This window comes from Prochlorococcus marinus str. MIT 9515, from assembly GCF_000015665.1.
Lineage (GTDB): Bacteria > Cyanobacteriota > Cyanobacteriia > PCC-6307 > Cyanobiaceae > Prochlorococcus_A > Prochlorococcus_A marinus_P.
Window position 1 is genome coordinate 1,431,549 of record NC_008817.1, and the last position, 115,343, is coordinate 1,546,891.

123 protein-coding genes, 4 tRNA genes and 1 pseudogene (2 of these 128 cut by a window edge) are annotated in these 115,343 nt (G+C 33.0%); 43 read left to right on the forward strand and 85 right to left on the reverse strand.

Translation table 11 applies throughout. The features are described from left to right. Positions 1 to 1,260, forward strand: the 3' portion of a protein-coding gene (locus P9515_RS07810) for a cytochrome c biogenesis ResB family protein (RefSeq protein WP_011820940.1). The gene continues 27 nt to the left of window position 1, outside the view; 1,260 of the gene's 1,287 nt are visible here — the last part of the coding sequence; its start codon lies off the left edge, out of view; it ends in the stop codon at positions 1,258 to 1,260. Here the strand turns inward: P9515_RS07810 and queF are convergent. Beyond that, on the reverse strand, positions 1,257 to 1,667 hold the full coding sequence (gene queF, locus P9515_RS07815) for a preQ(1) synthase (RefSeq protein WP_011820941.1): 411 nt from the start codon (positions 1,665 to 1,667) through the stop codon (positions 1,257 to 1,259). The genes P9515_RS07810 and queF overlap by 4 nt on opposite strands. A 180-nt stretch (positions 1,668 to 1,847) precedes the next feature. On the opposite strand from queF, the gene P9515_RS07820 reads away from it, so the two are divergent. After that, positions 1,848 to 2,093, forward strand: a complete 246-nt coding sequence (locus P9515_RS07820) for a hypothetical protein (RefSeq protein WP_011820942.1) — start codon at positions 1,848 to 1,850, stop codon at positions 2,091 to 2,093. A gap of 24 nt (positions 2,094 to 2,117) precedes the next feature. Further along, positions 2,118 to 2,456, forward strand: coding sequence for a P-II family nitrogen regulator (locus P9515_RS07825; protein WP_011820943.1), 339 nt, complete (start codon positions 2,118 to 2,120; stop codon positions 2,454 to 2,456). Here the strand turns inward: P9515_RS07825 and P9515_RS07830 are convergent, their stop codons facing one another. Further along, a complete protein-coding gene (locus P9515_RS07830) occupies positions 2,457 to 3,269 on the reverse strand; it encodes a TlyA family RNA methyltransferase (protein ID WP_011820944.1) in 813 nt (270 codons plus the stop codon). A 290-nt stretch (positions 3,270 to 3,559) separates the two neighbouring features. Here P9515_RS07830 and purB point away from each other — a divergent pair, with 290 nt between their 5' ends. Further along, positions 3,560 to 4,855, forward strand: coding sequence for an adenylosuccinate lyase (gene purB / locus P9515_RS07835; protein ID WP_011820946.1), 1,296 nt, complete (start codon positions 3,560 to 3,562; stop codon positions 4,853 to 4,855). Positions 4,856 to 4,903: 48 nt separating this feature from the next. Then, a complete protein-coding gene (locus P9515_RS07840) occupies positions 4,904 to 6,289 on the forward strand; it encodes a class II fumarate hydratase (protein WP_011820947.1) in 1,386 nt (461 codons plus the stop codon). A gap of 11 nt (positions 6,290 to 6,300) precedes the next feature. Here the strand turns inward: P9515_RS07840 and P9515_RS07845 are convergent, their stop codons facing one another. Continuing rightward, the gene (locus P9515_RS07845) at positions 6,301 to 9,027 is read right to left on the reverse strand and encodes a DEAD/DEAH box helicase (RefSeq protein ID WP_011820948.1); all 2,727 of its coding nucleotides are present in this window, start codon (positions 9,025 to 9,027) and stop codon (positions 6,301 to 6,303) included. Between the two features lie 139 nt (positions 9,028 to 9,166). On the opposite strand from P9515_RS07845, the gene P9515_RS07850 reads away from it, so the two are divergent. From P9515_RS07850 to bioA, 5 genes are read left to right on the forward strand one after another with little or no spacing between them, the layout of a single operon-like run. After that, positions 9,167 to 10,312: an aminotransferase class I/II-fold pyridoxal phosphate-dependent enzyme gene (locus tag P9515_RS07850; protein WP_011820949.1), complete on the forward strand. Its 1,146-nt coding sequence runs from the start codon at positions 9,167 to 9,169 to the stop codon at positions 10,310 to 10,312. Next, positions 10,309 to 11,025, forward strand: coding sequence for a hypothetical protein (locus tag P9515_RS07855; RefSeq protein WP_011820950.1), 717 nt, complete (start codon positions 10,309 to 10,311; stop codon positions 11,023 to 11,025). Before P9515_RS07850 ends, P9515_RS07855 begins: the two co-directional genes overlap by 4 nt. Beyond that, the gene (locus P9515_RS07860) at positions 11,015 to 11,773 is read left to right on the forward strand and encodes a methyltransferase domain-containing protein (RefSeq protein WP_011820951.1); all 759 of its coding nucleotides are present in this window, start codon (positions 11,015 to 11,017) and stop codon (positions 11,771 to 11,773) included. The genes P9515_RS07855 and P9515_RS07860 overlap by 11 nt, the downstream gene beginning before the upstream one ends. Further along, on the forward strand, positions 11,770 to 12,435 hold the full coding sequence (bioD, locus tag P9515_RS07865) for a dethiobiotin synthase (RefSeq protein WP_011820952.1): 666 nt from the start codon (positions 11,770 to 11,772) through the stop codon (positions 12,433 to 12,435). The genes P9515_RS07860 and bioD overlap by 4 nt, the downstream gene beginning before the upstream one ends. Further along, on the forward strand, positions 12,435 to 13,736 hold the full coding sequence (gene bioA / locus P9515_RS07870; RefSeq protein ID WP_011820953.1) for an adenosylmethionine--8-amino-7-oxononanoate transaminase: 1,302 nt from the start codon (positions 12,435 to 12,437) through the stop codon (positions 13,734 to 13,736). The genes bioD and bioA overlap by 1 nt, the downstream gene beginning before the upstream one ends. A 9-nt stretch (positions 13,737 to 13,745) precedes the next feature. Here the strand turns inward: bioA and P9515_RS07875 are convergent, their stop codons facing one another. Together P9515_RS07875 and P9515_RS07880 are read right to left on the reverse strand one after the other, a co-directional pair. Beyond that, positions 13,746 to 14,003 (reverse strand): DUF3143 domain-containing protein, encoded by a 258-nt coding sequence (locus P9515_RS07875; protein WP_011820954.1) that lies wholly within the window; start codon positions 14,001 to 14,003, stop codon positions 13,746 to 13,748. A gap of 17 nt (positions 14,004 to 14,020) precedes the next feature. Continuing rightward, positions 14,021 to 14,467 (reverse strand): J domain-containing protein, encoded by a 447-nt coding sequence (locus P9515_RS07880; RefSeq protein ID WP_011820955.1) that lies wholly within the window; start codon positions 14,465 to 14,467, stop codon positions 14,021 to 14,023. Positions 14,468 to 14,558: 91 nt separating this feature from the next. Between P9515_RS07880 and rsmG the strand changes: the two genes are divergently transcribed. Then, on the forward strand, positions 14,559 to 15,278 hold the full coding sequence (gene rsmG, locus P9515_RS07885; RefSeq protein WP_041710655.1) for a 16S rRNA (guanine(527)-N(7))-methyltransferase RsmG: 720 nt from the start codon (positions 14,559 to 14,561) through the stop codon (positions 15,276 to 15,278). On the opposite strand, the gene P9515_RS07890 is transcribed toward rsmG, so the two are convergent. The 12 genes from P9515_RS07890 to rpsT all read right to left on the reverse strand — a co-directional run bounded on the left by P9515_RS07890 (position 15,275) and on the right by rpsT (position 30,536). Further along, positions 15,275 to 16,474 (reverse strand): aldo/keto reductase, encoded by a 1,200-nt coding sequence (locus tag P9515_RS07890; RefSeq protein WP_011820957.1) that lies wholly within the window; start codon positions 16,472 to 16,474, stop codon positions 15,275 to 15,277. The genes rsmG and P9515_RS07890 overlap by 4 nt on opposite strands. A gap of 5 nt (positions 16,475 to 16,479) precedes the next feature. Next, positions 16,480 to 16,845, reverse strand: a complete 366-nt coding sequence (locus P9515_RS07895; RefSeq protein ID WP_011820958.1) for a ferredoxin — start codon at positions 16,843 to 16,845, stop codon at positions 16,480 to 16,482. 3 nt (positions 16,846 to 16,848) lie between these two features. Next, complete coding sequence (locus P9515_RS07900) at positions 16,849 to 17,241, reverse strand: DUF1257 domain-containing protein (protein WP_011820959.1); 393 nt, start codon at positions 17,239 to 17,241, stop codon at positions 16,849 to 16,851. After that, positions 17,228 to 17,443 (reverse strand): DUF2997 domain-containing protein, encoded by a 216-nt coding sequence (locus tag P9515_RS07905; RefSeq protein ID WP_011820960.1) that lies wholly within the window; start codon positions 17,441 to 17,443, stop codon positions 17,228 to 17,230. Before P9515_RS07905 ends, P9515_RS07900 begins: the two co-directional genes overlap by 14 nt. 117 nt (positions 17,444 to 17,560) lie before the next feature. Further along, positions 17,561 to 18,331 carry a HEAT repeat domain-containing protein gene (locus P9515_RS07910; RefSeq protein WP_011820961.1) on the reverse strand — a complete coding sequence of 257 codons (771 nt, stop codon included), beginning with the start codon at positions 18,329 to 18,331 and terminating at the stop codon, positions 17,561 to 17,563. Positions 18,332 to 18,545: 214 nt separating this feature from the next. Further along, on the reverse strand, positions 18,546 to 19,592 hold the full coding sequence (gene rlmN, locus P9515_RS07915) for a dual-specificity RNA methyltransferase RlmN (protein ID WP_011820962.1): 1,047 nt from the start codon (positions 19,590 to 19,592) through the stop codon (positions 18,546 to 18,548). Between the two features lie 30 nt (positions 19,593 to 19,622). Continuing rightward, the gene (locus tag P9515_RS07920; protein WP_011819097.1) at positions 19,623 to 19,775 is read right to left on the reverse strand and encodes a high light inducible protein; all 153 of its coding nucleotides are present in this window, start codon (positions 19,773 to 19,775) and stop codon (positions 19,623 to 19,625) included. 47 nt (positions 19,776 to 19,822) lie between these two features. Beyond that, positions 19,823 to 23,923 carry a DNA-directed RNA polymerase subunit beta' gene (locus P9515_RS07925; protein WP_011820963.1) on the reverse strand — a complete coding sequence of 1,367 codons (4,101 nt, stop codon included), beginning with the start codon at positions 23,921 to 23,923 and terminating at the stop codon, positions 19,823 to 19,825. Between the two features lie 38 nt (positions 23,924 to 23,961). Continuing rightward, complete coding sequence (locus P9515_RS07930) at positions 23,962 to 25,866, reverse strand: DNA-directed RNA polymerase subunit gamma (RefSeq protein ID WP_011820964.1); 1,905 nt, start codon at positions 25,864 to 25,866, stop codon at positions 23,962 to 23,964. A gap of 38 nt (positions 25,867 to 25,904) precedes the next feature. Next, the gene (rpoB, locus tag P9515_RS07935) at positions 25,905 to 29,198 is read right to left on the reverse strand and encodes a DNA-directed RNA polymerase subunit beta (RefSeq protein WP_011820965.1); all 3,294 of its coding nucleotides are present in this window, start codon (positions 29,196 to 29,198) and stop codon (positions 25,905 to 25,907) included. 239 nt (positions 29,199 to 29,437) lie between these two features. Beyond that, entirely contained in the window at positions 29,438 to 30,232 is a 795-nt protein-coding gene (locus P9515_RS07940) for a TatD family hydrolase (protein ID WP_011820966.1), read from the reverse strand. Positions 30,233 to 30,242: 10 nt separating this feature from the next. Continuing rightward, on the reverse strand, positions 30,243 to 30,536 hold the full coding sequence (rpsT, locus tag P9515_RS07945; RefSeq protein ID WP_011820967.1) for a 30S ribosomal protein S20: 294 nt from the start codon (positions 30,534 to 30,536) through the stop codon (positions 30,243 to 30,245). A gap of 127 nt (positions 30,537 to 30,663) precedes the next feature. Between rpsT and hisD the strand changes: the two genes are divergently transcribed. Continuing rightward, positions 30,664 to 31,950, forward strand: coding sequence for a histidinol dehydrogenase (hisD, locus tag P9515_RS07950; protein ID WP_011820968.1), 1,287 nt, complete (start codon positions 30,664 to 30,666; stop codon positions 31,948 to 31,950). Here the strand turns inward: hisD and rpiA are convergent. Together rpiA and P9515_RS07960 are read right to left on the reverse strand one after the other, a co-directional pair. Next, positions 31,947 to 32,642 (reverse strand): ribose-5-phosphate isomerase RpiA, encoded by a 696-nt coding sequence (gene rpiA, locus P9515_RS07955; RefSeq protein ID WP_011820969.1) that lies wholly within the window; start codon positions 32,640 to 32,642, stop codon positions 31,947 to 31,949. The genes hisD and rpiA overlap by 4 nt on opposite strands. A gap of 66 nt (positions 32,643 to 32,708) precedes the next feature. Further along, positions 32,709 to 33,839 (reverse strand): trypsin-like peptidase domain-containing protein, encoded by a 1,131-nt coding sequence (locus tag P9515_RS07960; RefSeq protein ID WP_011820970.1) that lies wholly within the window; start codon positions 33,837 to 33,839, stop codon positions 32,709 to 32,711. Positions 33,840 to 34,001: 162 nt separating this feature from the next. Between P9515_RS07960 and rimP the strand changes: the two genes are divergently transcribed. The 4 genes from rimP to infB all read left to right on the forward strand — a co-directional run bounded on the left by rimP (position 34,002) and on the right by infB (position 39,724). After that, a complete protein-coding gene (gene rimP / locus P9515_RS07965) occupies positions 34,002 to 34,469 on the forward strand; it encodes a ribosome maturation factor RimP (RefSeq protein WP_011820971.1) in 468 nt (155 codons plus the stop codon). A 37-nt stretch (positions 34,470 to 34,506) separates the two neighbouring features. Then, a complete protein-coding gene (nusA, locus tag P9515_RS07970) occupies positions 34,507 to 35,910 on the forward strand; it encodes a transcription termination factor NusA (RefSeq protein WP_011820972.1) in 1,404 nt (467 codons plus the stop codon). After that, complete coding sequence (locus tag P9515_RS07975) at positions 35,907 to 36,167, forward strand: YlxR family protein (RefSeq protein ID WP_080513416.1); 261 nt, start codon at positions 35,907 to 35,909, stop codon at positions 36,165 to 36,167. The genes nusA and P9515_RS07975 overlap by 4 nt, the downstream gene beginning before the upstream one ends. A gap of 71 nt (positions 36,168 to 36,238) precedes the next feature. Next, entirely contained in the window at positions 36,239 to 39,724 is a 3,486-nt protein-coding gene (gene infB / locus P9515_RS07980) for a translation initiation factor IF-2 (protein ID WP_011820974.1), read from the forward strand. A gap of 1 nt (position 39,725) precedes the next feature. Here the strand turns inward: infB and P9515_RS07985 are convergent, their stop codons facing one another. After that, positions 39,726 to 39,965: a DUF3493 domain-containing protein gene (locus tag P9515_RS07985; RefSeq protein ID WP_011820975.1), complete on the reverse strand. Its 240-nt coding sequence runs from the start codon at positions 39,963 to 39,965 to the stop codon at positions 39,726 to 39,728. A 54-nt stretch (positions 39,966 to 40,019) separates the two neighbouring features. Between P9515_RS07985 and P9515_RS07990 the strand changes: the two genes are divergently transcribed. The 4 genes from P9515_RS07990 (at position 40,020) to P9515_RS08005 (ending at position 44,533) form a co-directional block, all read left to right on the forward strand. Further along, positions 40,020 to 40,091: transfer RNA gene (locus P9515_RS07990), tRNA-Thr, on the forward strand. A 26-nt stretch (positions 40,092 to 40,117) separates the two neighbouring features. Then, positions 40,118 to 41,680 (forward strand): ArnT family glycosyltransferase, encoded by a 1,563-nt coding sequence (locus P9515_RS07995; protein ID WP_011820976.1) that lies wholly within the window; start codon positions 40,118 to 40,120, stop codon positions 41,678 to 41,680. 37 nt (positions 41,681 to 41,717) lie between these two features. Beyond that, positions 41,718 to 42,809: a glycosyltransferase family 2 protein gene (locus tag P9515_RS08000; RefSeq protein WP_011820977.1), complete on the forward strand. Its 1,092-nt coding sequence runs from the start codon at positions 41,718 to 41,720 to the stop codon at positions 42,807 to 42,809. A 104-nt stretch (positions 42,810 to 42,913) separates the two neighbouring features. After that, positions 42,914 to 44,533: a photosystem II high light acclimation radical SAM protein gene (locus tag P9515_RS08005; protein ID WP_011820978.1), complete on the forward strand. Its 1,620-nt coding sequence runs from the start codon at positions 42,914 to 42,916 to the stop codon at positions 44,531 to 44,533. A 35-nt stretch (positions 44,534 to 44,568) separates the two neighbouring features. Here P9515_RS08005 and clpS read toward each other — a convergent pair whose 3' ends face one another. After that, positions 44,569 to 44,886, reverse strand: coding sequence for an ATP-dependent Clp protease adapter ClpS (gene clpS / locus P9515_RS08010; protein WP_011820979.1), 318 nt, complete (start codon positions 44,884 to 44,886; stop codon positions 44,569 to 44,571). A 38-nt stretch (positions 44,887 to 44,924) separates the two neighbouring features. Continuing rightward, on the reverse strand, positions 44,925 to 46,151 hold the full coding sequence (locus P9515_RS08015; protein ID WP_011820980.1) for an LL-diaminopimelate aminotransferase: 1,227 nt from the start codon (positions 46,149 to 46,151) through the stop codon (positions 44,925 to 44,927). Positions 46,152 to 46,450: 299 nt separating this feature from the next. Here P9515_RS08015 and P9515_RS08020 point away from each other — a divergent pair, with 299 nt between their 5' ends. Together P9515_RS08020 and P9515_RS08025 are read left to right on the forward strand one after the other, a co-directional pair. Continuing rightward, positions 46,451 to 48,277, forward strand: coding sequence for an Rne/Rng family ribonuclease (locus P9515_RS08020; protein ID WP_011820981.1), 1,827 nt, complete (start codon positions 46,451 to 46,453; stop codon positions 48,275 to 48,277). Continuing rightward, a complete protein-coding gene (locus P9515_RS08025; RefSeq protein WP_011820982.1) occupies positions 48,222 to 48,851 on the forward strand; it encodes a ribonuclease HII in 630 nt (209 codons plus the stop codon). Before P9515_RS08020 ends, P9515_RS08025 begins: the two co-directional genes overlap by 56 nt. On the opposite strand, the gene P9515_RS08030 is transcribed toward P9515_RS08025, so the two are convergent. Then, entirely contained in the window at positions 48,837 to 49,355 is a 519-nt protein-coding gene (locus P9515_RS08030) for a DUF1997 domain-containing protein (RefSeq protein WP_011820983.1), read from the reverse strand. The genes P9515_RS08025 and P9515_RS08030 overlap by 15 nt on opposite strands. 51 nt (positions 49,356 to 49,406) lie before the next feature. On the opposite strand from P9515_RS08030, the gene pheA reads away from it, so the two are divergent. Continuing rightward, on the forward strand, positions 49,407 to 50,252 hold the full coding sequence (gene pheA / locus P9515_RS08035) for a prephenate dehydratase (RefSeq protein WP_011820984.1): 846 nt from the start codon (positions 49,407 to 49,409) through the stop codon (positions 50,250 to 50,252). Here pheA and P9515_RS08040 read toward each other — a convergent pair whose 3' ends face one another. From P9515_RS08040 to rpsL, 7 genes are all read right to left on the reverse strand, one after another. After that, positions 50,253 to 51,188, reverse strand: a complete 936-nt coding sequence (locus P9515_RS08040) for a methyltransferase domain-containing protein (RefSeq protein ID WP_011820985.1) — start codon at positions 51,186 to 51,188, stop codon at positions 50,253 to 50,255. Further along, positions 51,189 to 51,845: an LON peptidase substrate-binding domain-containing protein gene (locus P9515_RS08045; protein WP_011820986.1), complete on the reverse strand. Its 657-nt coding sequence runs from the start codon at positions 51,843 to 51,845 to the stop codon at positions 51,189 to 51,191. Positions 51,846 to 51,902: 57 nt separating this feature from the next. After that, positions 51,903 to 52,223, reverse strand: a complete 321-nt coding sequence (gene rpsJ, locus P9515_RS08050) for a 30S ribosomal protein S10 (RefSeq protein WP_011820987.1) — start codon at positions 52,221 to 52,223, stop codon at positions 51,903 to 51,905. A 108-nt stretch (positions 52,224 to 52,331) separates the two neighbouring features. After that, complete coding sequence (tuf, locus tag P9515_RS08055; protein WP_011820988.1) at positions 52,332 to 53,531, reverse strand: elongation factor Tu; 1,200 nt, start codon at positions 53,529 to 53,531, stop codon at positions 52,332 to 52,334. Positions 53,532 to 53,574: 43 nt separating this feature from the next. Further along, positions 53,575 to 55,650 carry an elongation factor G gene (fusA, locus tag P9515_RS08060; RefSeq protein ID WP_011820989.1) on the reverse strand — a complete coding sequence of 692 codons (2,076 nt, stop codon included), beginning with the start codon at positions 55,648 to 55,650 and terminating at the stop codon, positions 53,575 to 53,577. A gap of 103 nt (positions 55,651 to 55,753) precedes the next feature. Further along, positions 55,754 to 56,224: a 30S ribosomal protein S7 gene (gene rpsG, locus P9515_RS08065; protein WP_011133138.1), complete on the reverse strand. Its 471-nt coding sequence runs from the start codon at positions 56,222 to 56,224 to the stop codon at positions 55,754 to 55,756. Positions 56,225 to 56,250: 26 nt separating this feature from the next. Next, a complete protein-coding gene (rpsL, locus tag P9515_RS08070; protein WP_011820990.1) occupies positions 56,251 to 56,628 on the reverse strand; it encodes a 30S ribosomal protein S12 in 378 nt (125 codons plus the stop codon). Positions 56,629 to 56,825: 197 nt separating this feature from the next. Here rpsL and gltB point away from each other — a divergent pair, with 197 nt between their 5' ends. Both gltB and P9515_RS08080 read left to right on the forward strand, forming a co-directional pair. After that, positions 56,826 to 61,400, forward strand: a complete 4,575-nt coding sequence (gene gltB / locus P9515_RS08075; protein ID WP_011820991.1) for a glutamate synthase large subunit — start codon at positions 56,826 to 56,828, stop codon at positions 61,398 to 61,400. Further along, positions 61,401 to 61,703 (forward strand): YciI family protein, encoded by a 303-nt coding sequence (locus tag P9515_RS08080; protein ID WP_011820992.1) that lies wholly within the window; start codon positions 61,401 to 61,403, stop codon positions 61,701 to 61,703. On the opposite strand, the gene lipA is transcribed toward P9515_RS08080, so the two are convergent. Then, positions 61,704 to 62,597: a lipoyl synthase gene (lipA, locus tag P9515_RS08085; RefSeq protein WP_011820993.1), complete on the reverse strand. Its 894-nt coding sequence runs from the start codon at positions 62,595 to 62,597 to the stop codon at positions 61,704 to 61,706. It abuts the gene before it with no gap. A 255-nt stretch (positions 62,598 to 62,852) separates the two neighbouring features. Here lipA and P9515_RS08090 point away from each other — a divergent pair, with 255 nt between their 5' ends. Together P9515_RS08090 and P9515_RS08095 are read left to right on the forward strand one after the other, a co-directional pair. Further along, positions 62,853 to 63,575 carry a recombinase family protein gene (locus P9515_RS08090; protein WP_011820994.1) on the forward strand — a complete coding sequence of 241 codons (723 nt, stop codon included), beginning with the start codon at positions 62,853 to 62,855 and terminating at the stop codon, positions 63,573 to 63,575. Between the two features lies 1 nt (position 63,576). After that, positions 63,577 to 63,789 (forward strand): hypothetical protein, encoded by a 213-nt coding sequence (locus tag P9515_RS08095; RefSeq protein ID WP_041710790.1) that lies wholly within the window; start codon positions 63,577 to 63,579, stop codon positions 63,787 to 63,789. Here P9515_RS08095 and P9515_RS08100 read toward each other — a convergent pair. After that, a complete protein-coding gene (locus tag P9515_RS08100; protein ID WP_011820996.1) occupies positions 63,786 to 64,691 on the reverse strand; it encodes a serine hydrolase in 906 nt (301 codons plus the stop codon). The two genes, P9515_RS08095 and P9515_RS08100, sit on opposite strands and share 4 nt — an antisense overlap. A gap of 3 nt (positions 64,692 to 64,694) precedes the next feature. Between P9515_RS08100 and P9515_RS08105 the strand changes: the two genes are divergently transcribed. Beyond that, a complete protein-coding gene (locus tag P9515_RS08105) occupies positions 64,695 to 65,450 on the forward strand; it encodes a C40 family peptidase (RefSeq protein ID WP_011820997.1) in 756 nt (251 codons plus the stop codon). A 45-nt stretch (positions 65,451 to 65,495) separates the two neighbouring features. Here the strand turns inward: P9515_RS08105 and P9515_RS08110 are convergent, their stop codons facing one another. Next, positions 65,496 to 66,095 (reverse strand): photosystem I reaction center protein subunit XI, encoded by a 600-nt coding sequence (locus P9515_RS08110; protein WP_011820998.1) that lies wholly within the window; start codon positions 66,093 to 66,095, stop codon positions 65,496 to 65,498. 27 nt (positions 66,096 to 66,122) lie between these two features. Next, positions 66,123 to 66,236, reverse strand: coding sequence for a photosystem I reaction center subunit VIII (locus tag P9515_RS08115; protein WP_041710656.1), 114 nt, complete (start codon positions 66,234 to 66,236; stop codon positions 66,123 to 66,125). A gap of 93 nt (positions 66,237 to 66,329) precedes the next feature. On the opposite strand from P9515_RS08115, the gene P9515_RS08120 reads away from it, so the two are divergent. Further along, positions 66,330 to 66,722 (forward strand): hypothetical protein, encoded by a 393-nt coding sequence (locus tag P9515_RS08120; RefSeq protein WP_011820999.1) that lies wholly within the window; start codon positions 66,330 to 66,332, stop codon positions 66,720 to 66,722. A gap of 4 nt (positions 66,723 to 66,726) precedes the next feature. Here P9515_RS08120 and P9515_RS08125 read toward each other — a convergent pair whose 3' ends face one another. The 3 genes from P9515_RS08125 to psaA form a co-directional block, all read right to left on the reverse strand. After that, entirely contained in the window at positions 66,727 to 67,689 is a 963-nt protein-coding gene (locus P9515_RS08125) for a glycosyltransferase family 2 protein (protein ID WP_011821000.1), read from the reverse strand. Between the two features lie 105 nt (positions 67,690 to 67,794). Continuing rightward, positions 67,795 to 70,023: a photosystem I core protein PsaB gene (psaB, locus tag P9515_RS08130; RefSeq protein ID WP_011821001.1), complete on the reverse strand. Its 2,229-nt coding sequence runs from the start codon at positions 70,021 to 70,023 to the stop codon at positions 67,795 to 67,797. Positions 70,024 to 70,051: 28 nt separating this feature from the next. Continuing rightward, positions 70,052 to 72,334 carry a photosystem I core protein PsaA gene (gene psaA / locus P9515_RS08135; protein WP_011821002.1) on the reverse strand — a complete coding sequence of 761 codons (2,283 nt, stop codon included), beginning with the start codon at positions 72,332 to 72,334 and terminating at the stop codon, positions 70,052 to 70,054. A 340-nt stretch (positions 72,335 to 72,674) separates the two neighbouring features. On the opposite strand from psaA, the gene cobJ reads away from it, so the two are divergent. From cobJ to P9515_RS09235, 3 genes are all read left to right on the forward strand, one after another. Next, positions 72,675 to 74,489 (forward strand): precorrin-3B C(17)-methyltransferase, encoded by a 1,815-nt coding sequence (gene cobJ / locus P9515_RS08140; RefSeq protein WP_011821003.1) that lies wholly within the window; start codon positions 72,675 to 72,677, stop codon positions 74,487 to 74,489. Between the two features lie 103 nt (positions 74,490 to 74,592). Beyond that, positions 74,593 to 75,396 (forward strand): TIGR01548 family HAD-type hydrolase, encoded by an 804-nt coding sequence (locus tag P9515_RS08145; RefSeq protein WP_011821004.1) that lies wholly within the window; start codon positions 74,593 to 74,595, stop codon positions 75,394 to 75,396. A 301-nt stretch (positions 75,397 to 75,697) separates the two neighbouring features. Continuing rightward, positions 75,698 to 76,654, forward strand: coding sequence for a DUF6492 family protein (locus P9515_RS09235; protein WP_011821005.1), 957 nt, complete (start codon positions 75,698 to 75,700; stop codon positions 76,652 to 76,654). A 168-nt stretch (positions 76,655 to 76,822) separates the two neighbouring features. On the opposite strand, the gene P9515_RS10005 is transcribed toward P9515_RS09235, so the two are convergent. From P9515_RS10005 to alr, 5 genes are all read right to left on the reverse strand, one after another. After that, on the reverse strand, positions 76,823 to 76,984 hold the full coding sequence (locus P9515_RS10005) for a DUF5989 family protein (protein ID WP_225867086.1): 162 nt from the start codon (positions 76,982 to 76,984) through the stop codon (positions 76,823 to 76,825). Between the two features lie 3 nt (positions 76,985 to 76,987). Next, complete coding sequence (locus P9515_RS08155; RefSeq protein WP_011821006.1) at positions 76,988 to 77,410, reverse strand: SxtJ family membrane protein; 423 nt, start codon at positions 77,408 to 77,410, stop codon at positions 76,988 to 76,990. Beyond that, the gene (locus tag P9515_RS08160) at positions 77,383 to 79,236 is read right to left on the reverse strand and encodes a carbamoyltransferase family protein (RefSeq protein WP_011821007.1); all 1,854 of its coding nucleotides are present in this window, start codon (positions 79,234 to 79,236) and stop codon (positions 77,383 to 77,385) included. The genes P9515_RS08155 and P9515_RS08160 overlap by 28 nt, the downstream gene beginning before the upstream one ends. A 294-nt stretch (positions 79,237 to 79,530) precedes the next feature. Beyond that, positions 79,531 to 79,619 (reverse strand) — tRNA-Ser (locus P9515_RS08165). A gap of 61 nt (positions 79,620 to 79,680) precedes the next feature. Then, positions 79,681 to 80,880 (reverse strand): alanine racemase, encoded by a 1,200-nt coding sequence (gene alr / locus P9515_RS08170; RefSeq protein WP_011821008.1) that lies wholly within the window; start codon positions 80,878 to 80,880, stop codon positions 79,681 to 79,683. 18 nt (positions 80,881 to 80,898) lie between these two features. Between alr and P9515_RS08175 the strand changes: the two genes are divergently transcribed. Further along, positions 80,899 to 81,462: an HNH endonuclease gene (locus P9515_RS08175; RefSeq protein WP_011821009.1), complete on the forward strand. Its 564-nt coding sequence runs from the start codon at positions 80,899 to 80,901 to the stop codon at positions 81,460 to 81,462. Between the two features lie 6 nt (positions 81,463 to 81,468). On the opposite strand, the gene prfA is transcribed toward P9515_RS08175, so the two are convergent. From prfA to rplC, 30 genes are all read right to left on the reverse strand, one after another. Then, positions 81,469 to 82,563, reverse strand: a complete 1,095-nt coding sequence (gene prfA, locus P9515_RS08180; protein ID WP_011821010.1) for a peptide chain release factor 1 — start codon at positions 82,561 to 82,563, stop codon at positions 81,469 to 81,471. A gap of 34 nt (positions 82,564 to 82,597) precedes the next feature. After that, complete coding sequence (gene rpmE / locus P9515_RS08185; protein WP_011821011.1) at positions 82,598 to 82,858, reverse strand: 50S ribosomal protein L31; 261 nt, start codon at positions 82,856 to 82,858, stop codon at positions 82,598 to 82,600. Positions 82,859 to 82,870: 12 nt separating this feature from the next. After that, complete coding sequence (gene rpsI / locus P9515_RS08190; protein ID WP_011821012.1) at positions 82,871 to 83,281, reverse strand: 30S ribosomal protein S9; 411 nt, start codon at positions 83,279 to 83,281, stop codon at positions 82,871 to 82,873. Positions 83,282 to 83,290: 9 nt separating this feature from the next. Further along, complete coding sequence (gene rplM, locus P9515_RS08195) at positions 83,291 to 83,722, reverse strand: 50S ribosomal protein L13 (RefSeq protein ID WP_011821013.1); 432 nt, start codon at positions 83,720 to 83,722, stop codon at positions 83,291 to 83,293. 118 nt (positions 83,723 to 83,840) lie between these two features. Further along, positions 83,841 to 84,647, reverse strand: coding sequence for a tRNA pseudouridine(38-40) synthase TruA (truA, locus tag P9515_RS08200; RefSeq protein WP_011821014.1), 807 nt, complete (start codon positions 84,645 to 84,647; stop codon positions 83,841 to 83,843). A gap of 45 nt (positions 84,648 to 84,692) precedes the next feature. Next, positions 84,693 to 85,043: a 50S ribosomal protein L17 gene (gene rplQ / locus P9515_RS08205; protein ID WP_011821015.1), complete on the reverse strand. Its 351-nt coding sequence runs from the start codon at positions 85,041 to 85,043 to the stop codon at positions 84,693 to 84,695. Between the two features lie 14 nt (positions 85,044 to 85,057). After that, positions 85,058 to 85,996, reverse strand: a complete 939-nt coding sequence (locus P9515_RS08210) for a DNA-directed RNA polymerase subunit alpha (RefSeq protein WP_011821016.1) — start codon at positions 85,994 to 85,996, stop codon at positions 85,058 to 85,060. A 48-nt stretch (positions 85,997 to 86,044) separates the two neighbouring features. Continuing rightward, positions 86,045 to 86,437 (reverse strand): 30S ribosomal protein S11, encoded by a 393-nt coding sequence (gene rpsK, locus P9515_RS08215; protein WP_011821017.1) that lies wholly within the window; start codon positions 86,435 to 86,437, stop codon positions 86,045 to 86,047. Between the two features lie 46 nt (positions 86,438 to 86,483). Next, a complete protein-coding gene (rpsM, locus tag P9515_RS08220; RefSeq protein WP_011821018.1) occupies positions 86,484 to 86,849 on the reverse strand; it encodes a 30S ribosomal protein S13 in 366 nt (121 codons plus the stop codon). A 45-nt stretch (positions 86,850 to 86,894) separates the two neighbouring features. Then, a complete protein-coding gene (gene rpmJ / locus P9515_RS09395; protein ID WP_011133166.1) occupies positions 86,895 to 87,011 on the reverse strand; it encodes a 50S ribosomal protein L36 in 117 nt (38 codons plus the stop codon). A gap of 44 nt (positions 87,012 to 87,055) precedes the next feature. Then, the gene (locus P9515_RS08225) at positions 87,056 to 87,604 is read right to left on the reverse strand and encodes an adenylate kinase (protein ID WP_011821019.1); all 549 of its coding nucleotides are present in this window, start codon (positions 87,602 to 87,604) and stop codon (positions 87,056 to 87,058) included. After that, positions 87,604 to 88,923, reverse strand: a complete 1,320-nt coding sequence (gene secY, locus P9515_RS08230) for a preprotein translocase subunit SecY (protein WP_011821020.1) — start codon at positions 88,921 to 88,923, stop codon at positions 87,604 to 87,606. Before secY ends, P9515_RS08225 begins: the two co-directional genes overlap by 1 nt. 31 nt (positions 88,924 to 88,954) lie before the next feature. Continuing rightward, complete coding sequence (gene rplO / locus P9515_RS08235; protein ID WP_011821021.1) at positions 88,955 to 89,413, reverse strand: 50S ribosomal protein L15; 459 nt, start codon at positions 89,411 to 89,413, stop codon at positions 88,955 to 88,957. Between the two features lie 4 nt (positions 89,414 to 89,417). Continuing rightward, the gene (gene rpsE / locus P9515_RS08240; protein ID WP_011821022.1) at positions 89,418 to 90,038 is read right to left on the reverse strand and encodes a 30S ribosomal protein S5; all 621 of its coding nucleotides are present in this window, start codon (positions 90,036 to 90,038) and stop codon (positions 89,418 to 89,420) included. Between the two features lie 15 nt (positions 90,039 to 90,053). Further along, complete coding sequence (rplR, locus tag P9515_RS08245; protein ID WP_011821023.1) at positions 90,054 to 90,422, reverse strand: 50S ribosomal protein L18; 369 nt, start codon at positions 90,420 to 90,422, stop codon at positions 90,054 to 90,056. Between the two features lie 14 nt (positions 90,423 to 90,436). Next, positions 90,437 to 90,976 (reverse strand): 50S ribosomal protein L6, encoded by a 540-nt coding sequence (gene rplF, locus P9515_RS08250; RefSeq protein ID WP_011821024.1) that lies wholly within the window; start codon positions 90,974 to 90,976, stop codon positions 90,437 to 90,439. 12 nt (positions 90,977 to 90,988) lie between these two features. Beyond that, a complete protein-coding gene (gene rpsH / locus P9515_RS08255; protein WP_011821025.1) occupies positions 90,989 to 91,390 on the reverse strand; it encodes a 30S ribosomal protein S8 in 402 nt (133 codons plus the stop codon). Between the two features lie 10 nt (positions 91,391 to 91,400). After that, complete coding sequence (gene rplE / locus P9515_RS08260; protein WP_011821026.1) at positions 91,401 to 91,937, reverse strand: 50S ribosomal protein L5; 537 nt, start codon at positions 91,935 to 91,937, stop codon at positions 91,401 to 91,403. A 75-nt stretch (positions 91,938 to 92,012) separates the two neighbouring features. Further along, complete coding sequence (gene rplX / locus P9515_RS08265; RefSeq protein WP_011821027.1) at positions 92,013 to 92,369, reverse strand: 50S ribosomal protein L24; 357 nt, start codon at positions 92,367 to 92,369, stop codon at positions 92,013 to 92,015. Then, positions 92,370 to 92,735 (reverse strand): 50S ribosomal protein L14, encoded by a 366-nt coding sequence (rplN, locus tag P9515_RS08270; protein WP_011133176.1) that lies wholly within the window; start codon positions 92,733 to 92,735, stop codon positions 92,370 to 92,372. Further along, the gene (gene rpsQ / locus P9515_RS08275) at positions 92,732 to 92,998 is read right to left on the reverse strand and encodes a 30S ribosomal protein S17 (protein ID WP_011821028.1); all 267 of its coding nucleotides are present in this window, start codon (positions 92,996 to 92,998) and stop codon (positions 92,732 to 92,734) included. Before rpsQ ends, rplN begins: the two co-directional genes overlap by 4 nt. An 8-nt stretch (positions 92,999 to 93,006) precedes the next feature. Continuing rightward, positions 93,007 to 93,225 (reverse strand): 50S ribosomal protein L29, encoded by a 219-nt coding sequence (gene rpmC, locus P9515_RS08280; protein WP_011821029.1) that lies wholly within the window; start codon positions 93,223 to 93,225, stop codon positions 93,007 to 93,009. Beyond that, positions 93,222 to 93,704, reverse strand: a complete 483-nt coding sequence (rplP, locus tag P9515_RS08285; protein ID WP_011821030.1) for a 50S ribosomal protein L16 — start codon at positions 93,702 to 93,704, stop codon at positions 93,222 to 93,224. The genes rpmC and rplP overlap by 4 nt, the downstream gene beginning before the upstream one ends. An 11-nt stretch (positions 93,705 to 93,715) precedes the next feature. Beyond that, positions 93,716 to 94,450 (reverse strand): 30S ribosomal protein S3, encoded by a 735-nt coding sequence (gene rpsC, locus P9515_RS08290; RefSeq protein WP_011821031.1) that lies wholly within the window; start codon positions 94,448 to 94,450, stop codon positions 93,716 to 93,718. Next, on the reverse strand, positions 94,450 to 94,836 hold the full coding sequence (gene rplV, locus P9515_RS08295) for a 50S ribosomal protein L22 (RefSeq protein WP_011821032.1): 387 nt from the start codon (positions 94,834 to 94,836) through the stop codon (positions 94,450 to 94,452). Before rplV ends, rpsC begins: the two co-directional genes overlap by 1 nt. Next, a complete protein-coding gene (gene rpsS / locus P9515_RS08300; protein WP_011821033.1) occupies positions 94,837 to 95,112 on the reverse strand; it encodes a 30S ribosomal protein S19 in 276 nt (91 codons plus the stop codon). Between the two features lie 38 nt (positions 95,113 to 95,150). Continuing rightward, a complete protein-coding gene (gene rplB, locus P9515_RS08305) occupies positions 95,151 to 96,014 on the reverse strand; it encodes a 50S ribosomal protein L2 (RefSeq protein WP_011821034.1) in 864 nt (287 codons plus the stop codon). 12 nt (positions 96,015 to 96,026) lie between these two features. Further along, on the reverse strand, positions 96,027 to 96,329 hold the full coding sequence (locus tag P9515_RS08310) for a 50S ribosomal protein L23 (RefSeq protein WP_011821035.1): 303 nt from the start codon (positions 96,327 to 96,329) through the stop codon (positions 96,027 to 96,029). Next, on the reverse strand, positions 96,326 to 96,958 hold the full coding sequence (rplD, locus tag P9515_RS08315; protein ID WP_011821036.1) for a 50S ribosomal protein L4: 633 nt from the start codon (positions 96,956 to 96,958) through the stop codon (positions 96,326 to 96,328). Before rplD ends, P9515_RS08310 begins: the two co-directional genes overlap by 4 nt. Further along, a complete protein-coding gene (rplC, locus tag P9515_RS08320; RefSeq protein WP_011821037.1) occupies positions 96,955 to 97,608 on the reverse strand; it encodes a 50S ribosomal protein L3 in 654 nt (217 codons plus the stop codon). Before rplC ends, rplD begins: the two co-directional genes overlap by 4 nt. 288 nt (positions 97,609 to 97,896) lie before the next feature. On the opposite strand from rplC, the gene ndhN reads away from it, so the two are divergent. From ndhN to recA, 5 genes are all read left to right on the forward strand, one after another. After that, entirely contained in the window at positions 97,897 to 98,367 is a 471-nt protein-coding gene (gene ndhN / locus P9515_RS08325; protein WP_011821038.1) for an NAD(P)H-quinone oxidoreductase subunit N, read from the forward strand. A 2-nt stretch (positions 98,368 to 98,369) separates the two neighbouring features. Continuing rightward, positions 98,370 to 99,368: a Light dependent period protein LdpA domain-containing protein gene (locus P9515_RS08330; RefSeq protein ID WP_144038790.1), complete on the forward strand. Its 999-nt coding sequence runs from the start codon at positions 98,370 to 98,372 to the stop codon at positions 99,366 to 99,368. Positions 99,369 to 99,475: 107 nt separating this feature from the next. Then, a tRNA-Gln gene (locus P9515_RS08335) sits at positions 99,476 to 99,547 on the forward strand. A 16-nt stretch (positions 99,548 to 99,563) separates the two neighbouring features. Next, positions 99,564 to 100,340: an HAD family hydrolase gene (locus P9515_RS08340; protein WP_011821040.1), complete on the forward strand. Its 777-nt coding sequence runs from the start codon at positions 99,564 to 99,566 to the stop codon at positions 100,338 to 100,340. Positions 100,341 to 100,449: 109 nt separating this feature from the next. Next, a complete protein-coding gene (gene recA / locus P9515_RS08345; protein WP_011821041.1) occupies positions 100,450 to 101,562 on the forward strand; it encodes a recombinase RecA in 1,113 nt (370 codons plus the stop codon). A gap of 955 nt (positions 101,563 to 102,517) precedes the next feature. Here recA and P9515_RS08350 read toward each other — a convergent pair. From P9515_RS08350 to P9515_RS08380, 7 genes and pseudogenes are all read right to left on the reverse strand, one after another. Beyond that, positions 102,518 to 102,745 (reverse strand): M protein, encoded by a 228-nt coding sequence (locus tag P9515_RS08350; protein WP_011821042.1) that lies wholly within the window; start codon positions 102,743 to 102,745, stop codon positions 102,518 to 102,520. Continuing rightward, a pseudogene (locus tag P9515_RS08355) lies at positions 102,746 to 102,868 on the reverse strand (chlorophyll a/b-binding protein); the annotation flags it as partial. A gap of 39 nt (positions 102,869 to 102,907) precedes the next feature. Beyond that, positions 102,908 to 103,180: a chlorophyll a/b-binding protein gene (locus P9515_RS08360; RefSeq protein ID WP_011820202.1), complete on the reverse strand. Its 273-nt coding sequence runs from the start codon at positions 103,178 to 103,180 to the stop codon at positions 102,908 to 102,910. Continuing rightward, positions 103,180 to 103,389 carry a high light inducible protein gene (locus P9515_RS08365; RefSeq protein ID WP_041710710.1) on the reverse strand — a complete coding sequence of 70 codons (210 nt, stop codon included), beginning with the start codon at positions 103,387 to 103,389 and terminating at the stop codon, positions 103,180 to 103,182. The genes P9515_RS08360 and P9515_RS08365 overlap by 1 nt, the downstream gene beginning before the upstream one ends. Continuing rightward, the gene (locus tag P9515_RS08370) at positions 103,389 to 103,496 is read right to left on the reverse strand and encodes a high light inducible protein (protein WP_011132751.1); all 108 of its coding nucleotides are present in this window, start codon (positions 103,494 to 103,496) and stop codon (positions 103,389 to 103,391) included. The genes P9515_RS08365 and P9515_RS08370 overlap by 1 nt, the downstream gene beginning before the upstream one ends. An 802-nt stretch (positions 103,497 to 104,298) precedes the next feature. Next, positions 104,299 to 104,544, reverse strand: coding sequence for a DUF2839 domain-containing protein (locus tag P9515_RS08375; RefSeq protein ID WP_011821043.1), 246 nt, complete (start codon positions 104,542 to 104,544; stop codon positions 104,299 to 104,301). A 27-nt stretch (positions 104,545 to 104,571) separates the two neighbouring features. After that, positions 104,572 to 106,020 carry an ATP-dependent DNA helicase gene (locus P9515_RS08380; RefSeq protein WP_011821044.1) on the reverse strand — a complete coding sequence of 483 codons (1,449 nt, stop codon included), beginning with the start codon at positions 106,018 to 106,020 and terminating at the stop codon, positions 104,572 to 104,574. 93 nt (positions 106,021 to 106,113) lie between these two features. Between P9515_RS08380 and P9515_RS08385 the strand changes: the two genes are divergently transcribed. After that, entirely contained in the window at positions 106,114 to 106,953 is an 840-nt protein-coding gene (locus P9515_RS08385) for a prephenate/arogenate dehydrogenase (protein ID WP_011821045.1), read from the forward strand. 5 nt (positions 106,954 to 106,958) lie between these two features. On the opposite strand, the gene crtD is transcribed toward P9515_RS08385, so the two are convergent. Next, complete coding sequence (gene crtD / locus P9515_RS08390; protein WP_011821046.1) at positions 106,959 to 108,464, reverse strand: C-3',4' desaturase CrtD; 1,506 nt, start codon at positions 108,462 to 108,464, stop codon at positions 106,959 to 106,961. A gap of 4 nt (positions 108,465 to 108,468) precedes the next feature. Between crtD and P9515_RS08395 the strand changes: the two genes are divergently transcribed. Then, positions 108,469 to 109,347 carry a fructosamine kinase family protein gene (locus P9515_RS08395; RefSeq protein WP_011821047.1) on the forward strand — a complete coding sequence of 293 codons (879 nt, stop codon included), beginning with the start codon at positions 108,469 to 108,471 and terminating at the stop codon, positions 109,345 to 109,347. 7 nt (positions 109,348 to 109,354) lie between these two features. On the opposite strand, the gene P9515_RS08400 is transcribed toward P9515_RS08395, so the two are convergent. Continuing rightward, positions 109,355 to 109,720: a CAAD domain-containing protein gene (locus P9515_RS08400; RefSeq protein WP_011821048.1), complete on the reverse strand. Its 366-nt coding sequence runs from the start codon at positions 109,718 to 109,720 to the stop codon at positions 109,355 to 109,357. 286 nt (positions 109,721 to 110,006) lie between these two features. Here P9515_RS08400 and moeB point away from each other — a divergent pair, with 286 nt between their 5' ends. Further along, positions 110,007 to 111,155, forward strand: coding sequence for a HesA/MoeB/ThiF family protein (moeB, locus tag P9515_RS08405; protein ID WP_011821049.1), 1,149 nt, complete (start codon positions 110,007 to 110,009; stop codon positions 111,153 to 111,155). Between the two features lie 15 nt (positions 111,156 to 111,170). Here moeB and P9515_RS08410 read toward each other — a convergent pair whose 3' ends face one another. Beyond that, positions 111,171 to 112,331: a cob(I)yrinic acid a,c-diamide adenosyltransferase gene (locus P9515_RS08410; RefSeq protein WP_011821050.1), complete on the reverse strand. Its 1,161-nt coding sequence runs from the start codon at positions 112,329 to 112,331 to the stop codon at positions 111,171 to 111,173. A 106-nt stretch (positions 112,332 to 112,437) separates the two neighbouring features. Between P9515_RS08410 and larE the strand changes: the two genes are divergently transcribed. Further along, on the forward strand, positions 112,438 to 113,262 hold the full coding sequence (gene larE, locus P9515_RS08415; RefSeq protein ID WP_041710658.1) for an ATP-dependent sacrificial sulfur transferase LarE: 825 nt from the start codon (positions 112,438 to 112,440) through the stop codon (positions 113,260 to 113,262). Positions 113,263 to 113,272: 10 nt separating this feature from the next. Here the strand turns inward: larE and speD are convergent, their stop codons facing one another. Continuing rightward, on the reverse strand, positions 113,273 to 113,707 hold the full coding sequence (gene speD, locus P9515_RS08420; RefSeq protein WP_011821052.1) for an adenosylmethionine decarboxylase: 435 nt from the start codon (positions 113,705 to 113,707) through the stop codon (positions 113,273 to 113,275). 41 nt (positions 113,708 to 113,748) lie between these two features. Continuing rightward, positions 113,749 to 114,786, reverse strand: a complete 1,038-nt coding sequence (gene recF / locus P9515_RS08425) for a DNA replication/repair protein RecF (protein WP_041710659.1) — start codon at positions 114,784 to 114,786, stop codon at positions 113,749 to 113,751. A 131-nt stretch (positions 114,787 to 114,917) separates the two neighbouring features. Between recF and P9515_RS08430 the strand changes: the two genes are divergently transcribed. Continuing rightward, positions 114,918 to 114,991 (forward strand) — tRNA-Arg (locus P9515_RS08430). Between the two features lie 11 nt (positions 114,992 to 115,002). Here the strand turns inward: P9515_RS08430 and P9515_RS08435 are convergent. Further along, positions 115,003 to 115,343: the 3' portion of a hypothetical protein gene (locus P9515_RS08435; protein WP_011821054.1), read on the reverse strand. 106 nt of this gene lie beyond the right edge of the window; the window shows 341 of its 447 coding nt (coding positions 107–447); its start codon lies beyond the right edge, outside the window; its stop codon occupies positions 115,003 to 115,005.

Sequence of the window (115,343 nt, forward strand, 5' to 3'; positions counted from 1 at the left end):
AAAATATCAAGTTTAAAATTTGCTATTACATTAATAATTTTCATTGCTATTACAAGTGGTGTTGGAACATTTATACCTCAAGGCAATGATCCACAAGAGTATATTGATTTCTACAATGAAACTCCAATTTTTGGACTTATTAATGGATATCAAGTAATAAAACTTCAATTAAATCATGTTTATACAAGTAATTGGTTTTTATTTTCATTAATACTCCTTTGTATTTCTCTTGCGGCTTGCAGCTTTCGGAGACAAATACCTTCTTTAAAAGCTGCATTAAAATGGACTGACTATAAAAATGAAAAAAGATTCTACAAACTTCAATTAACTACTAATTACAAAGTAAGCCAAGACGTAAATCATATTTTAAAAGCTGATTCTTTACTAAGAAAAAAAGGTTGGAGCATTTCCAAATTTGAAAATCGCTTATCGGCAAGAAAAGGTCTCGTGGGAAAACTTGGACCTATAATTGTCCATATTGGGCTTATTATTTTACTTATTGGCTCTGCATATGGAAATTTCAGTAGCCAATCTAAAGAACAATATTTGAGACTAGGAGAAAGTTTAGATTTAATAAATGAGAATAAAAATTCTAAGTTCACAATAAAATTAAACAACTTTTTAATAGAGCGTGAAAGTGATGGAAAACCAAAGCAATTTATTTCATATTTAAACTTTTTTTCAGAAGAGCAACATTTAAATGAAATAAAAACAACGCAAGTAAATCACCCGATTAGATTCAGAGGTTTAACTATTTATCAAGCTGATTGGTCAGTTTCAAATATTGTTTTGGAGATTGATAGTGTTCTTTACCAACTAAAACTAAAACCTATTCCAGAGATAGGAGATCAAATATGGGGACTTTTAATTGAATTGGGAAGAGAAAATAAAAAAAATTATCTTTTAACCATTGATAATGAAAATGGTCCTCTTAAAGTCTCAAATATTAAAGACTTTTCTGAAATGTTTATTTATTTAAATGATGATCCTATCGAAATTAATTCTTCAAAACTATCTTTAAAAAAAATTATTCCTAGTAGTGGTTTGATAATTAAAAATGATCCTTCAATTCCATTTATATATTTAGCTTTCACTCTAATAATTTTGGGAACAATTTTTAGTCTTATTCCAACCAACCAAATATGGATTTTATTCAATGAAAATTCAAATAAATTATTTGTTGGTGGTTTAAGTAATAGAAATCTTTTAGGCTTCAAGAAGGAATTTCAAAAATTATCAGATGAGATAAAGAATAATTAGTTTCTTTTCTGCCCACTGTAAATATCTAATTTCATAGAAACGTTTCCTCTAGGATTAAAATCAGCATTTAAATGTATCCAATGAGGAGCTGCTGCATTTAAAAGATCATCCATAATTCTGTTTACTACTTCTTCATGTGATATCTTAAGATCTCTAAAGTGATTAATATAAAGTTTTAAAGATTTCAACTCATAAACTTTACTATTAGGCTGATAAAAAATATTTAATTTTGCAAAATCTGGATAACCAGAAAATGGGCATTTGCAAGTAAATTCAGGAAGTTCAATTGAAATTTCATAAATTCTTTTTTTGTTTGGATTATCAAAGCAAATTATTTTTGATTCTTCTATCAGTCTTTCTCCATATAAAGGCTTATTAGTTGAATCGTATAAGTTAGGTGTACTCATTGTTTTTAACAATCTTCTCTACTAAAAATATATAAAAAGCTAAGAATTCGCAAAAAATCAAAAACATATCTTAGTGTTACAAATCAATAAGTCAGAGGATATAAAATTCATATTTGTATCAACAGTTACAGTTACAAGCTAATTACAAAGGCTTATATATATCTAGTTTCTAAAAAATTTATGGACATCTGTTTAGTAAATATAGACAATAATTTAAATAAATCTCTTCAACCCACCAGTGTAATGGGAATGTTATGGCTCCAAACTCATTTTGAGAATGAACAATGGGAGGCATTAGCAAATAATCAAGTAATAATTTCAAAAGAAAATTCAGAGTTACTTTTTAAAGATGCAACTAGCGCTGGGCTTAACATCAAATCATTTTCTGAAGTTTCAATGCTAGATGTTTTTCAGAAAAAGAATTAAACTTAAAGTATTCAAGGGAAGCACATGAAGAAAATCGAAGCAATCATACGTCCATTTAAATTGGAAGATGTAAAAATCGCACTAGTAAATTCTGGAATTGTGGGAATGACAGTAAGTGAAGTGAGAGGATTTGGAAGGCAAAAAGGGCAAGTGGAAAGATACAGAGGTTCAGAATTTACAGTTGAATTTCTTCAGAAACTTAAAGTAGAAGTTGTAGTAGAAAATGAAAAAGTTAGTTCAGTAATAGATGCAATTGCCGAAGCTGCAAAAACCGGCGAAATAGGTGATGGGAAAATATTCATATCACCTATTGATTCTGTTGTAAGAATTAGAACTGGAGATACCGATAAAGAAGCTCTTTAATTAAAGAGTCTCTCTTACCAAATTCTCAATATATTTAAAATTTATTATTGGATTAGATATTCCTGTCTTAGACATCCAAGCAAGATATTCATGATTTCCTGCAGGGCCAACTAACGGAGAGGCAACTAGACCCTTAATATTCCATTGTAATTTTTCTGCAGTATTAAGAACCGACTCTATAGCCTCAATATGATATTCAGCCTTTCTTACAACACCCCCTTTGCTTACTCGATCTTTTCCTACCTCAAATTGTGGTTTAATAAGGAAGATACCCTCTATAAAATCTCCAAATAATAAATTATTAATAGGTTCGAAAACTAAATTTAGTGATATAAAAGACAAATCTGCTACAACAAAATTTGGCAATAAACTTTCTTCAGAATATATATCTAAAGGCTTTAAATTTCTTATATTTGATCTTTCAAAAAGAATAACTTTTGGGTTTTTCCTTATTTCCCAAGCCGTTTGACCATAACCTACATCTATCCCGTAGACCATTTTCGCACCTTGTTGCAACAAGCAGTCAGTAAATCCACCAGTAGAAATTCCTGCATCTATACAAACTCTACCTTTAACATTGATATTGAGTTTTTTAAAAGCCTCCAATAATTTCTCACCACCTCTTGATACAAATTGAGCTTCAGATTCAATAATAAATTCAGTTCCTGTTATTACTTGTTGACCTGGTTTATCGAAAATCTTACCATTGATATCTTTAACCTTTCCAGCAAGAATTAGACCCTGAGCTTTCTGACGAGTTTCACATAAACCTTGGGAAAGAAGATAAAGATCTAATCTACTTTTTTTAATCATTTATGGTAAAAATAATTTTATTAAATAACTATTGGCTATTTTCAGATAATATTTTTGAAACATAATGCTTTTTTAAATTTTTTTAAACAAACAATACCTATTTTTTATAAAGATAGTCCAATTGAATGCTTTAGACACTTTTCAAAAAAAATTGATATTTACAAATATAAAAGCTGTTACATAAGACAACAATTCTTATGCAAATATGTTCAATGGCAAGTAGATCTTTAAGGTATAGAGCAATTATGAGATTTTAGTTATAGAGTTGAAATTGAAGATGTTTAAAAATTGTGATTGAACGTTACACATTGCCCGAAATGGGGAGAATCTGGACTGAACATGCGAAATTCCAGAGTTGGCTTAAAGTTGAAATTGCAGCATGCGAAGCAAATTATTCTCTTGGGAAAATTCCTGAAGATGCACTTCAAGAGATTCGTTTAAAGGCTAAATTTGAAGAATCAAGAATTAAAGAAATTGAGAAAGAGGTTAAACATGATGTAATAGCATTTCTTACAAATATTAATGAATATGTTGGAGATTCCGGAAGATATATTCATGTTGGAATGACTAGCAGTGATGTCCTTGATACAGGCCTATCATTACAGCTAAAAGATTCCTGCAAATTGTTATTAGAAGAGATTGAAAAATTAGAAAATGGAGTCAGGTTATTAGCGAGAAAGCATAAAAATACATTAATGATTGGAAGATCGCATGCCATTCACGGAGAGCCTATCTCTTTTGGATTTAAATTGGCGGGATGGTTAGCGGAAATATTAAGAGATAAGAAACGATTATTAAACCTTAAAGAATCTATTTCCATAGGACAAATAAGTGGAGCCATGGGAACTTACGCTAACACAAACCCCGAAATAGAAAAAATAACTTGCGATTTACTAGATTTAAAACCAGATACTGCAAGTACTCAGGTTATATCAAGAGATAGACATGCTGAATATGTTCAGACAATTGCTTTAGTAGGTGCTTCACTTGACAGATTTGCGACTGAAATAAGGAACTTGCAGAGAACAGATGTGTTAGAAGTTGAAGAAGGATTTTCAAAAGGGCAAAAAGGAAGCTCAGCCATGCCACATAAAAGAAACCCAATTCGCAGTGAAAGGGTTAGTGGTTTATCTAGAATTTTGAGAAGTTATGTTGTTACAGCTCTTGAGAATGTTCCTCTTTGGCACGAAAGAGATATTAGCCATAGTTCTAATGAGCGCATCATGTTACCAGATGTTTCTATATGTCTTCATTTTATGCTTAGGGAAATGCAGGAAATAATAAATAATTTAGAAGTTTATCCAGAAAATATGTTTAAAAATTTAAATATATACGGGGGGGTAATCTTTAGCCAGAAAGTTCTACTTTTACTTGTAGAAAAAGGTTTGTCTAGGGAAAAGGCTTATAGTTTGGTACAGAAAAATGCTCACCAAGCTTGGAATAATGAGAATGGCAATTTCAAAAAGAATATCGAGAAAGATCAAGAGATAATGAAATTAGTAACTGAGAATGATTTAAAGGAATGCTTCGACCCCAACATTCATCTAAATAATTTAAATGTAATATGGGAAAAATTAAGTATTTAAATCACCTAAATATTATTTGAATTTTAACCACAGTTTTTTTTACAACTAATGACCAAAAACTTTAGATTTGAAAAAGATAGTATGGGAAAAATTAAAGTTCCCGCTGAGGCTCTTTGGGGAGCTCAAACGCAAAGATCAATTATAAATTTTTCTATTGGCGAGGAATTAATCCCATTAGAACTGATCTATTCAATTACATTAATTAAAAAAGCAGCAGCAATTGCTAATTTTAAATTGGGTCTAATTAATGATGTAAAAAAAGATCTAATTATTGAAGCTTGCACTGAAATACTTGATGGATATCATGATTCTCAGTTCCCTTTAAAAATATGGCAAACAGGTAGTGGTACTCAAACAAATATGAATATAAATGAAGTCATATCTAATATTGCTGCATTAAAAACAAATTCAGAACTTGGAACTCATAATCCTATTCATCCAAATGACGATGTTAATAAATCTCAATCTACAAATGATACTTTTCCTGCTGCTATTCAGATATCAGTGGTTACTGAAATAATTAAAAAATTAGTTCCTTCAATAAAGGAACTTACTAAGGTTCTTGATAAAAAAAGTAATGAGTGGAAAAATCTTATAAAAATAGGAAGAACCCATTTTCAAGATGCCGTTCCAATTTCACTTGGGCAAGAAGTTTCTGCATGGTCAAAACAACTAAAAGATGCTGAAGATACTCTCTTAGTAAGTCTTGATGAATTATGTTTTTTGCCACTAGGTGGTACTGCAGTTGGTACAGGAATTAATTGTCCAAAAGATTTTCCAGAAGAATCTATAAAATCAATTTCAGATGACACTAATGTAGTGTTTTATAAATCAAATAATCATTTCTCTTTAATGGCATCTCATGATCGATTAGCAAACGTAATGGGTCAAATAAAAATACTTGCGAGTGCATTATTTAAGATTTCTAATGATATAAAAATATTATCCTCAGGCCCTAGATCAGGTATTTATGAGTTAATAATTCCTCAGAATGAACCTGGCAGCTCAATCATGCCTGGGAAAGTAAATCCTACCCAATGTGAAGCATTATCCATGGTATGTACTCAAGTAATGGGTTTTGAATATGCAGTATCAATAGCCAATGCCAGCGGTACTTTACAAATGAACGAATATAAGCCACTAATTGGATTTAATATTCTGAGGAGTATAAAATTACTGAATAATGCAATAAGTAACTTTAGATTAAAGTTAATTGAAGGTATACAACCTAATCCTGAGACTATAAAAGCGAATCTTGAAAATTCACTAATGCTTGTAACAGCATTAGTACCCAAAATAGGTTACGAAAAAGCAGCAGAAATTGCGAATCTTGCTTTTAATGAATCAATTAACTTAAAAGAGGCAACACTAAAATTAGGCTATTTAAGTGCCAATGATTTTGAGGATGCTATAAATACTGATCAAATGATCTGATTTTTGTACTCTTAGTAATTATTATCAATTCTTTTTGTTGCTGGATTTATATTATCAGAGACTTTTAACAAGTCATTCGATTCAGAGACAGGAAATCTATTAATCGCTTTTAATGCTAACTTTGCTTTTTGTTTTAGTTTATTGCTAACTCCAACGCAGTATTGTATTTGTGATAAAACATCCATAGACCTTCTTAAGATCCTTACAACATCTCCCTCATCTAAAGAAGTGTTGAAAATTAATTCTTTCCATTTTTTGCCGCTTGCCCATTCTGAAATTATTCCAGTCAACTCTATTTCTAAAAAAATTGGAGTATCAATATTAAAATTTTTTTGTTTTGAGGCTACTAATTTCCCTAGGCCTTCTAACTCATTAAAAACTTCTATAACTTTTATGGAAGGTTTAAAATTACACCAAACATTTGGTCTTCTTACATCAACACAAATTGCTTGAATTATTGCAGCCAAATCAGGAGGAGTCAAATCATCCAAATAACCACTAAGTAAAACAAGTCCAACCCATAACTCATTTTCACTTCTTATCGCTCCAACTGATTGACCTACTTCAGTAAGTTCTAAATTATTTAAACAGCCAAAATGATTTAAGATTTTTGTTAAATTAGTAAATTTTTTCCAATTATGATTTTCTTTATCTTCCAATAGATTATTTCTCCTAATTATTTCTTGCTCAATCTCTATAATCCTTTTTCTATATCTTTTTAATTTTTTAGAGTCACCAAATTTATGAGCAGGCTGGTTTGATATTTTTTCATCTAAATTAGTAATTAATTTCCTTTGTTCTAAAACTTCAGTAGTAAGATCATATTGGGGAGTTCTTAAATCATATTTTTCAGAAATTTCAAAAATTTTATGTGCCAAGGTTTGTGATTCATCATTTCCTCTAACAACTTCTCCTGAAAAATTCATCTTTGGCTCCTCAAGTTTCAAAATTTTAATCTCCTCTAAATCAGGAAAAATATTTACAATATAAGAAGGTTTTATCAGGATAAATAAATTATCAATTGTTAAACAGAGCAAACTTGTAATTTTATTTGATTCATATATTTTTTTACAAATCATAGCTGGAACAACTTTCCTTTTTATTTGCGGTGCTTTTATAGAAATTAAACTTCCATCTTTAATATAGGTAAGTGCACTTGTGATTTCTTCTGATAATTTTTCAGCCGATTGTTTTTCTAATATCCTTAACAATCTTCTTTCTTCTTTTAAACGACTTTTCATTTTTTCATATAAATCAAAATCTTGCCATGAAATATTAGTTGTTATTTTTTTTAGTTCTTGTAAATCTTTTTCTAAATTATCAAGAATAACCATCTCTTCAGAGGATTCTCCTAAATATAAAAAGCTACCAAAACTTCTTTTTATTAATTCTCGAGATTTATCTAAACTATAATTTTGTAAAAGGTTAAGAACCATCCCATAGCTTGGGGTGAACTGGCTAACCAGCGGATTCGGTTGACTAATAGCCAAAGTACTTGCTTCTTTTGCACCCTCAAATCTAGTTTGTAGGGTTACTACATACCCCTGCAAATCCTTTCCCCTTCTTCCAGCTCTTCCGGACATCTGCAAAAATTCGCTACTAAATAATAATCTATGTCCTTCATCAGTCCTTTTTGATAATGAAGAAATTACTGTCGTTCTTGCAGGCATATTAATACCCGCAGCTAAAGTTTCAGTTGCGAAGACAACTTTTATCAATCCTTTCTGAAATAGTTCCTCTACTAACTCTTTCCATGCTGGGAGTAAACCAGCATGGTGTGAAGCGATACCTCTTTTAAGAGCTTCACAATGAAATTTATCTTTTACTCCTTCTTCATTATTTTTCAGATAAACATCTAATCTTTGAGATATCAAATTTGCTTCTGAATAACTCACTAAAGATAAATCTTTTATGTATTCAACAGCCTTATCACACCCTCTTCTACTAAAAATAAAATAAATAGCTGGCAACATATTTCGCTCTGAAAGTTTAGAGACGACAAAAGCAATTGGAGGAACCTTTGGTTGCATTATTCTGCCTACTTTACCTTTCTTTTTTTGACCTTTTGGTGCTCTCCAAATCTTACAATTTGGATGAATTCCATTACCCTTATTATTCAAAAGGGGATGAAGGCCCTTTGCACTACAGAACATAAAATCTAATGGAACTGGTCTTTTATCACTATTGACAAGTACTGTAGGGCCATGAACTTTTTCTATCCAATTTTGAAGTTGATCCGCATTAGAAATAGTTGCTGATAAAGCTATTATCTGCGCTCTACTTGGGCAATGAATTATTGTTTCTTCCCAAACTGTCCCCCTTTGCGGATCATTCATATAATGACATTCATCAAGAATTACAGATTCTAGATTTACCAATGGGTCACAAAATTCTTCAAATTCTCCATAGAGCATATTCCTAAAAATCTCAGTAGTCATTACTAAGATTGGAGCATCTCTATTAATACTAATATCTCCTGTAAGAAGACCTACTTTTTTCTCTCCAAATTGATTAATAAAATCTCTAAACTTTTGATTTGATAAAGCTTTTAATGGGGTTGTATAAAAAACTCTACTTTCATGAGATAAGGCTCTATAGATAGCAAATTCACCAATTAATGTTTTACCTGAACCAGTTGGTGCAGTTAAAACAACAGAATTGCCACTATTAATAGCTTTTATTGCCTCAATTTGGAAGGGATCTAGAGGGAACGGGAAATATTCCTCTAAATTAAGCAATAATTGTGATTGAAGAGCGGAGGAGTTAACTTCTTAAGATATGATCTATATAGATATTAATAAACAATACCTACCTTGCACACTTTAATAGTAAATCTAGATCATTTTATAAAAGTCAATTAGTTTAAATTTTTTAAAAATGAATAAAGTAAAAATCCCAAAAAATAGGCTTCGTAAATTAGAAACATTCACGTTAGGTCATAAACCCTATGAACTTCAAAGTTTAAATCCAGAGAAAGTTAAAAAAAATCTTATTGACTTATGTAGTAATGATTATTTTGGATTAAGTAGAGATAATGATGTATTAAAAGCCTCTTATGAAATTAGCTTATCTGAAGGTCTTGGTTCGGGTGGTTCAAGATTTATAACGGGCTCAAGACCAATTCATCAATTATTAGAGACACAACTTGCGGAATGGCTTAATCAAGAAAAAGTTCTTTTGTTTCCTAGCGGGTTCCAAGCTAATATAGCTGCGGTACAATCTTTAGCTGACAGAAATAGTATTGTAATAGCAGATAAATTGATTCATAATTCTTTATTAGTTGGTGTAAAAGCTTCAGGATCAAAACTAGTAAGATTCGTACATAATGATTTGAAAGACTTAGAAAATAAAATTCTTAAATTTAATTCAACACAAAAGTCCATTCTTATAATTGTTGAATCCCTTTATAGTATGGAAGGCTCAATTGCTCCTCTCAAAGAAATTGCGGGAATTTGTAAAAAATATAATGTTAAATTATTAGTTGACGAAGCTCACGCCCTTGGAATTTTAGGACATGAAGGCAAAGGTTTAAGTTTTGATGTATCTGATGAAATCACTATGCTTACTGGAACCTTTGGTAAATCGTTTGGCAGTGGCGGGGCATTCATCGCTTGCAACTCAATAATTGGTGAATACCTTATTCAAACGAGCGGGGCATTTAGATATACAACTGCTCTTTCCCCAGCTTTATCTGCAGGCGCACTTAAATCTCTTCAAAAAATCAAAAACAACAAAAAATGGGGTATTGATTTATTGATTTCTTCTGAAAAGTGGAAGAAAGAAATTATTCGAAATATTAGTTACCCAGTTAAGGGAGACTCTCAAATCTTATCAATAATTGTTGGGCAAGAAAAAAAGGCAATACTGCTTCAAAAACATCTTGAAAAAAATGGTTTTTTGGCGATTGCTATTAGACCTCCAACTGTGCCTGTGAACAAATCAAGAATAAGGTTAACAATCAGGAGAGATTTAAATCTAGAGATACTCGAAAATTTCACTTCTGTTTTGAAAGCTTTCAAATGAAACAAGTTATTACCCAACATGGTTGGGGTTTAGATCAAAGTTTTTGGGATAATTATAAAATTGAATTTAAAAAAAATGGATGGCATTGGCAAGATAATGAAAGAGGTTATTTTTCAAAAAATGTCAATCAATCAAAATGGATAACAAATAATTTGAATAATCAAATTAAAATGGTTTTATGTCACTCTTTAGGTTTCCATTTAATTCAAGAAAATCTTTTGGATGAGGCATCCCACGTTGTCTTTATAAATTCATTTAATAATTTTCTTCCATCAAGCAAAAAAAGAAATTTAATTTATAGATCTCTTAAGAGAATGGAGAAAAAAATAATTTCATTTGAAGCAGAAGCTATGTTAAAAGAATTTATAAATAGATCTTTTTCTCCAAATAATGTGAACATTAATTTCCAAAATATGTTTTATAAAAACTTAGAAAGTTTAAACAATAATCTTCTATTAAAAGACCTTAAAAAACTTTATACCAATAAAGATTCATTAAAGAATATAGAGAAAAATTGCAATGTCATCGTTATAATTTCCAAAAACGATTTGATTCTAGACCAAGATTCAAGTCATAAATTTATTGAATTACTAAACAAAAAATTAACCAAAAAGCCCACCGTTATTGAATTATCTAATCAAGGTCATTGTTTAACTAATTTAAATTTTTATCAAATCATCGAAAGAACTTTGGATAATAAATATGAAAAATAAGGTTTGGAATGAAACAATTAAGAATAACTTTAATAATGCTTCAGCGACCTATTTAGGTTATTCAAATATTCAAAGACATTTTGCTAAAAAGATTGTTTCTTTCCTAAAAGAGCTAAATATACAAAAAGGTGAATGGCTAGATCTTGGATCAGGGACTGGCTTATTAGCTGAAGAAATTGAAAAAAAATTTCCCTCCCAAAAAATTACCCGAGTTGATTTCAGCAAAAAAATGCTTCTTCAGAATAAAGAATCTAGTAAAAAGATTTTGTGGGATTTAAATACTGGCTTACCTCCATCAATTAGAAACTCTCCTCTAATGACTTCGAACTTTTGTATACACTGGTTAGATAATCCCGAGAAAATAATGATCGATTGGTTTAGCAAATTAAGCCCTGGTGGTTATTTAATTATTTCATATCCCACAATAAATTCTTTCCCGGAATGGAAACAAACTTGCATTGATAATAATATTGAATATAGCGGACTAACTTTCCCAGTTTCAAAAGATATAATCAAAAGTTTCCACTCTGATGAAATATTCTTCTCAAATGAATACTTATATGTAGAAAACTTTCCAGATGTTTATAAACTTTTCAGAAGCATAGTGAATGTAGGAGCTCAATCAACAAGGTGTGAACGCAAAACAGTGAATGAATTAAGAAAAATGCAAAAGTTTTGGCCAAAGATAGAAACTAATAGAGTTAACCTTACATGGAAAATTAATATTCAAATATTAAAAAAATCATGAGAGCTATAAATAAACAATTTCAATTTGTAATCTGCGGTACAGATACTGATATAGGAAAAACATTAATCAGTTCTTTTTTTGTAAGGGGATTAAATTCTTTTTATTGGAAGCCTATTCAAAGTGGAATTGGTTCAGAGACTGATAGTCAAGCTGTTGCACGACTTACAAAAGTAAATAAGGCAAAGATAATCAATGAAGCTTATATCTTTAAAGAACCTGTTTCCCCACATTGGGCAGCAGAAATAGATCAAAAAGTTATAAACTTTCAGCAATTGAATTTACCAAATGTTGATGGACCATTAATTGTAGAAACTGCGGGGGGTTTAATGGTTCCAATTACAAGAAACCATTTGCAAATAGATCAAATCAAGAAATGGAACATCCCTGTAATACTTGTATGTAAAAGCGGTCTTGGGACTCTTAATCATACTCTTTTAAGTATCGAGGCATTAAAAAAAAGAAATATCAAAATTCTAGGTCTAGTGATTAACGGAAAAAAACACTTAGATAATCCAAAAACATTAACTACATTTAGTAATATTCCTATTATTGCTGAATTTCCATTGATTCAGAACATTGGTTCCCATAATTTAGATATAATTTGGGAAGAGTTAAAAATTAAAAATAGATTGATCACCTTATTAAGTTCAAAAAATAATTAATGAAATCTCAGATATCAACAAACATTAATCAAGATTGGCACCCTCATATATGGCCACCTTTTACTCAGATTACAAATAGCAAACCCCAAATAGAAGTTACTCATGGAAAAAATGCTTTAATTTATACTAAAAATCCACAACAAGAACTTATTGATGGAATAAGCAGTTGGTGGGTTACCCTACATGGACATAGTAACGATTACATAGCAAATGCAATTTTTCACCAAGCCAAGACTCTTGAACAAATTATATTTGCCGATTTCTTACATCCACAGGCTAAATTATTATCAGAGAGACTCAGCAGCTTAACAAAATTAGAAAGACTATTTTTTTCTGATAATGGGTCTACGGCTGTTGAAGTAGCTTTAAAAATTGCCTATCAATCTTGGCAAAATCAAGGTGAAATAAGAAACCAAATCATTGCTTTTGATGGAGCTTATCATGGTGATACCTTTGGAGCAATGGCTTTAGGGGAAAGAAATATTTTTAATGAGAATTTTGACAATCTCATGTTTCCCGTCAAAAGGGTCCCCTGGCCTTCAACATGGATAGATGATGAAAAGGTTAAAATAAAAGAGAAACAAGCAATCCAAATATTAAATAACCTTCTTAAAAAACCAACAGTAGCTGTCATAATCGAACCATTAGTACAAGGGGCTGGGGGAATGAATATGGTTAGGCCTGAATTTATTAAAAAAGTTTCAGAAGTAGTAAAAAATAATAACTCTTTATTAATAGCTGATGAAGTATTAACAGGATTTGGGAGATGTGGAAGTCTCTTTGCATTTCAAAAGGCAAATATAATTCCTGATTTAATTTCTATTTCCAAGGGATTAACTGGAGGATTCCTACCTATGGGAATAACATTAGCTAAAGAGACAATTTTCCAAGCTTTTATTAGCGACTCGCCTAAAAAAACTTTTTGGCATGGTCATAGCTTCACAGCAAACCCTTTAGGATGTGCAGCAGCTAATGCAAGCCTTGACTTATTAGAAAATGATCCAGTTAAATATATTTCTTTTGAGGCAAAGCACTCTTATCACCTAAAGAAAATCAAGAAATTACCTTTCGTAAAAAACATAAGATTCACAGGAACTATTGCCGCATTTGATATTGAAATTGGGAATAATGAAGGTTATCTAAACAATATTGGTAAAAAGATAAAAGCCTTAGCAATTAAAAAAGGTTTATTTATAAGACCACTTGGTAATGTCATATATCTATTGCCCCCTCTTTGTATTACAGACAAACAATTAGAAAAAAGTTACAGAATTATTTTTGAAATTTTAAGTGATCTTTAAAATTTAAGGTTATGGTCCTTGTAAAATAGCATTTTCAATATCTTCTCTATTTATACAATAAGAAAATAGTCTTTTAGTTAATTTACCTCCACTCTCCCAAATAACACTTAAATCGTCTTGTTCAAAAACGATAGTTGCATTCCAATTAGAAAGTAACAAATTCCATTTAGAAAGATTCTCAATATCTTGTGTTGCACCTAAATCCTTTAACCATAACTCTAATGCCTGCAGTGAGTGTTGATTAATTGGGGTATCAGATGGGAACACAGAAATTACTTAAATGATTATCTTAGAAGCCAAGTTGGAATTGACTCTATTTCTTTACCGGTAAAAGAAGCGATCAATATAGCAAAAAGCAAGCTGATAAAAATAATAGTAATTAACAAAAATAGTGAGAACATTTCCCCATTTGAAAATGGTCTCCTATTTCCTTCTAACTGATTATTATTAGCGTCCATTACTAAAGTGTTCATTACATTCAAATTTGGTTTGCTTGGTTTTTGAGAATTTACTTGTAATTTTTCATCGTAAAGTTTCCTTAGATTAGAATTGTTCAAATTTTCATATGCCTCTAATACTTTTTGAAATTTATTTTTTGCATCTTCTAATTCTAAAGAAGTTGTATCTGGATGTAGTTCTAAAGAGAGTTTACAAAAAGCTTTTCTTAATTCATGATTTGAAGCATTTTCATCAACGCCTAAAATCTTATAGTAAGTTATCTTGCCTTTCAAAAAAATTTATTAATCATTGGAGGTATTCTAATCAATTTTGATAAGATTGAACGTATCTAATAAACGCGAAGAAGAGACTATTTAAAATTCAATGACAAAAGAAAGTATCCCAAAAGAACTATTAAAATTAATAACGGGAGAGGAAATAATGATGTTTCAAGAATTACGGATAAGAATTCAAGAATTAAATTATAAAACCAACTTAACTAGGTTAATCGAAGGAGATGATTATTGGATTTCTCAAGTATATGACAGTCTTTGGACATTTAAAGAAAATTCAAAAAAAATTTTTGATAATAAAAAATTTATTGATATTGGATCAGGTTGTGGTTTCCCAGGATTTGCCTATGCAATAACACATCCCAATTCAGAGATATATTTAGTAGATTCCTCCAAAAAAAAAACAGATTCACTAAAAGAAATTATCAAAAGAATGAATTTCAAAAATAATATATTTGTAATAAATGATCGTATTGAAAACGTTGGGCGTCAATCTTCATTCAAAAAGAGTTTTAATATTGCAACCGCAAGAGCAGTGAGTAATCCTTCAACAGTTGCAGAATATATATTGCCTATGTTGGAACAGAATGGATTAGGTATTTTATATTGTGGGAAGTGGAGAAATGAAGATAATAAAAATTTAGAAAATACATTAAATGTTTTAGAAGGAAAAATAATGGAAATCAAAAGTAAATCTCTTCCTAAAGAAAAGGGCATCCGTAATGTTATCTTTATTAAGCCAAAGGCATCTTGTCCTGATATTTTCCCTAGAAGTATTGGGAAGGCTGAAAAATATCCCCTAAAAGGTTAATTTTTTGATAATCTCGTTAATGATTTTTTTCCAAATTTTTCTTTTAGGACTCTTAATTTCTTTATGACCTCTTTGGGTTTCATATGCCTTTCTAAAACTTTTAATAATTGACTTTCACATATATCAACATCTAATAAATTTGCATTATTACCTGGGAACCAATGGCTACCATTACCAAGTAATTGGTATCTAGATTTTGCAAAATCTTCTAAATCAAAGGAGTCTATTAAATTCGAGAGCCAGAGAAGAACAGGGATATTTATTCCTCCAGGTGTATTTTGCCAATTTGGTAAATCTTTATTCCAACTTTCATACCACTCTAGACCTAACGAATTTATTGATTCCTCTTTTAATCTATTCAATATTTTAGGAATATAATAATCAGTTTCTGACAATAACGAAACTGCCTCTAAATGTAAATCAAAGTCTTTCTCTTTTGCGATCCCAACACTTATTGTATGAACATTTTTATTTCTTAAGCAAAAAAGATTATTAAATACTATTGGATGTAGAGGGCTACAAAGTTCTAACATTTTTGTTGATGGAGTGTGAAGATGTCCACCTTTATCTGTAGGACTTATTATGAAAACCCCAAGATCATATTTACGAGCTAAATCAATTACTTTAGTATTGGTTTGATTAATGAAATACCAATGCAAATTAACGTAATCAAAAAAATTTGTTGATATGGTTTTTTCTATAAGAGATGATTCTCCATGAGTCGAAAATCCTATATTTCCAATTAAATTTTCTTTTTGGAAATTTTTTAAAATATCAATACAGCCTCCATCTTTTATGGCGTGATGAAGATGTTCAGGTGTATTGATTCCATGTATTGCTAATAAATCAATTTTCTTTACTTGCAAATTTTCAAAGCTTTTCAAAAGTTCTGCTTCGAATAATTTCGGATCACGATTAGGAGGGATTTTTGTTTGAATGATTTTTGGTATTTTTTTAATACTTTTTAAACCCATACCTAATTGAATTTCAGAAGTCCCATAATATTTAGCTGTCTCTATGTGATTAAAACCGAAGTTATTTGCAATATTCAAAATATTTTCAACTTTATTCTGTTCTTTTCTTGAAATTTCTGAAAATTTTAAGTCATCCCAACTTTTTTGAAATCTCATACCTCCTAATGACAAAACAGGCATTTTCAGATTAGTTCTACCAAATCTGCGACAAGGCAACTCCATTAAAATTAATGCTTATTCACTCTTGGTGGTTTTCCTAGTGATTGAAACATATCCCTATCAAGATTACTTTCTAGATCATCTAAATCCTCAAATTTAACCCAATGAATACAATCCACAGGACAGGTGTCAATAGCCTCTTGAACCGTTTCAAGATTATCTCCATCCTGTCTTATTGCTCTGCTCCGTCCATAATCTTCATCAACTATAAAAGTATTGTTTGCAACATGCACACAGTATTGACAACCGATACATCTACTTTCATCAACCCATACAGCTTTTTCTATTAACTTTCCACCTAGAACAGGTTCATAACCTGTTAATTCATCAACCTCATTAAGAATTTCATTTTCGAAACAAGGATCAGTATCCAATGATTAGCTTTCCCACTTAGTAAGAACCAATTCAATAGATCCATCATTTTTATTTTTTTGCTCAACTATTTGGTATCCATCATCTTCTGTTTTAGAAATAATTGTATGATAAGCATACATTTGAGTAACTTTTGATATGAACCTCTCAACAGGTATGTTAAATTTCCAGAGGTCAAGATCAGTTACTAATTCGTAGGCATTAGAATTGTTATCCCATTTAAATCCAACCTTTGTATCCTCAGGAAGATCCATACTGATATCAACCGCCGTAAATTGACCGTTATAACCTTTTACAAACTTTTCTTCTTTATTAATCTCATAACCCAATTGAGTTATAGCCTTTATCAAAGGTTCTGCTTCTCTAAGTTGAGTTTTAATAGTACTAAAATGGGACATTAGATTCTTTATTAAGTTGTTGTAATTTTTTGCTTTGGTTAGTGATAAATGCTTCTGAAGTTTTGTTCTTAACTTTCACCTCGCCAAGAGCATTTTCTAGATTCTTTGTAGCATCGTTACATGCTTCCCCTTGAAAACCTTCAACAGTTTCTTCAACCCTTCCGTTTTGATGGATTTTAAATCTTAATGTTCTTTGAGGCATTTAATTAGAGCACTAAGTACTATTACTGTGTATAGAATAACCAAAAATTTTAGTTTCAGTTGTTTAAATTAACTAAATTTTAATTTTTATATTGATTGTCTAATAAATGTCAGAGATTTAATTGTAAAATCCTTGCATTCCCATTGAATCTAAAGCAGTTTTAGCTTCCTCCATCACTGAAGGCTCTTTGTCAAAAAGTGCAATTTTTGTACATTCATCAACAAATTCCTCCTGCAATATATCCTCCAACTTTTCGAACAACCTACATAACGACCATATACAGTTGCTTCTAACAACAGGCTCATTATCTATTTTTAAGCTTATTAAAAGTTGCTCAGCCGCCAATTGAGCATTCGAGGATGAGGTACTTCCAATTTCAGCTAGCGAACTAGATGACCATAATCTTACTGAAGCCACATCATTTTTTAATGAATTTATCAATGGCTTCAAAACAATTTGATTATCATAATTAGCTAAACTCCAAGCAGTAGCTCTTCTTACATATGCATTGTCATCGTTTTCTAATAGGCTGACTAATTTTTCAACTGCGCTAGGAAATGGATTTCTACCCAATGCATATACAGCACTCATTCTTTCTACTGGGCAAGGTTGATCTAGTAAAGGCAGTAAAAGAGAAAAAGATCTTTTATCTCTATATTCACAAAATATTCTTAAGCCTTGTATTCTTTGCTCTCTGTCACCCTTGAGCATTTTTAAGGCTTGATCACACTCTAAATTTTTATTTAAAGCTCCTCTTGAGAAACCATCCTTATCAATTTGTTCTAAAGGATCAATTTCAAGCTCTACAGATAATTCTTTAGCTAAAACATCAGGATCTATCGCTATTTCTGCTAAGCTTTCATTCTGAATATCCTTTCTTTTTGTCATTTTCAAGTGAAAATAAAGATTAATTAATCGGAGCAGGTAACATCATATCTCCAGGAAGCCAAATTCTTGCACTGACTGCAAAAAAAGCTATCCCAAAAAGGCTAACAATTGCAAAAGGTAACAGTTTAGTTCTTATGAAACCCAATTAAAAAAAAACAATTAAGTCAATAATAACGTGTTTGAGTGGAATTTAATAAAAAGTTTTTAAAAATGATTATTTTATTTTGGCATTTTGTCTTAACTGACCACATGCCGCATTTCTGTCTGAGCCTCTACTTTTTCGAAGACTGACATTAATCCCATTATTAGAAAGTCTGTTTTGAAAGAGTTGAGCATTCTTTGAAGGGGTTTGCTTAAATTCAACTTCCTCAATCTGATTATATTGAATCAAATTGACATGGCATTGAAAACCTTTTATTAGATTACTTAATTCATCAGCGTGCTCTAATTTATCATTGACCCCATGAAGCATTAAGTATTCGAAACTAACTCTTCTACCAGTCTTTTTTACAAATTCTCTGCAATCATCAATAATATATTTAATGTGATAATTCTTTGCGCTAGGTATTATAGTTTCTCTTGTTTTTTGATTTGAAGCATGCAAACTTATTGCAAGCGTAAACTGACATTTACCCAATACTTGAAAAGACATTTCTGATAGTTTTCTGATCATGTTTGGAATAGCAACTGTGCTTACTGTGATCCTTCGCTGACTAACATCAAAATCCTCATTTATTGATCTAATTGAAAAAAGTAACTCATCAATATTCAATAAAGGTTCACCCATTCCCATAAAAACAATATTAGTTACTTTCTGATTCATTTCATTTTCAATAAATAAAATTTGGTCAAGTATTTCACTTGCTTTTAAAGATCTTTTTAATCCTTCTTTACCAGTAGCACAGAATTTGCAATCCATTGGGCACCCCACTTGACTTGAAAGACATGCGGTTAATCTTTTCTCAGTAGGGATGCCAACGCACTCTACACTCTCATTATCTCTAGTATTCAATAACAACTTTAAGGTTCCATCATTTGCTAAATACTTTTCTTTTAAAATTAATTCCCCAAATATAAAACCTTCCTTTTTTAATTGGTTTCTAAAATTTAATGGCAAGACATTGATTTCATCAATACTTTTAGACCTGTTTTTGTAGTTGTAAAGCCAACTATAAATTTGACGCCCTCTAAACGCAGCTTGTCCATAATTTAAAGCTACATTTTCTAAATCCTTTACACTGCATCCTAGAAGGTTTTTCAAGTTACCCTTAACCCTTATTATTTGGAAAAATTACCATAGTAATAATCCATGTTTCAAGAAAAATTCAGTCAGAATTAGAGCAATAAATCCAATCATCGCCATCCTTCCGTTAAGCCTCTCATTATAAAAATGAAATCCGTAACGAGGCAATTTTCTTTTAGGAACAATGTCAGGCTTAATCATTAATAAATGTTTAAAATAGAATTCTAGTAACTTATGATGAAAATAGTTTATTCATCAGAAAGAAGTCCCTCCTCTTGTAACCCTTCCAAAGCTGCTGGATCGGGTAATTGGTCTTCAGAAAATTGATTTTCAGCATTAGGCCTTGCAAAAGCAGCAAAATTACTTGAGGAAGGATCAATTCCATGTCTATTCCTAGTAGTTTCTAAATCTTCATCACTTGGATCATCAAGAATAGCAGTAGAACTTACTGTAGGGGATTGAGGCATGTCAACTGTATAATCTGGTCTTAAATTCTGGGCTCGTCTATATCCACCAGATTCTTCTGCGAGAATATCGGGATGAGGCCCTGCTTCTGAAGCTAATTCTTCAACAAACCCACTAAAACCTGTACCAGCAGGGATGAGTCTTCCAATAATGACATTCTCTTTTAAACCTCTAAGCCAGTCTGATTTACCTTCGATGGCAGCTTCAGTAAGAACTCTGGTTGTTTCTTGGAAAGATGCTGCTGAAATAAAACTATCTGTATTAAGGGAAGCTTTAGTAATACCTAATAAAACGGGAGTAAACTCTGCTGGTGCTCCTCCAGTAATAGACATTGCTTGATTTGTGTCTTCAACTTGTCTTAGTTCTATTAATTCCCCTGGAAGAAGAGTAGTATCTCCTGCATCTTCAATACGAACTTTACTGGTCATTTGTCTTACTATCACTTCGATATGTTTATCATCAATCGCTACTCCCTGAGACTTATAAACATTCTGGACCTCGTTTACCATCCTTCTTTGTAATTTTGATATTGATTCTCTAGCTGCATCCATTAAAGGTTTTTGATCTTTTATATCTGTAAATAAACAATCAAGTAACTCATGAGGATTAATTGGACCATCTGTTAACAATTCTCCCCCTTTCACTTGTTGGCCATCACTTACCATAATATTTTGTCCTATTAAAAGTTGATACTCGTTAATAGAATCATCTCTTTCTATAACTGATAAAGATACTGATTCATCATCATTTCCTTCTTTGATTTGTACAACTCCAGATCTTTTACATAAAGTTGATGAATCTCTTGGTCTCCTCGCCTCTAACAATTCTTCAATTCGAGGTAAGCCCTGAACAATATCTCCTGTTTTCTGTCTTTCAAAAACTAGTAATGCTAAGCCATCTCCTCGAAGAACTAAATCTCCATCTTTTACATGCAAAACAGAATCAGGAGAAACCATATATGGTCTTCCAAGTCGCAAGGTTACACATTTACTAGAAACTTCTTCTATTTCTCCACATGAAGTAGCTTTTTCTCCTTCACTGATTGAATCTCCATCCACAACACGATCACCAACTTTAACAAGCGCTTTACCTGTGATATTAATTTTTATTTTATCTTCTTCTCTCTCAACAATTAGTCGTCTAATGGGTTCGTTCTCAACCAGATCGGGTAATTGAACTATTCCTTTCTCTTTACAAAGAATTTGAGTAGTAGCAATAACATCTCCAGCTTTAACTTGCTGATTATTCTTCACTTGTAATTCAGTATGTGTTGAACCATGACTAGAATCGGATATGGTATCCCTCCTCACCAAAATTGATTCCAAAATAACTAAATTTAATCTATTTATTGAGTCATTACTTTTATCTTTAATTGTCTCAACATCAATGGTCATCTGGGGTGTAGCATCAAAGCTTTCTAAACTCAAATGGGTTTTTAGAAGTTCTACACCTTCAACAGATTTTATTAATTCACCATCTTTATAAGAGAGCCTTTGAATAGCTTTCAATCCAAGTGATGGTCCTTTTTCCTGCTTTACATGGGTTAATTCTGGCAATTCAGCCTCATCAGGAATATTAAATTCTTCTACAGTTCTTAAGAGTAAACCTTTACTTTTTGATGTTTCTAATTTTTGAACAAACAGAATTTCATTATTATCGACTCCATCAATAATTTTCTCACCAGGATTAACTAATTGTCCTTCTTCAGTAAATCGATTTAAAACCTCTTCATCTTCACACTCATGAAAAGAACCATTTCTAACAGTAATTTCTCGCAAAATATCATTTTTTTGAGTTACTGTGACAATCCCTGAGGTTTGACTAAATATATCTTTAACTACTTCTGTTCCTGCCTCTATCCATGCCATATCCTCTGTCATAAGCAATGATATATCTTTATTTATTTCATGAGTCTCTTGAGGAATCCAAAGCAATGTTCCACCTTGACTAACTTCGAAACCATTTTTAGATGATCTTGCTTTTTTAACACTTAAACCAGGTGCATATTTAACCAATCCTCCAGTTTTAGTTCTAAATCTTTCATCAGCTAAATCAGCAATGACTTCACCGCTACTAATTTTGCTCCCGGGTGAAGTATTTAATCGATAAATAGTTCCATCATTAGACTCTAAATGAAATATTTCCCCAGAATGAGTGGATTCTTCAATCAAGTTAAAATTACTTAATAGCATTGAAGTTGTTACAATCTGAACTTCTCGAGAATCTCCTACTGATTCCCTTAAACGCACTTCTCCACCAAACTCGCTGTATTGGCTCGCCTCGGCTAAAACAGTTCCCTGTTCTACATTTTTTTCTGTTGAAATAACAGGTTTAGCATTGGGAGGTAAATTATAAACGTCTCCAGCCAAAACCCATAGTCTGCCTAATCTTTGAGCTTTTAGAGTGATATTACCTTGCCTATCTGTAACTTCCTTTGGTTGAAGGACTTTGTCATACCTTACTTGTCCAGCTAAATCACAAATAACATCTTTGGTGGCTTTTTCGACACTTTTCTTTACGGCTCCTGAAGTAATTTGTGCGACAGTTATATCTGAATCAATTTCCTGACCATCATCTACAAATAAAAGAGATCCACTTGTTACTTCAATTTTTTGAGCTTTGTTAGAGTTATTCCCCGATGGAATTATCTTTAGTAAAAAATCTACTTCAGCTTGTTTAGCTTCAACTCCATGCGGGGTTCTATATCCTCTGATCTTCGCCTTTGAACTAAATTCAACTTTACCTTTAATTTTAGATCTTACAACTCCACTTTCTGCTGTAGATACCCCGCCAGTATGGAAGGTTCTCATGGTTAATTGGGTTCCAGGTTCTCCAATTGATTGAGCAGCAATAATCCCTACAGCTTCTCCTAAATCGACTAAATGATTATGAGCTAAAGCCCATCCATAACATTTTCTGCAAACTGAACGATTAGCCTCGCAAGTTAATGGAGATCTAATATTTACTGTTGAGATTAATGATGTCTCTATAGTTTTAGATAAAGAAGGGTCAATTGCAGTGTTTTTTGGAATAATTAAGTTGTCTTCAGAGTCCAAAACATCTTCGGCAGAAAGTCTTCCTATAAGCCTTGATCCGAATTTACCGTCTTCAGCTTCTATTACAATTGATCTTTCTGTACCGCAATCCTCTTCTCTGACAATTACATCTTGTGCAACATCAACTAATCTTCTTGTCAAATAACCTGAATCAGCGGTTCTTAATGCTGTATCGACTAAACCTTTCCTAGCGCCATAAGAAGAAATTACATATTCAGTAACTGTAAGTCCTTCCCTAAAGTTTGTTCTGATAGGTAAATCAATAATCTCCCCTTGAGGATTAGCCATTAAACCTCTCATCCCAACAAGTTGTCTTACCTGAGACATATTACCTCTAGCCCCAGAATTAGCCATCATCCAAACTGAGTTAAGTGGATCATTTTGATTGAAATTATTCTTAACTGCATCAACTAATCTCTCATTAGTTTCAGTCCATGTATCAATAACTTTTGTATGTCTCTCAACTTCTGTAATTTCTCCAAGTCTGTAACACTCTTCAGTAGATGTAATTTGAGCTTCTGCCTGTCCAATTAAATCTTGTTTAGCTTCAGGAACTTTCAGATCCTCTACTGATATCGAAACAGCTGCTTGTGTAGCATATTTAAATCCTAAATCTTTTAAATTATCAGCCATTGCCGCCGTTACAGCTGTACCATGAGTTTTATAAGCCCATGAAACTAAATTCTTTAAAGCTTTTTTATCTACTACTTTATTTTTGAATGAAGGTGGAGTTTTTGCCAATGTAGGCATTATTATTTTATTATTTTTTTTTGAATTTTTTGAAGTTTTACGTACTCTTGAACTTTTTTTTGGTTTAGATGATGTCATTGTTTTATGGATAAATAATTAGTTTTTTTTTTAAAGGATCACGTTTTGGAGACAGAATCAATGATCGTATGATTCATAACCACCCTTCCGACTGTTGTTAAAATAAATCTACTTATTAGATTATTTTGGGAATCAAATCTATCTCTTCTAAAATTCCAAATTTCTAATTTGGAGCCATCTTCCAATTCTTTAGTTTCTTGTGGCGTCTTAGATTCTTCATCATCATCAACTTCGCCGTTAAACCTTAACCAAACCCACTCATGTAAACCAACTCTTTTATCTTCAAAAGCAAAAATTACATCTTCTAGTGAGGCGTAAGTTCTTTGATTATCACCAAAATTTGGTTTTTTGAAATTTGGTTGCAGTGCGGTTAAATAATAAGAACCTAAAACCATATCTTGTGAAGGAGTTACGATTGGTTCTCCTGTTGCTGGTGAGAGAATGTTATTACTAGCTAGCATAAGCATACGCGCCTCTGTTTGAGCTTCTAATGCTAAAGGAACGTGAACTGCCATTTGATCTCCATCAAAGTCAGCATTAAATGCAGGACATACAAGTGGATGTAGTTGAATAGCTCTACCACCTACTAATTTAGGTTCAAAAGCCTGAATTCCTAACCTATGAAGAGTTGGAGCTCTATTTAAAAGTATGGGATGTCCTTCAATAACTTCTTGAAGTACTTGCATGACTTCATCATCTGCTTTTTGTATTAATTTTTTGGCAGCTTTTATATTATTGACGATATTTTGACGTATTAATCTATGTATCACGAAAGGTTGAAAAAGCTCAATAGCCATCTCTTTAGGGAGTCCGCATTGATGCATCTTTAACTTTGGGCCAACAACTATGACAGACCTTCCAGAATAATCAACACGTTTACCAAGTAAATTCTGTCTAAATCTGCCTTGCTTGCCCTCGATGATATCGCTAAGAGATTTTAAAGCTCTATTATTTGCACCAACAACTGTTCTTCCTCTTCTTCCATTATCAATAAGTGCATCAACGGCTTCTTGCAACATTCTTTTTTCATTTCTAACAATGATTTCAGGAGCTAAAATTTCTTGAAGCCTTGCTAGCCTATTGTTTCTATTGATAACTCTTCTATAAAGATCATTAAGATCAGATGTCGCGAACCTTCCACCATCGAGCTGAACCATTGGTCTAAGATCAGGAGGAATGACAGGAATAGCATCTAATACCATCCATTCGGGCTTCGCATTTGTTGCTATGAAATTATCAATTACTCTTATTCTTTTAATAAGTTTTGCTCTTTTTTGACCTTTACTGTTTGTGATTTCTTCTCTAAGTTCTTCGGCAATCTGATTTAAATCAAGATCCTCTAATAATTGCTTAAGAGCTTCTGCACCTATACCCACAAATGGTTCATTTTCAATCGTTGAATCTTCTGCATAAATTTCATCCTCTATCTCTAACCATTCGTCTTCAGTAAGAAGTTGCTTATATTTAAGATCTTTATGATCACCAACATCTAAAACAACATAACAATTGAAATAAACTATCTGTTCGACATCTCTAAGCGGGATATCTAGAAGAATTGCCACATAACTGGGAATACCCTTTAAATACCAAACATGGGAAACTGGGGCTGCCAATTTTATGTAACCCATTCTATGTCTTCTTACTCTACTTTCAGTTACTTCTACCCCACATCTCTCGCAAACAATTCCACGATGTCTGACTCTTTTATATTTACCGCAGTGACATTCCCAATCTTTAGATGGTCCAAATATTTTTTCACAAAAAAGACCGTCCATTTCTGGTTTTAAGGTTCTATAGTTGATTGTCTCGGGTTTAGTAACCTCTCCTACTACTTGTCCATTTGGTAAGGTCCTTTGCCCCCAATCCATAATTCTTTGTGGTGAGGCAATAGAAATCTTGACGTAATCAAAATGGTTTTCTGTTCTTAAGTTGCTGTTAGTCATTTTTAGGAGATTTAAATTAGAAAGTTTTGATAAAGTATTTAATCTTCCTCATATTCAGAGGTTCCTAGAGATTCATAGGTAGGCCTCGAAGGAGTATTCCTTCTAGGATTAACATCTTGCATTAAATCAACCTCCTTACCTTCATCTGTATATACACCTATATCCAGACCTAAAGATTGTAATTCTCTCATTAAAACTTTAAATGATTCCGGAGTTCCTGGTCTAGGTATAGGTTTTCCTTTAACTATTGCGTTTAATGCTTCATTTCTTCCTTGCATATCATCAGATTTGACTGTTAACAATTCTTGCAAAGTATAAGCCGCTCCATATGCCTCTAAAGCCCAAACTTCCATCTCTCCAAGTCTTTGTCCGCCTTGCTGAGCCTTACCACCTAACGGCTGCTGAGTAACTAGAGAGTAAGGACCTGTTGACCTAGCATGAATCTTATCATCGACTAGGTGGACCAGCTTTAGGAAATGAGAATATCCAACAGCAACAGGTTGATCAAAAGGTTCCCCGGTTCTACCATCTTTGAGTAACAACTTGCCAGGATCTTCAGGATTATAAACCCAATCCTTGCCATTTTGCTTTGAAGCTTCCTTTAAAAAAGCTTGAACGGTTTGATGTGATTTTTCAGCTCCATACATCTCATCAAAAGGAACAACTTTAACTCTACAATTTAAGTTAGATGCTGCCCAGCCCATCAATAATTCAAAAACTTGGCCCACATTCATTCTACTTGGAACACCAAGAGGATTTAAGACGATATCAACTGGAGTACCATCAGGTAAATAGGGCATATCTTCTCTAGGTAAAATTCTACTTATTATGCCTTTGTTACCATGCCTACCAGCCATCTTATCTCCCACCTGTATTTTTCTCCTTTGAGCGACATAAACTCTTACAACCATATTTGCACCAGGAGGAAGTTCATCACCTTGCTCCCTAGTATATATACGAACATCTAAAACTCTTCCTTTTTCTGTTTTAGGAACTCTAAGAGAATTATCTCTTACATCTCGTGCTTTTTCGCCAAATATAGCTCTTAAAAGTTTTTCTTCAGGTGGTTGATCTGATTCCCCCTTTGGAGTAACTTTTCCTACGAGAATATCACCACTTTCAACAAAGGCACCTGTTCTGATGATTCCCATTTCATCAAGATTATTCAAGCTTTCTTCAGAAATATTAGGAATTTCCCTAGTGATTTCTTCAGGACCTAATTTAGTTTGTCTGGCTTCTATTTCATATTTTTCAATGTGTACCGAAGTATAAAGATCATCAGTAACCATCCTTTCACTTACTAATATTGCATCTTCATAGTTGTAGCCTTCCCACGGCATATAGGCGATTAAAACATTCTGTCCTAAAGCTATTTCGCCACCTTCACAAGCGGAACCATCAGCAAGAACTTGGCCAGAAATAACTTGATCTCCATTTTTCACAATTGGCCTTTGATTTAAACATGTATCTTGATTAGATCGCTGATATTTTTGAAGATAATGAACGTGTTCATTACCATCCACATCTTTTACAACTATCTCATTAGCGTCGACATAAGAAACTATTCCATTGACTTTTGTGATTGGCACCATACCGGAGTCTCTTGCAACTTGGGATTCCAATCCAGTCCCAACTAGTGGACGTTCAGGTCTTAATAATGGAACAGCTTGACGTTGCATATTGGAACCCATTAATGCTCTATTAGCATCATCATGTTCCAAGAAGGGAATAAGAGAAGTAGCTACTGAAATAACTTGAACAGGAGAAAGCTGAACATAATCAACTTGATGGGGAGGTACTTTCTCAAAGTCTTGTCTATATCTGACCGGAATTAAATTTGCGAGAATATTACCGCTTTTATCAGTCGCCACATCACCAGGAGCCACTCTACATTCATCCTCTAAGTCAGCAGAAAGATAAACAGGTTTGCCTTCTTTAATGACCCTACCTTTTTCTACTTCCCAAAAAGGTGTTTCAATAAAACCATATTCATTAACTCTTGCATGTGTTGCAAGAGAATTAATGAGCCCTGCATTTGGGCCTTCAGGGGTTTCAATAGGGCATAATCTTCCATAGTGTGAAGGATGAATATCTCTAACAGCAAAACCTGCTCTTTCTCGAGTTAAACCGCCAGGTCCTAATGCTGAAATTCTTCTTTTATGGGTCAACTCAGCTAATGGATTTGTTTGATCCATAAATTGGCTTAATTGACTGGATCCAAAAAATTCTTTAATAGCTGCTACTAATGGTTTGGGATTTACTAGCTGAGCAGGAGTAAGTGAATCTGTCTCACCAACAGTCATTCTTTCTTTAATTATTCTCTCTAATCGGTTAAGACCAACTCTAACTTGGTTTTGAAGAAGTTCTCCAACAGATCTAACTCTTCTATTACCTAAATGGTCAATATCATCTAAACTTGCACCCCCAATATCAAGTTCCAGATTTATAAGGTAGTCAATTGTTGAAAGGACATCCTCGTGTGTAAGAGTTCTTACATTATCTGGAACAGTTAATCTCAATTTTTTATTAATTTTATATCTACCCACTCTTCCTAAATCGTATCTTTTAGGATCAAAAAATCTGCTATGTAGAAGTTGTTGCCCACCAGAAACGGAAGGAGGTTCTCCTGGTCGTAATTTTTTGTAAAGTTCTAATAATGCTTGATCTTCGGAATTTATTCCTTCATCATTAGCCGCATCAATTGATTGTTTATAAAACTCAGGATGTCTTAATTTATCAACAACATCATTATCTGAGAGTCCCATAGCTCTCATCAGTACGTGCGCATTAATTTTCCTTGTTTTGTCGACCCTTACATAGAGTAAATTATTTTTATCTGTCTCAAATTTTAGCCAGGCTCCTCTATTAGGGATAACGCTAGCGTTATAAGTCCTCCTACCATTTTTATCCATTTCATCTTTGAAATAGACCCCCGGACTTCGAACTATTTGATTGACTATTACTCTTTCAGCTCCATTTATAATAAAGGTTCCCCTCTCTGTCATTAAAGGTAATTCACCAATAAAGACTTCTTGTTCTTTTATTTCTCCTGTTTCTTTATTTATTAATCTACAGGTTACATACATTTGGGAAGCAAAAGTTGCATCTCTTCTCTTAGCTTCTTCAACATCATGTCTAGGCCTTTTTAACCTATATTCTTCACCAATAAAATGTAATTCTAATTTACCTGTGTAATCAGTAATTGGAGAAAAGCTTTTCAATTCTTCTATTAAGCCTTTTTCCAGAAACCATTTAAAGCTTGCCCTTTGTACTTCAACTAAATCTGGTAGATAAGTTGCTGTTTTAGCTATCTGTAAAGCGCTACTGCTCATCCAAGAAAACCCGCCATTCTGTAAGATTTACTAATTACTATAAATTTGACTTAATTTTTAGAAAAATAATCAAGAATATTAGATGAAATCGAGATTTTAGTCTTGAATTCAACAAATTTCTCAGTTAATAAATAGCTCATATGATTAAAGATGAAGATAATAAAACCACTCTTTAAACAAGCTTATTACTAATAATTAAGAAAAATTTCCAGTAATTTTTAATACTAACAGGTTTAGTGTTACTTTATCAAGTCAAATTTAAACAAATCTTCAGCATTCCTATATGACTCTTTAGCAATATTTTTCAATTCCGAAGATCTTAAATTTGCAATGTACTTTGCCACACTTTTCACAAAAGCGGGTTCATTTCTTTTACCTCTGTATGGGACAGGAGCTAAAAATGGTGAATCTGTCTCTATCAAATATCTATCACTGGGGACAATTCTTGCGCATTCATGAATTTCATGTGCTTTTGGGAATGTAACTATCCCGCTAAAACTAATATAGAATCCAAGATCTAAAAATTTCCTCATCTCATCCGGAGTACCGCTCCAACAATGTAGTACTCCTTTGGGACATTTACCTTGGTTAGATAGCTTATTACATATTTTTATCATCTCATTTGCAGCTTCTCTGCAATGGATAATTACAGGCAATTCAAGTTCATAGGCTAAATGCATTTGTGGTAGAAGGGCCTCTATCTGTTTATTTGTATTATCACTTTTAAAAAAATCCAAACCTAATTCACCAATAGCAACAACTCTTGAATCCCTTTGGGCTGCCATTTTCAGAATAGATTTAGATTGACATTCCCATTTGTTAGCTTCTAGGGGATGTAAACCAACTGAGTAATATAGTTCATCAAATTTTTGGGATATTTTCTGTAACTTAGGAATTTCTGACAATTCACAACAAGCGTGTAGCAGTTTTTTAACACCTATTGAACGCGATCTTGAAACGACTTCTTCAAGGTCTTTTTCAAAGTTTTCGAATATCAAATGACAATGAGAATCTATGAGTTCAATATCACTCATATTTACTTACTTACTTGCTTGTAAGAAAATTTTTAACTAATTTATTGATTTTTGATTTCTTATTAGCACCGTTATTCTTATGGAGAACATTTTTTTTGACTGCCTTATCAATAAGACTGAAAGCCTCGCTTAAACTAAACATAACTAGATTTTTATTATCTGAATTAGGATCTAGCTTATATTTTTCACAGTTAGCTAATGTTTTTTTTGTAAGTGTTTTTACTGTGGATTTATATGATTTATTAACTAAACGATTTCTTTCAGCAACTTTAATTCTTTTTTTCGCTGATTTGTTATTAGCCACAGAGATTAAATTAAGATATGAATTTATACTATACCAAAACTTAGTGCACTAATCAATATAATATAATTGGATTTAAATCAATTAATTAGATAATTAATCAATCGAATTTCAATTTGGCATTAAGAAAATGAAGATTATAAATAATAAACAAAAGGCTTTGGAAGAGTTGAAAAGAATTTCTCAAAGAACTACATCCGGCGACAATAGAAAAATAAATTCATTAGTTGAAGAAATTCTTGAAGAGGTGAAAATTAATGGAGATAAAGCTGTAGAAAAATATACAAAAAAGTTTGATGGATTCCATCCTAAACCGATGCAAGTTAGTGCTATGGATTTAAAGTCTGCTTGGGATGAGACAGACCATCATTTAAAAAAATCATTAGAAATTGCCTACCAAAGAATTCAAAAATTCCATGAAAAAGAAATACCTGAATCATTCACTATAAAAGGAGAATATGGTGACTCCGTTCAAAGAAAATGGATGCCTGTAAAAAATGCTGGCTTATACATTCCGGGGGGACGAGCCGCATATCCAAGTACTGTTTTAATGAATGCGATACCTGCAAAAGTTGCTGGAGTGAAAGAAATTTCAATGGTATCTCCCGGAAATCAAGAAGGAAAAATAAATAAAACTGTTTTAGCTGCTGCCTACTTATCAGGGATTGATAAAGTTTTTAGAATTGGAGGAGCACAGGCAATTGGCGCCTTAGCCTTTGGCACAAAGCAAATAAATAGAGTTGATGTTATTTCTGGACCAGGAAATATCTATGTTACTGCTGCTAAAAAGTTAATTTATGGATTGACTGGAATTGATTCTTTAGCAGGCCCAAGTGAAATTTTAATCATCGCGGATAGAACAGCTAAAAGTTCTCAAATAGCATCAGATTTATTAGCCCAAGCAGAGCATGATCCATTAGCCTCCTCAATACTTTTGACTACATCAAAGGGTCAAGCTCAAGAAGTCTTTGATGAGGTCTTTAAGCAATTAGAGCATCACCCCAGAAAAGAAATTTGTATTCAATCAATTGAAAATTGGGGATTAATTGCTATTTGCGAAAATTTAGAATCATGCATTGAACTCAGCAATGAGTTTGCCCCAGAACATCTAGAGATTATTACTATTGATCCAAAAAAGATACTTAAAACTATCGAAAATGCAGGCGCGATTTTTTTAGGAAATTGGACACCAGAAGCTGTAGGTGATTATTTGGCTGGACCAAACCATACTTTACCCACATGCGGTAATGCCAGGTTTAGTGGATCATTAGGTGTTGAAACTTTCATGAAGAATTCATCAATAATTGAATTTAATGAAAAAAGTTTAAAAATCAATAGCTCAGATATTATAAACTTGGCAAACAGCGAAGGTCTCCATAGTCATGCGAATTCAGTAAAAATTAGATTTGAGGATTAACTCCCCTTGGAAGGTGAAAATAACACTGGAACATTGTTCTCAATCTTACCCACCAAAACCTTATCTGTTAAATTAACAAACAATCCATTTTCCAATACTCCAGGAATATTATTAATACGCATTTCTAAATCTTTTGGATCTTTGATACCAGTATTAAATAAGACATCCAAAATCAAATTACCTTGATCCGTGACAACAGGTCCTGCTTTTTTTGTTGCCATCCTCAAATCAGAAACTCCATTCATTTCAGAAATTATATCCTTCACCTGCTTCCAAGCAGAAGGTAGAACCTCTACAGGTAGAGGAAAAACTAAGTTTAATTGTTGCACTAATTTAGTTTCATCAACAACTATTAATAATTTATTTGCTTTAGATGCAACCAATTTTTCTCGGACATGGCAGGCTCCACCTCCCTTGATTAACTGAAAATCAGGATCCACTTCATCTGCCCCATCAATAGCTAAATCAATTTGGGAAACTGAAGCTAAATCAATTAATGGAATCTTAAGTTCTAGAGAAAGAACCTCAGACTGAAAAGAAGTTGGAACTCCTTTAATATTTTTTAATTTGCCTAATCTGATTTGTTCAGCAAGGCTTTTTATCATGAGTGCTGCAGTTGAACCAGACCCTAAACCTACGATCATTCCATCTTTCACCTCTTTAACAGCTGCATCAGCAACTATTTGTTTCATCTGAGTCTGTAAATCCAAAATGTTTTTAGCGTAAAGTTTATAGATTATTAAATTTCAACAAATGATTTATGTCAAACCTGGAAGTGCTTCAGGTTTAATATTAACTTTGATTTCTTTATTATCCCTCACAACATTTAAAAGAAATACTTTTCCAATTTGAGCTTTTTCTACTTCATCTAAAAGAGTTTTTGGTTCTTCTATTGATATATTTTCAGCTGCAATTACTAAGTCACCTCTTTTCAAACCTGCTTTTTCTGCAGGACTATTTGGAACTATAGACTGAATTAAAGCTCCGGACCTCTCGGGTAATTGAACAATTGCATTAGGATCTTCGTTGTGTTGTTTAGCCATTTTAGGATTTAAGGATATTAATTGTACTCCTAAATAAGGATGAATAACTTCACCATTCTCTAATAATTGGTCAGAAACATTTTTAGCTAAATTTATAGGTATTGCAAAACCTAGGCCAGCTCCAGGTCCACTTCTAACGAGTGTATTTATGCCAATAACCTGGCCATTAGAATTTATGAGCGGACCTCCAGAATTACCTGGGTTAATTGCGGCATCTGTTTGAATTAGATCAAGCCTTTTATCAGAAAAACCTAGTGAATTGATATCTCTATGCAGACTGCTAACTATGCCAAGAGTAACTGTTTTCTCAAGGCCATACGGCGTACCAAGAGCTATTGCCCAATCCCCAACTTCAAGTTTCTCTGAATCTCCTAAAGGAGCATAACTTGAATCAATAAGTTGTTCGATTTTAACTAACGCTAAATCAGTAATCGAATCGGTTCCCAATACTTTCCCATCACAATTAGTTCCATCCGCCAACGTCACTGACACATTATCAACTCTTTCTACAACATGAGCATTTGTTAAAACCAAACCATTTTTGTTAATTATCACACCTGAACCTTGACCTCTTTCTCTGTCAGGAGCCATTCCGGGTTCCCCTAGTAAATCTCTTAATAATGGATCTAATAAAGTTGGATCAAACTGTTGTCTTTCTACTAATCTTTCAGTATCAATTCTAACCACTGCAGGACCTACATTTTTAACTGCGTCCGATACGAAATTATGCCCATCGAGAGAATTTAAAGCAAAAACTTCAGACAAAGGCAAAAAATTAATTAAAAAAGCAAATAGCACGATGCCCAATTTAAATAAATAAATAAATTTATTTTTTAAAAATCTCATTTTCTTTTTTGAATATTTAATATCTATTTAAAATTTAATTGAATAACTTTCCTAGTGTTGTTTTTTTGTTTACATCCATAAAATACATTGATAAAAAATTTCAAAAAAGCATTTTCATATGTGAAGATAGTAAATAATTAAAAAAATTCGTATCTGGATATATTGGATAAAGAACTAAAAAACAATTTAGAAATTCTTCTTGAGGAAGTTGCTAAGGAATTTAATCTGAAGGTTTATAGTTTAAATTTACTGACAAATCAAAACCCAATAATTATAAAAATTATCATTAAAAAAACAAACGAAGAAGATATTACTATAGAGGATTGTTCAAGATTCAATAACCCTGCATCTGCTGTTATTGAAAATTCAAATCTTTTAAAATGTTCATATGTTCTAGAAATTAGTAGTCAAGGGGTCAGTGATGAATTAACCTCAGAAAGAGACTTCAAAACCTTTAAAGGTTTTCCAGTTAATGTAGAGTTAAACCAAAAAAATTCACGTATCAAATTATTGAATGGTTTACTTTATGAAAAGTCTAAAGATTATTTAGCCATTAACATAAAAGGTAAGATAAAAAAAATCCCCTTTAATGAAGTATTAAAGATTAGTCTTTGCACTAGACAAGACTAATAAACTTTTCAACCATTATTCATTTTACCCATCATAGATGGCATTAGTAATTCTCCCAGGATTGAACAATCTAATTGAAGACATTAGTGAGGAAAAAAAATTACCTCCTCACGTTGTGGAATCAGCTTTGCGTGAAGCCTTACTTAAAGGTTACGAAAAATACAGAAGAACCTTCTACATTGGAGTAAAAGAAGATCCATTTGATGAAGAGTATTTTAGTAATTTTGATGTTGGATTTGATTTAGATGAAGAAGGTTATCGAATTTTATCAAGTAAAATAATTGTAGAAGAGGTTGAAAGCGAAGATCATCAGATATCTCTTAATGAAGTAAAACAAGTCGCGGACGATGCTCAAATAGGTGATACTGTCGTTTTAGATGTTACTCCCGAAAAGGAAGATTTTGGCAGAATGGCTGCCTCAACCACGAAGCAAGTATTAGCTCAAAAGTTGAGAGATCAGCAAAGAAAGATGATTCAAGAAGAATTCGCAGATTTAGAGGATCCCGTTTTAACAGCAAGAGTTATAAGATTTGAAAGACAATCAGTAATTATGGGTGTCAGCTCAGGAATTGGGAGACCAGAAGTAGAAGCAGAACTGCCTAAAAGGGATCAATTGCCTAATGATAACTATAGAGCTAACGCAACATTCAAAGTATTTCTTAAAGAGGTTAGTGAAATTGCGAGAAAAGGGCCTCAACTTTTTGTAAGCAGAGCCAATGCTGGTTTAGTAGTTTATTTATTTGAAAATGAGGTCCCAGAAATTCAGGAAGGTACAGTTAAAATTGTAGCTGTATCGCGAGAAGCAAACCCTCCTTCAAGAGCTGTCGGCCCAAGAACAAAAGTTGCAGTTGATAGTATTGAAAGAGAAGTTGATCCCGTCGGTGCTTGCATTGGAGCAAGAGGAGCAAGAATTCAACAAGTCGTTAATGAATTAAGAGGGGAGAAAATTGATGTTATTAAGTGGTCAGCTGATCCTATCGAATATATATTAAATTCTTTGAGTCCAGCTAAAGTAGACCTTGTTAGACTCGTAGACCCAGAAGGACAACATGCTCATGTTTTAGTTCCTCCTGATCAATTAAGTCTTGCGATAGGAAGAGAAGGTCAAAATGTGCGTCTTGCAGCAAGATTAACTGGTTGGAAAATAGACGTTAAAAACTCCCATGAATATAATCAAGAAGCGGAAGACGCTGCGGTTGCAGAATTAATTGTTCAAAGAGAGGAAGAGGAGCATCTACAAAGAGAAGCTGAACAGCGATTGGAGGCAGAGCAAGCAGAAAGAGCAGCAGAAGATGCAAGATTGAGGGAACTTTATCCTCTACCTGAAGATGATGAAGAATATGGGAGTGAATCATACGAAGAAGAAAATCTTTCCGAAAATAGCCAATTGGAAAATATGAACCCTGATGAAATAATATCTACAGAGGAGAAAGCACGGTGACACAAAAAACTCCTGTGATGCGTAAGTGTATTTCCTGCAGGACAACTTATGATAGAAATAATCTGTTGAGGATTACTAAAGATCATAAATTAGGAATAATGTTAAACCAAGGCATGGGTCGATCTGCTTACGTTTGTAAATCAAAAAAGTGTTACACAGATTCTAAACTTCAAAAAAAGCTTCAAAAAGCTTTAAAAAGCGTTTTAAATCCTGATTTTTTTGATATTTTTGAGAGGGAAATTGCAAACTATCAATAACTATCCCAAAAGAGCATATAATTAAAATAACAATCTCTAGAAATTTCAAAAAAAGAGTAACCTCAGACTAAATGACTATCAGCGATAAAATCAGAGTTTATGAACTTTCCAGAGATTTAAAACTGGAAAACAAAGATATATTGGATGCTGCTCAGAAACTTTCAATATCAGTTAAAAGTCACAGCAGTTCAATGAGCTTAGAGGATGCAAAAAAAATTAAAAATCTTATCCGCAACGGAAATTCAGGTAAAAAAATTATTTCTGTAAGTAAATCTTCATTCAAAGCTGCGAATGAACAACAAAACAATATTGATAACCAAAACAAAGATAGTAATTCTCGTTCAAAGCCCTTAAACAAAGAGAAGCCCTCAAAAGAAAGTTTAAATAAAAAACCCCTCTTGAATAAGCCTGTAAATAAGGAGGAAAATTCATTAATAAGCTCAAATAAAAAGAATACAGCTAAACTGAAAAATCCAAATCCCCCTTCACGCATCTCTAACCTCCAATCTCAAGTTCTTCCAAATTCTCATAATAAGACTCAACATACAATTAAAACAAAAAATCCTAATGAGAAAAAAAACTCTACAAAAATTGTTCAAGAAAAAAAATCTTTAAATAATAATTCCCCACTAAGAACAAAAAGTCCTGCAAGACCGCCTATCCAACTAATTGAAAAGCCTAAAAATTTAACAACTTCCAATAAAGATATAAAAGCTAATAAAAAAAATGATAACTCTCTAAATCAAAGACCTCAACAAGCCAATAGATTAAATAATAACAATAATTTTCCTAAAAAAAATATAAATAATCCTCGTATTAAAAATACGCCTGAATTAGTTGGCGCACCAATCAGAAGGGAAGATCCTAAAATTAATTCAAACAGACAAAATTCCAATTCCAGGCAACCTCCATCCAATATACAAGCCTCTCCAAATAGACCTGTAATTCCTAATAGACAAGTAACTCCCAACAGGCCAAGCAATCCAAATAGGCAAGGTGTTTCTAATAGGCCTGGAGGAGGGCAGAACAGGCAGGGCGTACCAAACAGGCCTGGAAGTCCTTACAGGCCAGGTAATCCAAATAGACAAGGCATGTCTAATAGACCTGGAGTAGGAGGGCAGAATAGGCAGGGCGCACCTAATAGACAAGGAAGTCCTTATAGGCAAGGAGATCCAAATAGACAAGGGGGTAATTATAGACAGGGTGATCTTAATAGGTCTGGCTCGAAATTTAATAATCAAAACCCTTCAGGTATCAGAAAGCCAGTAGCACCTAATGAACTGATGCAGCTACAGAAAACGAACGCCTCAGATAAAGAAAAACTCAATAGATCTAATTTTGAAAAACAAAAAGTTGAGCCACCTAAACAGAAGGCAAAGGCACCTAATAGTCGTTTAAATGCATCTCCTACTGCAAAAAAAACACCTCATAGATCATTTACAAACAACTCTAAAAAACCTGGAAGATCTGATTGGGACGATAGCGCAAAGCTAGAAGCCTTAAGAAATAAAAACCCCCAGAAACAAAGACAAAAAGTTCATATAATTGGAGAAAATGATGATTCATTAACCTCTGAAACTAGCGGGTACTCAGGAGAAAAGGTTTCAATATTATCGGCTAGTTTGGCTCGTCCAAAAAAAGAAAAGTCTGAAGAACCCAAATCACAAAAAACTACCAGGCAATTTAAGAAAAAGAATAAAGAGACTACTAGGCAAAGACAAAAGAGAAGAGCTATGGAACTTCGAGCCGCTAAGGACGCTAAACAAGTAAGACCAGAAATGATTATCGTACCTGAGGACAATCTAACAGTTCAAGAATTAGCCGATAAACTTAGCCTTGAAAGTTCAGAAATAATAAAGTCTCTTTTCTTCAAAGGGATTACAGCTACGGTCACTCAATCACTTGACTTAGCAACTATTGAAACTGTAGCTGAAGAATTTGGAGTCCCTGTTTTACAAGATGATGTTGAAGAAGCTGCTAAAAAAACAGTTGACATGATTGAAACTGATGATATTGAAAGTCTTATCAAAAGGCCTCCAGTCATTACAGTGATGGGTCATGTTGACCATGGTAAAACAAGTCTTTTAGATTCTATAAGAGAATCCAGAGTGGCTTCGGGTGAAGCAGGTGGAATAACTCAGCATATAGGAGCTTATCAAGTTGAATTTGAGCATGAATCAAAAAAGAAAAAACTAACTTTTCTTGATACTCCAGGTCATGAAGCGTTTACTGCCATGCGCGCAAGAGGTACAAAAGTTACAGATGTAGCAGTACTTGTAGTTGCAGCTGATGATGGTTGTAGACCTCAAACACTTGAAGCTATTAGTCATGCAAGAGCAGCAAAAGTACCCATAGTAGTAGCTATAAATAAAATTGACAAAGAAGGTGCTTCTCCAGATAGAGTTAAACAGGAATTATCAGAAAAAGATTTAATTGCAGAAGACTGGGGTGGAGACGTAGTAATGGTTCCAGTCAGTGCTATCAAAAAACAAAATATTGATAAATTACTTGAGATGATCTTATTAGTTTCTGAAGTTGAAGATTTGCAAGCAAACCCGGAAAGATTAGCAAAAGGGACAGTAATTGAAGCCCATCTAGATAAAGCCAAAGGTCCTGTTGCAACTTTATTAGTACAGAACGGCACCTTAAAAGCTGGCGATGTTTTAGCTGCTGGTTCAGTCCTCGGAAAAATCAGAGCAATGGTTGATGAACATGGAAATAGAATTAAAGAAGCTGGGCCTTCATGTCCAGTGGAGGCACTTGGATTTAGTGAAGTACCCACAGCCGGAGACGAATTTGAAGTTTATCCTGATGAGAAAACTGCCAGAGGAATTGTAGGAGAAAGGGCTACTGATGCAAGAGCAACAAAATTAGCACAGCAAATGGCATCTAGAAGGGTGAGCTTGTCATCTTTATCTACTCAAGCAAATGATGGAGAACTTAAAGAATTAAATCTAATTCTAAAAGCAGATGTCCAAGGTAGTGTAGAAGCAATATTAGGTTCATTAGAACAATTACCCAAAAATGAAGTTCAAGTAAGAGTTCTGCTTTCCGCGCCTGGAGAGATAACAGAGACTGATATAGATCTTGCTGCGGCTTCTGGCTCAGTAATCATTGGATTCAATACATCATTAGCCTCAGGAGCTAAAAGAGCAGCTGACTCAAATAATGTTGACATAAGAGAGTATGAAGTCATTTATAAACTTTTAGAAGATATTCAATCCGCTATGGAAGGACTCCTTGAACCTGACTTGGTTGAAGAATCTCTAGGTCAAGCTGAAGTAAGAGCAACTTTTGCCGTTGGTAAAGGAGCTATTGCTGGCTGCTATATACAAAGTGGTAAATTGCAAAGAAATTGTTCTTTACGCGTACTTAGATCAGATAAAGTGATTTTTGAAGGTAATTTGGATTCTCTGAAAAGATCTAAAGATGACGTAAAAGAAGTTAATACCGGGTTCGAATGTGGAGTTGGATGTGATAAATTCTCAACTTGGAATGAGGGAGACATCATAGAAGCATTCAAATTTGTAACAAAAAAAAGGACCCTAAATAAATAATTTAATTCCCTCTATTTCTTTCGAGGAATAATAGAAAAGGGAATAATGCGCAAGCTCCTAATTGTATTAGGAGATTATTTTGCTGAATTTCACTACCACTAGCAATTTTCGAAAGCATTATGAAAAGACCTAAAAAAGCTGAACCTGTAAAAGCAATCCATAATACTTTTCTTAATCCTTTAAAAGGGGCCTGAGTTTCCTTAAGTAATTTTTTTTTTAATTCAGGATCAATTTTTGACATTAATTATTTCAAATATAAAATTATTCTATATGAAAAATTTCAAAAATTTTTATCGCCGGTATAGCTCAGAGGAAGAGCAACTGTTTCGTAAACAGAAGGTCATTGGTTCAATTCCGATTATCGGCATTTAAGTTTCATACATTTGCAATAACATGATTGATAGAAATAAATTTTTTAAAAAAGTTTTAAAGATTTGTCTGTTTATTCCTCTGATTTTCTATTACGGGAAAAAAAGTTATATAGCCTTCGATGAGGGATTTTATGCTTTGCAAGCCCGATGGATACTAGAAAAAGGCAACTGGACAATTCCTTTATGGTGGGACGAATACGTTTTAGATAGAACAAATGGGTTACAAGTGTTAATCGCTAAATCACAAGAAATATTTGGCAAAAATCTTTTCGCTGCATATTTGCCAACAACAATTGCAGCAATATTGATGTTAATAATTACTTACAAATTACATGAAGAGTTTTTTGGTAAAAATCATGCAATCGTATCTCCACTAATACTTTCTACAACATATCTTTGGTTTGACTACTCTCATTTAGCAACTCAAGATCTTATTTATTCCAGCTTGGTAACTATTGGAGTATTTTCTTTAGTTAAAATAAAAAAACATAAAAGCAATTTCTATATTTTACTTTTTGGTACTTGGATAGGTTTAGCTTTTATGATGAAGACTTTTCTTGTAGCTGTTCCTCTTGCGGCACTAACGCCATATATCTTATCAAAAAGAAAATTATTATTTAATACATTCTTTTGGCTTGGGTTATTAATTGGATTTATTCCATACCTAATATGGACTTATTCTATAAACACGTATTTAGATCAGAATATTATCTTTTACTTGTTTGGAAAATTTAATTTCCTTTCTAATAAAAACGATTCTACAAATCCTTTTTATTATTATTTGTGGAACATTCCAATAACCTTTTTACCATGGAGCATTTTTTCTATTATCGGTTTATCTTCAAATACTTTAGAAAATAAAAATGGAAATGAAAAATTAATTCTGATTTATTTTCCCTTAATTTTAATATTAATACTTAGTATTTTTTCTACAAAAACTCCTTATTATCCATTGCAAATATCTTCAATCTTATCTTTAAATTCATATATTGGCATAAAATATTTATTCAGTTCCAAAAGATATAAATCAATAGTAATTTTTATTACCTCGAGATTAATACCTTTATTTATCAGTGCTTTAGTAGTTACATATATTATTTTCTTCAAAAGTGTACTGAATTTAACTATAAAAGAAAATATATTTATTATTTTAGGATTAATATCGTTTTCGATAGCTTGGTCATACATAAAAGATACAAGTAACCTCAAAAAGATTTTTACAACTTTAATTATTGGTCCTTATCTATTGACTGCACTACTATTGCAGTCGGGTTTATTTACAGACAGATCAAGAGAATTAAGAGAAACTATGGAATATCTATCTTCATTAGATATCCTGAAGAATCAAGTCATTAAGGTTGACAAAAGGAACATTGGGAATGAAATAGCGCAATCAAAAATTATACGAATTTCTCTCCTAACTCCTAATTTAGGGGATGGAATTGAAAATTTAGAGAAAATGAACCCCTCAGATTTAGCATGGTCTAATTTGTCTTCAAAGGAACTTAGCGAAACTGATTCTTTTCAAATAATTTATGATTATGAAATTTTATCTCCTTGGAAATTAATAAGAAAAAATCGATGAATGTATATTAAGATTGTTTTGATAAAAATTAAATTTAATGAAATCTGTTAATACATGGAATCTTTCAAATAATAAAATTCACCAATTATTTAAAAACGATGATGAATTTATTTCTCTTAAGGTAAGAGGTAATACTTGGGAACCAATTACAAGATGGCTCAAATTAGATTCAAGAATATTCAAAGGCACAACTAGCAAAGCAAGAATTACTTTATGTGATATTGAATCATTAGCTGAAATTTATAATTATAGATCTATTAGATGGACAGCAAAAAAATTAACTCCAATACCAACTAAATTAATTCCTCAATTTATAAAAAATACTTTACGTAAGGTACCCATAATAAAGCAACTTGCTTTTGAATTAGAAATAATATTTTATAAATATAAGGAAAAAGTAGGCGATCATTTAATTTCAATAGTTATTCCTGCAAGAAATGAGGAGGGTAATAGGAAACTTTTAATAGAAGCACTAAATAAATTTAAAAAAATTCCTAATAAAGTTGAAATAATCTTTGTGGAGGGAAACAGCAAAGATAAAACTTTTCAAATGTTAGAAGAGCTTACTAAAAATTTTTCAAACAGCTTCCAAATATCTCTTTTAAAACAAACATCTAATGGTAAGAAAAATGCAGTTGTTGAGGGTTTCAATATTTCATCCGGTGAAACTTTGGCAATTATAGATAGCGATTTTACAGTAGACGTCAATGACAGTATCGAAGCAATAATGCAATCGACGAAAAATGAGAATATCCTTGTTAATTGCTCTAGAACAACATTCCCAATGGAAAAAGATGCTATGAGATGGGCTAATTATATCGGGAATAGATGTTTTGCTTTATTGTTATCTATATTAATAAATAAACCAATTTCTGATTCACTATGCGGGACAAAAGTTTTCTCAAGAAAGTTTTTCAATTTGATGAGAAAAAATGGTAGTTGGGAATCTAAATCAGATCCTTTTGGTGATTTTACGATAATTTTTGAGGCAGCCAATAATAATATTAAAATCCTTAATTACCCTGTCAGATATTATGCAAGAAAATCTGGGTCACCAAATATATCGAGATGGATAGATGGGATCAAACTTCTTAAGGTATGTTGGAAATATATGATTTCAGACCTTTAAAATAAAAAATAATTTTTATTTTTCGGAAGTAAATTTATAAAAATTCACCAAAAAGGTAATAAAATAGTTAGATTCTAAATGTTAGAGCATTTTAAATCTCTTTTATGGCGTTTAAGTTTCCTCTAAAAAAAATAACAAAAAACACCAATAGAGAAGTATTCAAGAAAGTTCTCATTGTTAGGCTTCCATGCAACCCGATATTCCCAATAGGGCCTATTTATCTCGCAGATCATATTCATAAATGTTTTCCAGAAATAGAACAACAATTTATTGATTTAGCAATAGTACCTTCAAAAAACATTTCTAAATATCTAAAAAGAAAAATTGATCAATTTCGGCCCCATCTACTTATTTTTTCTTGGAGGGATATTCAAATATACGCACCTGTAGATGGACGAAGCGGTAACCCCTTACAGAATTCTTTTGAAGTTTTTTATTCAAATAATATTTTTAAAAAAATTAGAGGTGCTTGGGGGGGCTTAAAGTTAATAACATCCCATTATGAGGAAATAAATAGGAATACATCTTTGGTAAAGATGGGACTCAAGAGAGCTCAAAAATATAATAAATCAGTAAAAGTGATTTTAGGGGGAGGGGCCGTAAGTGTTTTTTACGAACAGCTAGGTAAATTATTACCAAAAGGCACAGTAATATCTGTCGGGGAAGGGGAAAACCTGATTGAAAAGATCATTAAAGGTGATTCTATTTCAAAAGAAAGATGTTACCTGGCTGGGCAAAAGCCAAGGAATAAATTAATACATGAACAACCCTCTGGAACGGTTAAAACAGCTTGTAATTACAAATACATTAAAGCTATTTGGGCTGAATTTGATTGGTACATAGAAGGTGGAGATTATTATGTAGGTGTTCAAACCAAAAGAGGGTGCCCACATAACTGTTGTTTTTGCGTTTATGCAGTTGTCGAGGGTAAGAAAGTTCGAGTTAATCCCATCAATGAAGTTATAAAAGAAATTAAGCAACTTTACGAAATGGGTGTTAGAGGTTTTTGGTTTACTGATGCTCAATTTATTCCAACTAGGAACAATATAAAGGATGCTAAATTACTTCTTCAAGCTATAAAAGATCAGGGTTGGAATGATATTAAATGGGCCGCCTACATTAGAGCAGACAATATTGATCGCGAATTAGCTCAATTAATGGTTGATACAGGAATGAGTTATTTTGAGATAGGAATAACGTCTGGATCACAAGAGCTTGTTAGAAAAATGAAGTTAGCATATAACCTCAAAACAGTACTAGAAAACTGTAGGATGCTTGTTGATGCAGGATTTAGAAATCATGTATCGGTCAACTACTCATTTAATGTTTTTGACGAAACCCCAAATACCATTAAACAAACTATTGCTTATCACAGAGAGTTAGAAAATATCTTCGGAAAAGGTTTAGTAGATCCAGCTATATTTTTTATAGGTTTACAACCACACACTCTTTTAGAAAAGTATGCTTTAGAAAACAACATCCTAAAACCTAATTACAATCCGATGAGTATGATGCCATGGACCGCAAGAAAACTGTTATGGAATCCTGGGCCTCTAGGTAAAAAGCTTGGAGAGGTATGTTTAGAAGCTTTTGAGAATCAAGATGATGAATTTGGGAAAACAGTTATTAATATATTGGAAAGAAATTATGGCAAAGCATCTTTAGATGATTCTCTAAAAGTTCGAAAATTTTCAGAAAGGAAGTTAAGCTCTGCAAAATTATAAGAGGGTTTAAGCTTAATTAATTTTTAATAATACAATCATTCATCTTTTTCGATTGAACTGGATATACCTTTAGATTTAAGTGATTCTGAATAAAATTCAGCTGGTTCTAGGTCACAAACGATAACTAAACCAACCCCATTATTATGAGCCTCAAGCATAATAGCGATAGCATCTTGCTCGCTTAATTGTGGTACAACTTCTCTAAGCGCAATTGTAATATACTCCATTGAATTTACTGGATCATTATGAAGTAGTACCTTATATTTTGGTGATTTATTTTTTAACGCCGCTGTTTTCTTTTCTAGGACTGCTGCGTTGTTATTGTCACCTTTTTCTAGCTTTATAATTGACATTACTTTTAATTTTTAATTACTAGGAAATTTATTAATTATTATATATTAATTATTCGCTCCATTGCATTAGAGACATTTAATCTTGAGTTAAAGGCAGATAATCGAAAATAACCCTCTCCTGCCAACCCAAAACCACTTCCAGGTGTTCCCACTACGTTAGCTTTTTCAAGTAAATGATCAAAAAAGTCCCAAGAAGTCATATCAGCTGGGACTTTAATCCAAACATATGGCGCGTTACAACCGCCATAAACTGTAAAGCCAGCACTTCTTAGCTTATTTCGCATAATCTTTGCATTTTCCATATAAAAATCAATTAAAGAATTAACCTCTTTTTTACCTTGAGATGAATACACTGCTTCAGCTCCTTTTTGAACGACATAGCTGACTCCATTAAATTTAGTACATTGACGCCTATTCCATAATGGCCATAAATCAACCTTATCACCTTTTGAATTTTGTCCTGTTAAACATTTAGGGATTACTGTATAAGCACATCTTACGCCGGTAAATCCAGCATTTTTAGAGAAAGATCTAAATTCTATAGCACAACTTTTTGCTCCATCTATCTCATATATTGAATGAGGTACATCTTTATCTTGAATAAAAGCTTCATAAGCTGCATCGAAGAGAATCAAAGACTTATTATGATTAGCATAGTCAACCCATTTTTTTAATTCATCTTTAGTAATAGTTGCCCCAGTGGGATTATTTGGAAAACAGAGATAAACAATATCAACTTTATTTTTAGGAATTTCAGGTAAAAAATTATTATCCTCATTAATCGCTAAATATAATAATCCTTGATAAGTTCCATTTTTAAGTGTTTCTCCTGTTCGCCCAGTCATCACATTACTATCTACATAAACAGGATAAACAGGATCTGTTACGGCAATTAAATTATCGTGGCCAAGAATATCTAAGATATTACTGCTATCACATTTTGAACCATCTGAGACAAATATTTCTTCCGGTGTAATTTGACATCCTCTTGAAATAAAATCATTTTTAGAAATTTTCTCTCTAAGCCATTCATATCCTTGCTCTGGACCATAACCTTTAAATCCTTCATGTGTTCCCATTTCATTTAATGCTTTACTCATCGCATTTATACAAGCATTAGGTAGAGGTTCAGTTACATCTCCTATTCCAAGCTTAATAACTTCTGAGCCTTGATTAGCTTGTGTATAACTATTTACTCTTTTTGAAATTTCAGGAAATAGATATCCTGCTTTGAGCTTTAAATAATTTTCGTTTATTTGTACCACTTTAAAAATTTAGGTGTTTAGTCTTTATTAGAATAATAGATTAATGTGCTTAAGCGGGAATTTGATGTTAAGATATAGGAGGTTATGATTTAACTAAAGAAATAATCATAACTATTAAATCAATTTCAAATAGTTTGAAAGTCGTCTAAAATTTAAATACTTAGCAAATTAAATTGCTACCAATTATTTTAAAAAATCTAATAAATTTAACAAACAAGAAATTGTTAGTAAATAATTAAATATAAAATTATTTACCTTTTATCGATTTTCAAAATTCAAAACATACTTAATCTTTTTATATGTCTCAGCAAATTATAATAGCTGAGCAGGCTCGTATTGCAGCACTACTCACGGATGATCGAGTTGATGAATTAATCGTCGCACAAGGTCAATATCAAATCGGGGATATTTTTTTAGGAACTGTTGAAAATGTTCTACCAGGAATTGATGCTGCTTTTATCCATATTGGAGAAAGTGAAAAAAATGGCTTTATTCATGTATCAGATCTAGGTCCACTAAGACTGAAAAAAGGTGTTGTAGGCATCACTGAGCTTCTTGAACCCAAACAAAAAGTTCTCGTTCAAGTAATGAAGGAACCTACTGGAAATAAAGGGCCCAGACTAACAGGTAATATTTCATTACCTGGTAAATATTTAATACTGCAACCTTTCGGACAAGGTGTGAATATTTCTAGGAAGATAAATACTGATACTGAAAGAAGTCGTTTAAGAGCACTTGGAGTCTTAATTAAACCACCTAGCACAGGTCTATTATTTCGAACAGAAGCCGAAAAAATAAAAGAAGAATTACTTATTGAAGATCTGGAAAATTTAATTCAACAATGGGATCAAGTTTTAAAAATTTCAGAGACTTGTCAACCACCAAATTTAATAAATAGAGATGAAGATTTTTCATTAAAAATTTTAAGAGACTGTATTAAAGCATCAACTAGTAAAGTTGTAATTGATAATAAAGTAGCTCTCGAAAAAGCAAAAGACTTTTTAATTAATAATGATTCTAATGTGGATCTTGTCTTACATAATAATGACATAAATGAACATATTCTTGAAAAATATCAAATTAATAAAACTATTCAAAAGGCACTTGAACCAAGAGTAGATTTACCCTCAGGTGGATATATCATTATTGAGCCTACTGAAGCTTTAACCGTAATTGATGTGAATTCCGGTTCTTTCACAAGATCAGCTAATTCAAGACAAACTGTTTTATGGACGAATTGCGAAGCAGCTGTTGAAATTTCTCGACAAATGAAATTAAGGAATATTGGTGGAGTTTTAGTAATAGACTTTATAGATATGGAATCTCGAAGAGATCAATTTCAGTTACTTGAGCAGTTTACTCTAGCCATAAAAGATGATTCTGCAAGACCTCAGATAGCTGAGTTAACTGAGTTAGGTTTAGTCGAATTAACAAGAAAAAGGCAAGGTCAAAATATATATGAATTATTCGGCAAAAAATGTAATGCTTGCAATGGATTAGGGCATATAAAAAGTTTACCAAACTATCAAAATTCGAATTCAGAAACAAATCACTCTGCAAAAAAATCTAGCAGATTAAATAATACAAAGTTCACAGATTTAGAGCCATCTGAAGTAATTGAAAATCAAGAAAAAATTGTCAAGAAAGAGTTACCTAACTCCAAAATTTTAAATAAAGACGATGATCCTGCCAAACAAAAAGAAAATGATAATGAAATAGTTAATACCCATAATTCAAAAGAAAAGAAAGTAATAACAGTTGAGCTAAGCGAAGTTGAAAAGATTGTCTATAGTCAACTTGGTATTAATCCATTAATTAAATTAGGAAAACAATATCTTACTAATAATCATTTAGTACGTTTAGAGAATAGTAATAACAACGAAAAAGAACTCTCTTTACAAAAGAATAAAAAAGCAAAAACTAAAGTTTCTAATAAGAAAACAAATAAAAAATCCTCAACTTCTAATTCAATAGAAAAGTCTGAAGTTGAAGTAAATGAGTCTAAAGAAATTAATCATGAGAGCAAATTACCAAAGATAACAACTGCTAATGAGGAAGTAGAAATAACAGATGAAATTGATAATTCAAGACGGAAAAGAAGAAGATCATCTGCAAGTATTGAATAAACAACTTGAGATAGGTATTGACGAAGTAGGTCGAGGTGCAGTTTTTGGACCTGTATTTTCTGCAGCTGTAGTTCTAACCGAAAAAAATGGATATACTCTCAAGCAATTGGGTGTAACCGATAGTAAAAAACTAACAGAAAAAAAAAGAAAATTACTTTTGCCGAAAATTATCTCATTATCCTCAGATTACAGTTTGGGACAGTCTTCAGCAAGAGAAATAGATCAACTTGGTATAAGATATGCCACCGAGCTTTCAATGATTAGAGCTATAAAGAAGTTAAAATCCAAACCATATGAAGTTATAATTGACGGTCCATTATCATTAAGACTTTGGAAGAGTCATCAAAGAAATATAATTGCAGGTGATTCCAAATTCACATCAATTGCTGCAGCAAGCATAGTTGCAAAAGTAACACGTGACTTTTTAATGGAAAGATTAGAAAAAAAATTCTCTGGATATTTTATCTTTAAAAATAAAGGCTATGGTACTAAAGAGCATTTATTAAGTCTTAAAGCTAATGGCGTAACGAATCTACATAGGAAAAGTTTTTTAACTAAATTAAACCTTATTTAAATCACACCAATTTACAAAATCTTTTATTAATTGTTGCTGAACTCTAGATTTTATTCCTAATAAAATTCCATTCAATACTGAATGGCCAGTAGATTCTAAAATTTTCTTTGGCACAAGTTTCAAAAGAGGAGGTTGACTTACTGATACACCAAGAAGTGCTTCGCCCTCTAATCCATTATCAGTCGCCTCCAAATTTGCTTTCAAAATTAAACTGAAATCTTCGATTATCCCTAAACCATCTAATTTGCTGTCAAGTGCACTCATTTTTAAAATACCTTCTTTATTCTCAACTGCAATTGATACAACAGGGTTAACATCTAATTGAAAAACCCTGAAACTTGTTACAGTATACTTGTACTTCCCATCCCCTTCAGGTTCCAATTTATTGGGGTCCAGCATTGCTCCAACAACCCTTTCTTCTTCCAAAAGATATTTAGAAAGATATTCTTTATTCCTTGTTACAGAAAGTTTAAGTTTCTGTTTAGCATCAAAAGCTAAAAGCATTTTTCTATATACCTCCAATGCTTAATTGATCTTTTTTTTTTACAATTAATCATGCGCAAACAAGTTGCATATTTGGGCCCTGAAGGGACATACGCAGAAAAAGCAGCTCATATTTTATCAGAGCTTGCCAATTTTGAGTCACCTTTATTTGTACCATGTAATGGGCTATATTCGGTTATTAAAGCAATAGCCTACAACAATTGTGATGCAGCAATAGTGCCTATTGAAAACTCGGTTGAGGGAGGAGTAACAACTACTTTAGACGCACTTTGGAAATTTTCGGATATTAATATCAATAGAGCAATTGTTTTGCCAATAAAACATGCATTAATAAGTGATGGAGATATTTCGGAAATATCAGAAGTACTTTCTCATCCACAAGCTTTAGCTCAATGTTCTGAATGGCTATCTGAGAATCTTCCAGAGGCTATTACTTTATCAACTAATTCAACTTCCGAAGCAGTGAAAATGGTAAAAGGGAGTTCATTTAGAGCAGCTATTGGATCGAAATCTCTTACTGAAATTGAAGGACTTAAAGAACTAGCATTCCCCATTAATGATGTTCCAGGGAATTGTACAAGATTTGTTTTATTAAGTAAAGAATCGATTTTAGATAAAGCTAATATTGCCAGTTTTGCCTTTTCATTGCTCTCAAATAATCCTGGAGCTTTACTTGAAGCTTTAAATTATATTTCAGATTTTGGATTCAATATGAGTAAAATAGAATCTAGGCCTTCTAAAAGAGAACTAGGAGAATATATCATTTACATTGATGTTGATATAAATACAAGAACTAATATTGAAGCGTTCTATGAATTGAAGAAAAAATTAAAACCCTTATGTGAACATTTGGTAGACTTTGGATGTTATTTATCAGAAAAGATTAAATTAGATTAATTAACCTCTACATTTATAAACTCCAAATTCCATTAAACCTTTTTTAAAAGCCCAATCCATTAACAATATTGTAGGAATCTCTCTTACAGACTTTACTAATGCTCTTGGACCTAGGGATAAAATTGCATTTGGCCTTCTAATTCCTTCATATATTGAATCAAACCAAGATGGATTTGTATAGTAATTCCAGTTATCAAAGATAACTTGACCTGAACTATTTTTGTTATTGATAAGAATATTACTAAAATCTTTAATGCTAATAAATTGAGGATGAACCCATTGTTCAAGTAATTGTTTTAGGATTATTTTTTCAAGCGTTGTAGGAGGATATTTTTTTAAATCTCTTGAATTCCAATCAGCTAAAGCTAAATATCCTCCAGGTCTCAAAGTTCTTAACATTTGATCTGCAAATTTATTTTTGTTATTCATATGAGCTCCTGCCTCAACACTCCAAACCCCATCAAATGCTCCATCTTCAAATTTCAAATTTAAAGCATCCATAACTTTGAAGTTACAGCTGCATTCATGAGGCGTAAGTTCTTTAGCTCTTTGTACTTGAGCTGGACTAATTGTTATACCTGTTACATTAAAACCATAATAATTAGCGAGAATCCGAGAGCTTCCACCTATTCCACAACCTACGTCTAAAACCCTTGAACCTCTAGGTAATTTATCCAAACCACTCCAGCTCACCAGCTCATGTACAAACTGGACTTTAGCTTCTCTAAAATCAATATTTTTATTTGGAGGATAGAAACCTAAATGTATATGCTCACCCCACAATCTTTCTAGTAGTTTATCTTGAGTCCACGAGTCATAAGCTGAAGCTACAGTTCCCGAAGAGATATATTTTCTAGTATTAATCCTCCAAAGTACTAAATACAAGAAAAATAGAATTAAAACTAAAAAAATAAAAGATGTTAAGAATAAGGACATTTAATTTTCTTTGATATCTGGAAAACTTTCTTTTAAAGCTGTTCTAGCTGCCAATTGTTTTCTCGTATGATCTAACATTTCAAACTCTCTTTGCAAACGTGTATATGTACTCCTCTCTTCTAAAAGTTTCTGCTGCTCTTCAGCCACCGGTCCACCTAAATGAGCACCAATCCAAAAAGAGAGTTCCATAGGGTTTTCAGGTAATTTATCAGGAAGAACTTTTTGAGAATTAGTTAGTTTACTAGTTAATTTAACTACATCATTTAATGCTTCAGTAACAGAATCTCTTAAAAGATCTAAACTTTGGAAACTTTCGATATTTTCATCAGTAATCCAACTAACAATCGCTGAGCAATATGGTGTTGAACGTACAACTTCTAAGACTTGGAATCTTTGCTGTCCCAACGTGACTATATTACTTCTTCCATCATCGGCTGTTTGATGTTTAATTATTTGAGCACAGCAGCCAACGTTAGCCATACTTTTAGTATTAGGATCCCATTTAATTACCCCAAACATTGAATCTGATTCAAGAACAGATTTAAGCATAATTCTGTATCTTGATTCAAATATGTGTAGAGGTAAAACTTCTTGAGGGAAAAGAACAACTTCTGGGAGAGGGAATAATGGTAATTCCCTTACTGAAAGCTCTCCCATTTAAACCTCAAAATCTATAACTACATATTAGTAAATTTAGGCACTATTCGGGCAATCTTATAGTTTAACTTCTATATCTACACCGCTAGGAAGATCTAGTTTCATTAAAGCATCAATGGTTTTGGCAGAGGGGCTATAGATATCAATAATTCTTCTATGAGTTCTTGTCTCAAAATGCTCTCTAGAATCCTTATCCACATGCGGAGATCTTAGAACACAATAAATTTTTCTTTTAGTTGGTAATGGTATAGGACCGATAGCTGAAGCAGCAGTTGTATCTGCTGTTTGAATAATTTTGTCACATGACAAATCCAGCATTCTTCTATCAAATGCTTTTAATCTTATACGAATCTTTTGTTGAGCAAGTGATGTTGTCATAAATTTGAATTGATCTCTTAATAAAAGGGTTATTGATAATCAATAACCCGTATCTCTTATTTAATTATTCTAGATTATCAGAGGTTAACTTCATAAAATTAAAGAAATTTATTCAATAATTTTAGAAACAACACCAGCTCCAATGGTACGACCACCTTCGCGAATAGCAAAGCGCATACCTTGTTCAATAGCAACTGGACAAATTAATTCACCAGTCATTTTTATTCTGTCTCCTGGCATTACCATTTCTACATTAGCTCCATCATCAGAGGTGAATGCGGTGATTTGTCCAGTCACATCTGTGGTTCTTATATAAAATTGTGGTCTATAACCAGCAAAGAAAGGAGTATGTCTCCCTCCCTCTTCTTTCTTAAGAACATAAACTTCTCCTTCAAATTTAGTATGAGGAGTAATTGAACCTTTCTTAACAAGTACCATTCCTCTCTCAATATCTTCTTTTTGAACACCACGTAGGAGTAGTCCAACATTGTCTCCAGCCATACCTTCATCAAGAAGTTTACGGAACATCTCAACACCAGTAACAGTGGTCAATCTTGTATCTCTTATCCCAACTATTTCGACTTCTTCTCCAACTTTGACTTTACCTCTTTCTATTCTTCCTGTAGCAACTGTTCCTCTACCTGTAATAGAGAAAACATCTTCTATTGCCATCAAAAATGGCTTGTCAATCTCTCTTTCTGGTTCAGGAATACTAGCATCAACAGCTTTCATTAATTCTTCAATTTTAGATTCCCAATTAGAATCTCCTTCCAAAGCTTTCAGGCCTGAAACCTGGACGATAGGTATATCATCCCCGGGGAAATCATAACTATCAAGTAGCTCTCTGATTTCCATTTCCACAAGTTCAATGATTTCTTCGTCATCTACCATGTCACATTTATTTAAAGCGACAACTAAAGCAGGAACACCAACTTGTTTTGCTAAAAGGATATGTTCTTTTGTTTGTGCCATAGGACCATCTGTGGCAGCACAAACTAAAATTGCACCATCCATTTGAGCCGCTCCAGTGATCATGTTTTTGACATAATCAGCATGTCCTGGACAATCAACGTGGGCATAATGTCTGCCTTCAGTTTCGTATTCAACGTGGGCTGTATTAATTGTTATGCCACGTTCTCTTTCTTCTGGAGCACCATCAATGTCTCCATAATCTTGAGCTTGTGCTTGACCTTTTTTAGCTAAAACATTGGTAATAGCAGCAGTCAGGGTTGTTTTTCCATGATCAACGTGGCCGATAGTACCTATGTTGACATGTGGTTTGTTCCTTTCGAACTTCTCGCGAGCCATTTGAATTAAAGAATCGAGGGTTAAAGAGTGTTTAGTTTAGAGATCAGGAGTTGCCCTGATTCTTGGAAATGATAGCTTCAGCAACATTACGAGGAACTTCCTCATAATTTGCGAACTCCATTGAAAATATACCCCGACCTTGTGTCATTGATCGGAGTTGAGTGGCATAACCGAACATTTCGGCTAAAGGCACTTTGGCCTGTACTTTAGACAATCCATCATCGACAGATTGTCCTTCGACTTGACCTCTCCTTGAGGAGAGGTCACCAATTACAGATCCAAGAAAATCATCAGGACTTTCGACCTCAACTTTCATCATAGGCTCTAATAGGACAGGATTGCATTTTTTAACCCCATCTTTAAAAGCCATGGAACCTGCAATTTTGAAGGCCATTTCAGAAGAGTCTACATCGTGGAACGAACCATCGACTAGTGTTACTTTTACATCAATCAGCGGATAACCGGCAAGAACGCCTGATTCACAGGTTTCTTTCATCCCATTTGAAGCTGGTCCAATATATTCTTTTGGAACTGTTCCACCAACAATTTTGTTAACAAATTCAAAACCTTTACCAACTTCAGCAGGTTCCATTTCAATAACTACGTGTCCATACTGCCCCTTACCTCCTGTTTGTCTTGCATACTTACCTTCACCCCTAGAACTAGATCTGATTGTTTCTCTATACGAGACTTGAGGAGCACCGATATTTGCCTCAACTTTAAACTCTCTTAACATTCTATCTACAAGTATTTCCAAATGTAATTCACCCATACCAGCTATAACGGTCTGATTCGTCTCTTGATCTGTGCTAACCCTGAAGGTTGGATCTTCCTCTGATAAGGCTTGTAAAGCTTTTGAGAGCTTTTCCATATCTCCTTTAGTTTTAGGTTCAACAGCAACTGAAATAACTGGTTCAGGAATAAATAAAGTTTCTAGAACTATTGGATCATCCGTAGTACATAATGTGTCACCAGTTGTTGTGTTTTTCAAGCCTAAAACAGCCCCTAAATCACCTGCTCTTAATTCATCAACTTCTTCCCTTTCATCAGCTTTTAAGATTACTAATCTAGAGATTCTCTCCTTAGCATCCTTAGTTGAATTCATAACATAACTACCTTTTGAAAGCACTCCTGAATACATTCTTACAAAAGTTAGTTTTCCGTAAGGATCTGACATTACTTTAAAAGCTAATGCACTGAAAGGCGCATTATCATCTGAGGGTCTGATATCTTCTTTACCATTTGGTAAAACCCCTTGAATTGGCTTTACATCAACTGGAGCTGGCAAATAATCAACTACTGCATCAAGAACTAATTGAACCCCTTTATTTTTAAAGGCTGATCCACATAAAACGGGAACTAAACCATGCTTAAGAACTCCTTCTCTAATGCCTTTTTTTAATTGATCTTCAGTTAATTCTCCTTTATCCAAAAATATTTCAATTAATTCTTCGTCATTTTCTGCGACACTTTCCATTAGCTTACTTCTCCACTCCAATGCCTCATCTTTCATCTCATCTGGTATTGGAGCCTCCTCAATATCAGTCCCTAAATCATTTTTGTATAAGTAAGCCTTGTTACTAACTAAATCGATAATTCCTGTAAGATCACCCTCAGCACCAATCGGTAGCTGAATAGGGAAAGCATTTGCTTTGAGGCGCTCTTTAATTTGTTTATTAACTTTTAAAAAGTCTGCTCCTGTTCTGTCCATTTTATTGACGAAGACCATCCTTGGAACAGAATATCTATCAGCTTGTCTCCATACAGTCTCTGATTGTGGCTGAACTCCTCCAACAGCACAAAATACAGCTATGACACCATCTAAAACTCTCATTGATCTTTCTACTTCAATTGTGAAGTCAACGTGACCTGGAGTATCAATGATATTAATTCTATGATCCTGCCAACTTGTAGAGATTGCAGCAGCTGTGATGGTAATCCCTCTTTCTCTTTCTTGGTCCATCCAATCCGTTACTGCAGCACCATCATGTACTTCTCCGATTTTGTGAACAACCCCTGAATAAAAAAGTATTCTTTCAGTAGTAGTTGTTTTACCAGCATCAATATGAGCGGCTATACCTATATTCCTTACTCGTTCAAGGGGAAAGTCGCGTGCCAATGTTAAAACTCCAAATAGAATGAATTGCTAAATAGCTGCAGTTTATCTAATCAAATAAACTTCTTACAATAATAGACTAATTAAGGACCATTTTGGGTCGAAATTAGTATCTATAGTGAGCAAAAGCCTTATTAGCTTCTGCCATTTTATGAGTATCTTCTCTCTTCTTAACTGCGCTACCAGTTTCATTAGCGGCATCCATTAATTCCCCTGCTAATTTTTGTGACATACTTTTCCCATTTCTTCCTCTTGAAAAAGTAACAAGCCATCTTAGTGCCATCGCAGTTCCTCTTTCTTGACGAACTTCCATAGGGACTTGGTAAGTAGCACCTCCAACTCTTCTGGCTCTCACTTCAACTAAAGGGGTTGCATTCTTTACAGCTGTTTCAAATAACTCCACAGCATTTCCACCAGTTCTCTCACTTATTAGAGAAAAGGCATCAGATAGTATTTTTTGTGCAGTAGATTTTTTACCATGTTTCATTAATCTAGAAATCATCATTGAGGCAAGACGACTATTAAATTGAGGGTCTGGTAAAACCGGTCTTTTTACTGCTGCATTTCGACGTGACATTTTAAAAAAAAATTGATGTAAAAAAATTAATTATTTTTGGGAGCTTTTGCACCATATTTAGATCTGGATTGGCGTCTATCTTTGACCCCTGCAGTATCTAAAGTTCCTCTTATTATATGGTATCTGACTCCAGGTAAATCTTTAACTCTTCCTCCCCTAAGCAGGACTACAGAGTGTTCCTGCAGGTTATGTCCGATTCCAGGTATATATGCAGTAACCTCAAAACCTGAGGTTAATCTAACCCTGGCAACTTTTCTTAAGGCAGAATTTGGTTTCTTTGGGGTAGATGTATAAACTCTTGTACATACACCCCTTCTCTCTGGACAAGATTTAAGTGCAGGAGATTTAGTTTTTCTTGTCAGACGTTTTCTTTCTGATCCAATTAATTGGGAAATGGTCGGCATTAAAATTTATAGATGAAAATACATATTTATTAATCATAACCTTTTACGAGACATATCTAGAATTTTTTTTTCATTTTTTTTAAATTAAAAATAAAATTCAAATATGTTTAGTAATTCTTCATTATTTTTTGCTTTGTATTTTGATATTTATTTTATAATAGAATAAATTTTAGATTTCTTATATAGTTAAATAATCTATGCGAGAAAGTATCAAAAGAAGCAAAGGGCCATATCAAGATAGTTATTCTCCAAGTGGAATTATTGGAGAAAAAGATGCTTGTGGAGTTGGTTTCATAGCAAATATTTATGGGAAGGAAAGTAATTGGATATTAAAGCAATCCTTGAGAGGACTTAATTGCATGGAACACAGAGGGGGATGTGGCGGGGATAATGACTCAGGAGATGGTGCAGGCATTTTATGTTCAATTCCATGGGAATTTTTAGATCAAGAAATGAATTTGGAGCCTCGACCTGATCAGATTAGAGGTTTAGGTATGATATTCATGCCAAATAACGAATTAAAAGTTAAAGAATCAAAACTAATATGTGAACAAGAAGCCAAAAAATTAAATTTCAAAAAAACTTTCTGGAGAAATGTACCAGTCAAAAATGAAATATTAGGGAACTTAGCAAAACAAAACGCACCATTCATATGTCAATGGATCGTTTGTTTGGAGAAAGTTGACAGTCAAGAATTCGAGACTCTCTTATTTCAACTTAGAAAAAGAATTGAAAAAAGGATCAGAGAAAATACAAAAAATAATGCCGCCGATTGTGAATTTTATTTCGCATCACTTAGTTCCAAAACAGTTGTTTATAAAGGAATGGTCCGATCAGAAATACTTTCAAAATTTTATGGAGACCTACAAAAAAAAGAATTCAAGGTTTCTTTTTCTGTTTACCACAGAAGATTTAGCACAAACACCCTGCCAAAATGGCCGTTAGCTCAGCCTATGAGATTTCTAGGCCATAATGGAGAAATTAATACACTTCTAGGAAATATTAATTGGGCTAAAGCTTCAGAAAAACATATCGATGAATATTGGGGAGAATTGTCAAAAGATATCAAACCAATTGTAGACATCAACAAAAGTGATTCATCAAATCTTGACGCAACGCTTGAAATCAATATTCGTTCAGGACAATTAATTACTGATTCTTTAATGAAACTCGTTCCGGAGGCATTTAGAGATCAGCCTGAGCTAAAGGGGAAAGAAGATATAAAAGCATTTTATGAATATTCTGCAAGCCTCCAAGAAGCTTGGGACGGGCCTGCACTTTTGGTTTTTACTGATGGGGATTTTATTGGCGCAACTCTTGATAGAAATGGATTAAGACCTGCAAGATATTCAATTACAGATGATGGATTTGTGATAATGGGATCGGAGACAGGGGTCGTAGATGTTGAAGATAATAAAGTAATTGAGAAGGGTAGATTAGGTCCTGGACAAATGCTTGCAGTAGATTTTACTAATAATAAAATACTAAGAAATTGGGAAGTCAAAACAGAAGCAGCGAGAAGAAATGACTATCTTAATTTGCTTAAAAAAAGAACAGTTAAATTACAGAAGAAAGAATGGTTTGAAAATTGCGAATTAAAAGATCTTGAGTTGCTCCAACAACAAACTGTTTATGGTTTCTCTGCCGAAGATAATGATCTCATACTTGATTCAATGGCTTCTGTTTCTAAAGAACCTACTTTTTGTATGGGTGATGACATCCCCCTAGCGGTGCTATCTTCAAAGCCTCATATTTTATATGACTATTTCAAACAAAGATTTGCACAAGTTACTAATCCCCCAATAGATCCTTTAAGAGAGAAATTAGTAATGAGCTTAGAAATGCATCTTGGAGAAAGATGTTCTCCATTTGAAACGAAAAATATTAAGCCTTTTATCCATTTAAAAAGCCCAATTATTAATGAACAAGAATTAATCTCAATAAAAGAATCGAAAATTAAATCTCATACTATTTCAAGCTTATTTGATATTAAGGAGGGTCAAAAAGGTTTTGAGAATAAACTAAATGATATTTGCAAACAAAGCGAGATCGCAATAAATGAAGGTTCTTCATTAATTATCATTTCTGATAAGGGAGTGACTTCAAACAAAAGTTTCATCCCACCATTACTTGCGGTAGGAGCAATTCATCATTACCTTTTAAAAAAAGAAATCAGATTAAAAGCATCTCTGATTATAGAAACTGGGCAATGTTGGAGTACTCATCACTTAGCATGTTTAATTGGTTATGGAGTGAGTGCTGTTTGTCCTTGGTTAATACTTGAATCCGCTAGACATTGGTTAAAACATCCAAAAACTCAAAAACTGATTGAAAGTAAAAAAATTAATTCTTTATCAACTAAAGACGTTCAAAAAAATATCAAAAAAGCACTAGAAGATGGACTGAGAAAAATACTTTCAAAAATAGGAATTTCTCTTCTATCTAGTTATCATGGAGCTCAAATTTTTGAGGCAGTAGGACTTGGTTCTGATTTAATTAAAATAGCTTTCGATGGAACAACTAGTCGAATTGCCGGAATAACATTAAAAGAACTTTCAAATGAGTCATTTTCAATTCACACGAAAGCTTATCCAGAAATAGATCTAAAAAAACTTGAATTCTTAGGATTTGTTCAATTCAGAAATTATGGAGAATACCACTCAAACAATCCTGCTATTTCAAAAGTTCTTCATACAGCCTTAAAAGAGGGTCCTGGATATGACCATTTTAATACTTATCAAGAACTTGTTCGTAATAGACCAATAACATCTTTACGAGATTTACTAACAATAAAGTCAAAAAGGGATAGCATTCCTCTGGATCAAGTTGAAAGTGTTGAATCGATATGTAAAAGATTCTGTACAGGTGGCATGAGTCTAGGTGCACTATCTAGAGAAGCTCATGAGGTATTAGCAGTTGCGATGAATAGAATAGGGGGTAAAAGTAATAGTGGAGAAGGAGGCGAAGATCCAGCTCGTTTTAACGTATTAAACGATATCGATAAAAATACTCGATCTGCGACATTACCATTTATCAAAGGTCTTGAAAACGGAGATACCGCATGCTCTGCCATAAAACAAATAGCTTCTGGGAGATTTGGAGTAACTCCTGAATATTTAAGAAGTGGAAAACAATTAGAAATTAAAATGGCACAGGGCGCCAAACCTGGAGAAGGAGGACAACTACCAGGACCAAAAGTTGATTCTTATATTGCAAAGCTCAGAAATAGTAAACCGGGTGTAGCATTAATCTCTCCACCTCCCCATCATGATATTTATTCAATTGAAGATTTAGCTCAACTTATTCATGATCTTCATCAAATTCACCCTAAAGCAAAGGTAAGTGTAAAACTAGTTTCTGAGATTGGAATAGGAACTATTGCTGCTGGAGTTAGTAAAGCAAATGCAGATGTAATACAAATTTCTGGACATGATGGAGGTACAGGTGCTTCCCCTTTAAGTTCTATCAAACATGCTGGATTGCCATGGGAATTAGGGGTAGCAGAAGTTCACAAATCACTGTTACAAAATAATTTAAGAGATAGGGTACTTTTAAGAGCTGATGGTGGTCTCAAAACAGGTTGGGACGTTGTTATTGCAGCTCTTTTAGGTGCTGAAGAGTATGGTTTTGGATCAGTAGCGATGATCGCAGAGGGTTGCATAATGGCACGTGTTTGCCATAAAAATACATGTCCTGTAGGGGTTGCCACTCAAAAAGAGGAATTAAGAAAAAGATTTAAAGGTCTTCCAGATAATGTCGTCAACTTATTTTTATATATTGCTGAGGAAATTAGACAAATAATGAGTAGTATTGGTGTCTCTAAAATGGAGGATTTAATTGGTAATAAAGAATTTCTTACTACAAGAGATATTAGTCTTCCAAAGACTGGAAATATAGACCTAACTTCCCTAGTTAATAACAATCATATATTTAACGATAGGTCTTGGATAAATCATTCAAAAAATGCTCATAATAATGGACCTGTATTGGAAGATGAATTTTTAATGGATTCTCATTTTATGGATACGATCAGAAATCATAAAGAATTCACAAAAGATATTAAAATCAAAAATACTGATAGAAGTGTTTGTGCAAAAATTTCGGGAGAAATCGCTGAGCTTTTTGGAAACAATGGTTTTAAAGGGAAACTTAATTTAAATTTTTATGGACACGCGGGGCAGAGCTTCGGTGCTTTTCTTTTAAAGGGGATGAACATCCAATTAATTGGTGAAGCAAATGATTATGTTTGCAAAGGAATGAATGGAGGTTTACTTACTATTGTTCCACCCAAAGTAGACGAGAAATCTTCGGAGCAAGTTATCTTAGGTAATACATGTCTTTATGGTGCGACAGGTGGTAAATTGTTTGCTCTAGGTAAATCCGGAGAAAGATTTGCTGTTAGAAATAGTGGAGCTATTGCAGTAACAGAGGGTTCTGGTGATCATTGTTGTGAATATATGACTGGTGGTAAAGTAATAATTTTAGGCTCAACTGGGAGAAATATTGGAGCGGGAATGACCGGTGGAATAGCTTACATACTTGATGAAAATGATGATTTAGAAAATAAAGTTAATAAGGAAATAGTTAGCATTTACAAGATTAATAATCTCAAGCAGGAAGAAATTTTACTAGAAATTTTAAATGAATATCATGAAAAAACAAAAAGTTTAAAAGCACTTAAAATAATCAAAGATTGGTCTAACTGCAAGAAGATTTTTAAAATAGTTGTTCCTCCTAGTGAAGAAGCACTGCTTGGTATAAATAGTCAGTAAATGTCTATCTACATCAAGACTGAACTAATCAAAAAAGAATTCCTAACAAAAAATGATCTAAAACATCGAATAATCAACGAACATATTAATTGGGTAAAAAATTTAAATAAACGAGGGATTGATATTAAGAGTGGATACTTAGTTGATGAATTTAAAAGACCAGGAGCGGGCGGGTTATTAATTATTGAAATGAATACTTATAAAGATGCCCTAGAAATTATAAAAAATGACCCGATGATAAAAAATAACATCGTTGAATGGAAACTAAATGAATGGATTGATATCAATCAATTAATAATTTAGTTATCTTGGATGTTTTTTCATGAGTTTTTGAATTTCTTCAGCATGATAACTACTACGTGTTAAAGGAGAACTCACGATTTGCATAAAACCTAATTCATCTTCTCCAAATAATTTAAAATAATTAAATTTCGAAGGGCTCACAAATCTTTGAACAGGAAGATGTTTTGGGCCTGGAGATAAGTATTGTCCAATAGTAACTATATCTACATCATTTCTTCTTAGATCCATTAGGAGATTTAAAACTTCATCATCCTTTTCTCCTAATCCAAGCATAAAACCTGACTTTGTATAAACATTTGGAAAATATTCTCTTGTTCTTTTAAGTAACTCTAAAGTTCTTTGATAGTTTCCTTGTGGTCTTACTTTTCTATACAAGCTTGGTACAGTTTCAATATTATGATTCAAAACATTTGGTTTAGAATCTAATACCTGTTCAAGTGCTCCCCAGTTGCCACATAAATCTGGGATTAATAATTCAATAGTAGTTTGAGGAGACTTTATTCTAACTTCCGAGACACATTTGTAGAATTGAGAAGCACCACCATCATCAAGATCATCTCTGTTAACTGATGTTATTACCACATGCTTAAGTTTCATTCTATGTACAGCCTCTGCTAAACGGTCAGGTTCTGTTGGGTCTAAATCTCTCTTTGATCTATCAAAATTAATATCGCAATATGGACATGCCCTAGTGCAACCAGGGCCCATGATTAAAAAGGTTGCAGTACCGCTGGCAAAACATTCCCCAATGTTAGGACAGCTTGCTTCTTGACAAACTGTATTTAATTTTAGATCACTCAATAAATTTGAAATATTACCAATTCTCTCAACTTGAGGTGCTTTTACTCTTAACCATTCAGGTTTGGCAACTGAATTATTTAAAATATTAGTCAAATTAATTTATTCAACCCAATTAACTTTAATTTTAATCAAAATTGTAAAACTTTACTATTTTTATTTACTTCAAGAAAGAAACTAAACATCTATTTAAATCCGAAAGAAATGTAGATATTACTCTATAAAAAAAATAGTCTTGTTTTGTAAAATTGTTTTATGACAAATAAACCTAGGAAATGTGTTCTGAAATCATATTAAAGAACGCTTTATAGAACGTTATTTTTAATACAGTTTCCGAACAACTTCAAACTCTTGAATTCTCGCTTATTATCAATATTATTACATTTATTTGTTCTATTAAGTGTTTTATTAAGAGTATTTGATACAGTTAAAAATATATGTATTAGAACATTGACTTTTAAATTTAAAAGAAAAAGATTTCTTTTATCTGAAAAAAACAAAACTTGTAAATCTATTGGATATGCTAGAGCTATAAATAGTGAATTTGATAACTTAGAAGAACAAATAAAACGTTTAAAAAATGAAGGTTGCAGTTTAATCTTTTCAGAAATTATAAGTTTGGATGAAAAAATAAAACCAGAACTAAAAAAAGCTTTAAATTATTTATCAAAAGGAGATGAATTAATCCTTACTGAACTAGATCGCGCATTTTCCAATAGAAATGAATGCATAAAAACAATCACTAAACTATTGAATAATGAAGTTAGTTTGAGAACTTTATCTGGTTTTTTATCTCCAAAAAATTCTTCAGAGATATATTCTTCAGTTTTTAATATCTTATATGAATTAGACAAATTAGATAATGAATGCTTAGGAGAAAGAAAAAAAGAAATAATTTTACAAAGAAGATTAAATGGTAATAATTTAGGCGGCAGACCAAAAATTAGTCCTTTAAAAGAATCATTAGTAATTAGATTACGTAACGAGGGTTGTTCATATCGATCAATTAGAACTCAAACTGGAATTGCTTTATCAACAATTAGAAGAATAATTTTAGATGGAGAAGATAATTAAGATGAATAAAAAAGAAATTGAAAACCTTATTAAAGAAAATCTTAAAGATACAGCATTACGAATTCATGAATTAGATAGTGAAGATAGAAATAGTTTAATTACGGAATATAAGGAATGGATTTTAAAAGAACTAGATTTTGATGAAATAATGATGTTACCTTACGAAGCTTATACAAATAAATTTGATAGAGATTTCCTAAATGATCTAAATTAATAATAAACCAAATTATTATTATATTCGTAAACAGCCTTGGCTATTTTGGGAAATAACAATTCATCTTTAAAGTATGTTTCCCCTGTTCCAAAAACAACTAATAAAGTTCGTAATGAACGATTATTAACCCACCACGCGGCATCATGTCTTGCTTGTGACATTAATCCTGCTTTACTCCAAAAATCAATATTCTCAGGTAATCCATCTCCTAAAAAACCTTGTACTTGATTAGAAGGGTCCTTAATTTGAACATTCTTATTTAAATTTCTTTTTAAAAAACTTCTTAAGTTTAAATTATCCTTTTGATAATCAAGATTTATCATTATCTCTTCCAAAATTCTTGCAGTTGCATCAGTTGTCATCATATTTCTGTTTTGATTTTCATTTCCATAAAATTCTTTTTCTCTGCCAAAAGGGGCATCATCCCAAGTCTTTTGGCAGCAATTAATTTCATATAATTCGTTCCAATTAAGATCTTTTAACCAATCATTAATTATCGACCTTTGATATTTCCAATTCTCCCAATGATCGCCCTCTATGGATGGACCACTTGTAGTACCTGTCAGGATATCAACTATAAAGCTTGTAGCATCATTACTTGAGTAAAACAGCATTTTGTATACCGCATTACTTATTTCTTGACTTAACAATATTTTGTTTTTTTCAATCCATGAGTATGCAGCAAGGCCATAAACTAGTTTTACAATGCTTGCAGGATAAATAAGTTTTTTATTATTGATTCCAAATCCAACACCTTTACTTAAATGATTATTTTCATCTTTGTAGTTAATCCAAGTTATGGCGATATCTTTTTTTGAATATTCTTTATTGTTAAAACAAACTCTGTCTAGAATATCATTTAATGCTAGACCCATTTCTTCTCGCAAATAATAAAAAGACATTCTATGAAAAAAAATATAGACCCTATCTCACTATTTAAGCAAACTAATTTTTCTAATACTATTTGGTGGGAAGTAAAAATTAATATTTCTGGATATCAAAATGAAACTGAAAATAATTTAGTAACGGAAATATTCAAAAATAGAATTTTCAAGCTTATTTATCCAACTCCATATCAAAGTAAAAAAAGATTATCTAGGATATTAGTTCAATTTTATGAAGATGGTTATATCTGCTGGATTGATTTAGATAAATTAATTATTGAGAAATTCAATTTTAATAACAGTTTCATCAAATCTGATGAAATATTTATACGAGAAAAAATTCCATTGGTTCTTAATTGGATCAAAAATCAATCTAAGTTAAAAAATCAATATCTTTGGGGTGGAACAATAGGTCCTAATTTTGACTGTTCAGGATTAATTCAAACGGCATTTCTAAATTATGGAATTTATATACCTAGAGACTCATATCAAATAAAAAGTTTTTGTCGGCATCTTTTTAATTTTACAGAAATCAAATATTCACTCGAAAAAGGCGATATTTTATTTTTTGGTAATAGCAAAAAATGCGATCATGTTGGAATTTATAAAGGAGAGGGATTGTATTACCATTGTTCAGGTAATGATTTCGGAAGAAATGGTATAGGAATAGATACTCTAAAAAAGACTAATGACAGAATTTCTCTTCATTATCAATCAAAACTGATTTCTGCAGGAAGAATATTCAGATCTTTCAGATGGGATAAAACTATTAGATGAAAGTTTATATTAGATTTTTGACTTTTTTATTATTTCCTAGTGAATTTAACCTGCAGTCCAAATATTTTTAATAATTGGCATTATGGTATCTAAATGTAGAGTACCTACTAATAGCCAGGCAAATACAGCTCCGCCACAACCTCCCAACCAAAATCCACTTGTAAAATCAGCCCAACCTGCTCTGGTAAACAAGTCTGCGGGAGGGTTATTTACAGTAGCATCTGGGGGCTGAACATTAGGTGCTTTTCCTGGAGCGTTGTAAAGAACTAAAAGTGCTGTCATTATATGAACTGCTCCAATAGCTGCTAGAAGACCTGCAGTTATAGCAAAATCGGAATTTCTAAGTGGACCTGTCATCGTAAATGGTCCATATAAGAGATAACCAAATGCTGCTCCTGTCTCTAAACCTCTAAAGTTTGGAGAAATCCCTTCCCTATAAAAAGGTAAGTTATTAATAAACGCTTTTGTGAAATAACCACTATTAACTGGAGTAGCTAAATTCCCAACACATGGATCAGCAACTGTTTTAACAGCCCATTGATTTGCAACACCAATATCATCAGGCTGGACAGAATTATCTCTATATTTATCATCAAATTTAATAGAATTTGTTGATTCTGAGAATGATTTTTGAAAGTCGCTCATTGTTTTAATAGTTATTTTTTAGTTAGTTTATTCAGTTGCAGTAATTAATCTACCTATCAGTACGATAAATACTGCAGGCATAGCTATCCCAATTAATGGAACAAAGATCGGTGGAAGGAGATTTGCTAAATCAGATGGCATAGTTATTTAAAACATCTTTAAACACTTTAATATTTATTTGAAAAATAGTGTTACTTTTATTAATGGATGATATAAAAATTATTAACTTTTTTTATGCTTAATTACTTGACTATAGTTTTTATTATCTTAATAATATTTTTTCTAGTTATCTACAAGAAAAAATATATATTTAAAGCTCTAGATAAAAAGAAATCATATCCAATTAAAGAAATACATAATAAAAATAAAAGACTTTCTTCATTAAAAAAAAGTAAAAATATTTATTATCAACATAACTTTAATAATTACTCGGAATTTCAAAAAAAAAATTTAAGAGAAAACATGTCAAGACTATTTAAAGGGGGTACAGTAGATAAATTAAAAGCTTTAAATATTGCAGAAGAATTAGCAGATAAATCTACATTACCTATTCTCAGAAAAGGATTAAAAGATATGAACCTTCAGGTAGTTGAACGTTCTGCCCTACTTATTAGAAAATTTACGTAAATAATTACTCTTTAGAATTACTTTGGATTTTTCTAACTCTGTAAATCGGCCTATTTTGACTTTCGTGATAAGTTCTCATTAACAGTTCGCCTAATAATCCAAAACTAAATAATTGAACACCTGCAATTCCCAATATTAAAGCAAACATTAGCATGGGACGATTACCAATATCTTGACCTAAAGTTTTGAGAACAAATAAGTAAAAAGTCATGCCTAGACTTATCAAAATACTGATAATTCCAACAAAACCGAATCCATACATAGGTCTAGTTAAAAATTTAGTCATAAACCAAACTGTCAGTAAATCCATCAAAACCCTAAAAGTTCTATCTATCCCATATTTACTAGAGCCGTATTGGCGACTTCTATGATTAACTTCGATTTCTTTGATTTTAGCTCCTTCTATGTTCGCTAAAACTGGTAAAAACCTATGAAGTTCACCGTATAATTTTATGTCATCTACAATTTCTTTTTTAAAAGCTTTCAATGAACAACCGTAATCATGCAACTTCAGTCCAGTAACATTAGCTATCAACTTATTAGCTATTTTTGATGGTATGCGTCTATTAAGTAATTTATCTTTCCTTTCATATCTCCATCCACAAACTAAATCATAGCCAGAATTAATATATGAAATTAATTTTGGAATATCATTAGGATCATTTTGTAAGTCTCCATCTAGAGTAATTACAATTTCACCTTTAGAATTATCAAAACCTGCTGCCATTGCTGCAGTTTGTCCATAATTCTTTCGAAGTGAAATTACTGATAATTCCTTAATCTTAATAGTTAATTGATCTAATACAGTTGAAGTATTATCACGAGAGCCATCATTAACTACTATCAATTCACAATTATAATTATTATCTTTAATAACATTTAAAACTTCATCTAATAAATAACCAATACTCTCACTTTCATTAAACACAGGGATAATAATAGATATCAACTGAGTAATATTTTTCATATGATTCGCGATTAATAATCTTTTAATTTTAACTTAATTTAGAACAAAGAAATTAAACAAAAAAAATCACCACATAAGTGGTGATTTATCTTATTTAATAAGTTTTTATCCAAACTTACCTGAAGTAGAAGCTATTACAAATGCTCCGAAAGTGAGAATATTTCCAATTGTGAAATGAGCTAATCCCACTAGTCTTGCTTGAACAATTGAAAGTGCAACAGGTTTATCTCTCCAACCTACAAGGTTTGCTATTGGAGTACGCTGGTGGGCCCAAACTAATGTTTCGATTAATTCTTGCCAGTAGCCACGCCATGAGATCAAGAACATAAACCCAGTGGCCCATACTAAATGGCCGAATAAGAACATCCAAGCCCAAACAGAAAGTGAATTAACGCCGAATGGATTATATCCATTAATTAATTGAGCTGAGTTTAGCCATAGATAATCTCTAAACCAACCCATTAAGTAAGTTCCAGACTCATTAAATTGAGCAACATTACCTTGCCAAATTGCTAAATGTTTCCAATGCCAGTAAAAAGTTACCCATGCTATCAAGTTTAATGCCCAGAACATTGCTAGATACATGGCGTCCCAAGATGAGCTGTCACAAGTACCTCCTCTCCCTGGTCCATCACATGGGAATGCATAACCTAAATCTTTCTTGTCTGGAATAAGCTTAGTGCCTCTAGCATCTAAAGCCCCTTTAATTAGAATTAGTGCAGTTGTGTGAAGTCCAAGAGCAATAGCATGATGAACCAAGAAATCTGCTGGTCCAATGGGTAAAAAAGCACTTAAAGCATCTTGTCTATTAATCAAATCCATCCAGTAATGATTTCCCGGTAAAGAATTTGCAGCGACACTAGCTGCACTTGTAGGATCAGAAAGCAGTGCGTTAAAACCATACATCATCTTTCCTTGAGCTGCCTGCACGAACTGAGCAAATACTGGTTCGATTAAAATTTGTTTTTCAGGATTTCCAAAAGCTACAACAACATCGTTATGTACATATATTCCTAATGTATGAAAACCCAAGATCATAGTCACCCAGCTTAAATGACTAATAAGAGCTTCCTTAGTTCCTAGTACACGAGCTAATACATTATCTTTATTTAATTCAGGATCATAATCTCTGACAAAGAATATTGCACCATGAGCAAAAGCACCAACCATTAAAAACATCGCTATATATTGGTGATGAGTATATAAAGCTGACTGTGTAGTGTAATCTCTTGCTATAAAAGCATATGAAGGAAGAGCTCCCATATGTTGAGCCACCAATGATGTGGCTACTCCAAGAGCTGCTAGAGCTAAACCAAGTTGGAAGTGAAGCGAATTAGTAACAGTTTCATAAAGACCATCGTGATTAATCCCAAAACTTCCTTTGTGAGGATCAAGAGGATGTCTTGTATTATGCGCTTCTGTAATTTCTTTTAAACTATGTCCGATTCCAAAAGTATTTCTATACATATGTCCGGCGATTATAAATACAGTACCTATTGCAATGTGATGATGAGCTATGTCAGTTAACCATAATGCTTCACTTTGAGGATGAAGTCCTCCTAGGAAAGTAAATATTGCTGTACCCGCTCCCTCTGCCGTACCAAATACTTGTTCTAATGAATCCGGATTCTGGGCATATGCACCCCAATTAAGTGTAAAGAAAGGAGTTAAGCCGGCTGGATGAGGTAGTACTGTTAACCAATTATCCCAACCTACATGAATACCTCTAGATTCAGGAATAGCAACGTGAACTAAGTGTCCTGTCCAAGCAATACTACTAAAACCAAATAAAACAGCAAGATGATGATTTAATCTAGATTCGTTATTTTTAAACCAGGCAAGTGAAGGTCTAAATTTTGGTTGTAAATGTAACCATCCAGCAAACAATGTCCAACAAGCCAAAATACTCATAAATATTGAGGCTTGAAACAATTGCTCATTTGTTCTCATGCCTATGGTGTACCACCAATGATATAAACCTGAATAAGCAATATTTACTGGGCCATCGGCTCCTGCCTGAGTCATTGCTTCTGTAATACCAGAACCGAAGTGAGGGTCCCAAATAGCATGAGCGATAGGACGAACATGGGTTGGATCAAGTACAAATTGCTCAAAATTACCTTGCCAAGCAATATGAAATAGATTACCAGCTACCCAAAGAGCAATAATTGCTAAATGACCAAAATGCGTAGAAAACAACTTTTGGTAAAGCTTTTCTTCTGTCATCCCATCATGACTCTCAAAGTCATGAGCAGTAGCTATGCCGTACCATATTCGGCGGGTGGTTGGGTCCTGAGCTAGACCCTGGTTAAATGCTGGAAATTTTGTTGCCATTGAATTAAAAAGGTGAAGTTCAGGTTATTTAGCCAATCCCGAAAAGGCGAGCATGGAAAAATGCCCAAGTAGTAGCTATACCACCCACTAAGAAGTGAGTTACACCAACTGCACGACCTTGAGTAATTGATAGTGCTCTTGGTTGAATTGTTGGAGCGACTTTCAATTTATTGTGTGCCCAAACAATTGATTCAAATAGTTCTTGCCAGTATCCTCTTCCACTAAATAGGAACATTAAGCTAAATGCCCAAATAAAGTGAGCACCTAAGAACATTAAGCCATACATACTTATTGATTGACCGTAACTTGTCAATACCTGTGCTGCTTGTGCCCATAAAAAGTCTCTTAACCATCCATTAATAGTTATTGCACTTTGAGCAAAATTACCTCCTGTAAGACCCCAAACATCACTTTGCATTTTCCAAGAAAAATGGAAAATAACAATTGATAGACAATTATACATCCAGAAAAGTGCCAAGAAGACATGATCCCAGGAAGAAACCTGACATGTACCTCCTCTTCCAGGACCATCACATGGGAATCTAAATCCAAGTGATGCTTTATCAGGAATTAACCTTGAACTTCTTGCATAAAGGACACCTTTAAGGAGAATTAGTACTGTTACATGTATCTGGAATGCATGAATGTGGTGAATCATTAAATCAGCAGTTCCTAGAGGGATACCAGTCATCGCAACTTTTCCTCCAACAGATATTGTCTCACCATTAAATACTTGGCTTACCCCATTACCTTCTAAGAGTGTTGTTCCAACTCCTGATGATTGAATATTTTGTATCCATTGAGCAAAAATTGGTTGTAATTGAATTGCTTTATCACTAAACATATCTTGAGGTCTACCCAAAGCTCTCATAGTGTCGTTGTGAATATAAAGTCCAAAACTATGAAAACCTAACCACATACAAACCCAATTAAGGTGACTTATTAACGCGTCCCTAGCTTTCAATACTCTATCTAAGACATTATCTATGTGTTTTGCTGGATCATAGTCTCTTACCATAGCTATTCCTGCGTGTGCTCCAGCTCCAACAATAAACAGACCTCCTATCCACATATGGTGGGTAAACAATCCCAATACAGTCATATAATCGGTAGCAATGTAAGGATATGGAGGCATTGCATACATATGATGGGAGATGATAATAGATAAAGATCCAAGCAAGGCTAAGTTAACCGATAACTGAGCATGTCTACTTTCCGCCATAAAATCAAAAAGACCTTGATGACCTCTAGGCGCAGGAAAAAGAATGGGATCTCCCTGATGTGCATCTAATATTTCTTTCATACTATGACCAATTCCATAATTAGTCCTGTACATATGACCAGCAATTATGAACAGTACAGCAATTGCAAGATGATGATGTGCAATATCAGTCATCCATAAGCTTCCAGTAACCGGATTAAGTCCTCCCTTGAAAGTTAAGAAATCTGAAAAAGCGAACCAATTCAAACTAAAGAAGTTACCTGTACCACTTGCAAGACCCGGGAAGATTTGACCAACAATTTGTGGATCACACAATTGATGAGGCATTGGAATATCAGCAATTGTTGCTATCTCTTTTCCGTTAATAATCAGTGGGCTGCCAGCATCAATCGCATCTAAAAGAGCTGCTGTAGGGGCACCAATATGAATAGTATGACCTGCCCAAGCTAAAGAACCTAGTCCCAATAGGCCAGCCAAATGATGATTCATCATGGACTCAACATCTTGGAACCATTCCATTTTTGGAGCAGCTTTGTGGTAATGGAATATCCCTGCATGAAGCATTAGTGCAGCCATTACAACCGCTCCAATAGCTAATGCCATCAATTCACTCTCATTTGTAATTCCCCAGGCTCGCCACATGTGGAATACTCCAGAGCTTATTTGTATTCCATTGTAATTAGCACCAAGATCACCATTTAGCATCTCTTGACCTACGATTGCCCACACTTGTTGAGCTCCAGGCTTTACATGGGTAGGATCAGCCAACCACCCTGAATAGTTTGAGAATCTTGCTCCATGGAAAAATGCAGCACTCATCCATATGAAAATTACTGCAAGATGTCCAAAGTGAGCTGAGAATATTTTTCTGGTGGCTTCTTCAGCATCTCCTGTATGTACATCAAAATCGTGGGCGTCTGCATGTAAATTCCAAATCCAAGTTGTGGTTTTCGGACCTTTGGATAATTTACTTGACCAGAAACCTGGTTTATCTAATTTGGCGAAATCAATAGGTCTAGGATCAGCCTTAACGGGTGATTCCAAAATCTTTTTGTCTTTTTCTCCACTTTCTGGTGGGCTAATGGTCATCTAGCACCTCTAAGTAATTGGCCCTAAGTAGATTCATCACACCTAATAAGCCTACTTTTTAATATTAGACTTTCTAGGAACGAACAAATCGAAACTTAAGATTTTCGTTACCAAAAATAATAGGGTAAAGATTCTTTGATCATGCGAGAAAGTAACAAATGTTTCAATGATTGTTACTTTTCGATATTTTCAGCAAATCTCTTAGCATATCAAGGTTCTAAGTATATATACCCAAAATATTTCATAAAAATCTTAAATTTTTTTTTATATTTCATTCCTTATTTGTTAATTACTGCAACAAGATATAATTTCTAGAAGATATCAAAAAGCACTTCTTAAATTGAAAGGTATTGCAATAGGTTTTTCAGATGCTTCAAAAGAGATTTTAAAAAGACTAAAAAAAACTGAATTTATTAATGAGATTTATATCGGAAGCTCATCTCAAATAGATAAAAAAATCAAAGATTCAATTGAGTGCTTGAAACCCAAGCTAATTCTGAAAAAAAAATGGAAAGAATTGGAGTTAATTATCTTTGTCGGGTCAGTAGGAGCCTCAATCAGACTTATCAATTCTTTATTATCTTCAAAAGATAAAGATCCTGGAATAATTGTGATTGATAAAAAAGGATCAAAAATCATTCCATTGATTGGAGCACATCAATCAAATGTACAAAATATTGCATTTCAAATATGTAATTTATTTGGTGGTGAAATTATAGAAACTAATAATTCAATTGAGGAAAATTACTTAAATATTGATTCATTTGGATATCAATGGGGATGGAAAAGGTCTGGAGATACAAAAGACTGGTCAAAACTGGTAATAAAGCAAGCCAATAATAAAGAAATTTTTTGTAGCCAATCCTCAGGCAATGATTTATGGAAAACTTCAGACTCAGGAAAAAATATTACTCAAATTTCAGAGAAAGATAATGAGCCAAATAAAGCATCCTTTAATATAAGTATATTTAGTAATCATAAAAATACTTGGCATCCCGCCATGTTATGGATCGGTTTAGGTTGCGAGAGAAATACTAGCAAACAACTAATTGAAGACTCCATACAAAAATTTTTAGCAACTAATAATTTATCTCCATTATCAATTGCAGGATATGCAACCATCGATATTAAAAAAGATGAGCAAGCATTTTTAAAAATCTCACGAGAAAACAAATTGCCTATAAAATTTTTCAGGGCAGAGCTACTATCTACTATTAACGTACCTAATCCATCAAATATAGTACTTAATGAGATTGGTACACCTTCAGTAGCTGAAGCCGCTTGCATTTTAGCTGCTGGAGAAGGAGCAAAACTATTGGGTGAAAAGAAAATCTTTAAAAATATCGATCTTTCAAAAAGTAAATTTGGTGCGGTAACGATAGCCGTAGCTCGGTCTAAAAATCAATATTACCCACTAACAGGCGAAATTCATGTTGTAGGTATTGGACCGGGAGATATTTCCTATTTAACAAATGATGCTCGAAAAGCCTTATCAAAATGTTCTATATGGATTGGATATAAAATGTATTTGGATCTAATTAAACCGCTTAAAAGAAAAGATCAGGTAATTATTGAAAGCAATCTTACTGAAGAAAGAGAGAGATGTGAGAAAGCCATAAAACTTTCTGAGGAAGGAATAAAAGTAGCACTTATATCCTCTGGGGATGCAGGTGTTTATGGAATGGCTGGTCTGCTTTTGGAATTAATTCAAACAATGAAAAAAGAATTAAGGCCCTCATTTGAAATACATCCTGGAATCAGTAGCATGCAACTAGCAGCTGCACTTGGTGGTGCTCCATTAATGAACGACTTCTGTTCAATAAGCTTGAGTGATAAGTTAACCCCATGGGAATCCATTGAAAAAAGAATTGAGGGTGCTTTATTGGGAGACTTTGTAATTACCATTTTCAATCCACAATCAATCGAAAGAAATTGGCAATTGAAAAGAGCTATAAAATTAGTCTTAGGTCATAGACCTGGAAATACTCCAGTATTAGTAGGCAGACAAGTAGGAAGGAAAAATCAATCAAAGAGATTTTTTAGTTTGGATAGCATCCCTTTAGAAGAAATAGATATGCTTTCAATAATCATTATTGGCAATTCTAAAACTACCTTAGTTGATGATATATTTTTAACCCCAAGAGGATATCTTTGAACACTAATATCAAAAAATCTCATGTTTAATAATAATTTTTTTTGTTTTTGCTTTTTGTGTAAGAGAATATTAATCTTTAATAAATACTATTGAATTTAATCCTTTGAATAATTTTGGTGTAATTTTATTTGATATTGATGGAGTTATACGAAGCGTAGAAAATAGTTATAGGCTTTCGCTAAAAAAAACAGTTTACCAATTTTGCGGTTGGGAACCTAGTTATCAGGATATTGATAATGCAAAAAACGAGGGTATCTGGAATAATGATTGGGATTTAAGTTTAGAATTTATAAAGAGGAATATTCAAAAAACAAACTCAAAACTTAAACCGCCTAATAGAGAAGATATAGTTAGGTGTTTTGAAGACTTCTACTTTGGCGGCAACCCAAAGAAAGATAGTAAAGATTGGTCAGGCTTTATAAAAAATGAGGAGCTATTAGTAAAAAAAGAATTTTTTAAATTTTTAAGTGGAATTGGGATTATTTGGGGATTTGTAAGTGGAGCTGAATCTGCTTCTGCAAAATTTGTTTTAGAAAAAAGACTACAATTAGCATCTCCTCCCTTAATAGCGATGGGTGATGCCCCTGACAAGCCAAATCCTGAAGGTTTTCTTTACTTAGCAAGCAAGCTATCTAAGAAAAGTCTCGGGAAAGAAAATATCCCAATAGCATACGTTGGCGACACAATTGCGGATGTAAATACAGTTATTAATGCAAAAAAAAGAATCCCAGATCAAAATTTTATGAGTATTGGAATAGCTCCACCTCACCTTCACTTGAAATCTAGAAGAAAAGAACGCACTTTATATGAATCGAAACTTAAGGAGGCAGGAGCTGATTTAATTCTTGATTCAGTGAATGAGCTTAAAAATATAGATATTGATTTTTTTAAAAAATATCAACTATGAAAAATTCACACAAATAAGAACAAAGAGGTAATAATAAATAAGATAATCATTTAGATCCTAGATAAACTTTAGGGCAATTAGGTGAGTACTTTTTTAAGAAATTTACACGCCCAATTACTCACTATATTTTTAGTATTAACGTGGCAGTTATTAACAATTATTTTGTAATTTCATCTTTTTACTTATTACTTTTTAAGTTACCAAATTTTCAACTTTAGAAATCAATTATGTTTTAACTTTTTTTCAGAACTTAATTTTCCACTAATATTAAGAACATTAGTTTAAAAATACCTCTTAATAAATGAAAAATTCCTATGATATTGTAACTTGCATTAGTAACAATCACTTAGAAATTGGAATTCGCGCTATTAGGTCCTTAATTGAATTATCTGAAGCGAAGAGGATATTTATAATTACTCCTAAAAAAAATATAAATTTTTTCAAACAAAATTTTCCTAAAGAGAATTCATTAATTATTCTTGATGAGGATAAAATAATTCCCAATATAAAACTAACTGATGTTGCCAATACTCTTAGAGAATATGGAGGTAAGGCAGAGAGAGCAGGTTGGTATTTTCAACAATTCTTGAAAATGAATATTTCAAGGTATCCCAACTTATCAGAATATTATTTAATTTGGGATTCAGATACCGTTATGCTAAAAAAAATTAAATTCTTCGACGAATCAAATAAATTAATTATTAATACGAGCAAAGAATTTCATAAACCCTATTTTCAAACCATAAAAAATTTTGGTCTACTTAAAACAAATAACTTCTCTTTTATTAGCGAGCATATGCTAATTAATTCAAAGATAATGAATGATTTAATATCTTTAATAGAAAAAGCGAATTCTAAAAATCTTTCTTGGGTAAAAACTGTAATAAGTCAAATTAATAAAGAGCATTTAAACGAAACCGGAAGTGGTTTTAGTGAATTTGAGACATATGGTACCTATTTATCTAAATATCACCCCAATTCTTTTGTGACAAATAAATTGAAATCCTGCAGAAATACTTATTCCTTATTTGGCAAACACAATCAAATTAATACATTCTTAATTTTGAGATTTTACGGCTATTATTGGGCATCATTCGAGAACTGGGATTTAAAAACTCAAAATTTCAAAAATTTGAGATTAATTCGTATTTTTAACAATCTTGTAGCTAATTTTTTAATTATTTTTATTAACATCACAAATTCATACAAACATAACTTTGAATTTTCAAGATATCTTGCAATGCCACTTTTAAAATAAAAATTAATATTGTAATTAAAAATTCCTCACTCACCAATCTACCCACCAGTACTTAATTTTTATTCAAAGACAGAAATTTTTACTTGCCATAATTATCAATTAAGATACTAATTTATTACTAGAAATTTAAAAAAAGAAATTCTTTGGAAGTTTAATCTTACTAATTTTTTAAAAAATCGAGTAAATAAATGGAGCAACAACTGAACCTTGTGTGAAGACTATAAGCGCACCCATGAGGACAATCGTAATAATCAAAGGTGCCAACCAATACTTTTTGCGAACTTTCATAAAGTCCCAAATGTCTATAACTAAATCAAAGAATGCTTTCATTGTTCAAAAAATACGTTTGAGGTCTGTTTGATGATCTTGCCTGTTTTCTCGGTAGGTCTTCTCTCCTTTTCGTCTAGTTCTTAATGAGTCATATCCGGTAATACGCATTATAAATGCAATCGGTAAAAGAATAACTATGAAAATAAGACCAAGGATAATTTTGCTATTAACCCATCCAAGGGCATGACCAAGTGCTATCCAAATTTTGTATGGATAATACAATAGTCGAGGTGAAGCCATACCTATTATAAATGCTGGAAAGCCAATCCAAACAGTCCATAACCTGAATCCATGGCCAGCAAGTACAGGAAGTAACCAACCAATCAATATGGGCAATCCAAAACCAATAAGAAATCCGAACTCTCGTAGTTGTTTTTTTGAAATTGTTTCTTTCATGATCAATCCAGTGCAAACTCCTGCATCCATTTTTCATCTTTCTCTACCTTAGGTTGCTCCCCCTTAAAAAGAATTTGATTTTGAAGAACTAGAATATCCATCTCTGTCCTCATAAAACATCTATAAGCATCCTGTGGAGTACAGACAATTGGTTCACCTCTAACATTGAATGAAGTATTCACGATGGTGGGGCAACCAGTTTTTCGCTTGAAAGCATCAATTAATTTATAGTATCTTGGATTTGTGGTGCTACTTACAGTCTGAACTCTTGCTGAGTAATCCACATGGGTAATAGCGGGCAATGATGACCTACGGATATTGAGTTTCTCAATTCCAAAGAGTTTATCTTGCTCTTCTGTCATTTGAATACAGAGTTCCTTTTTTACTGGGGCAACCAATAGCATATATGGACTTTTGGTACTCATCTCGAACTGATTGCTGACATCTTCTTCGAGTACAGATGGAGCAAATGGCCTGAAACTCTCTCTAAACTTAATTTTCAGGTTCATCAGGCTCTGCATTTTTTGATTTCGTGGATCACCAAGGATCGACCTTCCTCCTAAGGAACGCGGGCCAAACTCCATAGGACCATTGAACCAACCAATTACATGACCCTTCTCTAATTCTTCTGCTAAAAGTTCAAATAAATCAACATCAACGTGAGTGTGGTAAGGAGCACTAATTCTATGAAGGTATTTTGTTATTTCTTCATTACTAAACTCGGGACCCAGGTAGGTACCCTTCATGGAGTCATTAGTATTAGTAATCCTTTCCTGTTGGTGATGTTGATGCCAACCAACCAAGGCTGCGCCCAGTGCAGAACCGGCATCCCCACTTGCAGGTTGAATCCAAATATTATCAAAGATCTTTTCTAGTAGCAATTTACCATTAGCAACACAATTAAGAGCAACTCCTCCAGCTAGACATATATTCTTGATGCCAGTTTCTTGCCTAAGCGATTTTGCTAACTTCAGGACAACCTCTTCCGTAACTGCCTGGATTGATGCCGCCAAGTCCATATGGAACTGGGTAAGTTCCGTTTCTGATTTTCGAGGTTGTTTACCAAATAGTTCGTGGAACTTCCGTCCTGTCATACGGAATCCTCGATGGTATTTAAAGTAACTTATATCCAGACGGAATGTACCGTCTTCTTTTATGTCAATCAAATGTTTCTTGATCTTATCGACATATTTAGGTTCGCCATAAGGAGCAAGACCCATTAGTTTATATTCACCAGAATTGACCTTAAATCCGCAATAATAAGTAAAGGAGGAATACAGCAAACCAAGGGAATGAGGAAAACTTATTTCCCAGAGTGGTTTAATGCTTTTACCTTTACCAATCCAAGCAGAGGTTGTTGCCCACTCGCCCACTCCATCCATGCATAAGACTATAGACTCCTCAAAGGGGCTTGGATAGAAAGCAGCAGAAGCATGAGAAAGATGATGCTCTGAAAAAAGTAAATTTGGTATAACATTAATCTCAGATTCAAAAGATGCTTGTACCTCTTTAAGATTCTTTTGAAGTTCAGTTTTTAAGAATAGCTTTTCCTTCAACCAAACTTGCATTGCTGCAATGAATGATCTGCCTCCTCTTGGCGCAGCGCCTAAATAAGTCTCGAGAAGACGTTCAAATGTAAGAAGAGGTTTCTCATAATATACTATCTCTTTGATATCTGAAAGAGTGATTCCCTGAGATTTAAGGCAGTAGTAAATTGCATTCTTAGGAAAGCTAGAATCATGCTTTTTTCGAGAGAATCTTTCTTCTTGTGCAGCAGCAATTATCTCACCATCCTTTATTAGAGCAGCAGCACTATCATGGTAATAACAAGACAGACCAAGAATATAAGAACTCATCGGATACAATCGAGATATTATATATTTCCTTAATACTCTACTTTTAAAAAAGAAAAATAGACAACTACTATTTAACCTACATTGATTTTAAATTAAATTTGACCTTCTATTTTAAACAATATATTTATTATTGAAGTAATTTAACCTTAATATTCTCAACCATAACCTTATTTACAAACCAGTTGTTGAGGTAAAAGTGAACTTTTGAGGACTTAAATTTCTTAAAAATACCTTCATATCATTAGATCATGAACTTCAACGAACTTATATAAACCACCTTAAACACAGAATATACGGAGAGAGAGGGATTCGAACCCTCGACAAAAGTTACCTCCTGTAACTCCTTAGCAGGGAGCCGCTTTCAACCACTCAGCCACCTCTCCAGTTCTTATACATTATCAATTTTTTAGCAAATTTTCAAAATTATTTATCTAATCGAAATGTCTAATCAACTTGGACTCTTGGTAATCTGTTTTTAAAAGAGCAAAGAATTTCCCAAGGAATACTATCGCATTTATGTGCCCAATCAATCGGAGAAATTGTTTGTTCTCCATCAGATCCTAGTAATAGCATAGTACTACCTACTTTAATATCCTCAGAATCTGTAATATCTACCATCATTTGATCCATTGTTATGGATCCTACCTGAGGATAAAGTTTTTTATTATGAATTAAACTTATTTTACCAGAGAGACTCCTGATAATTCCGTCAGCATAACCAATACTTAAGACAGCTAACTTTGTTTTTCTATCACTAACAAATTTATTTCCATAACTTACTCCAACACCTTTCTCAATAGTTCGAACAAAAGTCACTTTAGCCTTCAAAAATAAAGCAGGTTTAAGAAGCGACTTTTCAGTTGTATTTATTAATGGATCATAACCATACATGGCCAATCCAACGCGAACCATATCAAAATGAAAGTTTTTACCAAGAATCATGCCAGCAGAATTTGCGAGATGAATCTTGATATTTTTTGTATTATCAATACTGACAAGTTTCAACAATTCTTGAAATTTTTCTCTTTGTAATTGGGTTCTACTTTTGGGATTCAATGCATTCTTTTCATCTGCGCATGCAAGATGACTATATATGCCCTTAACATCTATATTTTTAAGAGATTTTATATTATTAAATTGTTGTACGAATTCATCACATTCAAATCCCAATCTTGACATCCCAGTATCAATTTTTAGATGTAACGAAAATTTCATATTATTGATCTTGCCTATTTCATTACAAATTAAACATTCCCTAATCGAACTAACAGTTGGCATCAAATCATTTCTAAAACATATTAATAAATCTTTTTTTGCATAAAGATTCCCAAGAACAAGAATTGGGACATTTATGCTTGAAGAGCGAAGTTTTATTCCCTCCTTTAAGGTTGCTACTCCTAATTGAGAAGCACCACCTCTAATCGCATTTTCAGATACAACTTTGGCATCATGTCCATATCCATCAGCCTTCACAACTGCCATGAATTCACAATTATTTTTTAATTTTGATCTTAACTTCCTAACGTTAGCCTCTATTGCTTTTCTGCTTACTTCTATCCATGCTCTTTGAGTTGGATCAATTTCTCCTTGAAAATTTAAATTAGTATCCACATTATTTTTTCGATTATTAAAGGAAATCTGCATTAATGTTTGCGTAGTTATATGCGCTTAATTAAATATACCGCTAGCATGACATGTAAAATGATTTTTGGCATGAGCCAGACACTTGTTTTAAATGCTTCTTATGAACCTTTAAATATAACTTCTTGGCGAAGAGCTATCATTTTAATGATTAAAGGTAAAGCAGAAAGTTTAGAAGAGGATCAATCATACTTAATACATTCTGGTCAAAAACTGCCTACTGTTATAAGGCTTCGTTATTACGTCAAAGTTCCTTTTAGAGAAGTTGCCCTTACAAGAAAAAATATACTTCTTAGAGACAATAATTCTTGCCAATATTGCAACCATAGAGGAAGTGATTTATCGATAGATCATGTTTTGCCAAGGAGCAGGGGTGGTACCGATAATTGGGAAAATGTAACAACAGCCTGTCTAAGATGTAATGTTCAAAAAGGTAGTAGAACTCCTGAAGAAGCAAATATGCCTTTAAAAAGAAAGCCATATCGCCCATTAAGCAATCTGAATTTTGAAGCGACGAGACAAATAGACTCTGGGAAACACAAAGAGTGGAGTAAATATGTGATCGGTTTAGCTGCTAAAAACTAAAAAAATTTAATTCTCATTCTCATTAAAATCCTCCATTATCCTCTTTTGTTCTTGAGCTATACAAGCATCTATAACTTCATCTAATTGTCCTGCCAGAATTGGCTCTAATGCAAAATTAGAGCCTAATCTATGATCAGTGGTTCTATTATCCTTAAAATTATAAGTTCTAATTTTTTCGCTTCTATCTCCAGTTCCAACTTGCATTAACCTTTGTGACCTTTCCTTATCATTAGCTTCTTTTAATTGAATTTCGTATAATTTGGCTCTTAAAATTTCCATGGCTCTCTCACGGTTCTGTAGCTGCGATCTTTCTTGAGTACAAAACACTCTTATACCTGTCGGCTTATGAATAAGGTCAATAGCAGTTTCTACCTTGTTAACATTTTGGCCTCCGGCACCACCTGACCTCGCTGTACCAATTTCTAAATCACTTGGATCAATCTTAACTTCAACTGGATCAGCCTCAGGCATAACGGCAACTGTAGCTGTAGAAGTATGAACTCTTCCTTGAGATTCCGTCGCTGGAACTCTTTGAACTCTATGTACACCTGCCTCAAATTTTAATTGACTATAAACAGAATCTCCTTTTATAGAAATAACTAATTCTTTAAATCCTCCCATATCAGATTCTGAGGCACTAATAGGTTTTACTGACCACCCGATTTTTTGTCCATATCGTTCATACATTCTTGCTAAATCACCAGCCCAAATACAAGCTTCATTCCCTCCAGCGCCAGCTCTTATCTCAAGCATTACACTTCTTTCATCTCGAGGATCTTTTGGAAGTAAAGCTATTGTTACTTTTTGGATAAGTGAATTCTTTAGAACTTCTAGATTACATAATTCTTCATTAATCAACAATTCCATATCCTTATCATTCCTATTATCTTTGAGCAGTTGTCTGGAATCGTCAATTTCTTTATCAGTATCAAGCAATTGATTAAAATCAAGAACCAAAGGTTCTAGTTTGGCTCTTTCTTTTGCTATTAATTCTAATTTTTTTGGATTATTTGCAATATCGGGATCTGCCAACTGCATTTCTAAATTCACAAAACTTTTTGAAGCAGTTTTTAACCTTGCAATTAATGTTGTGTATTCCAATTGAAGTTTTGCTTAAATTTAGATTTGTAAATTTCTATTTATCTGATTCCTTAGCTTCTTTTGTTTCTTGCGAAGTAGCGGAATCAGCTGAACCCATTCCATATTTTTTCATAAATCTATCAACTCTACCTTCAGTATCAAGAATCTTTTGAGTTCCAGTAAAGAAAGGATGATTACCACTCCAAACATCAACATGCAATTCAGGCTTAGTTGAGCCGGTTGTCATTACTACTTCTCCATTACAAATAACCTTTGCATCTGGGTACCATTTAGGATGAATTTCTGATTTAGGCATAATAAAATCTTTTTAACGTTTGGAGAATTGAGGAGCTTTTCTAGCTTTTTTAAGACCATATTTTCTTCTCTCTTTTGCTCTTGGGTCTCTACTAAGATGTCCTTCGGTTTTTAAAGGCTTCCTGTTGTCTGGAGACAAGTCACAGAGAGCTCTAGCTGCTCCTTGCTTGATTGCATCTGCCTGTCCTGTTAAACCACCACCAAAAACATTTACGAATATATCATAAGAGTTTTCAAGGCCTAAAGTTTGCAAAGGTGCTTTAACCGAATTTAAATGTGAAGGATTAAAGTTTAAATAGTCATCACCAGAACGACCATTTATTTTAATTTGTCCATTTCCAGGAATTAAACGAACTCTAGCTACTGAAGTTTTTCTTCTGCCAGTACCCCAATAAACCGCTTTGTTTTTTATTTGACTATTCATTGTTAGAAATTAACTATTTAATGATACAGGATTTTGTGCAGCATGAGGATGTTCTGAACCTTTATAAACTTTTAATTTCTTGAATTGCTGCCTACCCAATGAATTATGAGGCAGCATTCCTTTGACCGCTTGCTCGATTATTCTCTCAGGAATTCTTTCTTGAAGTGATTCAAATTTTTCAACTTTCATTCCCCCAGGTCGGCCGGAATGTCTTCTATATAATTTCTGTGATGTTTTTTTACCTGTAACTTCTACTTTTTCAGCGTTTACAACAATAACAAAATCTCCTGTATCTAGATGAGGTGTAAATGTCGGTTTATTTTTTCCTCTCAGTACAGAAGCTATTTCTGTAGCAAGTCTGCCAAGTGTCTTATCTTTAGCGTCCACTAAAAACCAATTTCTTTCAATAGTTTCTATAGAGGGAGTAATTGTTTTATTCATTTATAAAATTTATCAGAATAAATTTAAATCAGTCTTAAATTCTACATTATTGAAGTAGTATTCAACAATATTTTAAGATTATCTAAACATATAATTTTGAGAACAAAAACTATAGAAGTTAGGAATACCCTCTTATTACAAATTTCGGGAAAAGATCATTTTTATCAATCCTTTTAAAAATAGTTTCTTGATATACCGAATTAACAAAACATAAGCCGTTCGCTGGGGCTGATTCATGAACATCCTGTTTCTTTTTACCAACCCATCTATCTTTAAAAATTTCTGGTGATATCTTCTTTTCTCCTACTAAAACAAGTTGACCAACTATTGAACGGACCATCCCATAAAGAAAACCAGTAGCCTTTATATCTATTAATATCAAATCCTCCGTCCTCTCAATTTCTATTGATTTTATTGTTGTTACAGACGTTGATCTAGTACTACCACTCTTTTGAAATGCATAAAAATCGTGCTCTCCAATCATTCCATTTAAAGCTTTTGACATTAAAAACTCATCTAGAGATTTTTGGTATCTGTGCCATGACCATTTATTTAAAAATAAATTTGGAATCTTACTATTATTAATAACATATCGATAATGTCTATAAACCGCAGAATAACAGGCATGCCAATTCTTTTTAACCTCTACTGATTCTAAGATTCTAATTGTCGAAGGCAATCTACTATTTAATACATTTGCATATCGATCGCTTGGTATTACAAAATCAATATCAAAATGGACTACTTGGCCAGATGCATGAACCCCAGAATCCGTTCTACCTGCAGCGAATGTTTTAATCATTTGATTAGACACTTTGAAAAGTGCATCTTCTATCATTTCTTGAACACTTATTGCATTTTTCTGTCTTTGCCAACCAGAAAAATAAGACCCATCATATTGGACTAGCAATGCTACTCTTTTCAAAAGTTATAATTTATCTTTATTAATTAAATATTGATCTTTTTATCTTTAAACAAGTTCAATAATAGCCATTTGAGCGTTATCACCTTTTCTTGCAACAGTTCGAACTATTCGAGTATAACCTCCATTTCTATCCCCATACCTTTCTTGAGCTTTTTCAAATAATGAATGCACTAGCTTTTTATCATAAATATATCCAATAGCTCTTCTTCTAGCAGCTAAAGTCCCCTCTTTTGCTAAGGAAATCATTCTTTCGGTTTCATTTCTTAAAGCTTTAGCTCTAGCTTTTGTAGTGGTTACTCTACCCTCTCTAATGAGTTGTGTAGTTAAGCCTCTAAGAAGTGCTTTTCTTTGATCAGCTGGTTTGCTTAAAAGAGGAATTCTAAGTTGATGTCTCATAATCTCAAAGTTTGTTAAACAGATGTCCTGCTTTGTGGAATTGAAATACCTATGCGCTCAAGAGCTTCAATAACCTCATCTGCAGATTTGGAGCCAAAGTTCTTAATTTCTAAAAGATCTTCATAACTAAATCCCATTAAATCTGAAACAGAATTAACTTGAGCTCTTTTTAGACAATTATACGCTCTAACAGACAAGTTTAATTCTTCTAATGGAATTTGAGCTTCTGGAGATGGTTCTGGCTCTTCAGGTATTTCTTCAACCATTGTAACAGTCGCAAGTGGCTGAAAAAGTTCAATTAACTGATTTGCAGCTTCTGCAATTGCATCATCGGGGCTAGTTGATCCATCTGTTACAACTTCCATTGTTAATCTCTCTCTACCTGTTCCACCCTCTGCTACCGCAGTTTCATCTATAGAGAAATTTACTCTCTTAACAGGCATAAATACAGCATCAATTTGAAGCAAGTCAACAGATGTAGTTTCTTGGTTTCTGCGATCTACAGGTCTATAACCTACACCTCTTTCCACATGAATTTCAAGCTCTAGATTATGTCCCTCTTGAATAGTCGCAATAGGCTTATCTCCATCAACAATTTCAACCTGTGAAGAAAATTGTATATCGTTTGCCTTTACTTCCATGGGACCGCTAACAACTAATCTCCCAATTTCAAGCTCTGGGTTCGAACTATTAATAGAAAGTTGCTTACAATTTAAAAGAATATCTAGAACGTCTTCTCTAACCCCTGGGATAGTGGCGTATTCATGATTGATTCCTGCAATCCTTACCGCAGTAACAGCACTTCCTTCAAGTCCTCCCATAAGCACTCTTCTTAAAGAGTTCCCGAGGGTAGTAGCTTGCCCTCTCTCTAAGGGGCCAATAAGAAATGTTCCTGTTTGGGAGCGATCATTTGCTGTTTGATGATCGATTCTGTCAATCTGGTATTGCAACACGGAAAATAAGGTTGAAAGTTTATGGGTGGGGGGTGGGATGGTTAAGTTCTAAACGCGTCTACGTTTAGGTCTTCTACATCCATTATGAGGTAATGGAGTTACATCTCTTATTAGAGTTATTTCTAAACCGGCCACTTGTAAAGCTCTTATGGCGGTTTCCCTACCTGAGCCAGGGCCTCTAACTAATACTTCTATTTGTCTCATCCCTTGATCCAGAGCTCTTTTAGCTGCTGCCTCAGCAGCTGTTTGAGCAGCGAATGGGGTACCTTTTCTGGCGCCTTTAAATCCACTTGCTCCTGCAGAAGACCAAGAAATTACATGACCTGAAGTATCACTAATAGATACGATAGTGTTATTAAAGGTACTTTGAATATGTACTACACCATTTGGTACATTTTTCTTTGATTTCTTTGACCCTGTTTTTTTTACTGGAGCTGCCATAACAATTTCATAAATAAGTTAAGTTTCTTTTATTGATAATTAAATATTATTTTTTTCTTCCTGCAACTGTTTTTCTTGAGCCTCGTCTAGTTCTAGCATTAGTTCTTGTTCTCTGACCTCTTACAGGTAGACTCATTCTATGTCTCCTGCCTCTAACACAACCAATGTCTTGAAGGCGTTTTAGAGCCATTCCCTCTTGCCTACGTAAATCTCCCTCTACAGTAAAATCTTCTGCTGCAACTCTCAATTTTTGAACATCGCTATCAGATAAATCTTTTACACGAATATCAGGATTCACTCCTGTATTCGAAAGGATTAATTTTGATCTTGTCAGACCAATACCATAGATGTATGTGAGTGCAATTTCAACTCGTTTTTCACGAGGTATGTCAATTCCTGCGATCCTAGCCACTTGTTTTAAATTAGTTAAAGGTTTTTAAATAAATGTCATCAAAGATTAACCTTGACGTTGTTTGTGTCTAGGACTCGCGGTACAAATAACCATGACCCTACCATGTCTACGAATAACGCGACATTTGTCACACATTTTTTTTACTGAGGCTCTAACCTTCATAAGGTTTTCTCATTAAAACATTAATTTTTTATTCTACATCATGATCAAGCCATTTTTTGTTTTATATCATTAGAAATTGTTTTTAAATCCCCATCTGCATTTATATATTCTAGTAAAGAGAGATTTTTATAATATTCAATTAATGGTTCAGTAGTTTCCTTATATATTTTTAATCTTGTTTTTATAGTTTCTTCATTATCATCTTTTCTACCTCTCAGAAGTAAACGCTTTATTAAAACTTCGTCTGGTACATCTAAATAAAAGACTATCTCTAAAGGTTGATTTATATTCATCAAAACCTCATTTAAAGAATTAACTTGTGACAAATTTCTAGGATAGCCATCTAAAATCCAACCTTTATTATCCTTAGACAGATTTTTATTGACAATTTCTAAAACTAATTGGTCGCTTACAAGTTCGCCCTTGTTCATAATATCTTTTACTTGTTTCCCCAAATAAGTATCCAGATCAATTTCTTTTCTTAATAATTCTCCAGTTGATAAATGCAAATAAGAATTAGCTTCACTCAAGTATGCAGCCTGAGTGCCTTTACCTGCTCCAGGAGGTCCTAAGAAGAGTAAATGTTTTTTCATTAATTATTAACTAGTCCCTCATATCTCTGAGAAATAACATAAGTTTGAATTTGTTTGGCTGTATCGATCGCAACTCCCACAAGAATTAATAAAGAAGTTGCTCCTAAACCCTGAAAAGTTTGAACATTAGTTGCTCTTTCTACAGCTGCAGGAATTATAGCTACTGACCCTAAAAATAATCCTCCTAATAATGTCAATCTATTTTGAATACCTGATAAGTAATTTGCTGTTTTAGAACCTGGTCTTACTCCAGGGATAGCAACTCCACCTTTTTTTAAATTAGATGCTACATCTACTGGGTTGATGGTAAGAGAGGCGTAAAAATAAGAAAAACCTAAAATGAGCGCAAAAAATGTCAAGGCATAAGGCCATGGATTAGATGAGCCTGGATTCAAACTGCCAGCTAATTTGATTAATACTGGATTACCCGTAACGTTTGCGACAGTTATTGGCAAAAATATCAAGGCAGAGGCAAAGATTATTGGCATAACTCCTCCAGCATTTAATTTTAATGGTAGATAGCTTTGTCTTGTTGGAAGTAATGATGAGCTTCCTATCTGTCTTTTAGCACTCACAATTGGGATACGTCTAGCTCCTTCTTGAACAAAAATTATTCCTACAATTGTAAGTAAAAAGACTCCAAGTAAGACGACTATACCCAAAACATCACCCCTGTCACCGGTTTGTGCTTTTTCAATAGTTGAACTTAAAGCTTTTGGTAATGTGGCCACAATATTTAAGAAGATTACTAATGAGGCACCTTGACCTATACCTTTTTCAGTAATAATTTCGCTAAACCACATTACTATCATTGAACCGGTAACTAGGGCAATAGATGTTTGCAAAACAAATGCGCTTTCACTTATACCCTCAACCGCATATTGTCTGAGAATTAAAGAAAATATAATACTTTGCAAAAATCCCCATCCCAAAGAGACATATCTTGTTATTTGAGCAATTTTTCGTCTACCTGCTTCTCCCTCATTTTTCTGTAAATCTTCAAGAACAGGTAGTGAAGCAGTCAGGAGTTGGATAATAATAGAAGCATTAATGAATGGTAAGATCCCAAGTGCAAATATTCCTAGAGTAGAAATTCCTCCTCCAGTAAAAATATCTAAAAAACCAATTAATTGTCCACCTTGATCTATGAAACTTTTAAAAGCAACTCTATCAATCCCTGGCATTGGTATGTAAATACCCAATCGGACCAAGAGTAAAAGTCCTAAAGTGGTTAAAACTCGATTCCTTAACTCTTTATTTAAAAATAATTGAGTAATTATTTCTGAAGCACTTGGATTTCGACTTTTGTTAACTAACATCGGTAAGTAGAATCAAATTTATAAATTAGATTTATTTATTATTCAGAACTTCGCAAGATCCACCAGCTGATTCAATTTTTTCTTGAGCAACTTTAGTGAATGCGTGAGCTTGAACTTTCAATTTTACTTTAACTACTCCATTACCTAAAATTTTTAGTGGAAATTTAGGCTTAAATAATAACTTCTTTTTCACAAGTGAATCTATATTGACAATTTCATTATCTTTAAATTCACTTAATTTACTTAAATTAACTATTGAGTAATTTTTTTGATTAATAATTTCAAAATGCTTTAATTTGGGCACCCTTCTGTAGAGCGGCATTTGGCCACCTTCAAATCCAGGGCGCGTAGGTCTACCAGATCGAGATTTTTGTCCTCTCATACCGAAACCACAAGAAGCTCCTTGCCCAGCAGCAATACCCCTACCTTTTCTTAGTTTTTTCTTTCTAGAACCAAGATTTGATTTTAGTGTATTTAGTGTTGAAGTCATAATTTTAAGAATAAAGCTGTTCAAGAGAAATACCTCTCTCCCTAGAGGCAGATTTGTGGGTTCTTAATTGAGAGAGAGCCACCATTGCAGCCCTTGCATTATTTAAAGGAGTCTTACTACCCAATCTTTTAGCTAAAACATTTTTTATGCCTGCTAATTCTAAAACCGTCCTTATTGAACCTCCAGCAATTACACCGGTACCTGGAGCAGCAGGTCTTATAAGAACATTTGCAGCTCCATCTCTACCTTTAGATAAAGTTGGTATTGAATTATTTGGGGTTAGAGGGACTCTAACAAGATGTTTTTTGCCATCTGAAACTCCTTTTCTTACTGCTCCAATAACATCTCCTGCTTTCCCGACTCCTACTCCTACTTGACCTTTTTCATTCCCCACAACAACAATTGCTCTAAAACTCATTTTTTTTCCACCTTTTACAGTTTTGAATACCCTTCTGATTTGCACAACTCTTTCTTGCCACTCAGAATCTCTCTCATTTTTAGAATCACCTCTTCTATTTCTTTTTCGATCATTGTTACGATTACCTTTCCTCTGATCGTTAGGATTTGATGGAGGTAAATTATCAGCTTTGGACTGATTTTCGTTTTTTGTTGGAGTGTCTGTCATGATAAAAATAAATATTTAGAAATTCAGGCCTGCATCACGGGCTGCGTCAGCTAAAGCTTTAACTCTCCCATGATATAAATTTCCCCCTCGATCAAAAATAACTTGTTTGATACCTTTCTTAATTGCTCGTTTAGCTAATAACTTACCAACTATTGTAGAAGAACTGCAGTTAGGAGAAAGTTTATCTGAATCCTCCTTAAGCTCTTTATCTACCGTTGAAGCTGAACATATTGTTTGTTGTGCATCGTCGTCAATAACTTGTGCATAAATATGATTATTAGAACGAAAAACTGCTAATCTTGGCCTAATTTTATTACCAATTAAGTATCTTCTTAATCTTTTATGACGTTTTTGAGTTTGGAGTTTTCTTGAAATTTTAGCCATGATTTTTAAAGCAATTATTTTTTGCCGGATTTACCAGCTTTTCTGATGATTCTCTCATCTTGGTATTTAATACCTTTACCTTTATAAGGTTCGGGAGGTCTGATTGATCTGATTTTTGCGGCTTCGTTTCCAACAATTTCTTTGTCAATCCCAGATACAGTTACATTCGTATTACTTTCAACTTTGTATGTTATACCATCGGGGGGGGTCATTTCTACTGGATGGCTATATCCAGCACTTACTACTAAAGTTTTTCCTTTAACTTGAGCTCTAGATCCAACACCTACTATTTCTAATTTCTTTGAATATCCATCAGTTACTCCCTGTACCATATTTGAAATCAATGTCCTACAGAGGCCATGCCTTTCTCTTGAATATCTTTTTGTCGTAGATGGAGTAACAACAATCTGGTTTTCTTTTTGGACAAAATCTACACCTTCAGGCATGAGTCTTTTAAGTTCACCTTTTGGACCCTTTACGGTAATAGTTAAGCCATTAATATCAACTGATACCTTGTCAGGGATTTGTACTGGGGATTTTCCTATTCTTGACATAATTAATTCTCCTTAATAAACATAACAAAGAACTTCTCCACCGATGCCTTGTTTTCTTGCATCGCGGTCACTCATTACACCTTTTGAGGTGGATACTATAGCAACTCCAAGCCCCCCAAGAACTTTTGGCAACCCCTTTGTGTTCTTATAAACTCTTAATCCGGGTTTACTAACTCTTTGCATTGATCTAATAGTAGGAAATCTATTTTTCCCACTATATTTAAGCCCTAGAACTATTTTTGACTCATAGCCTTCTCCTTCTTCGTTAATATCCGCTATGAAACCTTCTTTTTGAAGAACTTTAGCAATACTAAGAATCATCCTAGAAGCTGGAATTGATGTTGATGTATGCTTTTTTTGACTCGCATTTCTTATCCGAGTGAGCATATCTGAAATAGGATCGTGATTTGACATGTTTATTAAGTTAATTACTAAAAGGCATTCCTAGCTCCTTCAGAAGAGCTTTACCCTCTTGATCATTTGAAGCGCTAGTGACAATTGTGATGTCCATTCCTCTAATGGAGTCAATTTTATCAAATGAAATTTCAGGGAATATTAATTGTTCTTTGACACCTAAAGTATAATTTCCTCTCCCATCAAAGCTTTTAGGATTAACACCCCTGAAATCTCTTATTCTTGGCAAGGCTAGATTTATAAATCTTTCAAGAAAAGAATACATCCTGTCACCCCTTAAGGTAACAGTGCAGCCAATTGCCATGCCTTCCCTGATTTTAAAGCCTGCAATTGCTTTTTTAGATCTTGTAACTAAAGCTTTTTGCCCAGTAATAGTTGCCATTTCATTTAAAGAGGCTTCTAAAGCCTTTGAATTCGAAGCAGCTTCTCCAAGCCCTCTATTGACATTAACTTTAATAACCTTGGGGACTTGATGAATATTTTTAAGACCAAGATCTTTTAAAAGCTTTGGTCTTATTGTTTCTTTGTAGCGAGTTTTAAGAGTCATAATTTTTAGAATTAATTCTGGTCTTTGTCAGAATTGTGTAGTAAGAAAATTGAAATCTCGTTTTGGATGAAAAATTTAATCAATTAGTTCACCAGTTTTTTTCAATTTCCTTTTTTTTACTCCTTCTTTATCAATAAAAAATTCAATTTTGCTTACTATATTTTTATCTTTAGAAAAAAACATTACGTTAGAGGCATGTAATGAAGCTTCTTCAGTCAATATCCTCCCACTTTCGCCTTCTTGAGTAGGTTTAACATGTTTTGTTCTAAGATTTATTCCCTTAACTACTACTCTATTTTCTAATGGAATGGTTTTTAAAACTTCACCAGTCTTACCTTTTTCTTTTCCATTAATAACTTTAACTAAGTCACCTGTTTTGATTCTCATTTTTATTCGTTTGGAATTTTTCTTTTGTTTAATTGAATCCAACATTTAAATAACCTCCGGAGCTAAAGAAACAATCTTAGTAAAATTCTTATCCCGTAATTCCCTTGCTACAGGACCAAAGACTCTAGTGCCTTTTGGATTTTTATCTTCATTAATCAAAACAGCTGCATTATCATCAAAACGAATAGAATTGCCTGTATTTCTTCTTAAAGTATGTCTTGTCCTAACAATAACAGCTTTAACTACATCTGATTTTTTAACTCCCATATTTGGCAATGCATCTTTTACTGATGCAACTACAACATCTCCCACATGAGCATATCTTCTATTTGAACCTAAAACCCTTATGCATTGTAATCTTTTGGCCCCGCTGTTATCTGCAACGGTTAAATAAGTTTCTTGTTGAATCATTTTTTATCCTCCTTATTCTTTATTGTTTTGTTGAGAATTTCTTCTATTGCCCATCTCTTATGAGCACTTAGTGGTCTAGTTTCTTTAATTTTAACTCTATCGCCCATAGCACAGCTATTTTCTGGATCATGTGCCTTGTAGCGAGTAGTTTTACTTACAATTTTTTTATAAGTTGGATGAGGATATCTATTGATAACGGCGACAACAACTGTTTTATCCATTTTGTCGCTTACAACAGTACCAATTCTTTCTTTAAGTGCCATAGTAATAATTAATCAGAGGATTTTTGAGAATTAGATTGACTTTTACTAAGTGTAAGTAATTGTGCAACTTGTTTCTTGATGATTTTAAATTGATGAGTTTCATTAAGCTGTCTTGTCGCTTGTTTAAACCTCAAGTCGAAAAGATCTTTACGTAATTGATCAATTTTTTCATTAATTTCAGAAGAATTTAATTTTTTAAATTCTTTTATAGATTCTGAGTTTTTCATTTTTTAACCTCCTCTGTTGATTCTTTCTCAATAGCCTTTTCTACTGGTGAATCACCACCTACAATTTTATCGCTTGAAATAAATTTTGTTTTAACAGGTAATTTATATTGGGCCAAGCGCATAGCTTCTTTGGCAATTTCTTCTGTAATCTCTTCACCACCCATTTCAAATAATATTCTTCCCGGTTTTACGACAGCAACCCAAAACTCAGGATTACCTTTACCAGAACCCATTCTTGTTTCAGCGGGTCTCATGGTGACTGGTTTATCTGGAAAAATACGAATCCATATTTTCCCTCCACGTTTCACATACCTTGTCATTGCTCTTCTACTAGCTTCAATCTGACGAGCAGTAACCCAACCACAATCTTGAGCTTGGAGTGCAAACTGACCAAATGCTATGGTGTTGCCCTTAGAGGCAATACCTTTCATTCTACCTCTATGCTGTTTTCGGAATTTAGTACGTTTTGGACTAAGCATTTTTATACCTCCTATGAATTCTCATTAGATGAACGATCCTCAAATTGCTGTGGCTTTCGACTACCTTTCCTTCTAGGTATCGCCCCAACAGGAATAGTTTGTTCTTCTTTAGGAAGTACCTCTCCTTTAAAAACCCAAACTTTAATACCCAAAACACCATAAGTTGTATTTGCTTCTCGCAGTGCATAATCAACTTCAGCTCTCAGAGTATGTAGAGGAACTCTACCTTCTCTTGTCCATTCTGATCTAGCTATTTCGGCACCATTCAGTCTTCCTCCGACTTGTATCTTCAGACCTAATACTCCAGCCCTTTGAGCTCTTTGCAAAGCCATCCTTATAGTTCTTCGAAAGGCAACCCTTTTTTCTAATTGTTGAGCTATATATTCAGCTAATAAATATGCATCAGCATCAACTCGCTCTACTTCAACTACATTAATTCTGACTTGTCTGGTTCTATCTCCAATAGTTTTTTGAATGCCTGATCTCAATTCTTCAATACCACTTCCTTGTCTTCCTACAATTACTCCAGGTCTGGCTGTTTTCAATTCAAGTTCTAACTGATCGGCTTTTCTAGCAATTAAAACATCACTAATTCCAGCTGAACTATATTTCTTTTGGATAAAGTTACGGATTTTATAGTCTTCTTGAAGAAGAATTGGATAAGTTTTAGAAGTAGCGAACCATTTGGAACGATGTTCTTGGGTAATACCTAACCTAAGTCCTGTTGGATTAATTTTATTTCCCATTAGTTTTGAGCCTCCGTATTAGTTTGATTTGGAGCAGATTCAACAGAAATACTGATATGGCAAGTCTGTTTTTTGATAGAGAAAGCTCTACCTTGAGCTCTTGGTCTGAACCTTTTCATTACTGGTCCATTATCAGCTGAAGCTGAAGAAATTACTAAGGAGGAAGGTTCCATACCTAAGTTATGTTCTGCATTTGCTACTGCAGATCTTAATACTTTGGTAATAGGATCTGTAGATCTATATGGCATGAATTCCAACATAATAAGTGCATCTCGATAAGATTTACCTCTAATTTGATCAAGAACTCTTCTTACTTTTGATGCAGATCCACGAATGTACTTACCGTGAGCAATAGCTTTTTTTGTCATTTCAGATTTTTTTATCATTTATCTTGCCCCCTTCTTATCTCTTAAGTGACCACGATAGGTTCTAGTAGGAGCGAATTCACCTAATTTATGGCCAATCATTTGTTCAGTTATAAATACTGGTATATGGGCCTTACCATTATGGACTGCGATCGTATGACCAATCATAACAGGAAGTATCGTCGAAGATCGAGACCATGTTTTTATAACTGATTTATCATTTTCAGTATTTTGTTTTTCTACCTTTTTAAGCAAACTATCTGCTATAAAAGGTCCTTTTTTTAATGAACGTCCCATGATTTATAAAATAGAAATAGAAATAGAAATAAAAGTAATCAAGAATCTCTTCCTCCTCTACTTCTCTTAGAGATCCTTCGACGTCTTCGAACGACTAAGTTATTACTTGGCTTGTTCTTCTTACGTGTCTTCAATCCAAGTGCTGCCTTACCCCAAGGGGTTACAGGACCTGCCCGACCAATCGGAGCCTTTCCCTCTCCTCCTCCATGTGGATGATCACATGGGTTCATAACACTACCTCTCACTTGAGGTCTTCTACCTAACCATCTTGTTCTTCCTGCTTTTCCCAAGCTGGTATTGCGTATTTCCGCGTTACCCACCTCACCTAAAGTTGCATAACATTCCTTACGAACAAGTCGAACTTCTGTAGAAGGGAGTTTCAATGCTACATAATCCCCCTCTTTCGCCATTAATTGTGCACTAGCTCCTGCAGATCTGACCATTTGAGCACCTCTCCCAGCATATAGTTCTACACAATGAACACTCGATCCTAATGGCATAACAGATAAAGGCATTGCATTACCATCTTCAATTGGAACACTATCACCAGAAATTACATTTTGACCAACTTTTATGCCTGCAGGAGCGATAATATACCTTTTCTCTCCATCTTCGTAGAATAACAGTGCAAGCCTAGCATTTCTATGAGGATCATAATGAATAGCTGCCACTTTGGCATTAATGTTTCTCTTATCTCTTCTAAAATCTACTAATCTATATTGTCTTTTATGTCCACCACCTCTATGGCGACAAGTTATAACACCTCTGTTATTTCTCCCTTTATTTCTATGCTTAGAAACTATTAATGATCTTTCAGGTTTAGAGCCTGTTATCTCACTAAAGTCAGTAACAACTCTTTGCCTAGTTCCAGGTGTGTAGGGTTTGAATTTACGAATAGCCATGATAAAAACTCCTTAAGATTCTGGGAATAGTTGGATTTTGTCTCCTTCAGCAAGACGTACAATTGCCTTTTTGACTTGAGAACGTTTTCCGGAGAATTTACCGACTCTTCTTGTTCTCCTAGGAGGATTCATAGTGTTTATTCCTATAACTTTAACATTAAACAAGGCCTCTATTGCTGCCTTGATTTGAGGCTTTGCCGCTCTATGATCTACCTCAAAAGTATATTGATTAAGGTCTAGTGCATTTGTCGCTTTTTCTGTAATGACGGGCTTACGAATTACATCTGCTAAACGAGACTCAAATAATTTACTCATGATGCATAAACCTCCTGAATTTTATTGATTGCTGATTGACCTATCACTAGCTTATTAGCATTGAGAATATCAAAAACATTTAACTGATCAGCAGCAATTAATTTTACTTTTGCAATATTGTTGATAGATTTTTTTATGACTTCAGAAGGACTATCAAGAATAACCAAAACTTTTTCTGTTTTTTCTATTCCTAATCTAGAAAGACCATTTATTATCTCACTAGTTTTTGGTTGATTAAGTGTAGAGCCAAAATCTTCTACGGCTTTTATATCATCAACTCTGGACATTAAAGCTGTTCTAAGGGCTAATCTTCTTTCCTTTCGATTCATATCCAGATTATACGAACGCGGTTTAGGGCCAAAAATCACCCCTCCGCCGGGTCTTAATGGAGTTCTTATTGATCCTTGACGGGCTCTTCCTGTCCCCTTTTGCTTATATGGCTTTCTACCGCCTCCGCGAACTTCGGACCTTGTCAAGGTAGATGCAGTACCTTGTCTTTGGTTAGCTAATTGTCTAAGAACAGCTCTATGAATTAAATCGGAGGAAGAAGTCTCTTTAGCAACTTTCAAATCAATTGAAACTTTGCCCACTTTTTTACCATCCCATTTTAAAGTTTCTAAAGTTGTCATGATTTAGTTCCTCCTTTATTACCTACAGTATTGTTAGGCCTAATATTCACTATCGAACCAGGTTTTCCTGGTACAGATCCTTTAACTACAAGCAAATTTTTCTGATCATCAATTTTAACCACCAGTAAACCTTTTGTAGTAATTTTTTTTCCTCCATATCTTCCTGCCATTCTTTTCCCAGGATAAATTCGCCCCGGTGTTGTTCCAGCCCCTGTAGAACCTGGAGCTCTATGGTTTTTTGAACCATGGCTCATAGGTCCTCTACTGAAACCATGTCTTTTCTGATATCCAGAAAAACCTCTTCCCATTGATTTTCCGCTTATATCAACTTTTTGACCGACCTCAAAATTTGTAACAGTTATTTCTTTTCCAATCTCGTAAGAAGAATTTTCTTCAACTTTAAATTCTTTTAAGTGTTTTAAAAGTTCTTTGCCTGACTTTAATAAATGACCTTTCTCAGGTTTACTTAAGTGCTTATCTTTCGATACGCCATAACCTATTTGAATAGCAGTATAACCATCCAAAGATTGAGTTTTTAATTGGGTGACACGACATGGACCAGCCTCTATAAGAGTAACTGGTACTGCATTTCCATCATCATCGAATAATTGGGACATTCCCAATTTTTTTCCTAAGATTCCTATTGACATAAGACTTGAATAGGCTAGCTCATCTTAATTTTTGAATTAATTATCGAATCTTTTTAAAGTTTCAATGACATTATCAATCAAAAATTTAATTTTAAGGGGTGAGACTTTTCTAAAATTAGAAAGTTTCTCTTCGGATTAAACCAATCCCAGATTTCTCTAACGAAACGCTAAAGATGTAAACCATTCAGAGGCTCGGCTAGCTTGCGAGCTTAAAAAAATTCACCGAATATAAATTGTACATCATCAAGTACCATAAAATGAAATAATATATAGAAAAAAGGAATCTTTATGCCATTACTTCTTTCAGGAAAAAAGTTTCATAATGATTTAAAGAAAAATAAATGTTTAGCAATGTTTGCTCCGCTTGAGGGCGGATATGAAACTCGTCTTTTAAGAAGAATGCGAGCTAAAGGGTTTAAAACCTACATAACATCAGCCAGAGGATTAGGAGATCCCGAAGTGTTTTTATTGAATTTACATGGTATAAGACCACCTCATCTCGGCCATCAAAGTATCGGAAGGAATGGTGCTCTTGGAGAAGTTCAGCAAGTGATTCCTCAAGCATCTGAATTATTTAATGAAAATGATAAGGACAAATTATTATGGCTGTTAGAAGGACAAGTCCTATCACAATCTGAGCTAGAAAACTTAATTAAACTACCTACTGCAGATAATAAACTTAAGATTGTTGTTGAAATGGGTGGTTCGAGAAAACTTGAATGGAAATCTTTAAATGATTATGTTCTGAATGAATTCTGAAATTGAGTTTTTTGAAAAAAAATAAAAAGGGATCAGATAAATGGGTGAAATTAATTTGTGGAGCGAGTAATGAAGATATTGTTGCTATAGAAGATTTATGTGCTATTTATTCCGCTGCTGGAGTTGATTATATTGATGTTGCTGCCGACCAATCCATAGTTCAAGCCGCAAGAAATGGTATCGAATGGGCAAAAGAAGTTTGCGGGGCATCACCCGGTTTGATGATAAGCATTAGTGATGGAAAAGATATACATTTTCGTAAAGCTAAATTTGATCCATTAAAGTGCCCCTCTGATTGTCCTAGGCCATGTGAGAGAATTTGCCCTACCTTTGCAATAGATTATTCTGGTATCAAAGAGAATAAATGCTATGGATGCGGTAGATGTATAAGTAGTTGCCCCCTGAATTTAATTTCTGAATATGAATATAATTTGTCTAATAACGATTTACCATACACCTTAGAAAAAATTAAGCCTGATGCCGTAGAAATTCATACAGAAATCAATCGACTAGATTCGTTTATAAAAGTGGCAAATATTCTTAAAAGTTCAGGGATAAAATTAGAAAAAATATCTGTAAGTTGTGGATTAAATCAATCCAAAAAAGGCCCAAAAGATCTTTTAAAAGCACTCTGGGATAGATATGAAATTCTTTCTGACCATAATGTTCCGCTTATCTGGCAACTAGATGGAAGGCCAATGTCTGGTGATCTTGCTCCAGCGACCGGGAAAGATACAGTTAAATTATGGAATAATATAGGATCTCGTCTTCCACCTGGTTTAATTCAACTAGCAGGAGGAACAAATGAAAAAACCCATGAATTTTTAAAAATAAATAATTTTCCTGATGGAATTGCATTTGGGAGTTCTGCCCGAAAAATAATGCAACCACTTATTGAGTATGCCAATAAAAATAATAAAAAATTATATGAATATCCAGACCAAATGGCTTTAGCAATCAAAAAAGCGCAAAAATTGCTTAATCCCTGGAAAACAACCTAATACCTCCTATTTAGGTAAATAAAAAAATAATTACAGACACTCGAGAATAAATTTTTATATTTTTTTGATAGAAAAAAATCTATTAATGTATTAAAATAAAGTTTCATTGGGCCGTCGCCAAGTGGTAAGGCATCGGGTTTTGGTCTCGACATTCCTAGGTTCGAATCCTAGCGGCCCAGTTTAAAAAAAAATTGCGTGAGCTCTCAAAAATTATTTCTGTTTGATTTTGATGGAGTTATTGTTGATGGAATGAATGAATACTGGCATAGCTCATTATTAGCTTTTGACAAATTTCTCAATTCTCCTGATATATATATTGATAAAAGTCTTTATAAAAAAGTTTCAAGGACTTTCATAGAAATGAGGCCTTGGGTTAAGTATGGATGGGAGATGTTAATCATTGTCCACCAAATTATCAAAAAAGAAAATCCACTAAACAATACCAATAAAACCGATTTCCTAAATAAATATCATCAAAATTGTCAGAAAGTACTTTTAGATAATTCATGGGTTGCTGAAGATTTACAAAGAAGTCTTGATGCAGCGAGGAAATATCAAATAGATAAAGATTTTGACAACTGGATAAAATTACATATTCCATTTTATGAAGTTATAGATTTTATTGAAAAAATAAAGAAGGAAAACATCAAGACCGGTATCATTACAACAAAAGGAAAAATATTTGCAGGAAAGATTATTAAAAAATTAAATATTGTTCCTGAGTTAATTTTTGGTTACGAAGCTGGAACAAAAGTTGAAATTGCTTCACAGCTTTCGAATAAATATGAAATTATGGGTTTCTTAGAAGACAGGAGAAATACACTGATTGATATAAAGCAAAATACTGCTACAAAGAACATACCTTGTTACTTAGCTGATTGGGGCTATTTAAAAAATATTGACAAAACTAATCTGCCTTATGAAATTAAATTATTAAAATTAAAAAGTTTAAAAAATTTACTTGCAATTTAAAGAACTTCGGCTAGAGTACGCATGTACTATGCTCCATAATTATTAACACTAGTATTTTGAAAAATTCTACATTTAGAATAATTATGAGGACTTATCAATAGATTAAAAAATGAGTTTCGAAGAAAGGAGAAAAAAAGATTCAAAGGAATCCTCGTCTAAAGAGAAAGACAAAGCATTAAATCTAGTCTTAGGACAGATAGAAAGAAACTTTGGTAGGGGATCAATAATGAGGCTTGGGGATGCCTCCAGAATGAAAGTAGAAACAATATCTACAGGTGCCCTTACATTAGACTTAGCACTAGGAGGGGGTTATCCAAAGGGAAGAGTCGTCGAGGTATACGGACCTGAGAGTTCGGGAAAAACAACTCTCACGCTTCACGCAATCGCAGAGGTACAAAAAAACGGAGGCATAGCTGCATTTGTCGATGCTGAACATGCTTTAGATCCAGTCTATGCTGCCTCTTTAGGAGTAGATGTTGAGAATTTACTAGTCTCACAACCAGATACAGGTGAAATGGCTTTAGAAATAGTTGATCAGCTCATAAGATCAACTGCAGTTGACCTTGTAGTTGTTGACTCGGTAGCAGCTCTAACTCCAAGAGCAGAAATAGAAGGTGAAATGGGAGATCACGTAATAGGGAGTCAAGCAAGGCTAATGAGTCAAGCGATGAGAAAAATAACCGGCAATATTGGAAAATCAGGATGTACAGTGATATTCCTCAATCAATTACGTTTGAAAATAGGTGTAACATATGGGAATCCAGAGACAACTACAGGAGGTAACGCATTAAAGTTTTATGCGTCAGTAAGACTTGATATTAGGAGAATTCAGACTCTTAAAAGAGGTACAGAAGAATATGGAATAAGAGCAAAAGTAAAAGTAGCAAAAAATAAAGTCGCTCCTCCGTTTAGAATTGCAGAATTTGATATCCTATTCGGTAAAGGCATTAGCACAACAGGATGTTTATTAGATTTAGCTGAAGAGACTAATATCATAATTAGAAGAGGTGCTTGGTATAGTTATGAAGGAGAAAATATTGGACAAGGAAGAGATAACACAATTATTTGGTTGGATCAAAACTTGGAAATAAAGAAAAAAGTAGAAGGTATAGTAAAAAGCAAACTGACAGAAGGGACTGAAGTAAGCTCTAACTCAATGAAGGCATTAAACAGTAATCCAGAAAATGCGGTAATTGCTAATGATATAAAAACAGTAGCTTAGATTCAGAATGAAATAGTTTTAAGTTAATAAAGTCTCTAGAGCCACTTCCAACAAAGGCTTTAAATATAAACTGATAGTCACTCATGTCAAGATTACCCTAAAAAGCTGACAATAAAGATATCACTTGGCTGTTTATGTTCCAAAATTCCTCAGAAAGAAAATCAGGAAAAAACAAAATAGTTAGAAACGTTGAGAATACTCATGCAGCAGCAAGAATTAATAAATGTAGAGTTAAAAAATTAATCCAGTGATAATTCATCCTCATGAAATTAATTATTGTAAGGAGTATCTCCTGTCGTTATTTATAAATCAGTAAAAACTTAATTCTCAAAATGTCAGATTTACTTTAAATTTATGCAAGAATAGGTATTTAAGAGATTAGAGAATCACAAAAATTTACAAATTAGGTTTATTCCAAAAACCAGCATATCTACGCATATACAAATAAAAGCAATTGTACTAATTTCTAATTAACTAAAAAGGAGGGATTAGAAATGATCGATAGTCCACCAGAGAATTTAATTGGATTGGTTTAAACAGCCAGTTTTACTACACATAACTAAGTTAGGAGATTAATTTCTAAAGGCGGAAGTTAATCTCTTTTTTTATCAAAGCAAAACTAGAAAAAAGAATTTGGATTCATACTTAAAAGCAAGGTCTCATGAAAATTTAATTTTTACTAGAAATATACTGAAAATCTACCATTCAATTTCTAATCTTCCTTCTACAAATTTTTTAAAAAATTACCATATCCAATCATGAGAAGTCTTTGGGATTATTAGTGATAGTGTCTAATTAATATAAAATTATTGCTTCTCGAGCAATTACTTTGAGAGAAGTAAATCCTAAATTTATTTTGATGTTAATTAGTTGCTTTTGCCCTTTAGAAATTATTATTACTGGAAAGAGAAAAATATCAAGAAAGATAGTAAAAATTCCAAATCCTTTGAACTAATTATAAATTTTTTAAATCCTGCTCTATTTTCTCTAATTTTTGGTTAAGTTCTTTTTGCTCTTTCAAAAGAGCTTTTTTCTTAATTTGAATTTCTTTGTTAAGAGGAGAATTAAAGTATCTTTGATAAGCAAGGAAAAAAACCGCAAGAGCTACAATAATTCCTAATGCCCCAATTATTAACAACGGAGAAGATGGGAAATCGTAAAAAGGTACTGAAAGAAACCGCATTTAAAAAATTCCAGGGATGATCCAGCCAAAAAGGCCGTAGTTTACTACTAATGCTAAGAATCCCATCATCGCCATTCTTCCATTAGTTCTCTCGGCATTTTGCCAATAGTTAGTTGTTGTTTTTTCCATTTTTGTTTCTGTTTGTTTAGTTAGAATTTGTATTTAAACGAAACCGGGAATAATTTGACCTGTAGTTAGATATGCACCAACTGCAGCTATAAGACCGATCATTGCGAATCTCCCGTTAAGAGTTTCTGCAACAACCTTTTCCTTCTCGATTGTTTTTGTTTTTGTTTTTGTTTTTGTTTCTGTATTAGTCATTTGATTTTTGTTTGAATAGATTAAATTTTCTTCTTGAAATTGTTTAGCTAAATAAGCAACGAGTAGAGCAGTTAAAGATACAATGAAAATCAAAAAATCTGCTAAGGGGCTCATTAGAAAATACCAGGAATGATTTGGCCTGTTGATACGTATGCGCCTAATAGTGCTACGAAACCAATCATTGCCCAACGTCCATTAACTTTTTCAGCATTTTGAGGGTAACTATCGTAAGAAACCGTCTCGTCGATATAAGGACGTGTTTCTGATGGAAACATGTTTTGTCTTCCGCCAGACTCAGTTGTGGTGTATGAAGAGTTTGACATTAGAACCATCCAGGAATAATTTGACCTGTTGTTACATATGCTCCAACTGCTGCAACGAAACCGAGCATTGCTGCCCAACCGTTAAATCTTTCTGCTTCTGGTGTCATAATTAAAAATTGATTATGTAAAGTAATGTAACATAAATATTAATCAATGTAAACAAATTAATCCAAAAAGATGTCATTTTGAACACAAATACACAGTTATGGTACATATCTGCAGAGACTGGCTCGATTATGGTTGATTTTGTTAACAGCCTGTCTCGCGAGAGAAACATAGGTATTTAAAAGAAAATAAAATCATTTAGCTTTTCTCCTTTTACGAACATACATAAATAAAACTGAGGATAGGTATTAGTGAAAATTTCAATTCTTTCAATCGTCACATCCGTTGCTCACGGTAACTTAAACAAACCAGAGATCGTTTCTTTAGTACCTTTCTCAACATACAGTTTATTCTTCTAATAACTTTGTTTCTAGTATCATTTGTTTGAATCCATCTTTTACAAGGTTTTTATAATTATCTAGATTATTTCCTCGTCGAAGCGAAATTAAACCCATGTTTATTTTCGTAAGGGGTTTTACTTTTTTTCATATTTATTCATTTCAGTTATGATCTTTCTAAATCTGTTGCTAGATACATTTTAAGATTTTCTTGTTCCGCCATAACAATATTTCTCTTGCTTAGAAATAATATTCCAACACTCTTTGCAAGAAAATATCCAAGATCGATAATTAATAGATTTGCATCTAAAGTGGACTTTGCCTAACTTGTTGCAAACATCACATTTTTTCATTTCAACGTACTAACTCTGTAAGGCATACTGGTAAGCACCCTTTTCACTAAACAAAAAATAATCTTCATAAACGATTAGCATAGAACTTTAAATTTAAAGTTTTCCAAAAAGCTTCATAATGAATCAGCAGGAGTCCACCAGCCTGCTGCAGGTCCAATTAATCTGACAACTACCCACAGAAGGATTAATCCTCCAATTCCATACCAACTAGCTTTTATGCTTAATTTAATTAAACTATTTTTCTGATTAACCGTAATAGGTAGCCATTTAAATAACCTAGGTGATTGATCTGATTTAGATTTAGATTTGTATTTTTTAGGAGGAAGACCTAACGATTTTCTCCTTTTTGCTTCTCCCATATTAAAAGATATTTCCTGAATAATAACTTAATCGTAAGGAAGCACATAGTTTATTTGTTTAGATGGCTGAATACTTTGCAAAATTGATCTACCCCATTTCCTTTTATTTAATCTTCCATCAAGAATTATTAATTTACCAGAGTTTTTTCTTAGAGGTGAAATTGATCTTTCTAATTTTTGTATTGCCTCCGGAAGTAAAAATTCTCGAAACCAATCTTTGGAAAGATTTATTTTATTTAAAACGGTAATTTCATTTATTGGTTCTGACATATTTGGGATAGGTAGCAGTGGAATAATTATTTGTTCAGGACTTTTTATTAAATAAGAATTATTAATCCACCACACATAACTAGCACATAGAATTTCATTATTATGCGAAGGAATAGTCTCTAGCAAGACTTGCTTTCCATGAGTAGAAGCTAGTTCTGTAGCAAGGTTATGCTTTAAATTAAGATCATCAGATAAAATTAAAGTAAGTCCTTTTCTGAATATTATAAGCTTTTTACACTTATCAATAATAATTTGAGTGAACATTGGATTATTTGGGAGTATTTGTCTGGGCGGAGCATATACTACGATTTTTTTTTCATTAAAATTACTCTTGAAATTCATCACTAAATCAATATCTATACTTTCCTTTTTAAGGTAATTTTGAAAAAAATTATCTTTTCTTAAAGCTGATAAAAAAACAAATTTATTATTATTAAATAATTTTTTAATCAGAGAAAGTTCGTTGATAGGTTCTAAATAAAAATTCCATTCGAAATTTATTTCATCTAAAGTAACCCAGCATGCCCATCCTTCAGATAAAGCATTACTAACTTTTAAAAATTGATCAGAGTATGAAGAATGTTCATAAAAGAATTGTGCAAGAAAATTTATTTCTTCTTTATCTAAAAAAATATATTCATTATTTAAAGATTTCCTTAAGAAAAACTTCTTTTTGAGAAAACTATAAGTGCCAATAATCTTTTGATATGTGGATGATGATTTATCAAAATTATGAAACCAATTTTTTTTCAACAATAAAATTCTAAAATTATTTTTTAAATCTTCTTTTATATTTTCAATCCCAGAGAAGATAATGCGATGATTGTTAGAACTAAAAAGATCTAAATCATGCAATAATTTCTCAAGGGTGATCAAATAAACTCGATGATTTGAAAAAATTATTTGATCATTTTCTAAAATAAAATCAAATCCAAATTTTTTTAAATCACCTAATTGATTTTTTTTTAAAAATTCTATTTTTTCTTGAGATAAAACAAAAGTTGAATTTTCTTCAAATAAGAATAAAGAAATCAACAATGCGGGAATCCAATTATTTGTAGAAAAAATTTCTGAGTTAATCAGATAAGTGTCATTTGTTTTTAAACACTTTGAAATTATTCGTCCAAAAGAATAAATATGGTTCCAATCTGTTTTATGGAATCTAATAAATCTCTTTAAGTATTGATGACTTAAAATTTCAAGCATTATATAATTTTAGTGATGTCCAATAAAGAAAAATCATGATCCTAATATACAAAATATTGGTATTAATATAAAAAGTCTCAAATTAGTAAATCAATGAATATTGGAATTGTAGGTCTAGGCCTTATTGGTGGTTCAATTGGATTAAAACTCCAAAGATTAAACCACACTATTTATGGAGTCACTAATAATAGATCTAATGAAAAAAAGGCAATTAAAAGAAATCTTGCGAATTTTATTAGCTGCGATTTAGGCATTCTTAAAAAATGTTCCCTAATAATATTGGCGTTACCCATTAAAGATCTAATCCATCCTTCCGAAGATCTTGTAAGTGCAATTCCAAAAGAAGCGATAGTAACAGATGTTGGTTCTATAAAAGAGCCAATAATTAGTACATGGGAAAAAATACACCCACTATTTATTGGATCACATCCAATGGCAGGCACTGAAGAAAAAGGAGTTGACTCAGGTTTTGAAAGTTTACTAGAAAATACAAAATGGATAATTACTCCTACACATAAAAGTAATTCAAATTCTCTAAAGGTAATAAGTAATTTGATAACTTCTATGGGGTGTGAAATCTGTAAAGCATCACCAAAAGAACATGATGAAGCTGTTTCTTTAATATCTCATTTACCTATATTCGTTGCCTCTTCATTAATACAAACTGCTAATACAGAGAAAAATAAATCTTTATTAGATCTAACTCAAAAACTTGCTGCGACAGGATTTACAGATACATCAAGAGTTGGCGGGGGTAATCCAAATTTAGGTTTAGATTTGGCTATAAATAATCAAACTAATATCTTGAATGCAATTAAAGAATTTAAAAATAACATTAATGATATTGAAGCTCTAATAAAAAACAAAAATTGGGAATTACTCTCAAAAAAACTGACAGAGGCAAAAGAAATAAGATCAAACTTTATTAATTAAAATTTTCATAAATGAAAATCATTAATTCCTTTAGAAGCTAGAATTTGTCTTGCAACCATTAGTGCGGACTGACTAACACCAGCTGTACCCTCTCCAGGATAAATAGAATCCCCACATAACCATAAACCCTCGAATGGAGTTCTACTTGATAAACCAAATAATCCAAAAATATCAGGATTTTGACCTAAACCACCTACTATTCCATTTGGCCTATTAGTCCATCTTTCAAAACCCATTGGAGTGGCTAATTCCTTATGGAGCCAATTTTCAGAAGAAATATCAAATTGATTTTCTAGTACAATCGAAATTTTTTTGAGATAGTCCTTTTTTTTATTGCTATATGCAGTTTTATCTAAATCAAACCAGTCATTTGTTTTAGTAAAAATACTAGCTATCAATGTCACTTCGCCCTTTGGAGCTCTCCCATCTCCATCCTCACTTATAGAAATAAAAAGTGATCCCAATTCATCAGAAACAACTTGATAATGATTTGATGAGATTAATTTAATATGCTTTTTTTTTAAAGCCGAATAGAACACTAAAGCACCACTTGGCTTAGGAAGGCGTTTTATTGTATTTCTATAATTATGATTTTCATCTAGAGAATTTTTTAGATGTTTCAAAAGAGATTGTGGTGGTGGTGTATAAATTACATTATCTGCGTAGTAATCCACTTCCCCAAGCTTAGATTTTGCACAAACTTGCCAAATCTTTCTTGAATCATCATATTTTATAGAATTTACTTGTTGCTCGAAAAAAATATCGACTCCTGTGTTTTTTAAGGAATGTTCTAAAGCCTCACTTAGAACCTGCATAGATTTTTTTAAATGCCACAGACCATGCGGTTTTTGACACATTTGTAATACTGTAGAACCATATAGAGCTGCTGTGTTATGAACATCTTCTTGTGAATAAAGCTTTAATTGCAAATTAAGAAACTTAATTAATCTCTCGTCATTTGATAATCCACAAAGTCGTAAAAGGTCAAAAATAGTAGATTTTAGCAATATTCCTGTTACTAGATTCGTTGGAACTAATGCTTTGAGAAGTTGTGAAAAATCCCAAAAATTCCTAATAGGTAATACAGGATTATTGTTCGCGAAAGTCCAATTGCTCTGATGAATTAAATTACATAATTGCCAAAATTTACGACTCCCTGGAAACTGCATCTCCCTCTCTTTAATCCATTCATTTTTGTCATACCAAATAGGTATTGCCTTACTTCCATCATTTAAATCAACGATACAAGCTGGATTTAATATTGAGGCTTCAGGGAGAGGAATATTTAGAAATTTAAAAATTTTAGAGTGTATCCCCCCTTCTTCTAATCCTGCTACTTGAGTGGCACCAACATCAAAAATATAATTTTTTCTCTTGAATGTTCCAGCACAACCTCCCGATTGAGTATGTGATTCAATCAGAGTCACTGAAAGCCCTAGTTTTGATAAAATAGCAGCAGAAGTTAATCCTGCTATACCAGCACCAACTACAACAATATCAGTCTTAAACATTAAGATGCAAAAATTATCTCACTTTGAAGTTAGCGAAATTTGTAATCAATTAGGAGAAGGATCACCAAAAAGTATAAAACAAGTTTTTGGAGGAGATATTCACAAATCGTGGGAAATAGAATTTCAAAATGCTAAATTCTTTCTTAAAAGAAATGAAAGAAAAGCCAAATTTCTTAAATTTGAAGAGTTTTGCCTGAAGAATCTTCAAAAATATATTAATTATGAAAACTTAATTATTCCTAAAATAGTTTCTTACATAGAAATTAATAATGTAGAGCTTCTTTTAATGGAATGGATAGATATGAGCAATAGTGATCAACAGAAATTAGGACAAGGTTTAGCAGAAATGCATATTGAATCAAATAAATTTAATCCACAAAGTTTTGGCTGTCCTGTAGATGGTTACATAGGAACCAAAAATCAAACAAAAGGGTGGAGAGAAAATTGGATTAAATGTTTTATAGATTTAAGAATTGAGCCTCAATTAGCTATTTTAGACAAAGACTTTTTAGAAATTAATATTAAAAATAAAATAAAGTCAAAAATTGAATCTGAATTACATTACCATGAACCATTTAATGCTCTTGTTCATGGAGATTTATGGTCGGGAAATGTTGGAGTAAATCAAACTAGTAAAGGTGTAATATTTGACCCTGCAAGTTGGTGGGCTGATTGTGAGGTAGATATTGCTATGACGAAATTATTTGGGAATTTTAGAAGTGAATTTTATGAAAATTACTATAAAATTATCCCAATTAAAAAAGGATTTGAAAAAAGAACTATAGTTTATAATTTTTATCATGTATTAAATCATGCCAATATGTTTGGAGGTTCATATTGTCATCAAGTAAAAGACTATATCAAGAAAATATTGAGTTTTTAAACTAAATTTATCCTAAATAAGTTTTTTTAAGATTTTGAACCCTTTCTAAAACTGCTTCACGATTTTCACTAGTACGAAGATTTTGCCAACTCCACTGACCAGCTACGACTACACCTAGAAGTTCTAGTAATCCTGGGAGAATTGGGAAAAAGTTAATCGTGTCAATAACAATTTTAATTATTATCTGGGCGATAACTACAACTGCAATTACGCCTGCTGCTTTACCATATTTTCCCATTTGAGTCCAATCAATAGTTCCAAGTGTTTCATTGATTTTTCCCATTACATCAGAATACTTCTCTGAAAAGCTTTTATTTTCTGAGTTTGTATCGGAGCCGGAGTCTTGATTTGACTCAGGAGTGTTGTCACTCATGAATTCAGTCAACTTAATATATGAACCAGACAGTATCGGAAAATTTGTCTGTTGACTACCTTTTTGTCATGCATAATTCAGAACCGAAACATTTTGTATTTCGCAAGACTTGTTGATATATATACAGTTTTAAGATATTTGACCTCAAATTTGATTTACAAAAACTTCACAATATCGTCTTGTTCTAACAAAAAACATTAAAAAACCACATCAACAGAAAAAAATAAAAAGTCTAAAATAATTTTTTAAATTATTATATTTTCATAGATTATTTATAAAAACAAGAATGAAAATATCAATTGATCACAAATCTGATTCCTTAACTTTAGATGAAGAAGATAGATACAAGAGACATTTAACACTCAATGAAATAGGATTAAAGGGACAATTAAAACTTAAACGCAGTTCAGTAGTTTGTATTGGCGCAGGAGGTTTAGGCTCTTCTGTATTAATTTATCTTGCCGCTGCAGGAATTGGAACAATAGGAATAGTTGATAATGATCAAGTTGAGAAGTCGAATCTACAAAGACAAATAATTCATGAAACAAATACAGTTGGGGATTTAAAAATTGATTCTGCTCAAGAAAGAATTAGAAGATTGAATCCTAATATTGAAGTAATAACTTTTGCTGAACGAATTAACTCAAATAATATTCTCGATATTATTAATCAATTTGATATTGTTTGTGATTGTTCAGATAACTTTGGTACTCGTTATTTAATAAACGATGCTTGCTTAATACTTGATAAACCTTTAGTTTTTGGAAGCGTTCAAGGATTTGAAGGCCAAATCAGTGTTTTTAATCTAAAAAAAAATAGTCCCAATTTAAGAGACTTACTCCCGGAATCGCCTTTAAAAAATAATATTCCTAGCTGCGAAGAATTTGGCGTTATAGGAGTTTCAACTGGTCTTATAGGAGTTTTACAAGCAAATGAAGCAATAAAGATTATTCTTAAAAAAGGGCAAATTCTTGATGGGAAGATTTTGATTTTCAACCTTCTCAATATGAATATAAAAACATTGACTTTAAAAGCTGATAAATTTACAAATACGATTAATGACCTTTCTGAGTTTGAAGATTTTTATAAAGACATTGAATGTCAAGATAATATAAAAATTAATAAAATAGATTCCACGACATTTGAAACACTATACAGATCAAATTATAATAATCTACTAATAATAGATGTTAGAGAAAAAGAGGAATTTAATAAATACTCTATTAAAGGAGCGATATCTATACCACTTAATAATCTAGACCAAAAACCACACCTAGAATTTATCAAACAAGAAAGTTTGGATAAAGAAGTATTTACATTATGTCAAGCAGGAAAACGATCTGAAAAAGCTTCAAAGATTTTGATGAAATTTAAAATCTCATCAAAATCAATTGAAGGAGGAATTGCAAATATTAAACAACTAATTTTTCATTAACATACTGAATAAACTTTAATAATCTACCCCTCTTTTTAAATCAACTCCAAGATTCGCATAATGCTTGTGACAAACCATTTCAGAATATACATCAGCTAATTCGAAATATGAAGGTTCATTTTTACATCTTCCAGTAATTACTACTTCTGTATCGGCGGGTTTTTTAAGGAGAGTTTGATAAATTGATTCAACTGGTAAAAGTTCTAAATCAACAGTTGGATTGAGTTCATCTAAAATTATTGTCTTATATAAACCACTCAGAATTGCCGCTTTAGCAATTTCCCAAGCTCGCTCTGCTTCTACGTAGTCAATTGGTTGTTGCTGCCCCCTCCATACAATTGCATCTCTACCAGAACGTAGATGATCAACTAAATGTGGATAACTCTCTCTGAGAGCTTCAATTGCTGCATCTTCGGTATAACCATTACCACCTTTTAGCCATTGCAAGATTAATACTCTATGACTCTTATCTTGAGATATTCCTTTACCAATAGCTTGAAGAGCTTTACCAAGTGCACTAGTAGATTTACCTTTTCCCTCGCCAGTATAAACTTCAATTCCACCAGAATTCTTAAATTTTTCATGAAAGGTATTTGAATCGCCTTTTAAACGAGGTCTCATTTCTGAATGAAGTTGAGATATTCGTATCAATGAAGAAGGTGCTGCCCTACCTGTGATAATCACTTCCAAACCATCAGGTCTGTTTTGAAGAGAATTAACTACCTCCTCAATATTAAGCATCCCTAAATCTAAAACTGGATTTAATTCATCAAGAACAACAACAGAATAAAGGGAACTGGCAATTGCTCCTTTTGCAATATTCCAACCTCTTTCGGCCTCCATTTTATCGGATTTTGTAACTTGGTCAGCATCAAAAAATTCAGATCTCCCAGTCCTTACATGATCAATCAGGTGTGGGAAACCTCTTTGTAAGGCTTCTATTGCGGAATCTTCATCATATGACCTCTCAGGGCCTTTTAAGAATCTAAGTAACAGTACTCTGGACTGTCTCTTTTCGCATATACCTAAACCTATTGTTCTTAATACCACTCCTAAAGCAGCCTGACTTTTACCCTTACCTTCCCCATCATAAATATGTAATTGGCCCTTAGATCTTTCTTGACTGTCATTTGCAGTGACAATTCCAACACCTCTATTTCTACTTGTATTTGTCACTTTAAAAAAGTTAGTAAATTTAATCTAAGATATAGTTAATAATATTATTAAAAATTTAATAATATATAAATCTATTCATAATTTCTTAAATTTTTAAAACTTAAGTATGTTTTATCAACTTGAAAATCTCTCTGATGAACAAAGTGAAAAACTACAAACAATTAGAAATTTCATGAAGAATCTAAATAGTGTTTGTGTCGCCTATTCTGGAGGAGTAGATAGTACATTAGTAGCCTCTTTAGCATTCGAGCAATTAGGGAGTAAAGCAATAGCTGTAACTGGTGTTTCGCCTGCACTAGCTAAAACATTATTGGATGAAGCAAAAAGTCAAGCAAAATGGATTGGGATTAATCATTTAGAAATTGAGACCTCAGAACTAGATCAATCAAGTTATAGTAAAAATCCTAAAAATAGATGTTTTGCATGCAAAAAAGAGCTTCACAAACACACCACATACTTATCTAAAAAACTTAACTACAAAATTGTATGTGATGGAGTGAATCTTGATGATCTAGGCGACTACAGGCCTGGGATTAAAGCAGCAAAAGATGCAGGTGTTGTATCTCCCTTAGCAAAATTCAACTTCACAAAAAAAGATATAAGGGATATCTCAAGAGCATTGGGTTTCCCTTGGTGGGATAAACCTGCTCAACCTTGTTTATCATCAAGATTTCCTTATGGCAATGAAATAACAAACGAAAGACTAGGCATGGTAGAAAAAGCAGAAGAATATATTAAAAAAAGAGGCATATCAGAAGTTAGGGTAAGGTGTCATGGTTCTACCGCGAGAATAGAAATTCCCAAAGATGAATTCAAATTATTTTGTAAAGAATATGATTTTCATGAATTAATTAACTATTTTTCTAACCTAGGATTCAAATGCACCAGCCTAGATCTTGAAGGCTTAGTCAGCGGCAAGCTAAATCGATAAATATCGAAATTTAAATTATTTTTCTTACTTGATTATGTATTTCCAAAGGAGGATTCCTATTAATTACACGTAGGAGATGCTCTTCAGCCATTAAAGCTTGAATTAAGTATTGACAAGAAATATCGGGCTTCATATTTTGGCCACATGTAAAAATATCAACTGCAGAATAATGCGCTTCAGGCCATGTATGTATTGAAAGATGAGATTCAGCTAGTAAAGCAATTGCTGTAACTCCCTGAGGTTCAAATTTATTACTTATTAGATTTAAGATTGTTGCATTAGCTAGTTTGGCAGCATTATTTAATGTACAACGCAGAAAAGATTCATCATTCAATTTTTCATAATCACATCTATAAAGTTCTAACAAAAAATGCTTACTTTTATAGATTAATTTCTTCTCATCATTAAATGCTTTAAAAGTTTTATTTTTTTTGGGAACATCCATTAATATATTTTTTAAGTTAGGTAAAAATTACAACTTTTCCATTATAAATGAATCATTTGTGATGAGCTTATAAAAGATTGATTGAATGTATCTAAATGCGTCGCACTTATAAAACATTGACTCTCTTTCCCTACCGAATTTAATAACAAATTTTGCCTATTCATGTCAAGCTCAGCCAAGACATCATCTAATATCAGAAGGGGAGGTAAATTTATCATGTTACGCAATAAATCGAGTTCAGCCATTTTTAGAGCCAAAATAAAAGTCCTTTGCTGCCCAGATGAGCCATATTTCCTTAAAGAGATATCATTGATAAGAAATTCGATATCATCACGATGAGGACCAAAGCTACATTTACCAGTTAATGCCTCTATTGCCCTCTGCTTTTGTAATTGGTCCACCATTTGATTACTTATCACTTCTTCTTCTTCTTCAGCCTCATCTATATTTTCAAAACTAGAAAGATAATTTATACTGATTTGCTCTTTGGATTTACTTAAATGATTATGCCAATATTCAACATACGGTCTAATTCTTGATATTGCTCTTCTCCTACGCCTAAAAATTCTTGTGCAAATTAATGACATTTGAATATCAAAACTTTCAATAACTTCTGAAGATTGATCTTTTTGAAAGCTTTCTGAACGCCAAAAATAACTTCTTTGTTTTAAAAGTCTATTAAATCTATGAATCAGTTCTACATATATCGGTTCAAGCTGAGATACAACTCTATCAATCCAAGTTCTTCTATAGCCAGGTTCACTTTTAACAATGTTGATATCATTTGAGCAGAAACATACACTTCTAATATAATTTTTAATTTCACTCTGTTTTTTCAATAAAGAATCATTAACATAAATCTTTTTAGATCCTTTCCTAAATAAATTCACTTTCAAATCATCAGTAAAATCGATTTGGCCATATATAACTGCCATCTCGCTATCATTTTTTATTAAATCCTTATCACTTAATGCTCTACTAGATCTTAATTGGCTAAGAACTTCAACTGATTCAAGCAAATTCGACTTACCTATACCATTACAACCAAGAATAATAGCTCTTTGCTCATGAAGATCTATCTCAAAACTTTTATGGTTTCGAAAATTTTTTATTTTTAAGTTATTTAAAAAAATTTTTTTTAATGCGTTCCTTAGTTAAATTAGCTAAATTTATGATATTTAGAATTTCTTTAAAGAAATTGAAAAATTCAGGGCATGTAGCTCAGTTGGATAGAGCATCAGATTCCGGTTCTGAGTGTCGGGGGTTCGACTCCCTCCATGCTCGTAATTAAAAATTTAAAGTTTATAACCCATTACCCTAATACCATTTGGGTCTAATATAAATCCACGTTCTTCTAAACTTTTGAATGAAGATACTGGGGCTTGTACAGAGATACTACATCCTGGCATTTCCCTATTAATTTTTTCAAGAGTCGATTGAAGCAATACTGAGTAAAAAACATTTTGATTTTTACCTGGCTCAGCGCTTAAATTCCATAAATTAGCATTCAGTCCTCTATCTGAAGTAACCCTAACAAAGCCACATAGCTTATTCTTAAATTCGCTTTGGATAGAAAAGAAGAAATTACTATTCTTAATAGCAAGAGATAACTTTTGTATAGGAAATGAATCACAAC

Coding starts and splice junctions, on each gene's coding strand:
- queF (WP_011820941.1), bottom strand. CDS start 1,667: ATGAGTACACCTAACTTATACGATTCAACTAATAAGCCTTTATATGGA.
- P9515_RS07820 (WP_011820942.1), top strand. CDS start 1,848: ATGGACATCTGTTTAGTAAATATAGACAATAATTTAAATAAATCTCTT.
- P9515_RS07825 (WP_011820943.1), top strand. CDS start 2,118: ATGAAGAAAATCGAAGCAATCATACGTCCATTTAAATTGGAAGATGTA.
- P9515_RS07830 (WP_011820944.1), bottom strand. CDS start 3,269: ATGATTAAAAAAAGTAGATTAGATCTTTATCTTCTTTCCCAAGGTTTA.
- P9515_RS07840 (WP_011820947.1), top strand. CDS start 4,904: ATGACCAAAAACTTTAGATTTGAAAAAGATAGTATGGGAAAAATTAAA.
- P9515_RS07850 (WP_011820949.1), top strand. CDS start 9,167: ATGAATAAAGTAAAAATCCCAAAAAATAGGCTTCGTAAATTAGAAACA.
- P9515_RS07855 (WP_011820950.1), top strand. CDS start 10,309: ATGAAACAAGTTATTACCCAACATGGTTGGGGTTTAGATCAAAGTTTT.
- P9515_RS07860 (WP_011820951.1), top strand. CDS start 11,015: ATGAAAAATAAGGTTTGGAATGAAACAATTAAGAATAACTTTAATAAT.
- bioD (WP_011820952.1), top strand. CDS start 11,770: ATGAGAGCTATAAATAAACAATTTCAATTTGTAATCTGCGGTACAGAT.
- bioA (WP_011820953.1), top strand. CDS start 12,435: ATGAAATCTCAGATATCAACAAACATTAATCAAGATTGGCACCCTCAT.
- rsmG (WP_041710655.1), top strand. CDS start 14,559: ATGACAAAAGAAAGTATCCCAAAAGAACTATTAAAATTAATAACGGGA.
- P9515_RS07890 (WP_011820957.1), bottom strand. CDS start 16,474: ATGGAGTTGCCTTGTCGCAGATTTGGTAGAACTAATCTGAAAATGCCT.
- P9515_RS07900 (WP_011820959.1), bottom strand. CDS start 17,241: ATGTCCCATTTTAGTACTATTAAAACTCAACTTAGAGAAGCAGAACCT.
- P9515_RS07905 (WP_011820960.1), bottom strand. CDS start 17,443: ATGCCTCAAAGAACATTAAGATTTAAAATCCATCAAAACGGAAGGGTT.
- P9515_RS07910 (WP_011820961.1), bottom strand. CDS start 18,331: ATGACAAAAAGAAAGGATATTCAGAATGAAAGCTTAGCAGAAATAGCG.
- P9515_RS07920 (WP_011819097.1), bottom strand. CDS start 19,775: ATGATTAAGCCTGACATTGTTCCTAAAAGAAAATTGCCTCGTTACGGA.
- P9515_RS07925 (WP_011820963.1), bottom strand. CDS start 23,923: ATGACATCATCTAAACCAAAAAAAAGTTCAAGAGTACGTAAAACTTCA.
- P9515_RS07930 (WP_011820964.1), bottom strand. CDS start 25,866: ATGACTAACAGCAACTTAAGAACAGAAAACCATTTTGATTACGTCAAG.
- rpoB (WP_011820965.1), bottom strand. CDS start 29,198: ATGAGCAGTAGCGCTTTACAGATAGCTAAAACAGCAACTTATCTACCA.
- P9515_RS07940 (WP_011820966.1), bottom strand. CDS start 30,232: ATGAGTGATATTGAACTCATAGATTCTCATTGTCATTTGATATTCGAA.
- hisD (WP_011820968.1), top strand. CDS start 30,664: ATGAAGATTATAAATAATAAACAAAAGGCTTTGGAAGAGTTGAAAAGA.
- rpiA (WP_011820969.1), bottom strand. CDS start 32,642: ATGAAACAAATAGTTGCTGATGCAGCTGTTAAAGAGGTGAAAGATGGA.
- P9515_RS07960 (WP_011820970.1), bottom strand. CDS start 33,839: ATGAGATTTTTAAAAAATAAATTTATTTATTTATTTAAATTGGGCATC.
- nusA (WP_011820972.1), top strand. CDS start 34,507: ATGGCATTAGTAATTCTCCCAGGATTGAACAATCTAATTGAAGACATT.
- infB (WP_011820974.1), top strand. CDS start 36,239: ATGACTATCAGCGATAAAATCAGAGTTTATGAACTTTCCAGAGATTTA.
- P9515_RS07985 (WP_011820975.1), bottom strand. CDS start 39,965: ATGTCAAAAATTGATCCTGAATTAAAAAAAAAATTACTTAAGGAAACT.
- P9515_RS07995 (WP_011820976.1), top strand. CDS start 40,118: ATGATTGATAGAAATAAATTTTTTAAAAAAGTTTTAAAGATTTGTCTG.
- P9515_RS08000 (WP_011820977.1), top strand. CDS start 41,718: ATGAAATCTGTTAATACATGGAATCTTTCAAATAATAAAATTCACCAA.
- P9515_RS08005 (WP_011820978.1), top strand. CDS start 42,914: ATGGCGTTTAAGTTTCCTCTAAAAAAAATAACAAAAAACACCAATAGA.
- clpS (WP_011820979.1), bottom strand. CDS start 44,886: ATGTCAATTATAAAGCTAGAAAAAGGTGACAATAACAACGCAGCAGTC.
- P9515_RS08020 (WP_011820981.1), top strand. CDS start 46,451: ATGTCTCAGCAAATTATAATAGCTGAGCAGGCTCGTATTGCAGCACTA.
- P9515_RS08025 (WP_011820982.1), top strand. CDS start 48,222: ATGAAATTGATAATTCAAGACGGAAAAGAAGAAGATCATCTGCAAGTA.
- P9515_RS08030 (WP_011820983.1), bottom strand. CDS start 49,355: ATGCTTTTAGCTTTTGATGCTAAACAGAAACTTAAACTTTCTGTAACA.
- pheA (WP_011820984.1), top strand. CDS start 49,407: ATGCGCAAACAAGTTGCATATTTGGGCCCTGAAGGGACATACGCAGAA.
- P9515_RS08040 (WP_011820985.1), bottom strand. CDS start 51,188: ATGTCCTTATTCTTAACATCTTTTATTTTTTTAGTTTTAATTCTATTT.
- P9515_RS08045 (WP_011820986.1), bottom strand. CDS start 51,845: ATGGGAGAGCTTTCAGTAAGGGAATTACCATTATTCCCTCTCCCAGAA.
- rpsJ (WP_011820987.1), bottom strand. CDS start 52,223: ATGACAACATCACTTGCTCAACAAAAGATTCGTATAAGATTAAAAGCA.
- tuf (WP_011820988.1), bottom strand. CDS start 53,531: ATGGCTCGCGAGAAGTTCGAAAGGAACAAACCACATGTCAACATAGGT.
- rpsG (WP_011133138.1), bottom strand. CDS start 56,224: ATGTCACGTCGAAATGCAGCAGTAAAAAGACCGGTTTTACCAGACCCT.
- rpsL (WP_011820990.1), bottom strand. CDS start 56,628: ATGCCGACCATTTCCCAATTAATTGGATCAGAAAGAAAACGTCTGACA.
- gltB (WP_011820991.1), top strand. CDS start 56,826: ATGCGAGAAAGTATCAAAAGAAGCAAAGGGCCATATCAAGATAGTTAT.
- P9515_RS08080 (WP_011820992.1), top strand. CDS start 61,401: ATGTCTATCTACATCAAGACTGAACTAATCAAAAAAGAATTCCTAACA.
- P9515_RS08095 (WP_041710790.1), top strand. CDS start 63,577: ATGAATAAAAAAGAAATTGAAAACCTTATTAAAGAAAATCTTAAAGAT.
- P9515_RS08100 (WP_011820996.1), bottom strand. CDS start 64,691: ATGTCTTTTTATTATTTGCGAGAAGAAATGGGTCTAGCATTAAATGAT.
- P9515_RS08105 (WP_011820997.1), top strand. CDS start 64,695: ATGAAAAAAAATATAGACCCTATCTCACTATTTAAGCAAACTAATTTT.
- P9515_RS08110 (WP_011820998.1), bottom strand. CDS start 66,095: ATGAGCGACTTTCAAAAATCATTCTCAGAATCAACAAATTCTATTAAA.
- P9515_RS08115 (WP_041710656.1), bottom strand. CDS start 66,236: ATGCCATCTGATTTAGCAAATCTCCTTCCACCGATCTTTGTTCCATTA.
- P9515_RS08120 (WP_011820999.1), top strand. CDS start 66,330: ATGCTTAATTACTTGACTATAGTTTTTATTATCTTAATAATATTTTTT.
- P9515_RS08125 (WP_011821000.1), bottom strand. CDS start 67,689: ATGAAAAATATTACTCAGTTGATATCTATTATTATCCCTGTGTTTAAT.
- psaB (WP_011821001.1), bottom strand. CDS start 70,023: ATGGCAACAAAATTTCCAGCATTTAACCAGGGTCTAGCTCAGGACCCA.
- psaA (WP_011821002.1), bottom strand. CDS start 72,334: ATGACCATTAGCCCACCAGAAAGTGGAGAAAAAGACAAAAAGATTTTG.
- P9515_RS09235 (WP_011821005.1), top strand. CDS start 75,698: ATGAAAAATTCCTATGATATTGTAACTTGCATTAGTAACAATCACTTA.
- P9515_RS10005 (WP_225867086.1), bottom strand. CDS start 76,984: ATGAAAGCATTCTTTGATTTAGTTATAGACATTTGGGACTTTATGAAA.
- P9515_RS08155 (WP_011821006.1), bottom strand. CDS start 77,410: ATGGATGCAGGAGTTTGCACTGGATTGATCATGAAAGAAACAATTTCA.
- P9515_RS08160 (WP_011821007.1), bottom strand. CDS start 79,236: ATGAGTTCTTATATTCTTGGTCTGTCTTGTTATTACCATGATAGTGCT.
- alr (WP_011821008.1), bottom strand. CDS start 80,880: ATGCAGATTTCCTTTAATAATCGAAAAAATAATGTGGATACTAATTTA.
- P9515_RS08175 (WP_011821009.1), top strand. CDS start 80,899: ATGCGCTTAATTAAATATACCGCTAGCATGACATGTAAAATGATTTTT.
- rpmE (WP_011821011.1), bottom strand. CDS start 82,858: ATGCCTAAATCAGAAATTCATCCTAAATGGTACCCAGATGCAAAGGTT.
- rpsI (WP_011821012.1), bottom strand. CDS start 83,281: ATGAATAGTCAAATAAAAAACAAAGCGGTTTATTGGGGTACTGGCAGA.
- rplM (WP_011821013.1), bottom strand. CDS start 83,722: ATGAATAAAACAATTACTCCCTCTATAGAAACTATTGAAAGAAATTGG.
- rplQ (WP_011821015.1), bottom strand. CDS start 85,043: ATGAGACATCAACTTAGAATTCCTCTTTTAAGCAAACCAGCTGATCAA.
- rpsK (WP_011821017.1), bottom strand. CDS start 86,437: ATGGCAGCTCCAGTAAAAAAAACAGGGTCAAAGAAATCAAAGAAAAAT.
- rpmJ (WP_011133166.1), bottom strand. CDS start 87,011: ATGAAGGTTAGAGCCTCAGTAAAAAAAATGTGTGACAAATGTCGCGTT.
- P9515_RS08225 (WP_011821019.1), bottom strand. CDS start 87,604: ATGAAAAAACATTTACTCTTCTTAGGACCTCCTGGAGCAGGTAAAGGC.
- secY (WP_011821020.1), bottom strand. CDS start 88,923: ATGTTAGTTAACAAAAGTCGAAATCCAAGTGCTTCAGAAATAATTACT.
- rplO (WP_011821021.1), bottom strand. CDS start 89,413: ATGACTTCAACACTAAATACACTAAAATCAAATCTTGGTTCTAGAAAG.
- rpsE (WP_011821022.1), bottom strand. CDS start 90,038: ATGACAGACACTCCAACAAAAAACGAAAATCAGTCCAAAGCTGATAAT.
- rplR (WP_011821023.1), bottom strand. CDS start 90,422: ATGGCTAAAATTTCAAGAAAACTCCAAACTCAAAAACGTCATAAAAGA.
- rplF (WP_011821024.1), bottom strand. CDS start 90,976: ATGTCAAGAATAGGAAAATCCCCAGTACAAATCCCTGACAAGGTATCA.
- rpsH (WP_011821025.1), bottom strand. CDS start 91,390: ATGTCAAATCACGATCCTATTTCAGATATGCTCACTCGGATAAGAAAT.
- rplE (WP_011821026.1), bottom strand. CDS start 91,937: ATGACTCTTAAAACTCGCTACAAAGAAACAATAAGACCAAAGCTTTTA.
- rplX (WP_011821027.1), bottom strand. CDS start 92,369: ATGTTGGATTCAATTAAACAAAAGAAAAATTCCAAACGAATAAAAATG.
- rplN (WP_011133176.1), bottom strand. CDS start 92,735: ATGATTCAACAAGAAACTTATTTAACCGTTGCAGATAACAGCGGGGCC.
- rpsQ (WP_011821028.1), bottom strand. CDS start 92,998: ATGGCACTTAAAGAAAGAATTGGTACTGTTGTAAGCGACAAAATGGAT.
- rpmC (WP_011821029.1), bottom strand. CDS start 93,225: ATGAAAAACTCAGAATCTATAAAAGAATTTAAAAAATTAAATTCTTCT.
- rplP (WP_011821030.1), bottom strand. CDS start 93,704: ATGCTTAGTCCAAAACGTACTAAATTCCGAAAACAGCATAGAGGTAGA.
- rpsC (WP_011821031.1), bottom strand. CDS start 94,450: ATGGGAAATAAAATTAATCCAACAGGACTTAGGTTAGGTATTACCCAA.
- rplV (WP_011821032.1), bottom strand. CDS start 94,836: ATGATAAAAAAATCTGAAATGACAAAAAAAGCTATTGCTCACGGTAAG.
- rpsS (WP_011821033.1), bottom strand. CDS start 95,112: ATGGGACGTTCATTAAAAAAAGGACCTTTTATAGCAGATAGTTTGCTT.
- rplB (WP_011821034.1), bottom strand. CDS start 96,014: ATGGCTATTCGTAAATTCAAACCCTACACACCTGGAACTAGGCAAAGA.
- P9515_RS08310 (WP_011821035.1), bottom strand. CDS start 96,329: ATGAGTAAATTATTTGAGTCTCGTTTAGCAGATGTAATTCGTAAGCCC.
- rplD (WP_011821036.1), bottom strand. CDS start 96,958: ATGACAACTTTAGAAACTTTAAAATGGGATGGTAAAAAAGTGGGCAAA.
- rplC (WP_011821037.1), bottom strand. CDS start 97,608: ATGTCAATAGGAATCTTAGGAAAAAAATTGGGAATGTCCCAATTATTC.
- ndhN (WP_011821038.1), top strand. CDS start 97,897: ATGCCATTACTTCTTTCAGGAAAAAAGTTTCATAATGATTTAAAGAAA.
- recA (WP_011821041.1), top strand. CDS start 100,450: ATGAGTTTCGAAGAAAGGAGAAAAAAAGATTCAAAGGAATCCTCGTCT.
- P9515_RS08350 (WP_011821042.1), bottom strand. CDS start 102,745: ATGCGGTTTCTTTCAGTACCTTTTTACGATTTCCCATCTTCTCCGTTG.
- P9515_RS08360 (WP_011820202.1), bottom strand. CDS start 103,180: ATGAGCCCCTTAGCAGATTTTTTGATTTTCATTGTATCTTTAACTGCT.
- P9515_RS08365 (WP_041710710.1), bottom strand. CDS start 103,389: ATGTCAAACTCTTCATACACCACAACTGAGTCTGGCGGAAGACAAAAC.
- P9515_RS08370 (WP_011132751.1), bottom strand. CDS start 103,496: ATGACACCAGAAGCAGAAAGATTTAACGGTTGGGCAGCAATGCTCGGT.
- P9515_RS08375 (WP_011821043.1), bottom strand. CDS start 104,544: ATGGGAGAAGCAAAAAGGAGAAAATCGTTAGGTCTTCCTCCTAAAAAA.
- P9515_RS08380 (WP_011821044.1), bottom strand. CDS start 106,020: ATGCTTGAAATTTTAAGTCATCAATACTTAAAGAGATTTATTAGATTC.
- P9515_RS08385 (WP_011821045.1), top strand. CDS start 106,114: ATGAATATTGGAATTGTAGGTCTAGGCCTTATTGGTGGTTCAATTGGA.
- crtD (WP_011821046.1), bottom strand. CDS start 108,464: ATGTTTAAGACTGATATTGTTGTAGTTGGTGCTGGTATAGCAGGATTA.
- P9515_RS08395 (WP_011821047.1), top strand. CDS start 108,469: ATGCAAAAATTATCTCACTTTGAAGTTAGCGAAATTTGTAATCAATTA.
- P9515_RS08400 (WP_011821048.1), bottom strand. CDS start 109,720: ATGAGTGACAACACTCCTGAGTCAAATCAAGACTCCGGCTCCGATACA.
- moeB (WP_011821049.1), top strand. CDS start 110,007: ATGAAAATATCAATTGATCACAAATCTGATTCCTTAACTTTAGATGAA.
- larE (WP_041710658.1), top strand. CDS start 112,438: ATGTTTTATCAACTTGAAAATCTCTCTGATGAACAAAGTGAAAAACTA.
- speD (WP_011821052.1), bottom strand. CDS start 113,707: ATGGATGTTCCCAAAAAAAATAAAACTTTTAAAGCATTTAATGATGAG.